This is a genomic window from Agrobacterium genomosp. 13 str. CFBP 6927, from assembly GCA_900012615.1.
In the GTDB taxonomy this organism is placed as follows: Bacteria; Pseudomonadota; Alphaproteobacteria; order Rhizobiales; family Rhizobiaceae; genus Agrobacterium.
The window spans coordinates 1-108,702 of sequence record LT009757.1; the positions used below are offsets into that span (position 1 = coordinate 1).

Genomic DNA, 108,702 nt, shown 5'->3' on the forward strand with positions numbered 1-108,702 from the left:
CAGCCAATGCGTTTCGGAAAAATAGAGAGGTCCACCACAAACCAAATTCCATCTCTCCTCCAGTCATTGCCAGAGAACGTTCCCTGTCAGACCCCGAAATATCAGCGCGACGTCTTCCCTTACAATCGGCGCTGGTTCAGCTTCAAAACCGAGATTTCTCCGGTTCATCGCGGAACAGGGTTAGTGTAGGGCAAGACCGAAGGGAGGGGATGAATGGGTAAATAAATTCTTGGAAAGATATATAAAACAAAGAAATTTAAGAAAAAATACGCGCGTTGAATCGAACTAAGTCACCAAATGGCATCTAAAAAAAATCAAACCTACACCCTAGCGATCTGCGAAAATATAACTCTTCCGCCAGATTAGTATCCGTTTGTAAAGTCGTCGGTAATCGGCAACGGTAGCGCCCAGAACAAGTTAGCGCAATTGTGTGATAGGAGCACCGAAAAACGATCAGCTCGTAGGCGTCATGTCTTTGAGAAGATCACTAACTTCCCGCTTTATGTACCTTTTGAAAGTCTTACGTATTTTCTCTTCAGTCCAATCTCGAACTTCGTCAATACTTATTGCTTCAAAATCGGCGATAAACTGCATCATTTGATCGATAGTGTAATCATCAAAACGCGGAATATATTTTGTTTCTGCGACATTATATTTGATTTCATGGAAGGTTTTAACGAATGTTTTAGGCTTTCCATATTTTTCGAAACCCGCCTTCTTCCACAGTCGACCCACAAAGCGATCCAACCGCATAAGTTGCTCTTTATCATCCGTCATCGAAAAGTAGAACATGGAGCCGTACCGCTTACCATTGACGAAACATCCTGTGATTTTCAGGTTCAAGCGCCGAACTTGTCGACGGTCGGCCGACTTGTATTTGGCCGCCGTAACAACAGAGACCAGATTCTCCATAATATTTCGGTACGAACTCTTCCTAATTGAAACTTTGTCTGGCGTCAGGTGGTAGCCAAGATACTCCACCCCTCCAGAAAGCAGTTCAATCTTGGTTTTGCTGCCGGGTGTCGGAGAATGACAAATTAACCCAACCTTTGCCAATCTTCTCATCATAAAGTCCAGGTTAGTGCTAGCATTCTCCGTTTTGCATATGATGAGGATGTCGTCGACGTATCTGTAATATTCGTATTTACCGTGAGCCTCCTCATCAATCGGTATCATGTAGATCGATGAAAGGACATTAGAAATGCTCAGCCCCTGAGGTACACCTCTATTGTTAGTTCCGCTCGCCCCGGTCGACGTCCGGATCGCCGCAGATACAACCGATAAGAGTTTTCGGTACCGCGTCTTACGTCTAAGACGTTTGAGCAACTCCTCATGAAGCAAAGATGGAAAGAAGTTCTGCACGTCCAACTGCACGAACGAGTAGTCATCTGACAACGGCTTAATATAAGCTTTTATCTCCGCAATATACTGGTGAGCCAGAGCGGGCTTGGCTTCTGTGAAGATCGCGGACAGCGAATTGTTTAACGCGCGCAGACAAACTCGGTCTCTGACCCCCGCAATGGATATTTCACGAGGCGCTTTTCCCGCTCCCTTAAGCACTAGTCGCTGCTTGTATGTCGTGAAACGGTACTTTTCTTCGGCAATGTTTTTCCTGATCAATGCAATCTCTTGATCAAGATTTTTCTCGAATGCAGCAGGATGGATACCATCCCTTCCAACGGTGCCAGACTGCGAGACTCTGTCGTGGAAAATAGCGATTAAATTACTAGCAGAGAACTGTGCGTCAAAAATCTCTTTTGGAGTCATGATAGTAGCGATCCACAAAACAACGGTAAAAGCAGAAATGCTACTGGCCCCAAAAACAATATTGCAAGCAAACCCCAATAAATTGTCGCGCGTAGAAAGAAGGAAAACGCCATCAAACCTGTGTATTTTAGTTTCTCTCCGCCGTTGGTGAGAGTTTTTCCTTCCAGAAGAAGGTGGTTGATCAATAGGTCAGCATAGTCATTCGGCGCATGATTTGGGAAATCCATCATGATTTCTCGATATTTCTTCTTCTTCTCTTGATCCGCTAAATCTTCATCATGGAGGCTTTGGAGTTTCAAGTAGCATTCACGGAAAGCGGATGCTCTGGCTTCCAAACGGAAACCTGCAGCAACAAGCGAGGCTACGAGTACGATCACCGAGGAAGAGAGATTGATCTTATCAAGAGCGGGATAGGGCTTGCTGTAGAAATCGCCGAAGATAGAAAGAATGACGGAGAACAAAGAGTAATATGTGACAGCAAGGAAAGATACATTCTGGTTCCTAAGAGCTTTCCGCTCCGCAATTATACGAACCCTAGATGTGATCCAGATAGTGTCATTGATAGTAGACTTCGCAATTTCTTCCATGCTCTCCCCATCAAATTGGTGGTGCGGACGCAATATCTCAAAGCAACTAAACACTCACGAAGGAATGTAGCAAACGCCAAGGACAAGCCTTGCTCTATGACCGTGACCCATAAATGAGCCAGTGGTTTTACCCACTCCGCCCGCACCGTCTTCTATCTAATCCGGATCACGGAGAATTTCAACTTCTAGGAGTACATTAGAAGCGCGTTATCCAGCGCGAAACCAAAAACAGCATATCTTGCCGACAAAAGAGTTTGCCACGAGGAGTATATAACTGACCGACGTGGAGAGAGCAGTCGTTGCCTGCGTTTACTTAATACCCTTAAAATCTCCGCCTCGCTAGTGTAGCCACTCGCAACGATAGGCGAGGACCGGCTCGGCAAATCCTTCAGTCTGTAACGATCCCCATGCACGAGGACATCAGCGCTGCCAGGAGGCGCGCATGCCCTTCCGAACATTGTGCGATGCACAAATTTCGGAGGAATAGGCATGAAATTCGGATTTTTAGATACATATCATCCGAAAAAATTCGTCTAAAACTCTCCCAACTCAAGGAGAGAGACCATGACGGACACGACATCAGAATTTGATGGGTCAACAATTGCCCTGGAGGCCGCCGAGGAACCCGCGTGGACGGCTGCGACCTGGTTTGCGGTTCTTTCGATGGCGGCCACCAGTTTTGCGCTGGTATCGGCCGAGTTTCTGCCAGCGGGATTGTTGACGCCCATGGCGCGCGATCTCGGCATTACCGAGGGTACAGCCGGGCAGGTTGTGACGGCGACAGCTTCCGTGGGCGCCGTAACAGCGCTGCTGAGCAATGTTCTCATCGGCAAACTGAACCGCAAGACCGTGCTTGTCGGTCTTAGCGCGCTGGCGATCGGCTCCAACATTCTCGCATCAGTTGCTGCTGATTTCTGGCTATTGTTGGTGGGCCGGGCTGGACTGGGGATTGCGCTCAGCGGTTTCTGGGCGCTTTCGGTTGCGGTTGTGGCGCGGCTCGTTGGCGCGAATTCGACCGGGCGCGGCATGGCTATCGTCACCCTCGGCGTTTCGCTTGCCACCATCGCCGCCCCTTCAATGGGCGCTTTGATCAGCGACTGGCTGGGATGGCGCATCGCCATGTCGATGACGGCGGGACTCGCCATAATTGCCATGCTGCTGCAGATACTCAGCCTGCCATCGCTGCCGGCAAGTACGAGCAACAGTCTTTCCGATGTTTTCCGGCTGACGCGGCGGCGCAGCGTTCAACTGGGGATGCTGGCGATTCTGTTGCTGATGACGGGGCATTTTGCCGGTTCGGTCTATGTGCGTCCCTTCCTCGAACAGGTGACGCTGCTTGACACCACGCCGATTGCTCTCGCCCTGCTCGGCTTTGGCGTCGCTTCCGTGATCGGCAATGTGCTGGGGGGCCGGATGGCTGACACCAGTATCCGCCTCGCACTTATCGTTACCGCCGCCCTGATGGCATTTGCGACGATCGCCCTCGTTGTCTGGGGTGTTCATACCGGTGCCGCATTTGCTCTCGTCGCCCTTTGGGGTCTCGCCTTCGGCATGGCGCCTGTGGTGCTGCCGACCAACCTTTCCCGCGGCGCACCCGATGCGCTGGAGGCAGCAGGCAGCCTGATGGTCGTTTCCTTCCAGGTGGCCATCAGTATCGGTGCGGTTTTTGGCGGTTATATCGTCGATTCCTACGGGGCTACTGCTCCGCTGGCGCTGACCGCGATACTGGCTGCATCCACGGTGGCTCTGGCCCTGCTGCAGCGCCCAGAGTGATCACGGCCTTGCCGCCTTCCATCATCTGGAGGCAAGGCGTCTGATCAAGCGCAATTGTGCTGGCGTTGCCTGCGCCAGCACACGGGTTTCCACGCTTGCCGTTACCGGCAGGCGGTTTCGTCGTGATCGCATGTGGTGCGAGCACCCGTTATTAGTGCAGCCACTCGCAACGATAGGCGAGGACCGGCTCGGCAAAGCCTTTCAGCCTGTAACGATCCCCATGCACGAGGACATCGGCGCTGCCATATTCCTGCAGGGTCTTGTCCGATATCAGAATCTGATCGCTCTCGGCGGCGGCGCAAAGCCTTGCGGCCAGTTGCACGGTCGTGCCGAAGAAATCATTGCTGTCTTCGATTGGCTCACCACAATCCAGCCCGATGCGGATGTGGATGGGTTCGCCGCTATCGATGTTGTAGCGATGGAACTCGCGCTGGATATCAATGGCGCAATCCACCGCAAATGGGATGGAGGCGAACACGGCCATGATGCCATCACCGGTGTGCTTGACCTCCCGTCCCGAGCGCCGCCCCAGACAGCCACGCACGAGAGCATCGTGCGCCCTGATGAGTTCTGCCGCCATACGATCGCCGAGGCGGGCCGTCATTTCGGTTGAACCGACAATATCCGTGAACAGGATCGCGCGGTGGCCAGCATCCATTTTTTTCGTGGCGGCCACGACCGCCACGGGATCCTGTATTCGCCCGAGAAATGCTTCTACGGCCGACAGGGCGACTTCCACCACTTCACTGGCGATAAAGCCGTGCGCTTCCCGATGCACGCATTGCGCGGTTTCAGCATCCGGGGCATCGATGAGGCAAAAGGCGGTGCCGCGCCTTTCATCAAACCAGTAGGTCAAGAACCTGACGCCGTACTGATCCTGGATGTTGAGATCTTTAAGGTGTGCCGCGGCGATATCCGCCGCTGAAACTCCGGCAAGCTCGTGCCGGTCCATGAAGATAGGCATTGGTTTCCTCCCAAGAGTATATCGTTGCCTGCTCTTCCAGCCAGTTTACGACTTCCCCAAACCATCGTCTATCGCCCGCGTGGGTGACCCTGACATAAGGGCCTCACCGGAAAGGGCGATGGTCGTTCGCGTGACAATTTCGGGGCATTCGGCTATGTTACGTGGTCTACGAGCATTCACTGACGCAATCAATTTGCGCTCAGCCTTTGCCCGCCAACGAAGCGAATTGGGGGGAATGCGATGACACAGCTCGACGAAACCAAACTACATTCTTTTATTGGCAAAATGCTGGGCGACCTCGGAGGCGCCTTCAGCGTTCCAACCGTCAGGATCGGCTTGAGACTGGGTCTGTTCGATGCGCTGCATCGGGTGGGGCCGGTAACATCCGCAGGACTGGCGGCGGCCTCTGGCGGTCTCTCCGAGCGATATGTGAGGGAGTGGGCGCTGGCACAGGCGGCGAACGGCTACATCGACTATGACAGCGGTTCCGAGATGTTCAGTCTCTCACCCGAGCAGGCGATGGTGTTCGTCAACAGGGACAGCCCCGTCTATCTGGAAGGTGCATTCGATCTGGTGGCGGCGATGATCGAGGGAGAGCCGAAGGTTGAGCGCAGCTTCCGCACCGGCGGCGGGGTGCGGTGGGGAGACACGGCAGGTTGCCTGTTCTGCGCGACGGGTGCGTTCTTCCGGCCGGGATATGTGAACAATATCGTGCAATCCTGGCTGCCTGCCCTTCAGGGCGTGGAGGAGAAGCTGGTGAAAGGCGCCAAGGTGGCCGATGTCGGCTGTGGCGTTGGCTTCTCGACGATTCTCATGGCGGAAGCGTACCGCAACGCCAGCTTCATCGGCTACGACTTCCATGAGCCATCCATAGAAGAGGCGAACAAACATGCCCGAAACCATGGGGTGAGCGACCGGGTGACGTTCGTGGCGGCAACGGCCAAGGACATCAGGGATACGGATTTCGATCTCATCACCAGTTACGACTGTCTGCACGACATGGGTGATCCGCGTGGCTGTGCGGGACACATGTCGCGCATTCTCAAAAAGGACGGCACCTGGATGATCGTCGAGCCCATTGCGGGCGACCGCCCGGTGGACAATATGAACCCCGTCGGCCGCCTCTATTACAATGCATCCACCATGATCTGCGTGCCGACATCGCTTGACCAGGAGGTGGGTGAAGGATTGGGGGCGCAGGCCGGCGAAGCGAAGCTTTCCGAGGTTATCCGCTCGGGTGGCTTTAGCCATGTCAGGCGGGCCTTTACCGGGCCTTTCAACATGGTGCTGGAGGCGCGGGCCTAGGAGGTTATGCAGGGCCGAGCCCGGTGAAAATGGTCCCCGCTGGTGGTGGCGGGGCTCAGATGCGCCGGGCCTTGATCGTGTTCATGACGAAGCTGGTCTCGATGGTATCGACGCATTTCAGCTTGGCGATCTTCTCCTTGATGAAGCGCTCATAATCCTCCAGCCCGCCGCACATGACCTTCAGCATATAGTCCTTCGAACCGGTGACGAGGTGACATTCGAGAACCTCGTCCCAGTCCAGAACGGCTGCTTCGAACATCCGGATTTCGTCATCGTGCTGGCGGCTGAGGCGGATGGAGGCAAGGGCGGTCATGGTCCATCCCTCGATGGCCGGATCGACGACCGCGGAATAACCCTTGATCACCCCGATCTCTTCCAGCCGTCGCAGCCGGCGCAGGCAGGCGGATGCCGACAGGCCGACCCGCTCGGCCAGTTCATTGTTGGTGATCCTTGCATCGGCGGATAATTCTTTCAGAATCCGTCTATCGACCGTATCTGCAATTTTCTGCGACATAAATGGGAATTCTCCGCAATATATTGCTTTATCAGACATGGATGCGCTTCAGAATGCAAGGTATTTCGGCTGGATTGCATGTAAGCTGCGCAGAGTTCAAAGCCTGTCGAGGAGGATCTACCGGACATGACCGCACCACATCCGTCGAAAACCCATATCGGCAACCACGCCCTGCATCCCGAAACCCAGATGCTGAACTACGGCTACGATCCGGAATTGTCTGAAGGCGCCGTGAAGCCGCCGGTGTTCCTGACATCGACCTTCGTCTTCAAGTCGGCGGAGGACGGGCGCGACTTCTTCGATTATGTCTCCGGGCGCAAGGAGCCACCGGCGGGCCGGGGTGCAGGCCTCGTTTATTCCCGCTTCAACCATCCCAATAGCGAGATCGTCGAGGATCGTCTCGCCGTTTACGAGCGCACGGAAAGCTGTGCGCTGTTCTCGTCCGGCATGTCCGCCATTTCGACGACGCTGTTCGCTTTCGTGCGGCCGGGCGATACCGTGCTCCATTCCCAGCCTCTCTATGGTGGCACGGAGACGCTGCTCGCAAAGACCTTCCACAATTTCGGCGTTTCGGCGGTGGGTTTCGCCGACGGTGTCAGCGAGGCCTCGGTAGTGGCCGCCGCGGAAGAGGCGATGGCGAAAGGCAGGGTGTCCGTCATCCTCATCGAGACACCCGCCAATCCGACGAACAGCATTGTCGATATCCCGATGATCAGCCGTGTCGCCGACATGATCGGCCAGAAGCAGGGGCACAGGCCGATCATCGCCTGCGACAACACGCTTCTCGGCCCGGTCTTCCAGCGCCCCATCGATCACGGCGCCGACATCTCGCTCTATTCACTGACAAAATATGTTGGCGGCCACTCCGACCTCATTGCCGGGGCAGCGCTTGGCCGCAAGGATGTGATGAAGCAGGTGAAGGCGTTGCGCGGGGCGATCGGCACGCAGCTCGATCCGCATTCCTGCTGGATGCTGGGACGCTCGCTTGAGACGCTGCAGATCCGGATGGAGCGGGCAAACAGCAATGCCCAGCTGGTGGCCGAATTCCTGAAGGCGCATCCCAAGGTCGAGAAAATCCATTACCTGCCGTTCAACGATCCGGCATCCCCGGTTGGCAAGGTGTTCGCAGATCAATGCACCGGCGCGGGATCGACCTTCTCCTTCGACATAACCGGCGGGCAGGCCGCGTCTTTCAAATTCCTCAATGCCCTCACCATATTCAAACTCGCGGTCAGCCTCGGCGGCACGGAATCCCTCGCCTCCCACCCGGCAACCATGACACATTCAGGTGTTCCGGCGGATGTGCGCCAGCGCATCGGCGTGCTCGATTCCACCATCCGGCTGTCCATCGGCATCGAACATCCCGACGATCTGATCGCCGACCTCGCCCTCTCCCTGGATGCGGCCTGAGGAAGAGGCAAAGCCACATTCCCGTTGATTTCGACTCCCGAAGCAACCGATGGGAACGCCGAACAAAACGATGGCAAGGATGATATTTGCTTTGCTGTCGCCCCGCGCGCATGGTACCGGCATCAGCAATGGCCGACGGTATCGGAGGCGCGGGGCGATCCCGCAAAACCAGGGCCGTCGCTTCGCATAGTCTCGAATTCGGCACCGATTACAGATAATCGGCCGGCGACTGCATTGTTCGACAGACCGACTGCCCGGGATTTCGGGCAGGCAGGGTGTCGATGACCGGAAGGCAAGGCTCTTGAGTTGGGATCTGCAGGAATTGTTCCGGCTATATGCGAAAGGCATCGTCAGATCCCTGCGCAGCAGAGGCATAGATTCCGAAACAGCGTCCGATCTGGCGCAGGATGCGTTTTTGAAGGTGCTGGCATCACCGCCACCGGCCAGCGCCGCTTCCCACAATCCCAAATCCTACCTTTATACCGTGGCGCGCAATCTCAGCATCGACCACTATCGCCGCGAGCGCAGCCTGCTCCGTGTCGATCTGCCGCAAAATGCCTTCGATGCCATCATCGATCCGTCACCATCCGCGGAAACCATCGTTTACGACCGCCAGCGGCTGCAGCTGGTGGAGCAGGCCCTGGCGGAGCTGCCGCGCCGGGTGCGCGAGGCCTTCCAGCTGCACCGCATGGGGGGCCTGACCATAAGCGAAGTGGCCCAGAAGCTTGGCATGTCCACCACCCGTACCTGGGTTTTGATCCGCGACGCCTACGAACATATAGAGGACCGCCTGAACGGTCTTTAGAAGACGGAAACCGACCGTCCGGCCACCGGTTTTTTGAAAACCATCCCGGATTTCAAGGGCCTATGCTTTAAATTCCTCTTCACCCGGAAATATGCCGCCTCTCATTCGTATATATCAAAGGCTGTATTTTTTGACCTCCGGCAATTTCTGAAAGGCTCCCTATGAACGAAGTGTCGGAAGAACGGCGCCTGTTTCGTGAGGCTGCGGATATTGCCATTCGCCTGCAGAACGATCCCGGCAATCCCGTCGCCATCGAAACCGCGCGCGCCTGGATTGAGCGCGGCCCGGCCCATGCGGCCGCCTGGGCGAAGGTCGCCGCCATCCATGGCATGACTGGCCAGGTTCTGGCCGAAGAGGCGCGTTCGTCTCAACCGGGATTCGATCCGAACCGACGCCTTCTTCTGATTGCCGGAGGCGCGCTCTGTCTCGGTGCGGCCGCCAGCGGCCCATGGCTCGCACCTTATGTGGCGATGCGCGCCCGGGCCGACTATCTGACCGCAACGGCCGAGATCAGAAAAATTCCCCTCGCGGATGGCAGCGTGGTCACACTCGGACCGGACAGCGCAATCGCTGTCGAATTCGGCGAGCGGGCAAGACGGGTGAACCTCTTATCCGGCATGGCGTATTTCGATGTTACGCCCGATCGCTCACGCCCCTTTTCGGTCGCCTACGGGCCGCTGACGGCGACGGCGCTTGGAACCGCCTTCGACGTTTCCGGCGATGATCTCTCCATTTCCGTCTCCGTCGACAGGGGGCTTGTTCTCGCGACCTCGCCCGACCTGCCCTCGCCCCAGGGGGAAAGACTGGCGGCGGGCGATTGGCTGACCTACGATCAGACATCACGCCGCATGGATCGCGGCGTCCGGGAGGCTTCGGAAATCGCGGCATGGCGCATGGGCATGCTCATCGCCGAAAAGGAAACCGTCGCGGCCGTGGTAAAGCGCATCGCCCGCTGGCAGCAGGGAAAAGTGGTCATCGCCGCTCCATCCCTGAAAAACAATGTCGTCAGCGGCGTATTCGATCTTAACGACCCCCTGCGTGCCCTCGACGCGGTGGTGCGGCCATTCGGCGGAAAAGTGCGAACAGTCACGCCATTCCTGACCGTTATTTCCTCCGTTTGATAAAACTTGAGAAAAAGAGGAAAATTTTCGAACGCCATTCGTACTGTCCTCAGGAAGCCCGCCGACGGCATGCGCCGGCCGGTCTTCGGGGACAGATTTAACGGAGTGGTTTTCACATGGGGAATGGGTTCTCATCGGCTCATAGGGGTAACAACAGGGGCTGCAAGGGCCGTGGCGCGCTGGTCGCCGCCTTTCTGGCAACGACATCGGCGCTCGCCACGGGCATCGCAGCGCAGCCTGCCTATGCGCAGGCGGTTTATTCGGTTCCGGCCGGCCCGCTGAACAAATCGCTGGCGACATTCGGCAAATTGTCGGGAACGCAGATTTCCTATGATGCGTCGATCGCGCGCGGAAAGCTTTCACAGGGCGTAAACCGCGCAACGACCCGCGAAGAGGCAATCGTGGAGCTTCTGCGAGGGACGGGTCTGGTTTATTCCTTCACCGACGCCACCTCCATTGTCATCGCCGCCCCGGTCAGCGCCGCGAATGCCGCCGCCGGTGGAAACTCCACCCTTCTCGAAACGATCACAGTTCAGGGCACGGGGCCCGCTTCGGTGCTGCAGCAGGATGGGCTTGCGCGGGACGGCTACCGGACATCGACCCTGTCATCCCTTGGCCTGCTTGGACAGACCTCTATTCGCGACACACCGTTTTCCGTCACCGTTGCGCCAAGGGAACTCATCCAGAATATCCAGGCGCAATCCCCTGAAGATATCTACCGTGTCCTGCCGACCATCCGCAGCCAGACGCCGCAGATGTCCGGCTGGGCGCCGATGGCCAATATTCGCGGTTTCACCACCTATGACACCGCCGAAGACGGCTTCCGCCGCTCCTATAGCCACGCGACGGTGCTGGAAGACAAGGAGCGCACCGAGGTTCTCTCCGGCCTTTCCGGCTTCCTCTACGGCGCGGCCTCGCCTGCCGGCATGATCAATTACGTCTACAAGCGGCCGACGCAGGAACGTTTAAACAGCGTGACGGTTGGTAATTACGGCGGCGCACAGGCTTTCGTCCATGGTGATTTCGGCGGTCGCATCGATCCGGAAGGCGATATGGGCTATCGCCTCAACATCGTTCGCGCGGCCGGAGATGCAGCAATCGACGACCAGAATGTCGACCGTTTTCTGGCAAGTGGCGCTTTCGACTGGAACATCACCGACCGGCTGAAGCTGGAACTCAACGCTTCCTACAGCAAATACAAGCTGGATGCCGCCAACTCCTATTGGGCTTTCGCAGACGGCGTGCCGCATGGTGACGCGCCGGACGCCAGCAGGAACTGGAGTCAGCCCTGGATTCACGATGAAATCGAGAAAAAGCGGTTCTCGGCCAAACTTACCTATGATGTAAACGATGCCATCACCCTGCGCGGCGGCTATATGCGGGAATATATCAACCGGCCGGTTCAGGATCATACGATGAACTCCGTTGAAACGCCGGGTGAATATTCCCAGATCGCAATTCGCTCCGGCAGGACAAAAAACCTCTTCGATGCCGCGAATTTTTTCACTGACGTCAACTTTGATACCGGTGCTGTCTCGCACAAGCTGACCGCTGGATATTACATGTATCAGGGCAAGGACTGGGGCACGACGTATAACCCCAACACGGGCTGGCAGCCGTCCTTCCCCATGTCCTCTCCGCGGCATATTGCCGAGCCCGTTTTCCCGGTGAATAACGGCACGCTCTACAAGTCGGGTTATGTGCGCAATCATAACTTCGTCGTCGGCGATCAGATCGAATTCGATGAACAGTGGTCGGCCCTCGTTGGCGCCAATTACAGCATGATCCAGAGCCAGTCGCTGGATAGCAGCGGCGCCCGCTCCGCACCCGATTATGACGAGGGAAGACTGTCACCCTCCGCGTCGCTTCTGTTCAAGCCGGTGGAACAGGTCACCCTTTATGGAAGCTATATCGAAGGGCTTGAGCAGGGCGGGGTCGCGCCGGACACCGCCGTCAACAGCGGACAGATTCTGGCACCCATGGTCAGCAAGCAGAAGGAAATCGGCATCAAGGGCGAAGTCGGCGACATGCTGCTGACGGCGGCGCTGTTCGACATTTCCAAGGCTTACGAACTGACGACGGATGCCAATGTCTACACGCAGGACGGTCGCCAGCGCCATCGCGGCCTCGAATTCACGGCAACCGGCAAGGTGACCGACGACCTTACCATTCTCGGCGGCGTGACCTTCCTCGACGCCAGGGTCGAAGGTGGAACCTATGACGGCAAGCGCCCCATGAACGTCGCCAATGTTCTGGCCAAGGTCTATGCCGAATATCAGGTTCCCACCGTCGAGGGCCTCTTCCTGACTGGTGGCCTGTATTATACCGGCAAGCAATGGGCGACATCCGAAAACAACGACCGGCTTTCCTCCTATGTCACCGCCGATCTCGGGCTGCGCTACACCACCGAAAACTTCGGCAATCCGCTGACCTTCCGGTTGAACGTCAGCAACATCACCGATGAGAACTACTGGCAGAACAGCTATTATCTCGGTGCACCGAGGACCGTTTCCTTCTCGGTCCAGGCGAAGTTCTGATGATGCTGCATAGTTGCCTGTCCCGCAGAGCCCTGCTCTGCGGGACAGTATCCCTTTTTCTCACCCACCGGCCCTCATCGGCCGCCTGTTCCGGCGGCATCGTTGCCATGGACTGGGTAAGCGGGCAAAACCTGCTGGCGCTCGGTGTGCAACCCGTCGCCATGCCGGAGCTGGAGCGTTATGCCAGCCTCGTTGTCGAACCGGCCCTGTCGCCATTGGTCGCTGAGCTTGGGTTGCGGTCAGAGCCCAATCTGGAGCTTGTCGACCACCTTCGACCCTGCATGATCGTACACAGCGACGATTTCTCCATGGCCGCGGGCCGCCTCAACTCCATCGCGCCCATCCATTTTTTCGATGCCGGCGTAACAGCAGGCGAGGACCATTTAATCAGCGGCAGAAATGCGCTCATGACGCTCGCCGCGCGGATCGGCGATCCCGGCCGGTTTGATGCGTTTGAGGAAAGTTTCAACGCGGAAATACGGCAGGCACGCGCCCGGCTCTCATCCTATGACGGCCGGCCTCTCCTGCTGGCGACGGTCATAGATGGTCGCCGATTGCTGGTTTTCGGCAGGAACAGTCTTTTCCAGAATGTCCTCGACCAGTTCGGCATTAAAAACGCCTGGGACGGTTACACCTCGCAATATGGTCATACGACGGTGACGGCCGACCAGCTTTCGCGCTACCCGCAGGCACGGCTTCTATGCATCGGCGACACCAGCAGCGAAAAGCTGGATACGCTTCTGGCTGGGCCGGTCATGAAAAGCCTGCCCTTCATCCGCGAAAACCGGTTGGTGCGCATCGAGGATGTGCTGTTTTACGGCGGGCTGCCGCCAGCAAAACGGTTTGCCCGTCTCGTTGCCACAGCCCTTGCCGGTGAGGCATCGCAATGAGCAGGACGGAAAACATATCCACAATCGTGACCGCATCGCTCGCCATCGTCTGCCTTGGCCTTACCGGCCTCAACCTGTTTCTGCGCATGCCTGAGGGAACGCCGCTTGCGGCCCTGTTTTTTCCCGATCCCGACGTTACAGCGCAGGTACTGCTTCACAATACATTGCTGCCGAGGATCGCCGTTGCGCTGATGACCGGCGCCGCACTCGGGCTTGTCGGGGCGATCCTCCAGAACATCCTGCGCAACCCTCTCGCCGAGCCGGCGACACTCGGCATTTCAGCCGGTTCCTATCTTCTGCTAGCCATTGCCACGCTCTGGTTTCCGCAATGGATGGGTGCACGGGAATGGGTCGCCTTTGCCGGAGCGGGGCTGTCGCTTCTGGCGATCCTGGCGCTTTCCTGGCGCAACGGCCTCTCGCCCGTCACGGTGACGCTGGCGGGTATGATCGTCAGCCTCTATTGCGGCGCCGCGAGCGCCGTTCTGGTGTTGTTCAATCACGATTTTCTCGTCAGCATCTTCTTGTGGGGCGCAGGATATCTCGACCAGCAGGACTGGAGCGCCGTGTCATTTCTGGCCCCGCGCCTCGCGGTGCTCGTCGTCGCTGTCACATTGCTGCTTCGGCCCCTGACAATAATGGCGCTGGAAGATGCCAGTGCCAGAAGTCTCGGCCTGTCGCTGGCCGCCTACCGGCTTCTGACGCTCGTGGCGGCGGCGGCACTGACGGCGGTGGTGACGGCCTCGGTTGGTATTATCAGCTTTGTCGGGCTGGCCGCACCCGCACTTGCGCGTGCCTGCGGTGCAAGGCGAATGGCGGCGCAGCTTGGCTGTTCGGCGGCACTTGGCGCGCTGCTGCTGACCCTGACCGACCAGATCGTCCTGTTTTTTCCCGTTACCTACCGATTGTTCCCGACCGCCGCCGTCACCGCGCTTCTCGGGGCGCCCCTGATGTTTGCGCTGATCCGGCGGCTGAAAATGCCCGCTCCGCCGCAGCCGGGCGCCCAGGCGACACCGGCGCGCCTTGCCCGGCCCGTTCCAGCCTTGCTCGCCCTCGTCGCCATTCTCTGTGTCGCCGCCTTCATGGCCCTGTTCGTTGGAAAAAATACGGATGGCTGGTTTTTATCGGGGCTTGCCGATCCCGGTATTCTCGACTGGCGCTGGCCAAGGGCGCTGGCGGCCTTTAGCGGTGGTGCCATGCTGGCGCTCGCCGGCGCGATCCTGCAGCGTGTAACCGGCAACGCCATGGCATCGCCGGAAGTGCTGGGCGTGTCTTCCGGGGCAATGCTTGGCGTCATTGCCGTGCTTCTCACCCTTGCCGCACCCACCCGGGCCGCGCAGATTGTCACAGGGGCTGCCGGTTCGCTGACGGTTCTGCTGCTGATGCTGACCCTGTCGCGCAAGCCCGGTTTTTCTGGCGACCGGCTGCTGCTGATCGGCATCGCCCTCAGTTCCGTCTCCGGCTTCGTCATGGCGGTGCTGATGACATCACAGGATCCGAGGCTCGGCCAGCTTCTGGCCTGGCTCTCCGGCTCCACCTATGCGGTTGAACCCGGCGAGGCAATCATGGCGATGATGCTGCTTTTCTGCGGGCTCGTCTCGACGCCCTTCATCCGCCGCTGGCTGGAACTGCTGCCGCTTGGGGAAGACATTGCCCGGAACGCCGGCGTCCCGCTCGTGGCGAGCCGCAACATTCTCTATTCGCTTTCGGCCATTCTCACGGCAAGCGCCACAATTCTCGTCGGCCCCTTGAGTTTCGCCGGGCTGATGGGGCCTCACATTGCGCGTCTTGCGGGCTTTCAGCGCGCTGGCACCCAATTGCCGGCGGCGGCGCTGATCGGCGGCCTTATCCTTCTCGTCGCCGACTGGCTGGGGCGCAGCATTATTTTCCCTTTCCAGATACCCGCCGGCCTCCTTGCAACGGTGGTCGGCGGCCCGTTTTTTCTTGTACTCATGGGGAAGCGCGCATGAGCATTCTTGCGGACAGGAGTTTTCGGATTCTGACATTGGCCGACAGTCGCCGCATCGCGCCGGGCATGCAGCGCCTGCGATTCACCGGCAAAGAGCTTCATCGTTTCGACACGCTGAAGAACCTCCATGTCAGGCTCTATTTTCCAAGGCAGAACACCATCGGAGGCGGCCGCCTCCCTCCCGAAAACCATGGCGGCACATCCGGGTCGGAAGATGCTTTCAATGTCCGTTATTATACGATCCGGACGATGGACGCCCGCAGCGGCTGGATGGACATTGATTTTGTCCTGCATGAAGATGCGGGACCTGGATGCGCCTTCGCACTCAACGGCCGCCCCGGAGCAGTTTGCGGCATGTCCGGTCCCTGCGGGCTGGGAGTGAAGCCCGCGAAACACTATCTCCTGGCCGGGGATGAAACGGCCCTGCCAGCCATTGCCCGCATCTGCGAAAACCTGCCCGCGGACGCGATCGGTCAGGTCTTCATCCGCGCGGCAAGCTGCCAATATGACATCGTCGCGCCCGCCGGCATGCAGATAGGCTGGCTGCCGCGATCGGACGTGTCCGCTGCGGAGTTCGTTGAACGTGTTGGCGACGCAGCCGCGGAAACGGCCGCATCCACCGACGACTATTTCCTGTGGCTCGCCAATCCATTCTCACAATGGCAGGAATTCCGCGACAGGCTGTCGAGATTGCCCAAGAAGCGCTATCTCAACGCCTGCTACTGGCGAGATGATTGATTGGCCCTCACCTGTCCTGCGCAGGCCTTGCGAGACCCAGAAGATGGTAAAAGGCGATTGCGCCGATCGTTGCCGTGCCGATGCCATCCAGCGTGAAACCGGCGACATTGAGCTTGAAGTTTCCGGCACCCAGTACCAGCGCGATACCCACGGTGATGAGGTTGCGGGGCTCGGAAAAATCGACCTTGTTTTCAACCCATATGCGCCCGGCGGTCGCCGCTATCAGGCCGAAGACGACGACCGACAGGCCGCCAATGACGGGTCCGGGTATCGTCTGGATGAGCGCGCCGAATTTCGGCGAGAAGCCGAGAATGATGGCGACGAGTGCGGCGACGATGAACACAAGCGTCGAAAAAATGCGCGTGATCGCCATGACACCCATGTTTTCCGCGTAGGTCGTCATTCCCGTTCCGCCGAAGGCGCCGGAAAAGATGGTTGCGATGCCGTCACCGATGAAGGCGCGGCCGAGATAAGGGTCGAGATTGCGGCCGGTCATCGCCCCTATCGCCTTGATATGCCCAAGATTTTCGGCCACCAGAATGACAACGACCGGCGCGATCAGGGCAATGGCCGGCGCGGAGAATTCCGGCGTGGTGAATGTCGGCAGTCCAAACCAGGATGCCGCCGCAACGCCTGTAAAATCGACGGGTTTGCCGAGGTCGAAGCCATTGGCCAGAACAAGATAGGCAATATAGGCAATCGCGCCGCCGATGAGGATGGGCAACCGGCGCGCCATGCCCGGCGCATAGACCGCAATTGCACCGACAGATGCAACCGTCAAAATCGCAATCCAGCGGGATAGCTGGTCGCCATCGGGATTGCCCGGGCCGGTGCCGGAGGCGCTGGCTATGGCGATGGGCGCAAGTACGAGACCGATTGCGGCAACGATCGCGCCGGTCAGAACAGGCGGCATCAGCCGCTCGATCCAGTTATGGCCGACGATCATGACGATGACGCCGATCAGCGCATAAAGCACGCCGGCAGCAATGATGCCGCCCAGTGCAAGCGCGATGTTCGGGCTGGCGGCACCCGCGGCCGCGCCGGTCGCCACCAGCACGGGGCCGATAAATGCGAAAGATGAGCCGAGATAGCTCGGCACCCGGCCGCCCACGGCGATGAAGAAGATCAGCGTCGAGATGCCTGAAAATAGGATGGAAACATTCGGATCGAAGCCCATGATCAGTGGCGCAAGAACCGTGGAGCCGAACATCGCGACGACGTGCTGCAACCCGAGCACCGCGGTCTGCCCGGCAGGCAGCCGCTCATCCGGCATGATGCGCCCCTCGGTTTTCAATCGCCAACGCGGAAAATAGCCACCCGTATCGCTCATCATCGTCCCCCACGAACCGGCCGGCGCGTGCTGGACGGGATTTTCCGTTTCAGTCCACAGCCGGGCAAAAAAGATTTGTCTTTGCATGATATGCGCCCGTCGACCGAGATCGAATCGGTGGCCGGCGCATCTTTTCTCCGGTAGCGCGATTGCCTGCCGCTGTCATCGGGTCGAATACGGCCGAAAGGCGCTTTGACGCGGGAGAGATCAACTCCCACGCCGAAGACATGGAGCCCGGAATGCTGTCCCGATGCTTATTCTGCCCTGTCGAGCGCCGTCAAAATCTCATAGGCCGCAGAAACCCGCTCCTCATTAGGATAGTTTTTATTGGCCAGAATGACGATGCCCCGCTTCTGTTCCGGTATGAACGCGACATAAGCGCCAAAACCATTGGTGGAGCCGGTCTTGTTGATGAAGACATCCTGCCGCGGTTTCATCGGCGGCGAGATTTCGGAGACAGGCACTGTCTTGAGCAGGGCGCCGGAGTTCGCATCGGTGAGCGTCTTCAAGGCGGCCGGGTACGCATATTGCTCCCAGATCATATCCTGCGTCATGGCGCCGACGCTGAAATATCCCGTGTGGGTGTTGAGGATCGCCCGCTGGATTTTTCCGTCCAGCTTTTCCAGACCCATATTCGCGTTGACGAAACGGATCATGTCGTCGGCTGTCGATCTGACGCCATAAGCCTCTGAAGAAAGAATGGCGGGTGTCATGCGGGCCGGCTCGCCGGTTCTCTTATAGCCCTGCGCATAATTGGCCATCTTCGCCTTGGGCACGGTCGTGAAGGTGTTCTTCAATCCCAGCGCGGGAAACAGCGTGTCCTGCATGGCGCTGTCAAAACCTTTGCCCATGGCCTTTGCAGTGACATATCCAAGCATTCCAATGCTGGGATTGGCATAACTTCTATGGGTTCCGGCCTTGTATGAGGGCTTCCAGGCCTTGAGATAGGCCAGCAGCTGCTGCTCCGTCTTGATATTCTCGGGCACCTGAATGGGGAAGCCGCCGGCCGTGTGGGTGCCAAGATGCATCAAGGCGACATCGCCGAAGGGCTTGCCCTTCAGGGACGGCAGATAGTCACCCACCTTGCCGGAGAGCGATAGCTGGCCATTCAACTCCGCATAGGTGCTGAGTGCCACCGTGAATGTCTTGCTGATGGAGCCGAGTTCGAAAAGCGTTTGCGGGGTCACCGGCTGGCCCGTGCTTTTCGACATGACGCCATAGGTGAAGATGTGGTTTTCGCCACCGACACTGATGGCGACGGCCAGACCCGGAATGCCGTTTTTCTCCATGACCGGCTTGATCGCGGCATCCGCAATCGCCTTCAGCCTGGCATCATCAGCAGCGAGTGCCTGCGTAAACAGGCCAGCCGAGAGCAAGGCGGTCAGTGCGACATGTCTGCGATTAAGTTTCATCTTTCGCTTTCTCCAAAACCTAAGGTGGATTTTCGGCGCGTGCGCCGCCCCAGCGAAAGACGTTTAACCGCCCTACATTGCACGAACAAATCATGATATCTCGCAGCAGGCATAATAAAATCTAGGTCTCGAATGGTTCGGCAATTTCTTCCCCTGAATGGCTTGAGGGCGTTTGAGGCCTCAGCCCGGCACCTCAGCTTCACCCGTGCGGCCATCGAACTGTGTGTGACGCAGGCGGCGGTGAGCCAGCAGGTGAAAGGGCTGGAAAAGCGGCTCGGGGTTTCGCTTTTCCAGCGGCTTCCAAGAGGTTTGAAAATCACCGCCGAAGGCGAGGCCCTGCTGCCGACAGTCACCAGTTCCTTCGACCAGATGGCGACCACGCTTGACAGGATAGAGGCAGGACAGGTGCGCGAGCTGCTGTTTCTGGGAGTTGTGGGAACCTTTGCCGTCGGCTGGCTGCTGCCCCGCCTGAAGGCGTTTCAAAAGCAGCATCCGTTCATCGATGTGCGGGTTTCCACCAACAACAACCGGGTGGACATGGCCGCTGAAGGGCTGGATTTTGCCATTCGCTTCGGTCAGGGCTCCTGGCATGGCACGGATGCGTTCCGGCTTTTCGAAGCGCCCCTGTCACCTCTGTGTACGCCGAAACTGGCGGAAACGCTGAAGTCTCCCACCGATCTCGTCGAGGCAACATTGCTGCGCAGCTACAGGTCTGACGAATGGGCGACGTGGTTTGCGACAGCTGGCGTGGTGCCGGTGGCACAGGTGAACGCCGGGATCGTTTTCGACACCTCGCTCGGCATGATGGAGGCCGCCTTGCAGGGGCTGGGGGTGGCGCTGGCTCCGCCCTCGATGTTTTCGCGGCACCTGGCATCCGGGGCGATCGTGCAGCCCTTTCCCATCACCATATCACTCGGCAGCTACTGGCTGACGCGGCTGCAATCAAAACCGCAGACGGCGGCCATGCAGGCCTTTTCCGACTGGATCTTCGCCAATATTGGCCCGACGCAGGACGGCTTATGAAAAAGCGAGCAGAACGCCGCCAATTGCGCAGATGATCACCACGATCCATGGCGGCGTTTTCCACACCGTCAACAGAATGAAACCGATGAGCGCAAGCGCGAAATCCTTCTGGGTGAAGATGGCGCTTGTCCATACCGGATCATAAAGCGCTGCGGCGAGAATGCCGACGACGGCGGCATTGGCGCCACGCATGGCGGCCTGCGCCAGAAGGTGCCTGCGAAAATCTTCCCAGAATGGCAGCGCGCCGACGAGCAGCAGCATGCCCGGCAGGAAGATCGCGATGAGGGCAATGGCTGCCCCTGCAATGCCGTTCGGCTGCGGCCCCACCACCGCGCCGAGATAGGCCGCAAAGGTGAAGAGTGGGCCGGGAACGGCCTGGGTCGCGCCATAACCCGCTATAAATGCATCCTTCGTGACCCAGCCCGTTGCGACGACTTCCGATTGCAGCAAGGGCAACACCACATGGCCACCGCCGAAGACGAGCGCGCCGGCACGATAAAACGCATCGAACAGGGAGAGGCCCTGCGATCCGGCCATTGCTGCGATAACCGGCAGGAAAGCCAGCAGAAGCGCGAAAATGGCGAGCGCGATGTATCCAATGCTTTTCGGCACCCGGAATGCGAGATGGGCGGCCTGACGTGTGGCATCCGTGCGGCAGAAGGCAAGGCCCGCCATGGCGCCGACGGCAAGCGCCAGTATCTGGCCGAAGGCGCCGGCGAGAAACACGACGCAGATGACGCCGGCCAGCGCAATGCTGGCGCGCTCACGATCCGGCGCAAGGCTTTTTGCCATGCCCCAGACCGCCTGTGCTACCACGGCAACGGCGACGATTTTCAGACCATGCAACAGGCCGGTGCCGACCGGTCCTTCAATGGAGGCGGCGACCATGGCGAAGAGAAGGAGGAGGACTGCGGATGGCAGGGTGAACGCGGTCCAGGCGGCCAGCGCGCCGAGCGGCCCTGCCCGCAGCAGCCCAAGGGCAAACCCCACCTGGCTGGAGGCAGGGCCAGGCAGAAACTGACAGAGCGCCACAAGATCGGCGTAACCCGCCTCATCGATCCATTTGCGCCTGACGACCAGCTCGTCGCGGAAATAACCGAGATGGGCGATGGGACCGCCGAAGGAAGTGACCCCGAGCTTCAGGAAGGTCGCGAAAACCTCGCCGGGTGTGCCAGTTGGCGAGGTGTGGGCTTCACCTCGAATTGCATCCGCTGACGACTTCATGAAGGGGCTCCCTGAGCGTGCAACGGCTGTTCGTCAACACATATCGACCTCTAAAACGATATCGATATCAGACACTATTACGACAGGGATATGAAGGGGTGACCTGCATCAACGCCGGGAAGCTGAGCTAACTTCCCGGCGCGCTGTAGTGCTTGTCAGGTCAAAGAACGGTTATTTCGGAGGCAGCAATCCGGAGAAATGCGATATCCAGCCCTGATCGTCGGTGCCGCCCGAGAAGCCGGTCGCACCGAGAGTGATGTCGTGCCGGGTGCTCTTCTTATAAATGGTGACGGCGATCGCAATCGGCGTCGGAGCTGTCCAGGAAAAGCTGCGGTTCTTGCCGGGTGTCAGATGGCTGAGGGATTCAAGCTGAACATCGTCGAGAAACATGACGGTGCTCTTGCTGGTCTCGTAAAGATGCTCCCACCGTGCCTGGGCAACGGCATTCGCCGCTTCGGCGAAAAGATTGCCCTCGGTCTTCGGGTCAGCCAGGGCCGCCTTGCGCCATGCGGTGAAGATGGAGGTGATCTCATCCATATCAAGGCTCAGACTTGAGAGGAACTCGATGGTCTGTTTGTTGCCGAACGTGTTGTAACCGTCTTCGCTGAAGGGGCGGAGATGCTTGACCACGAAATCGCTGAGAATTGGCATTTGTGCCTCCTGCTGGGCAATGACCAGCCTGCTCCCGGACTTGCAAGCGCGGGATCGGTTGGCCTGATTGGATTGAATGAATGGGTGTGCGTGCCGGAAGCTGCCCGGCAGCGCCGCTATACGGCGTGATCGAAGATGATGGCGGTATGGGCAGGCGTTCTCAGGAATTCCTGCAGGCCGATCCGGGTTTTCGTGCCGCCCCGCCCGGCCGGCCATGGATCGTGAATGTGAAGCTCCAGATCCTTGCCATTCTCCGTATATCCATAAACGAGGTAATAATGGATATTCGTTCCGATCACGAAGACGCGGTTGTTGTCGATCTCGCGCCTGACGATTTCGGCCGTCAGGTCGGCGACGAACCGACCGCCGGTCGTCTCATGATCGAAAGAGTTCCACTGGCTGGAAACGAGCTTGACGACATCGCTGTTCTGATTGGCGCCACCCATTTCATCGAGGCCGGTGGACTGGTCCAGAACCTGCGCCAGCTCCCAGCGCTCCTGGACCTGTGGATCGGCACTTGCGAGTGCGGCGGTATTGCGCCGCGCAATCGCATATTGCGTGGCTGCGGGAAGCCCGTAATAGGCCCGCACCATTTCCTCGACGGCGGCAAAGCACCAGGAGGGGGTGCCTTGAGCGATCAGGGCGGGAAGATTGGTTACAGTCGGCACGTGATTTCTCCTTCCTAAAATGACGGTGCAGGCGTTGCCTTTGATGGCAATCCGAATGTCCGTCTGCGGGGTTGCATCGGGTGGTCAGGCTGTCGGTGGAGGTGGCCGTCCTGCCGGCACTTGCGCCGGCAGGACGCTGCCCATGATCGTGAGGCCAACGGGGACGACCTGCAGCCGCGATCATGGCGATGCTCTCCGTCTGGCCGGGACGGGAGCAGCAGTTCAATGAACATCAGGCCGTTTTGCTCAGATCCTGACGATAGGCTTGCAACGACGCGATTTTTGCTTCCGCCGCGGCCTCGCGTTCGGCGACAATGACCGAGACCTTTTCCGAAGCTTCCGCCAGATAGTTCGTCAGTTCAGTGCCGGTGAGATATTTCCCCTGCAGCTTGTTGAGCTTCGACCATCCATCCGCAAAGCTGCGGTTGAACCTTTCGCTGACGCTCGCGACCGCATACCATTGGCCGGTCTGCCTGACGAAGAACTCGTTGACGGAGCGGACGAGCTGGGCGAGACGGTTCTTGCGAATGACCTCCAGCTCGGCCACATTGTCGATCGCCTTGATCTGGTGCGCGGCATCGTCGGCCACCGCCTGCATGAAGTCGGCGAAGCTTTTAAAGAAAAAGGCGATTTCCTCAATGATTTCCTTCATGCGTTTCAGCGCCGTAATGCTGACATTGAGGGATTGGACCGCAAGCTTGATCTTGTCGTCCTCGGCCTGCTTTCCCTTGAGCAGCGCATTGATCTTGATGAGCTCGGCGGCCTGGGTGCGACGTTCGTTCTCATAGGCTTCCGCCTTGTCGATCATCTTCATCTGCATGTCGCGCAGGCTTGCCGCCTGTTGCTGCTGCTCGTCGGTGAGCTTGCCGAGCCCCTTGTCGAGCGCGTCGAGCGAAGCCTGGAGGCTGGAAATCAGGGTCTGCTGACTTGCGATCTTTTCCTCCTGCGTCTTCAGTTCCGCGGCACGGGCGGTGAGACGTTTGTCGAGTTCGGCAAGCTCCACGGCCTTGCTCGATTTCGGGTCACTGCCCTCGGCATCCTTCGCCAGCACCGACCTGCTGTCTTCCAGCGATTTGATATCCGTCTTCAACGTATCGCGTTTTTCCTCGCTCTTGCGCAGTTCGGCCTTCTGCTCGGAAAGCCTGCTTTGCGTGGCAGCCGCATCCGTCTTGTCTCCGCCGGTTGTGGGTGTGCGGGAACCGCCGCCCTGCCCCTGCCCATCGGCATCCTGGCCACCCCTGGACTGTCCCGAAAGCGCGCCGCCGACCGACGAGGCCAGCATGGAGGCCGGGCCGCCCGCCGCCATGGCGATTGCGGGAATAGCGCTTGAAATCATTTGTGCGCCAACCCGGACGATCGACATGATGAAAGCGCGCTGCTCGGCGGTATTGGCCCGCTTTTCATATTCACGGGCCTTCTTTTCGAACTCCGCAACCTGCACCTTCAGATCGTTCACAAGCGATTCCAGCTGTTGACGCCGCGCGTCAGCCTCGCGGATTTCCCGCTCCATCGTCGCCTTGTCTTCGAGACGCTTGCTCAAGACCATTTCGCTGGCATCGGTGATCTGTGCGGTCGCCTTGATGATGCCATCATAGGTGGCGGCGACCTCAAGCAGATCGTCCCGCACTTCCAGCGCCCTATCGCGGATATCTTTCGCAAGCTTGATCAAGTCGTTGGAGACGAAAGCCTTGATCTCGGCTTGATCATTCCCCTCGCGGACGTCCAGCCAGTCCGGGAAGAGATCGTCGACTGAAATACGGACGCGATTGGCAATATCCATCGCATGTCTCATGGTGATTTCACTGTTCTGCTGCGCCGTTATCAAGCTGTCCATGATGGCGCTGATGCGGCCACGAATTTTGCCTTCCTCCTGCGGCGTGGTGTTATAGGCGATGTAGAGCAGGTCGATCGCATTGTCGGTGTCGCGCTTGGCGCGCTCGACATCGTAGGTTCCCTGGATCTTGTCGACATAATAGCGGACGAGCGCCGTATCCGCTTTCGGAAGGCTGAATTCCGGCTTCGACACGATCGCCTCGACATCGGCGTCGATCGCGCTGTTCAATTTGGTTACCCGGCTTTCAAGATTGACGACATTGTTCATTTTCATGCTCCTGTTGATGGGTGGTTATGGAGAGTCACTGGGGTTGATCGTTCACGAACCGCACTGTTTCTTCGCGTCGTCAGGCAGACCGGCCTCGGTCGAGGAAATGAACTGCGGCACGTCGCTGGTAAGGCCGTCGATCTCGGCGGACAGCCGGTTGACCTGACGTATTTTCGCGTCGTCGGGATTGACTTCGCTCGCTTCCTTGAGAGCGTTGGTGAAGTTGCCGACCTGAATGTTGAAGTCCTGAACCTTGACGTTGATGGTGGAAATCGCCGCCTTGAGCCTGGTGATCTGCTCTTCAAGCGTTTTCACCGCATTCTCGTTTTCCGCGTGGCCCTGCTTTGCCGCCTCAAGCTGGCGGCGATTGTTTTCAAGCTGGTTGCGAACGCCGTCGAGAGCCGACCGGGCATTGTCCAGCCGCGGCAGCGCGATGCGGTATTCCCTCTCCGCATCGTTCATCCAGCCAAACGCCTTCACCGCGGCGTCACCGGCCTGGCAAATGCCCGGCAGGAAGAAGAGGACCCCGCTGCATATTCTTACTCGCTTGGCCTGTTCGTCCCTTTCCCTTCGGGCTTTTTCGAAGGTGGCCTGACGCGCCCTGACATTCTCGCTCTCGGACCGAACGAGATCCTCGTAGCCCTTCACGCTGGTTTCGGACTGCACCACCTGCCGTTCCAGCTCGATCTGCAGGTATTTGGCCTGCCCCAGCGCCTTTTCGCGGTCCGCGCTCAGCTGCTGCTGCGCCGTCAGATGCTCCATCAGGCACACGGAACGGCGGCCGAGCAGTTCGCGACCTGCTTCCGCCTGCTCCAGTTTCGACTGAAAGGCGGCCACCTGCTCGGCAGACAGGGTGGCCGCATCGGCAGGCGCCGCATAGCGCAGTGCCGGTAGATCGAACTGCGTCGCAATCGCGGCGAGGCCGGCAAAAATAACATGTCGAAGTTGCATTATCTCATCCTCCTTTGGAGAATTGGGGGTGGATAAAAAGGCATTGCAAAGCCGGCGGCCGCCCGGCATCGCTGCCGACCGCGCCATAGGCAGGGTAGAAACATTCGGAAGTCGGCGACCTTCGGGTGCATCCCTTGCAACGTCGTCAAGCCCAAAAAAACAACCATCAAAGATTGTATTTCAGAATATCCGGCGATATGGGAAGCGTTCGAAGCCGTATAAAATTATGCAATAAAAACAGGTATTAACGTTATCTTTCGTGTCACACTCATAAACCGTCTCAAAAGAGAACATATTTTAATGCGCCCTTTAACATTCAATTTATGAGAGTATTTTTTAATAACCCCCAATGGGACGGCGGGGGAGTGCAACAAATTGCACCTATCTCCACGTCCGCGAATTTTCGGCTGTCTTGCACTTAGCGAACGGGCGCAGCCGGCTCATGAAACCCACGCCTTGAATTTCGCCAAAAAGTAGTGACGACCTAGAAGCCCAAGGGGGAAAGGCATCTCGAAGAGAGATTTCGCACGTTTCGAAACCGCTCCCGGCGGGGAATTCCGTTCGGCCGCCGCCGGACATGCTTCTCGAGAGGCTGACCCCACTTGCGAACCGGATTTTGAACGATGAGGCTTTCGATGAATCGGTAACCTGCCTCTGTGCGCAGATATCGATCGTGTTTAAACGGGAACAACGCCTCGTCCGCGCCATCGGTGATTTCGGCGCATTCGCGACCGTCATCTGCGCTCTCGGTCCGGGTTCGGTCCATGAAGGGCAGTTCACACTGGCCGCGGTTCAGGCGGCCGTCGTTCCGAGGGGCTGGGCATCCAGCCGCAGGACACGCGCGCTGATAGACTGGCTGGAACTGGAGGGCACCGCACAGCGGCTTCCGCCATGCGGCGACAGGCGCGAACGCCCATGGTCATTGAATGGCTGGCTGGTTGATGCGGTGCAGACGCTGGCAGCCGCCTATCTGGCTGCGGCCTCGGCATGGCATGAACATCCGGGGATGGTGACGTCCGAAAAAACGGCGGACGGCGTAAGCACCCTTCTGGATGGCATGAACTGGCTTTTGAGGCATCCCCCGGAATTGCATCAGCTGTCGGAGGAAATGCGGATATTCCTGGGGCATGCGCCGGGATTTCCGTTGCTGCTGGATTTGCTGTCGGCGGCGACAGCAACCAGATCTGATGACACGGGATGCGAATTTTCCCGCAAGGCGGCCGCTCGCGCCTACGGGATCAGCCGTGCCCACGTCACGGCGCTGCTGGCCAAGGCGGAGCGACTGAATTTCCTGCAGAGAGACGGCTCCAGAATAATCCTGAGCGATCCGACGCTGCAAAATGTGCGACGCGATCTCGCCTATCAGCTCGCCTTCGTTGTTTTATGGTCGGAGAGTTCCAAACCGTGACGGTCGCCATGGCCGCCTGAGGAAGCCACGATGCGGTCCGGCTGGAATGTTTCCAGCAATCCGCGATAGGGCTTGACGACCGGCGTGGCATAGGCGCCGCGTTTGGCCGTCGAAAGACCCATGGCCACCAGCGCTTCGGCCTGCTTGACGGCAGCGGCGACGCCATCGATGACGGGCACGCCGAATTCGCTGCGCAGTTCGGCGGTAAGGTCCGCCATGCCGGCACAGCCGAGCACGATCGCCTCCGCCCCGTCATTCTTCAGCGCCAGCGAAATCTCTTCGCGCAACCTCTCGCGGGCATTTGAACCGGGCTCTTCCAGCGACAGGACGGGAATATCGGCGGCACGCACATTGCAACGGGAAGACATGCCGTAGCGATGGACGAGATGTTCGAGCGGCAGCCGTGAACGCTCCATCGTCGTGACAATGGTGAACTTCTGCGCGATGAAGGCGGTGGCGGAAACCGCGGCCTCGCAGATACCGATAACCGGTATATCGGCGAGCGCCCGCGCCGCATCGAGCCCGGTATCATCGAAACAGGCGATGATAGCGGCATCCGCACCGAGCGCCGGCGCCCTGGCAAGCTCCAGCAGCAGGCCGGGCACGGCGAAAACCTCATCGTAATATCCTTCTATGGAGACAGGCCCCATGGACGAGGTAACGGCCAGAATTTCCGTTTCCGGGTTGGATACACGGATCGCCGCATCGGCGATCGTGTCAGTCATGGAATGCGTCGTATTCGGATTGATGATGAGGATGCGCATGGTAAGTTTCTTTATCCGCGTGAATGGCGGCGGTTCAAGGTAACGATCAGGCCGAGCGTGCCTGCGATTACCAGGAAGGAGAACAGGGTCGTTACGGCTCCGAGCGCATAAAGCACCGGCGTCGTGACATTGGTGGTCATGCCGTAAATTTCCAGCGGCAGGGTGTTGTAGGTCCCCGCCGTCATCAGCGTGCGGGCGAATTCGTCATAGGAGAGCGTGAAGCCGAACAGGCCGACGCCGATCAGGCTCGGCGCGATCATCGGCAGCACCACATGGGCAAATGTTTGCCAGGAGGACGCGCCAAGGTCACGGGCTGCCTCCTCATAGGATGGCGAGAAGCGGTTGAACACGGCCAGCATGATGAGCACCCCAAATGGCAGCGTCCAGGTGAGATGCGCGCCAAAAGCTGACGTATACCATGAGGGTTCCAGCCCAAGCTGTTGGAAAAGAACACCAATGCCAAGCGAAATGATGATTGACGGAACCACCAGGCTGGCAACCGAGAGATAAAAAAGCGGTGTCGCGCCGATGAATTTTCGCCGGAAGGCAAGGCCCGCCAGAAGCGATACGAAGACGGTGACGATCATGACCATCAGGCCAAGCCCGAAGGAGCGGCGGAACGAGCCGCCGAAATCGCCCACCGCCTGCTGTTCGAAAAGATTGCCGAACCAGTGCAGCGAAACGCCATTCAGCGGAAAAGTCAGGCCGCCATTCGGTCCCTGAAAAGCGAGGATGAGGATGGCTGACAGCGGGCCGTAAAGGAACAGCACGAAGAGGGCGAAAAAGAAGGCGAGGATGTAGAATTCGCGACCGCGTTTTTCCTGATGCATGGGATTAGAGCTCCTTGCGGATATCAACGATGCGCAGGATGCCCGCGACCATCAGCAGAACGAGAATGAGTAGAATGACGGCGTTTGCGGCGGCCGCCGGATATTGCAGCAGCGACATCTGGTTCTTCATCATCAGCGCCACGGAAGCGCTTTGCCCGCCGGACATGACCTGAACCGTCGAAAAATCCGCCATCACCAGCGTCACGACAAAGATGCTGCCGATGGCCATGCCGGGTTTGGCAAGGGGAATGATGACGTTCCAGAGTGTCTGCCAGCCCGTTGCACCGGCGTCACGCGCCGCCTCGATCAGCGATTTGTCGATGCGCATCAGCGTATTGAAGATCGGCGTGACCATGAAGAGCGTATAAAGATGCACCATGGCCAGCACCACGGCGAAATCCGAATAAAGCAGCCACTCAATCGGTGCGGGCACGATGCCGGCGCTGACCAGCGTGCTGTTGACCAGCCCGTTGCGCCCGAGAACGGGTATCCAGGAAATCATGCGGATGATGTTCGATGTCAGGAACGGCACGGTGCAGATGAGGAAGAGCACCATCTGCATGGTGGTGGTGCGAATGTGAAAAGCCAGGAAATAGGCGACCCAGAAACCGCAGAACAGCGTGATGGCCCAGACGATGGCGGCATATTTCAGCGTGTTGAAATAGGTCTGCCAGGTGACCCACGAGCCGAGCGTTTCCAGATAGTTGAAGGTCACGAAATCGGGATACATCTGGGCGAAGTCATAGTCCCAGAAGCTGACGACGGCGATCATGAGGATCGGCAGAGCCAGGAAAAAGCCGAGGATCAGCAAAAGCGGAGCGGCCTGCACATAGGATACGAGCTTCTGCGGCAGGGCGAAGCTGCGGGGCGGCCTATCCTTTTTTTCGCTGACGCCGATAAGTCTGACCGTCACCATGGTGGAGCCTTTCGCTGGATTTAGAGATGCACCGGCGGCGAAAGCCGCCGGCAAGCTTGTTGACACTCTCGCCGTCATCCTCGGGCTTGACCCGAGGATCCATGGCCGCGCCAGATTGTGGATCCTCGGGTCAAGCCCGAGGATGACGGCGGAGGGTTTTCGACGCCTATGTGACTGACCGGCGGCCTTCACCGCCGGCTTCGTCCTTCAAAAACATCAGGCCGCGATGAATTCGTTCCAGCGGCGGACCATGTAGCGGTCCTCGTCCATGACGGAGTTCCAGCATGCGACCTTGCCCATGCGCTCCTCGAAGGAGCCGCCATCGCGCACCGCACCGGCCTTTTCCATGACCTTACCGTCAGGCGCGATGATATCGCCCTGCGCCGGCTTGCCTTCGACCCAGTAACCCCACTCGTCGGCGCTCATGTGTTCCTTCGCCGTTTCCATGGCGGCGGAATAATAGCCCTGACGGTTGAGATAAGCGCCGACCCAGCCGGAGGTGTACCAGTTGATATATTCATAGGCCGCATCGAGTTTCGCGCCCGAGAGGTGCTTCGCAAGCCCGAGACCGCCGCCCCAGGAGCGATAGCCTTCCTTCAGCGGCTGATATTTGCAGGCAATGCCCTTGGAGCGAACGGCGGCGACGGCCGGCGACCACATGGACTGGATGATGACCTCACCCGAGGCCATGAGGTTGACGCTTTCATCGAAGCTCTTCCAGAAGGCGCGGAACTGGCCGTCTTTTTTCGCCTTGATGAGGAAGTCGATCGTCTTGTCGATCTCTTCCTTGGTCATGTTGCCCTTGTCGGCATATTTGATGTTGCCCAGGGCTTCCATGATCATCGCCGCATCCATGATGCCGATGGAAGGGATGTTGAGGATCGAGGTCTTGCCCTTGAACTTCGGGTCCATGATATCGGCCCAGCTGGAGATATCGCGGCCGACGAGATCGGGGCGGATGCCGAGCGTATCGGCATTGTAGATGGTCGGGACCATGGTGAAATAATCGGTCTCGCCCTTGGCGAACTTCTTGTCGCCGGGCTTTTCGACGAAACCGACCGTGTGCGGGGCCGTGCCCTGCGCCACGACGCTGTCCGGCTTCAGCTTGCCGTTTTTGAACAGCGGCACGATCTTGTCGTAATATTTCAGCTTCTTGATTTCCATCGGCTGGATGACGCCCGCCGGATAGACCTTCTTCAGGATCCAGTATTCGATGTCGGCGATGTCATAGGAATTCGGCTGGGTCACCGCACGCTGGGCGGCAGCGTCGGAATCCGTCGCCGTCATTTCGAGCGTGATACCGAGATCGGCCTTGCACTTTTCGGCAATGGCATTGAGGTTCGACACGCCGGTGCCGAACTGGCGGATGGTGATCGGGTTCTGCGCCCAGATGGTCGGGAAGCCGGTGATGAGGCCGGAGCCGATCGCCGCACCCGTCGCCGCCGCACCGGCCTTGAGAAGGCCGCGGCGGGAAAGGCCTGTTTTGATCTTGGAGGTATCGGTCATTTCAAAGTTCTCCTCTGGTTATTTTTGGGGTCACTTCTCTACCCGGCCGAGCACGATGGCATCGGCCGCATTCCATGAAAGCGGTATGGCGTCGCCGGTCCTGACCGGCTTTTCAAAAAAGGCGGCATCGCTGAGGATGACGTTGAAATCCTCGATACCCGCGCCGCTGACGGCGATCTTCACGCTCGCGCCGCGATATTCGACATTCGAGACAATGCCGGTAAAACCGAAGCCCGGCTGATCCGCCTCCCCCACGCGCACGCGGTCGGTACGGATGGCGATATCCACCGCGCCGTCATCGGGAGCGGTGCCGTTGGCCGTGAAGGTGCCTCCACCCGCCACTTCCAGCATGACGAGATCGCCGGTCTTTTGTTTGAAACGCCCGGAAATGACATTGTGGTCGCCCATGAAACGGGCAACGAAAGCGGTGGCCGGGCGCTCGAACACCTCGCGTGGTGTCGCCGCCTGCTCGATACGGCCATCATTCATGACGACGATGACATCGGCCAGAGCCATCGCCTCTTCCTGGCTGTGTGTGACGTGGACGAAGGTGATGCCAAGCGAGGTCTGCAGCTTCTTCAATTCGGCACGCATGCGGATTTTGAGGAAAGGATCGAGTGCCGACAGCGGCTCATCCAGCAGCAGCGCCTCGGGATCGGTGATGAGCGCGCGCGCCAGCGCCACGCGCTGCTGCTGCCCGCCGGAAAGCTGGGCCGGACGTCGGCTGGCATAGGGTTCAAGCTGCATCAGCCGCAGCATATCGAGCGCCTTGGCGCGGCGCGTCTCCCTGTCCACCCCCTTCATCTTGAGGCTGAAGGCGACATTGTCGACGAGATCGAGATGCGGAAACAGCGCATAGGACTGGAACATCATCGCCGTGCCGCGCCGGGCGGGCGGCAGATCGGTGACCACCACATTGCCCAGCCGGACATCACCGCTGGAAATGCTTTCATGGCCGGCAATCATTCGCAGCGTCGAGGTTTTTCCGCAGCCAGACGGGCCAAGCAGGCAGCAATAGCTTCCCGCCGGAATCTTGAGGCTTATCGCATGCACGGCGGTGGTGTTGCCGTAAATCTTGGATACGGACGCGATGTCGATTGCTGCGGCTTTGCTCATGAACACTCTCCTGCGACAACCTTGTCATGCAGGAGGCGTGCCAATCCGCTTTGCCATTGATCTAAAAGGAAATTCCAGGGCGACCTATGAACCCGGCCGGCCGCCTGCCCAAATTTGCAGCGATTGTTTTCGATTGACTGTCGAAATTGTATGCGATCTTGGTGGGCGGGTTTGCGAGATCAGGCTGTTTGCGGGTTGCGCAGTTCTCGATGAGGCAACACCCAGCAGAATCTGTCGCCTAACCGGCCTTGAACCGATCGAACGCCGTGAGGCGCTTCACCATGGGATCGGCGTCCCAGCGGTAGATTTCGGTCCGGAGGAAATGCAGCTCTTCCTCGAGCTTTTCCTCCGGCAGCTCCACCCACCAGGATTTCGGCCGGCCATCCGACCCGTCCGACCAGCGGTAGCCGCGTTTTTTCAGATGATCCTTCATCTCGAACGGACTGTTTTCCGCGTAGATGCGGACCCTTGACAGCCGGCTTGCCTCGTGAAGCTCGGCAAAGGGCGTTCCTGTCTGGCCGGAACGCTCCTGTGCCAGCACCTCCAGCAACGCGAAACAATCATCGACAGCGCGGTGGCCATCGTGGAAATAGCCGGATTGGCCGATCAGATAACCAAGCTTGTTGCCTTCAAAGCCCCGCGCCCGCCAGTCTATCTCCTTTACGGAACAGGCCCAGGCCTTGTCCCGGAAGATCGGCGAGAAGCTCTCGCAAAAGGGACGGTCGAAGCCGGCATTGTGGGCAATGATGAGATCGGCATCGGCGACAAGGGACGTCAACCACTCGATGTCTATCGCCTGTCCCGCGACCATTTCATCGGTAATACCCGTCAGGCGCGTGATCTCTTCGGGAATGGCAATGCCAGGCTGGCGCAGGCCGCCATAGATACCGGTGACATCGCCAATCATACCCTGATCGTCGAATGTGAAGGCGATGACACCTATTTCTATGATCTCGTCGGCTCGATGGTCGAGGCCCGTCGTTTCCGTATCCAGGATGATACCCCGACGGGGAAATCCGGGTTTCGGCTGCTCGACGACGGCACGAGGCTGAAGCCTGCGCAGGATGCGGTAATTGCCGGTGGATTCGAGATGAGCGGCAAGCGTCTCGTCGTCAGCAACCGCCTTCTGCGTTGTTTCGCCACCACCCGCTTTTTTTCGCCCACGTTCGGCCTGGGCAAGCCGCGCCGCCGCGGGGGCAAAAAAATCCAACTGGGAGGTCATCGTGCTCCTGTCCGCCTTGGCCGGAAATCGAGATTGAGTAGTCCAGCATATGCGCAGAGGCTTAACGTCACAACAGCGGTTACCGTCATCCACAGAAACCGGGTCGCATCCGCCAGAGGGCTATTGCGAGGGGGCTGTCGCGAAGAGAACCATTTTAACATGATTATTTCAGTTAAGTATTGAAATAAGTCGCTGCGCGGGGTATCGCCTCAAACGCAATCCCCAGGTCGGTCATGACGCAACGCGACGACAAATTCCTCTCGGCATTCCTGAAAACGCAGTCGGACATCAAGCGATATCTGACGCGGATGACGGGTTCCCGGGAAGATGCCGAGGATCTTGCCCATGAAGCCTGGATCAAGCTGGCGAGGAACAGTTCCAATGCCTCCGAGGCCCCCGTTCCCTATCTCAAGCGGATTGCAAGGTCACTTGCCATCGATCATGGGCGCGGTCGCAAGCACCGCGCGACGACCGAACAGATCGAGGATGCGCTTTCAATTCGCGATGAACGTCCATTACCGGACCAACAGGTGATCGATCGCGACCAGATCCGGGAACTCATGCGGGTCATCGGCGAATTACCGGATCGGCAGCGAAAAATACTCGTCGCGGCGCGGCTGGAGTTTCGCCCCTATGCCGAGATCGCGGCGGAATTTCATGTCTCGACCCGCACGGTGGAAATGGAAATCAACCGGGCGATCAATTACTGCATGGAGAAAATGGGTCATGAGCGGCGCAGATAATTTTCGGATTTCCGGTTTTCAATCGTTAGAGCTAGTGAGGTTCATGTGAAATTCCCGTGCCCGGATGGACTTTTTGATAGGGGTTGAGTGTTGAACGACGGATCCGATGCGCTCAGAAAAAAGGCCACGTCCTTTATCGTCAGGCTGCACTCCGGCGCGGCTACGGTCGAGGATACGGAAGCGCTCAGCCATTGGCGCAATCTCAGTGCCGAGCACGAACGCGCCTTCATCGAGGCATCGGCGCTCTGGCGCAATCTCGGCCCGGCCTTGCAGGCCGAAACGCGAACGCGCGCAAACGTCGTCTCCAGACGGTTATTCATGATTGGCGGCAGCCTTGCAGCCGGTTTTGCCGGCGTCGCCGTGGCGCTGCCGCAACTCGGTTACATGCCCTCCATAGATTCAATGCTTGCGGATTTTTCAACGGGGGTCGGCGAGCAGCGACATGTGAACCTGCCGGACGGATCGACCGCCTTTCTGGATGGCGGCACGGCGCTGTCTCTCGACGGTGAACGGCGGTTCGATCTGACGGCGGGTGCTGCGGTCTTCACCGTCAGGCAGGCATCCGACATGCCATTTGTCGTGAATGCCGGTGCCGGTTATGTCGAAGCCTCCGGCGGCTCTTTCAGCGTGACACACAACGCCAGCGGCGTGACGGTGGAATGCCTGTCCAGCCCGCTTGCCGTGCACTGTCTCGGCAATGCCCAGCTCCTTCCCGGCGAGGCCATCACTTACGGACGTTCCGGCCTCAAGGAAAAATCCACAATCGACCTTGAAACCGCCTCCGCCTGGCGCGAAGGCCTGCTGGTGTTCAACAACCGCCCCCTTGAAGACATCGTCGCAAGTCTGAACCGGCACCGGCGTGGCAGGATCATCATCACGCGTGAAAGCCTGCGGTCCCTGCATGTCTCGGGCGTTTTCCAGCTCAACCGGCCACAGGATATTATCGCCCATCTTGAGGAAACGCTGCATCTGCGGGCAATCGGTGCCGGCGGAATACTGCTCCTCGTCTGACCCCGGCTCACACCCTCGCCCTGCCACGATATTGTTCGACCAAAAAAATATTACCAAAAAACTCCAGAAATCTTTTCGGGTTTCTGCGCCTCGGTCGTCCTTCCTATCAGAGGCCGCAGTGATGCGGCGAAACTGAAGGGGTTACGGGGATGAATTTATTGGCGACGGGACAAAAATCCGGTAGTCGCGCAGGGCGTTTGAGGCTGGCGGCATTCTGCGCATCGCTGGCGTGCTCCGTCTCGTTTTACGCTCACACCCAGGTTCACGCGCAGGAGCTGCGCCAATTCTCCATTCCCGCGGGATCGCTTGACGTGGCGCTGACGCGATTTGGTGCGTCAAGCGGCATACAGATTTTCTACGATGCGTCTTTGACAACGGGGCTGAAAACTTCCGGCGCGGCGGGAGCCCTTCAACCGCGCGAGGCGCTCGGCAAGCTTCTGGACGGCACCGGCCTGAGCTTTCGCTTTACTGCGCCCGATCGCGTGACGGTCTCCAACGCCTCACAGGCGCCGCAAGCGACCGCGGCGGATGGTACAGTCGCGCTGGAGACAATCACCGTCACCGGCAAAAGCGGGCGATACGGCAGTCCCGACGCGCCCTACGGAACCGACGCCCCCACGGCCTATATTTCGGGCGAGGACATCGACCGTTTTCGCGGCTCCAGCCCGGCTGACATGTTTCGCGGAACGGCGGGCGTCATGTCCGGCGAGGCGCGCAACGGCGCGGGCGCCATCGACGTCAATATTCGCGGCATGCAGGGAATGGGCCGCGTCGCCACGACGATAGACGGCGCCGAGAATTCCGTGACGGTCTATCAGGGCTATCAGGGCGTCTCTAACCGCACCTATGTCGATCCCGATTTCATCGCCGGCGTCGACATTACCAAGGGGGCAGACGCCGCTTCCTTCGGCAATGCCGGCTCGGTCGCGATGAGGACGGTCAGTGCCGATGACATCGTCAAGGACGGCGAGAAATGGGGCCTCAAGGTCAAAGGCGGTTTTGGCACCAATTCGTCAAGCCCGAAGGATGGCGCGCTGGGCGGCTACAGCTACCAGTCCGGCGTGGGCACCGCGACACCATCTGCCGACGGGATGGATCGTCCCGCCTTCCTCAAGCCGACGACCGGCTCAGGCAGTGTGATCGGCGCCTATAAGGGCGAGGACATCGATGTCGTTGCGGGTTATGCGCATCGTCGCCAGGGCAATTATCACGCCGGCAGCCACGGCCCCGTCGCCTCCCCGAAAAACATTGGCAACACGAAATATTGGGGCGGCATTCTTCCCAACACGATGATCAATGAAGGCCTGGTCAACTATCGCGGGGGTGAGGAAGTCCTCAACACCGAGCTGGAAACGCAATCTCTTCTGGCAAAAGTGACCGCACGCCTTTCGGACGACCAGACATTCCAGATCGGTTATATGGGATATAGAAGCGAGGCCGGGGACCGGCTTGCCTCGCGGCTGACCTCGAATACCGGACAGGCGCAGCAACAGGAACAGACGGTCAGCACCAGCCTCGACACGTTCACGGCGAGATACAACTGGAACCCCGAGGATAATGATCTCATCGACTTCAAGTCGAATTTCTACTTCAACCATCTCGAAGTCCGAAATCCCGTGCGCGGCGGGCGAGGACTGACGCCCGAAAAAATCGGCCTGCCATCCGGTTTCCGGGTCGGCACCGACACCAATATGTGGGGAGCCGAAATTACCAACCGCTCGCAATTCAGCTCGGATTACGGTGACCTCGATCTGAACTACGGCATTTCCTACCGGGCCGAGGACACCAATGGCAGCGAGCACGCCGCTGTTCTTGAGGGTTGGCTGACGCCGCGCGATGCCATTCGTCATGAAGGTGCCGCTTTCGCCAAGGCGGCCTACAAGCCCGTTGACTGGCTTACCCTCAATGGCGGCCTGCGATACTCGCATTATTGGCTCAAGGATCGATTTGACCCTTACGAAAAATATCAGGCCCAGGGCAAACCCATTGGCCTGACGGTGGATGACGGGGGATTCAGCCCGTCTGCCGGCGTGACCGTGGAACCGTTCGACAATACGCAGTTCTACGCCAACTATTCGAATACGCTCAGATCGCCATCCATCATCGAATCCGTCTCCGCCTTCAACAGCGTGATCGCCAATGCCGGCGTCCAGCCGGAACGGTCCAGCAACTGGGAAATCGGCACCAACATCATTCGCGACGGCATTCTGTCCGACGACGATACCGCCATGATCAAGTTCGGTTATTTCAATTGGGACGTGAAGAATTACATATCGCGCACGGTGGTGACCGAACCGGTGCTGACCCTCAATATCGGCAACATTCCCCGGGCTAAATTTTCAGGTCTCGAACTCTCCGGCCGTTACACCAATGGCGGCTTTTCGGCGGACCTTTCGGCCAATTATTTCCTGAACGTCGAATATTGCCGCACGACCCAGACCTGCGACAGCAAGTCCCTCTACGGCGACTATGCGACCAACCATGTTCAGCCGGAATATACGGTGGACCTGACGCTCTCGCAGAAATTCCTCGAGGACCGGCTGACGGTCGGCGGCCGCATCTCCTATGTCGGTCCGCGCGCCATCGGACATGGCGATGTCACGGCGCAGGGCGCCTCCGAATTCATCGCTCTCGTGGACTGGGAACCCTATACGCTTGTCGACCTGTTTACCGAATACAAGATCAACGACAACATGACCGCGAGCCTGCGCGTGGAAAACCTGTTCGATCGTTTCTATGTCGATCCTCTCGGCCTTGTCACGCAGCCGGGACCGGGCCGGACGATCTATGCCAGCCTCACGGCAACCATTGGCGGCGGTGAAGCCCTGCCCGGCCTTTCCCCCTTCAGCAGCCCGACGGACAGCGCCTTCGTTCGCGACTGGACCGGCTTTAATGTGGGTGCTCATGCGGGCGGCGATTTCCTGAATATCGCGGGAAATACGACCTCTCTGGATGGAACGTTCAGCGATGCAGCCGCGCGGGAATCTGCCGATTTCAACATGCGCGGCGGCGCATTCGGGCTGCATGCGGGTTATGACCGCCAGCTCGAAAACGGCTTTGTCGTCGGCGTCGAGGCCGATTACACCAAAACCTATCTTCGCGGCATCGAGAAGTTCGGTTCCACCGATGCCACATTGGCGAAAAACGGACATGTGGACGCAACCACCAGCTACGACATCGACTGGACTGCCGGGTTGCGGGCAAAACTCGGATATGCCGTCAACGACAGGCTGCTGGTTTATTCGACCGCCGGTCTGGCGCTTGCCCGGGAAACCCAAAGGCGCGACCAGTATGTCTCAGACAGTGCGAGCGCTACCAACCCCATGGGTTCCGAAACAACGGCATTCTTCGTAGAGAAGGCTTCGGGCACGCGAACCGGCTTCACCATCGGGCTCGGCGCGGAATATGCCCTGAACGAAAACTGGTCGATCAGGGCGGATTACAGCTACAGCCATTTCCGCGCCAAGTCCTTCAAGTTCAAGAATGCCCGCGCCGGCACCGGCAAGGACTACCAGACCAGCGAGCAGACCGGCACCGAGATGATCGACCCCGGTTTGGCCAATGATCCCAATATGGCCTGGCTTTGCGCCATCTATCCGGAAGTTTGCGCTCCCTATGAATCGCCGGTTTACGAATATGTCGACCACGCCGGCACTTCGGGAATAACAAACGGCCGCAACGCGTCGAATTCGCTGAACATGCATGCCATCAAGGTCGGGCTGAACTATCGCTTTTAAGCCCCCTTGCAACCTCCTGAGCTGCGTTCCGCCCCCGGAGCGCGGTTCAGGAGGCCGGACGATTTAGAATATTTTCGCAACTGGCCGGATTACCAATGATCTCGCTCGTCCTGATGGTGGAGGCGGCGTCCGCAGTGATCTTGATGATGCAGTCACGGCGGTGCTCCTTGATCTTCATGCCCTCGGTTTCCGATATCTGCGCCTGGCCATTGACGGTTTTATATTCGCGCCTGTTGCTGAGGCCCGCATAGGTCTCGACATCGACCTTCAGCCAATAGGATTCGGTTGCGCCGTTTTCGATGATGACCTTGTTCGGACGGCCAAGTCTGGCGATGGCGGCATCGCGGGGCTGTCCCACAAAGCCTGCGACGGTGCGGGAAATCTCCGTCTGCCCGGTGGAGGAACAGGCGCTGACGATTGCCAGCGCAGCCGTAAGGCATCCGGTTTCAAGCCATCTCATTTTTAATGCTTCCCCTCGTAAAATGCCTGTGGTCGCACAAGACGCGACCATGGCCCGGGCGCAAATCTAGGGTCGATGGTTTGCCGCTGGAAGGAGGCGCAAACGAAATGCCGATCAACTTGTTATGATCGGCTTAAAATGACAGTCGCCTACCTGTTGCGAAACACGGTGCAGGGAACGCCGGCCTGCCGGATTGCACCGCAAAGCTTATTGGCTTCACCACGTGTTTCGCGGCCGATGCGGGCGGCATAACGCGGGCGCGAACCGAAATTCCCGCCGCGTTGGCGCACGATCAAGGCTCGTTCAGCGTTAAGAGGCTCCGCCAGCTGACCTATCGCGCGGGTGAAAAGCCGGTTTGCCACCGCCGGATTATAATGCGCTGCAAGCTGCACGCCCCAGGGCGCCCAGTCGGCCGAGGAAATCAGCACGGGATCGTTCATGGTGCGGGTATCGGCCAGCTTCAGGCAGGCATCGATGAAGGACCTGTTGTCATCCAGCGCCGGGGCCGCTTTTTCCGGCGGATTGTCCTTCCAGCTTTCCACGGGGTATCCGGTAATCGCAAACACGTAATCCCGGGTTTCCATCGGCAGGCGGCCGGTGGCGATGAATGTCCGCAATCCCGCCTCGCCCGCATTATAGGCCGCCGCCGCGAGACCAAAATTGCCGAATTGCGTGTTCAGCTCCGACAGATAACGCGAGGATGCCTCAAGCGCGGCGATGATGTTGAAACTGTCTTCAAGGCCGCGCAGCCTTGCCGTGCCCGGCATGAACTGGGCGATACCCTCAGCGCCCTTCGGGCTCACCGCATCGGCCCGGAACAGGCTTTCCCGCCAGATCAGCCGCGCGAAATAATCCGGCGGAACGGCATGACGCCCGGCCAGAACCTCAATGGCATGGCAAAGATCATTATTGTAGCTGCCGACGCGGATGCACAGTTCCGGCGCGACATCATGGCTGTAGGCGCAGATTGTTTTTTCCTTTGCCGGCTGGTCAGCACCGGTCGGACCGGAGGTGACGGCCAGCAGACAGAAGGCAAGAGCCAGACGGCTTGTCGATATCCCTGCCAAGCGAAGGTCCCCGAAAACTCCAAACGCGATGCGCCGATTATCAGCCAATCGCAACGATATGCCCAGACCTTTGGCTGTTCTTCAATGGAAGTTTCGGTCGGGCCTCATTCCCGTGCCTGTCACGGGAATGAGGAAGCCCAGACCGGAAAGCGCGCATTCGCGAAGTGCTCTAGAAGTCCTGCCACTCTTCGCGATCGACGGCGACGGCGGCGGAACCGCGTGACGCAAGCGGGCGGGATGCGGGACGGCGGGCACCGGCCGGCGCGGTTTCCTGCGGGCTGCGCCGTAAAGAGGATGTCGATCGCGGCGTGTCATCGAAGCGGAACTGCCCGAGAAGTTCGAACAGGGCCGCCGCTTCCCGCGCGAGGCTGTGGCTCGCCGCCGTCTGCTCCTCCACCATCGCGGCGTTCTGCTGCGTTCCCTGATCGACGGTGTTGACCGCCTGGTTGATTTCAGCGAGTGCGGTGGACTGTTCGCGTGCGGCATCGACAATCGCCACGACATTGGTGTTGATATCGCGCACCTGCGCGGCGATTTCCTGCAGGGCGGAACCCGCTCTGGTGACGAGGCCGACGCCGTTTTCCACCTGCGCGCCGGATGCGTTGATGAGGCTCTTGATTTCCTTGGCAGCTGTCGCCGAGCGTTGCGCGAGCTCACGGACCTCCTGCGCCACCACCGCAAACCCCTTGCCCGCCTCACCGGCGCGTGCGGCTTCGACGCCCGCATTCAGCGCCAGAAGATTGGTCTGAAAGGCAATTTCATCGATCACGCCGATGATATTGGATATTTCCCGTGATGATTTTTCGATCTGGTCCATCGCGCCGATCGCATCGCGCACCACCTGGCCCGAATGCTCGGCATGGTCGCGGGCGCGGGCGACAATCTTTCCGGCCTCTTCCGCCCGCCGGCTGGAATCGTTGACGGCAGTGGTGATCTCTTCAAGGGCTGCGGCCGTTTCCTCGATCGAGGCTGCCTGCTGTTCCGTGCGTCTGGCAAGATCATCGGCCGCCGAGCGTATTTCATTCGAGCCGGAAGAAATGGCGCCGGCATTCTCCGACACCAGCGTCATGGCCTTTTTCAGCTTTTCCGAGGCGGCGTTGAAATCCGTCCGCAATCGTTCAAGCGAAGGGATAAAGGGCTTGTCGATGCTTTGTGAAAGATCCCCCTCGGCCAGTTCAGTCAGGGACTGCGCAAGCTTTTCGACATTTTCCACCCGGCCGGTCACGTCGGTCGCGAATTTGACGACCTTGAACACCCTGCCGTTCAAATCGAAGATCGGATTATAGGAGGCCTGAATGAAAACCCTGCGGCCACCCTTGCCAAGCCGCATGAATTCATCCGCCACGAGATCGCCGCCGGCAAGCCTTTTCCAGAATTGCGCATAGTCGGCAGATTGCGTGTAGGCCGGCTCGCAGAACATTGAATGATGCCTGCCCTGGACTTCGGCCAGCGAATAACCGAGTGCCGCCAGAAAATTCTCATTGGCCGTCAGCACCTCGCCGTCCGGCGAGAATTCAATGATGGCCTGCGCCCGCGACAGGGCGTCGATCTTGCCGGCATCTTCCGCCGCCATCAGCTCGCGCGCGGTAATATCGGTGGCGATCTTGACCACTTTCACCGGCTTGCCGCGACGAAACACCGGATTGTAGGAGGCCTCGATCCAGATTTCCCTGCCGCCCTTGCCGATGCGCTTATATTGCCGCTGGTCGAACTCGCCCGCCGCAAGCTTTGCCCAGAAGGCCTTGTAGTCCTGCGAAGATACGATGGCGGGCTCGACAAACATGCTGTGATGCCTGCCGACGATTTCCGCGAGATCATAACCGAGCGCACGGCAGAAATTCTCGTTGGCAGTGAGAATCTTTCCCGACATATCGAACTCTATGATGGCTTGAGATTTGGAAAGTGCGGTCAGAACCGCAAAAGCATTTGCGCCACGATCAAGAAAACTCACGTGCGATCCTCCGATGGCATCTAAATGGTTTCCACTGGAAATTATTCGTCAATAATGTTGTTTCATAATTAAATAATACTTAATAATAATTTGATGCTCGCCAAGCAAATCCGCCAGCTCATCGAAAGAGGCCCGACGAAAAACTTCACGGCCCGCGGATGAAGTCAAATTGATACATATTTGCATTTATATTCCGGGCCCTGAGCGAGTCGAAAAACGCTGCCCCTGACATCGGGACGGCAAGGCTCGCCGTCGTCTTTGGGGGAAATATGATCGATATTATTGCGACGCTCGTCGTCTGGGCATATGTGGCCGGATTTCTGTTTCTGACAGCGCGGCTGGCGAAACAAACGGGGGAACCGGTCTGGCTTTTTGCAAAGGGCCGCGAGCGGCAGACCCTTCCCGCCATGCTTTTCCGTCTCGCTTTTCTTCTCGGTGCCATTCTGCCGCTTGTCAGCCTGTGGCTGGGGCCGCAGCAATCCGGCTTTCTTCTGAACCGTTGCGAGCCTGGCCTTACAATCCGTATCGTCGGTGTGGTGATGGTGCTGGCCGGAGGTCTGATCGCACTTTACGCGCAGCACTACATGGGCAGGTCATGGCGCATCGGCGCGGCCGAAGGCCATCTCGGCGCCATCGTGGATACCGGCCCGTTCGGCCTTTCCAGAAACCCGGTCTTCGTCGGGCAGATCGTGCTGTTTGCAGGGCTGGTGCTGGTTTTCACGACGGTTCTGCAATTTGCAGTCGCCATTGCTCTCATCATCGCCGTGATGCTGCAGGTGAGGATCGAGGAACGGGTGCTGACCAAGGAACTCGGCCCCGCCTATGATGCCTATCGGCGCAGGGTCAGGCGCTGGTTGTAACGAGGACTGCGGGCCGGCGTCGCCGTCATGACCCACCCTGCATCCCCGAAAAATTGCGCGGTTGGCCGACCTTTCCGGAACGTTCGCCCGGCAGCTGCATTCTATGCCGGATGGGAAGCCGGCAACATCCGGCCATTTCCCTGCCGCTCTGAGGCGGGGCGAAAATCTGATTCCAATCTGGGAGGAACATGTAATGAAGAAGAATATGATCTGTATCTGGTACGACAGGGATGCCGAGGCCGCCGCCAGATTTTATGCCAGCACATTCCCTGACAGCGTTGTCAGCAACGTCTACCGGGCACCGAGCGACTATCCCTCCGGTAAGGAAGGCGACGTTTTGATGGTGCAGTTCACCGTTGCCGGCGTCGCCTGCATTGGGCTCAATGGCGGACCGGCCTTTAAACAGAGCGAGGCCTTCTCGTTTCAGATATCGACTGAAGATCAGGAAGAAACCGACCGCTACTGGAACGCCATTGTCGGCAATGGCGGCGAGGAAAGCGCCTGTGGCTGGTGCAAGGACAAATGGGGCATCTCCTGGCAGATCACCCCGCGCGTGCTGATGGAGGCGATGGCCGCCGGCGGTGCAGAGGCCAAACGCGCCTTTGCCGCCATGATGGACATGAAGAAAATCGATGTCGCCACCATTGAGGCCGCACGCCGCGGTTGACACAGCAACCCTACTCAGCATCAGGTAGAAAAATAATATAAAAACCGTAACGACATGAAAAATAAAAATAAAAACACAAATACGGCTTTTATTGCAGCTGTTTTACCGCGCAGGTTCCCCTGCGCGGCCAGTCATCATAAAACGTTCAACAAAGTGTAAGCCATCCGTCAAAGACGGCTGCTAGCAGAGCCCGTGGCTTCGTGCTGTGGACATGATGTCCTTGCCGATCATGCCATCAAATCCATCAACGGGGCTCAACACATGAAATCTTCCGCTCTGACTTCTTTTGTGGCCGGCGTCGCCATAGCGGCCGCCTTCGGCGCTACCGCCGCTCACGCAGAAAAGACCAAGTTCGAATTCTGGTACGGCCTCTCCGGCGATCTCGGCGACCGCGTTCAGGACACCTGCAAGAAATTCAACGATTCGCAGGCTGAATTCGAAATCGTCTGCACCTCGCAGAACGATTACGACGCCACGCTGCAGAACACCATTGCCGCCTACCGCGCCAAGAAGCAGCCCGCAATCACGCAGATCTACGATGCCGGCACCCTCGATCTGATGCTCTCCGGCGCTTTTGTTCCGGCCAAGAAGCTGATGGCCGACAATGGTTACAAGATCGACTGGAACAATTATTTTCCCGGCATCGCCAATTATTACGCGACGGCTTCGGGCGAGCTGAACTCCTTCCCGTATAATTCTTCCACGGCGATGTTCTATTACAATATCGACGCCTTCGAGAAAGCCGGTATCACCTTCAAGCCCGACACCTGGGAAGAAGTTGAAGAGGCCGCCAAGAAGCTGAAGACTGCCGGTTTCGAATGCCCGCTGGCCTTCAACTTCGACACCTGGATGCTGATGGAGCAGTTCTCCGCCATCCATAACCAGCCGATTGCCACCAAGGGCAACGGCTATCAGGGCCTTGACGCCGAACTGACGATCAACAAGACGAAATTCGTCGATCACGTCAAGTTCTTCAAGAAGATGCAGGACGAGAAGCTCTTTGTCGTCAAGACGAAGCAGCTCGGCATGGACATCCTGCCCGCTTTCACCTCGCAGACCTGCCAGATGTTCATGACCTCCATCGCCAATCACGGCACCGTCGGCAAGACCATGCCGGAAGGCGTGAAATGGGACGTCGCCATGCTGCCGGTCTGGAAAGGCACCGAGCGCCACAACTCGCTCGTCGGCGGCGCTTCGCTCTGGGTCATGGCCGGTCGCCCCGACGCAGAATATAAGGGCGCTGCCGCATTCCTGAACTTCATCGCCCAGCCGGAGATGGTTCAGTGGTGGTCCACGGTCACCGGCTACATCCCGGTCACCAAGACCGGCTTCGACGCCATGAAGGCCAACGGCTTCTACGACAAGGCACCTTACAAGGGCCGTGAAAAGGCGATCGAAAGCCTGACGTTTACGCCGCCTTCCGACTATACCCGCGGCATCCGCCTTGGCGGTTTCACCCAGATCCGCAAGGAAGTCGCCACCTCGCTCGAAGCCATCTTCATGCAAAACGCCGACGTCCAGGCTGAACTGGACAAGGCCGTCGAGCGCTCCAATGCCGCTCTGCGCCGCTTCGAAAAGACCTATGCCGGCGCCAAGCTGAACTAAGCTTCCCGCCCGACTTCGAAGGACTTGCCCGCGACGCCTCGCTTCACGGGCAAGTCCGCCCATTTCTCCAGTAATGCCGGTTTTTTCATGGAAAAGCGCGCCGTCTTCAAAAGCACGTGGTTGCCCGTGCTGTTCGCCCTGCCGCAGCTTCTGCTGATCTTTCTGTTCTTCTATTGGCCAGTGGCAGCGGTCATCAACTGGGCGTTCACGCTCGAACCGCCTTTCGGTGGCGCTGCGGAGTTCGTCGGTCTCGCCAATTTCGAGGAAACCTTTCTCGATCCGCTTTACTGGCATTCGGTGCTCGTCAGCATGGTCTTTGCCATTGCCGGGCCTGTCTTCACCATCCTGATCGGCCTCGTTCTGGCGCTTTGTGTCGATCGCGCGCTGCCCGGCTCCGGCTTTTTCAGGGTCTTGTACATTCTCCCTTACGCCATTGCCGGCCCCGCCGCGGGCATGGCCTTCCGCTTCATCCTGTCGCCGGAACGTGGTCTTGCCGCCTCGCTCAACGCCTGGTGGCCGGACATCTGGAACCCGGCCAAATACGGTGAACATGCGCTGATCCTCGTCATCGTCATCTTCATCTGGAAATGGGCGGGCTACACCTTCATCTTCGTGCTCGCCGGCCTGCAATCGGTGCCGCGCTCGCTGACGGAAGCGGCCGCCATGGACGGCTCCGGCCCCATTCGTCGCGCCATCGACATTCAGGTGCCGCTGCTTGCCCCCACTTTGTTCTTCCTCACCGTGATCATGATGACCGAGGGCTTCGTCGGAGCCGATACGTTCGGCATCGTCGCCACCACCACCGAGGGCGGCCCCAACCGCGCCACCGAGGTAATGGTCTACCGCATCGTCAGCGAAGCCTTCGAGGGCCTGAACTATTCCGGCGCTTCGGCGCAGAGCATCGTCCTCATCGGCCTCATCATGGTTTTCACCTTCATCCAGTTCCGCTTTGTCGAGCGGCAGGTCCATTACAAGTGAGGCGGCCATGATACAGCGCACACCCTTTGCCGACGCCCTGACCTATATACTGATGGTCGCCGGCTTCTTTTTGCTCATCGGCCCCTTCATCGTCGTGATTTCCGGCGCCAGCCAGTCGGTGCAGCAGGTCAACAGCGTACCGTTCAACTTCATGCCCCAGGGCGAGTTTTTCACCAACGCCACAACGGCATGGGAGCGCGCCAATCTCGGCAATGCCCTGTTGAACAGCATCATCATGGCCACGCTGGTCACGATCGGCAAGGTGGCCCTCTCGGCCTGCACCGCCTTTGCCATCGTGTTTTTCCGTTCGCCGCTCAAACACCTGTTTTTCTGGACGGTCTTTATCACGCTGATGCTGCCGCTCGAAGTGCGCGTGGTGCCGACCTATTCCGTGGCAGCCGATCTTTTCCAGCCGTTCCGCTCCATTCTTGGACTTTTCGGCATCGAAGTGACGGTCGAGTGGAACCTTCTGAACTCCTATTCCGGACTCACCTTGCCGCTGGTCGCCACGGCCACCGGCACCTTCCTTTACCGGCAGTTCTTCATGACGATCCCCGACGAGCTGGCGGAAGCCGCGCGCATGGACGGCTCGGGCCCGGTGCGCTTCTTCGTGGAAATGCTGCTGCCGCTTTCGCGCACCAATATGGCGGCGCTCACCACCATCATGTTCGTTTATGCCTGGAACCAGTATCTGTGGCCGCTGCTTATGGTCACCGACCCCTCCTACAAAACGGTAATGATGTCGCTGCGCGCACTTCTGCCCGCCGAAGACGGCATACCGGACTGGAACGTCACGCTGGCCGGCTCCCTCATCATCATCATGCCGCCGCTTCTCGTCGTGGCCTTCCTGCAACGCTGGTTCGTCCGCGGCCTCGTATCGTCCGACAAGTGACGTCGTCGCGTGGCTTTCAACAACAAGGTTCTCCTATCATGGCTCAGATCGATATTCGCCAGGTCCGCAAATCCTACGGCAAGACCCCGACCCTGCACGGCGTGGATCTCTCTTTCCAATCCGGCGAATTCGTCGTCATCCTCGGCCCCTCGGGCTGCGGCAAATCCACGCTGCTGCGCATGATCGCCGGGCTGGAGGAAATCACCTCAGGCGAGATCGCCATTGGCGGGCGCGTCGTCAACACGCTGGAGCCGCGTGAGCGCGGCTGCGCCATGGTGTTCCAGAATTATGCGCTTTATCCGCACATGACGGTGGCGGGCAATATCGGCTATGCGCTGAAGGTCGCTGGCGTGCCCAAGGCCGAACGCCTGCGCCGCATCGAGGAAACAGCAAAGATCGTCGGCCTTTCCGACTATCTGGAGCGCAAGCCCGCCGCCCTTTCCGGCGGCCAACGCCAGCGTGTCGCCATGGCCCGCGCCATCATCCGCGAACCGCAGGTGTTCCTGTTCGACGAGCCGCTGTCCAATCTCGACGCCAAGCTGCGCGTGACCATGCGTGCGGAAATCCGCAAATTGCACCAGCGTCTCTCCGCGACCTCAGTCTTCGTCACCCATGACCAGGTGGAAGCCATGACGCTGGCCGACCGGCTGGTGGTGATGAACAGGGGCAATGTCGAGCAGGTCGGCCATCCGCTCGATATCTACCATCGCCCGGCCAGCACCTTCGTGGCCTCTTTCATCGGCTCGCCCGCCATGAACCTGTTCAGCACAAGGGTGGAGGTGGAATCCCCTGCCGTGATGCTGGCAGGCACGCCGGTGAAACTCTTCCCCGAAACCGCGCTGGAACTGCGCGGCCGTGACGTGATGGTCGGCATCCGCCCGGAACAATGCGTGGTCAGCACGGATGGCGCCGGCGTACCGGCAGTGGTGGATTTCGTCGAAGAACTGGGCTCGGGCCGCATCGTGCATGCCGATATCGCCGGCGAGACCTTCTCCGCCGCCATTGGTGAGGACCTTTCGGTAAAACCCGGCCAGCGCATTTACCTGGACCTGCCCGCCGCCCACCTTCATTTCTTCGATCCAGCCACCGGCAAGCGGATCGAAACCGAGGGCGCCGTCGAGACCACCCGTATCGGCAACGAGAAACTGCTGGCGGTCTAGAACATTCCCCGTGAACGCGGGTTCGCGGGGAATGCCCTTTGTCTTAGCGCCTTGTCCAGACGTGAAGGCGATTGGCTTTCACTCGAAAAATGCTCCGGCGGCCGCGCAAGGCGCGTCCGCTGCGGGATCGACTGGCCGGCGGCCGTCACGAGGTCCCATCAAAACGGGATGTGGAAAGAGAGCGGCATGACGTGCGCGTCCTTCACCGGCAGGCCCAGGAAGGTGATCGATTCGGCGATTGCGACACCGAGACCCATGCGCGCCCGCGAAAGCTAAACATTGCTGTCGATCACGGAGGAAGGGTCGAGGCCGAGGCTGGAAAGCACATCGTTGATCCGCACGCGCAGGCGGAAGGAGTTTGCGAAAGCGATAAGCCGGTTTCCGGCAAGGTCTTCGGCGGAGATGACCGCCTTCCCGGCGAGCGGATGATTTTCCACCACCACGGCCACGCACGGCACTTCCCAACGGGATGCAAACAGGGCCGGCGCAGGTGACGGGATCATCGCCAAATGCAGAATTTCAGCAAAAATCTTTCGGTTCGCAAATCATAATCGGAATAGTCTTTGCCGCGCCAATCCCCCGGCGGGGATATCGTCGCGACGAGCAAGGGCCTGCCTGCGGCTGAAGCAATCCGCAACGCCCAGAACATCGATGAAAGTGAAGCCCAATGGCAAATGATCGCAAACTGCATCTCGGCGCCTTCATGCGGCCCGTCAGTCTCCACACGGGTGCATGGCGTTATCCGGGCGCCTTTCCGGATGCGAATTTCAATTTCGCCCATCTGGCGCGCTTTGCACAACAGCTCGAGGCAGCGAAGTTCGATGCATTCTTCATGGCCGATCATCTGGCGGTGCTGAACATGCCCACCGAGGCGCTGCGCCGCAGCCACACCGTCACATCCTTCGAGCCCTTCACGCTGCTTTCGGCGCTCGCCGCCGTCACCTCCCGCATCGGGCTGGTCGCCACCGCCTCCACCACGTTCGATGAGCCCTATCATGTGGCCCGGCGTTTCGCCTCGCTCGATCACCTCAGCAATGGCCGCGCCGGCTGGAACATCGTCACCACGTCAAATCCAGACGCCGCCCGGAATTTCGGCCGCGAGGAGCAGCCGGATCACGCCGAGCGCTATGGACGCGCGCGGGAATTTTACGACGTCGTCACCGGTCTCTGGGACTCTTTTTCGGATGACGCCTTTATCCGGGATGTCGATAGCGGGCTGTTCTTCGATCCCGAAAAGATGCATGTGCTGGACCACAAGGGACCGGAATTGTCCGTGCGCGGACCGCTCAACATCGCGCGCCCGGTGCAGGGTTGGCCCGTCATCGTGCAGGCCGGAGCTTCCGAGCCGGGCCGCCAGCTTGCCGCCGAGACGGCGGAAGTGGTTTTTGCCGCAACCCCCACGCTTGCGGCAGGAAAAGCATTCTACAAGGATGTCAAGGACAGGACCGTTGCGGCAGGCCGCTCCCGCGACAGCATTGTTATCCTGCCGGGCGCTTTCGTTCTCGTCGGCGACAGCGTGGAGGAGGCGAAGGCCAAACGCGCCAGGCTCGACAGTCTCGTCCATTATGACAGCGCAATCGCCTCGCTTTCCATTGCACTCGGCCACGATGTTTCCGGCTTCGATCCCGATGGCCCCTTGCCTGATATTCCCGAGACCAACGCCAGCAAATCCAGCCGTGAAAGGGTGATCGAGCTTGCCCGCAGCGAGGGCCTGACGGTGCGCCAGCTTGCCCAGCGGCTGGGCGGTTATGCAGGTCTCGCCTTCGTCGGCACACCAAAGACCATCGCCGACGAGATGGAGCAATGGCTTCATGAGGAGGGTTCGGATGGTTTCAACGTCACCTTCCCTTTCCTGCCGGCCGGCCTTGACGACTTCACGACACAGGTAGTTCCGGAACTGCAAAGGCGCGGGCTGTTTCGCAAGGACTATGAGGGGCCGACATTACGCGACCATCTTGGCCTGCAACGACCAGCCAATCGTTTTTTCAGCTGAATAAAGCGCCGTTGACCTCGGTGATGCCCAGGTGATCATGCGGAAAGGCCAAAACACGATCGTGTCAGCCGGGTTCAGTTCAGCGGCGGCTCGTGCAGCAGAACCTGCGCAAGCGGCCTGCGGCGCGAAACGGGAACGGAAAAGCTTTCGACCATGTGGCCGAAACCAATCAGTGTGATGATGACATGCGAATCGTCCAGTCCCAGAAGCCCGCGCATGGCGCGATCCTCCTCCATTGTCGCACTCCAGTTCAGCATGCAGGCCCCGAGACCTTCCGCATGCAGCCCGAGCGCCAGCGTCATGGCAAACATTCCGCCATCCACCCAGCCCTGATTTCGCTCCCCTATCGTGTTCCAGTTTCTAAGATCGACCGTCACGACGAAGACCCCGCCAAGCTGGTCTCCGAAACCGCGATTGCCCTGATGGTGCGAGAGGACGCGCCGGATAGAATCCTTGTCCGTAAACGCAAGAACTTTCGTGGTCTGGCGATTGCAGCTCGAAGGCGATTGCATGGCGGCCGTGACAGCCCGCTCGATCCGCTCCGCTTCAATCGGCCTTGCACGGTCATACTGACGAACACTGTGGCGGGCAGCCATGAAGCCCATGAAATCGCACGAGGCCGCGGCACGGATGGCCCTTGCCGAAACCGCCTCGCTTCCGGCGGCACAGGGAGAGGATGCGGCATCGGATGCAAGCAGGTCATCCAGAAGTTTCTGCGCCTCCCGGACATCCGCCCCATTGGCCGCATTATAGGCCACATAAGCGGCAAGCACGCCAAGCCCGTTATCGGTCGCTGCATCAGGACCGTAGCTTTCGATATAATGGGAGACTTCCGCCGCCAGCAAACGCACCTTGTCGATCCCGAAACCTGCACGAGGATCGCTGAGCGACAGGCCATATTCCAGCATATGGGACAACAGCCTGATATGCGCCTCCAGATTTTGACGCTCGCGCGGACCGTCAATGAAACTGGAGGCCCGGTATCGACGAAAATCATAGGCGAAATTCCGCACAAGCGTGACGAAGCTTTGCAAACGCGACAAAGCTCCGCCGCTGCCCGGCGCGCTTCTGGCGACTGGCATTGTGACCTCCGTGAAGTAGTCTCTCTTTGATGGAAACACCATCGCCATGGCCGGCCCCGCTGTCAAACCAGCCACGAAACGCCAAAATCGCCTTATTTTGCGACGTTACTCGTCCAATATTTAATCAAATATCGGAAACGCATCCGTTTTATGCAGCAACACCTATCCGAAAGGATAGGAAATTTGCTTCAAAGCCAGCCATACTACCCACCCGAAAGAGCGAAGACCCTATTCGCCAAAGCTCTTTCGTCAGACGGCACGCCGATGCACCGTAAGGCATCGGAACAAGCGGCGCAGGAAGCCGACGCCCAGAAGTGTCGGATGCGCAACGTTCAAGGCTTGGATTTGTCCCGCATACGCCGGTCGTAGCGGTGCTTGAAGGAGGTATCGAGAATGCGTAACGTCAATGTTCGTGTCGTGTCCCCCATCGTAACGCGCGGCTTTCGCAAGCTGGCGGATCTCAAGGCGCTGGAATATCCCGGCGTGAGCCTTTCCCATGCCGAGATAGCCACAGGGCCGGGTTCGATCGAAAGCGAGTTCGAGGCGGCGATGTCCGTTCCCGGCACCCTGCTTGAGGTCGCGCGCGCCGAGCGCGAAGGCGTCGATGCCGTCATCATCGACTGCATGGGCGATCCGGGCCTGCGGCCGGCCCGGGAAATTTCCGGCATGCTTATTGTCGGACCATGCCAAACCGGCATGCATGTTGCATCCATGCTGGGACATAAATTCTCGGTCATTACCGTCATGCGTCGCCTGATCCCGTCTTTTGAAAATACCGCCGCCCTATGCGGCCTTTCCAGCAAGCTGGCCTCGGTGCGCAGCGTCGACATTCCCGTCCTCGATCTCGAGGCGGATCTTGTCGCCACCGCCCGGCGGCTGGTGGAGGAAGGCAGGAAGGCTGTCGAGGAGGACGGCGCGGAAGCGCTGATCTTCGGCTGCACCGGCCTGATGGGATGCGCCGCCGGTCTGCGCGATGGGCTGCTTGCCGAAGGCATCGACGTTCCGGTCATCGATCCCATTCCGACAGCGGTGTCGATTGCCGCCGGTCTCGTGCGCGCCGGTCTTTCGCAAAGCAAGATGACCTATCCGGCCCCGCCGGAAAAGGAACTGATCGGTTACGACGCCTTGCACAGGGCCATGCTGCCGCAAGCGGCAGAATGAGGAGATCGGGCAACATGGCGGTATCCGCAATGACGACATCGGACAAACAGGTGAACGGCCTGCCTCTTTCTCAGGCTTCGTCGCTGCGAAGGCGCTTCGGCGAGGGGCTCGGCTTCTGGCTGCTTCTGCTGCCGGCCCTGATTTTCTTCATCGCCTTTTTCGTCGTGCCCACCGCTTCGCTTTTTGCCCTTGCCTTCAACAAATCGGTGGCGGGCGTCATAACCCTCTCAAGCGCGATCACCTTCGACAATTTCGTGCGCATCTTCACCCGCGCCATTTATTACGAGGCCATTTTGCGCTCCGTCGGCATTGCCGCCATGGTGGCGCTGGTCTGTCTGGTGCTCGGATATCCGCTTGCTTATGTCATCGCCAAGACGGTCAGCCCCGGCCGCAATACCCTGCTGATGATCCTGGTGCTGTCATCGATGCAGCTCGACATGGTCATTCGGCTTTATGGGCTGATGGTGCTTCTGGGCGATAACGGCCTCATCAACAGCACACTCATCCGCATCGGCATCATTTCAGAGCCCTTGCCGCTGATGTACAACATCTTCGGTGTCGTGGTCGGGCTGGTGCAGATCACGCTGCCTTTCATGATCCTGTCATTGATCGGCATCATCAAATCCATCCATCCTGCGCTGGAAGAAGCGGCCAGATCGCTTGGCGCTTCCCGTGCGAAGGCCTTCTTCTCCATCGTGCTGCCGCTTTCCATGCCGGGAATTCTGGCGGGTACGCTGCTGGTCTTCGCACTTGCCATTTCATCCTATGTCGTGCCGGCGCTGATGGGCGGCTGGAAGGTCATGGTCATGCCGATCCACATCTACCAGCAGGTGGCGGAAACCGGACGCTGGCAGTTCGGTGCGGCCATCGCCATCGTCCTCTTCGTCACCAGCCTGATGGCGATCGCCGTCTATCACCGCGCTGCCATGCGCACCACGGGAGGGCGCAGCTGATGCGTGAGGAATCATCCATTCCGCTTGTTTTCAGACTTCTGTCGGTGCTGACGCTGACGGTTTTGCTGGTCCCCGTCATCATCGTCATCCTGTCCGGCCTGAATGCCGGCGACTATCTGACCTTTCCGCCGCAGGGTTTTTCCCTGCGCTGGGTCTATGCCTTCCTGACCTCACCGACCTTTCTCTCGGCCTATGGCGTTTCCTTCCTCGTCGCCGGCATCTCGACAGCGATTGCGACGGTGCTCGGCACCATGGCGGCACTGTTCCTGACACGGTCGTCGAGCCGTCTTGTTGCACCGCTGCGCGCCTTCTTCATGATGCCCATCGTCCTGCCGGGGGTGGTGCTGGGCCTTGCGCTCTACGTGTTCTATGTCACCACCGGCATCGGGCTCGCACGGAGCATGACCGGGCTCATAATCGGCCACGTCATCGTCACCTGCCCCTTCGTCATCGCCACGGTCACCGCCGCCCTCGTCGGCTTCGACCGCAGCCTGGAAGAGGCAGCACGGTCGCTCGGGGCTTCTCCCTTTACCGCCTTTCGGCTCGTGACGCTGAAGATCATTTCACCGGCCATTTCGGCTGGCACCATCTTCGCTTTCATCATTTCCTTCGGCCAGTTCGAGGTGACGCTCTTTCTCTCGACGCCAAACCTGCAAACCTTGCCGATGGCCATGTATGTGGCGCTGCGTTACGCCTTCGAACCCACTGCGGCGGCAGCAGGCATATTCGCCATCCTCCTCGTCGTCGTGTCGATGGTGGCAACGTCCAGGCTCATCAATCTGAAGCGCGTTTTCGGCGGCTAGAGCACCGCCGGACATTTAATGAATGCCCGCATCCATAGGTTCAAAAAACAAGGGGAACATGGACATGACTGGAATGACATTCGATCCCAACCGCCGCAAGCTTCTCAAGATCGGCGCCGCAGCAGCAACCCTGCCGCTCTTCAACATCAACCATGCCTTCTCGCAGGACGTGACCTATGACGGCTCCGTCTTCGATGCCGGCGGGGCGGTGTTGCGGATAGGCGAATGGGGCGGGCCCTGGGGTGAGCTGGTCAATAAATATCTGCTGACCGACTTCGCGAAAGATTTCAACTGCAAGATCGAATATGATTCCACCTGGCCGTGGTTTCCCAAATTCGTCGCCAACGGGCCGAAAAAACCGCCGCTCGACATTACCAACTGGAACCTGCCGGAAATGTTCAAGACGGCGGCGGCGGGCGATTTCTTCCACACGATCGACGAAATCCTTCCCAACCTGCCGAACGGCAAAAATCTCTGGCCCTTCGCCACCTCGAACGGCGTCGGCGTCACCTGGGCCTTCAACCAGTATGTGCATGCCTATCGCACCGACCTCGTCACGCCGCCGCCGACCAGCTTCAAGGACATGTGGAAGCCGGAATTCGCCGGCAAGCGCGGCACCTACATCACCTCCAACACGCTGCAGATGGACTTCTTCCTCGTCGCCTGCTCGCTGTTCGGCAAGGATCAGTACGATCTCGATGCCGGTTACAAGGCGATGAAGGAATTGATGCCCGCCAAGATTTCGGATTTCACCGGCAACATGCAGACGCTGATGGATCGCGGCGAGGTGGTCATCGCGGTACAGAGCGACGCCGAACCCATGCAGGCCCGCGACAAGGGCGCGCCTTTCGCCGTCATGTACTGGAAGGAACTGCAACCGATCCTGACCCAGACCTATACGGTCAGCCGCTATTCCGAGCCAACCCAGAAGAAGCTTGCTTATGCGCTTCTCAACCGGGCGCTGGAGCCGTCCTTCATGACCAATATGGGCAAGGAATTCTACCTGCGCCCCACCGTCTCCAACGCCGCTCTGCCGGACAATCTCGTCAAGGCCGGCATCGTCAACAGCGCCGACGCCACCAAGGATTTCTGGCTGCCGGACTGGAAAGCCTATCTCGAAAACGAAGACGAGATCGTTGAGACCGTGAACGAAATCTTCGCGGGCTGACCCTCGCACCCACAGAACGTCGTGGCCGGTTCCGCCGGCCACGTCCCAGAGGGAAAGGACAACGGAAGCCGATGTCGGATATTCAACTGAAAAGCCTCGTCAAATCCTATGGCGACAATGTCGCGGTCGCGGGCATCGATCTGCATATAGAACAGGGCGAATTCTTCTCGCTGCTGGGACCTTCCGGCTGCGGCAAGTCCACGACATTGCGCATGATCGCCGGCTTCATCCGCCCATCGTCGGGGCAAATCCTGATCGGATCGGATGACGTCACCTATCTGCCGCCCGAAAAGCGCGACATCGGCATCGTCTTCCAGAATTATGCGATTTTTCCGCATATGAACGTGGCCGAAAACATCGCCTTCGGTCTGAAGCTGCGAAAGAAATCCAGGGAAGAAATCGACCGCTCCGTCGCCTTCGCATTACGCCAGGTCGGCCTTGCGGGATATGAAAACCGCTATCAGCGCCAGCTTTCCGGTGGCGAGCAGCAGCGTGTGGCCCTTGCCCGCGTGCTGGTTACCGAACCGCGCATCCTGCTTCTCGATGAACCGCTTTCGGCACTCGACAAATCGCTGCGGGAGGAAATGAAATACTGGATCAAGGATCTGCAAAAGAAGCTCGGCATCACCACCGTTTACGTGACCCACGATCAGGATGAGGCGCTCACCATGTCCGACCGCATCGGCGTGATGCAGAAAGCCAGAGTCGAGCAGGTGGGCACGCCGCAGGAAATCTACGAGAGGCCGAAGACGCTTTTCGTCACCACCTTCATCGGCCAGTCGAATGTCATCGACGCCACAGTGAGGGGCCGCCAAGGCGAAAGCCTGGTGGTCAGCTTCGGCGACACCGTGGCGCTGACACGTGTTCCCGCCGAAGACTTCGCCGATGGCAAAGCCGTCAAGCTCGTCGTCAGACCGGAAAACATCATCATCGGCGAGGCCGGCACCGGCGTTCCGGCAACCGTCGTCTCTGAAACCTATCAGGGCGCCCTTGTCCGGTACCATCTTTCGGTCGGCGGGCAGGATATCGTCGCCGAACGGCAGAACCAGTCCCATCTCGCTAGGCTGTCGCCCGGACAGGCGATCGGCGTGACATGGGACCCGGAACGATCCGAAGTCTTGGTGGCCTGAGACCCGGCCACCGGAACCAGAAAATCGGGAAAGGATGCAATGTGCGGTGAGCAACCGCGCAGGCGCCCTTCCCTTGTCAATCGACAGGAGAAAGACATGCGTATTGGCATTGATGTGGGTGGCACGAATACCGACGCCGCCCTTATGGATGGGGCAGCGGTCATCGGCGCCTGCAAAAGCCCGACAACGGCCGATGTCGGCTCGGGCATCGTGGCGGTGCTGAACAAGCTTCTGGGCATGACGGGCGTATCCGTCTCGCAAATTCAGGCGGTGATGATCGGCACGACCCATTTCACCAATGCCGTGGTCGAGCGCAAGCGCCTGCTGGAAGTCGCCGCCATCCGCCTCGGCCTGCCGGCCACCAAGGGCCTGCCGCCGCTGACCGACTGGCCGAAGGACCTTGCCGACACGCTTGGCCGACACACCTTCATGCTGCGCGGCGGACATGAATTCGACGGGCGCACCATCGCGCCTCTCGACGAAAAGGGATTGATGGAGGTTGCCGCCACCGTGCGCGAACGCGGCCTGAAGACGGCGGCCATCACCTCGGTTTTTTCGCCGGTCACGCCGGAAATGGAGCTTCGCGCCGCCGAAATCCTGCGCGATGCGGTTCCCGACATCGCCATCTCGCTCAGCCATGAAATCGGAAGAGTGGGTTTCCTCGAGCGTGAAAACGCCTCGATCATGAATGCCTCGCTGGCCGAGCTTTCCCGCAAGGTCGTCTCCTCCTTCCGCAGCGCGCTGAAGGAACTCGACATCAAGGCGCCCTTTTTCATCAGCCAGAACGATGGAACATTGATGTCTCCCGACTATGTCGAGCGTTATCCGGTCCTTACCTTCGCCTCCGGTCCCACCAATTCCATGCGCGGCGCTGCGATGCTGGCCGGTGTCAAGGAAGCCATGGTGGTGGATATTGGCGGCACGACATCGGATGTCGGCATGCTCGTGCACGGTTTTCCGCGAGAATCGGCGGTTGCCGTCGATATTGGCGGTGTGCGCACCAATTTCCGCATGCCGGACGTGCTGGCCATCGGGCTTGGCGGCGGCTCGCTGGTGCGTGACGAGGGTAAGCGCATCGGTCCCGATTCCGTCGGTTACGAGATCACCAGCAAGGCGCTGGTTTTCGGCGGCGATACGCTGACAACCACGGATATCGTGGTGGCGGCCGGGCTGGAGGATATTGGCGACCGCTCCCGTGTTGCGCATATTCCTGCAGAAACCATCGAAAACGCGCTCGACACCATGCATCGCATGGTCGATGAGGCCGTGGATCGCATGAAAACCAGCGCCGATCCGCTTCCCGTCATTCTGGTGGGCGGCGGCTCCATTCTGGTCTCGCGCGACCTGCCTTCGGCATCGAAGGTTCTGAGGCCACAAAACGCCTCCGTCGCCAATGCCATCGGCGCGGCGATCGCACAGGTGGGCGGCGAGGTGGATCGCATCTTCTCGCTGGAAGGCACCTCGCGAGACGCCGTTCTGGCAAGCGCAAAGGCCGAGGCTTCGGAACGCGCGGTGAAGGCAGGGGCGGCAGCCGCCTCCGTCAAGATCATGGATATCGAGGAAGTGCCGCTTGCCTATTTGCCCGGCAGCGCCACCCGCATCCGCGTCAAGGCGGTCGGCGACCTAGTGATCGGTTGAGGACATGGCGATGAAACTCACACGCGAACATCTTGCCGATCTTGCCGTCGGCGCGGCTTTTCTCGGAACCGGCGGCGGCGGCGACCCCTATGTCGGGCGCATGATGGTGCAGCAATGCCTGGACGAAGGCTGCGAGGTCGAGCTGATCGATCCCAGTGAATTGCCTGATGACAGCCTCGTCATCCCGACAGCCATGATGGGTGCGCCGACCGTGCTGGTGGAGAAAATCCCGTCTGGCGAAGAGGCCATCTTCTCGCTCCGTCGCCTTGAGAAACGGCTCGGCAAAAAAGCCGGCTACACCATGCCCATCGAGATAGGCGGCATCAATTCCACCATTCCGCTGGTCGTCGGCGCCCGGCTCGGTCTGCCCATCGTCGATGCCGACGGCATGGGGCGCGCCTTTCCCTTTCTCGAAATGGAAACATTCGGCGTTTACGGCATATCCGGCTCCCCCATGGCGGTGAGCAATGAGTGGGGCGATTGCGCGCTGATCGAGGCAGTCGATAACAGGCAGATGGAATGGCTCTCCCGCGCCGTCGCCATTCGCATGGGCGGCTGCGCCTATATTGCGGAATATGCCATGAGCGGCGCGGAGGTGAAGCGCACCGCCATTCCCAATACGCTGACACTGGCGATCCACATCGGCAAGGTGTTGCGCAAGGCGCAGGAGGACCACATCAATCCCATCGAGGCGCTTCTCGGTTTCCTGCCTTCCACGCTTTACCGTTACGGCCGCGTCATCTTCAAGGGAAAGATCGTCGATGTGATGCGCGAAACCAAAGCCGGTTTCACCATCGGCCGCGCCCGCATCGAAGCTGTCGCGCCATTCACCTCGCAGATGGAAATCGAAATCCAGAACGAGAACCTGATCGCCAGGCAGGATGGCCGGGTAAGAGCCATCGTGCCGGACCTGATCTCGATCATGAACACGGAAACCGCCGAGCCAATCACCAGCGAAAACCTGCGTTACGGCCAGCGCGTCACCGTGGTCGCCGTCTCCGTGCCCGAGATCATGCGCACTCCGGAAGCGCTCAACGTGTTCGGCCCGGCCTGCTTCGGCCTGAAGGAACCCTTTACCTCCATCGAGGAGATCGACTGACATGGCAATCATCACGGAGCAGGACATAGACGATCTGGCCGTCGGCGCGGCCGTTCTCGGCACCGGCGGCGGCGGCGACCCCTATATCGGCAAGCTTCTGGCCAAGGCCGCCATCGAAAAATACGGACCGGTCGATCTGATCGCACTCGACGCGGTGCCCGATGGCGCAGCCGTCGTCGCCTGCGGCGCGATGGGAGCGCCCACCATCCTCATCGAAAAAATTCCCTCCGGCGAAGAGGGCGACCTTGCGCTTGAGACCTATGAGGACCACACCGGCATCGATGTCGGCGCCATCATTCCCTTCGAGGCGGGTGGCATCAATTCCATGATACCGATCGTGCTGGCGGCCAAAAAGCGCGTGCCCGTCATCGATGCGGACGGCATGGGCCGCGCCTTCCCGCAGCTTGAAATGGAAACCTTCAACGTCTACGGCGTGCCGGCAAGCCCGGTGGCGGTGGCCGACGAACGCGGCAACCGCGTGCTGATCGAGACCGAAGACGCCGCAAAGGCCGAGTGGCTGGCCCGCGGCGTGACCATCCGCATGGGCGGGCAGGCCTATATCGTCAATTACGGCATGGATGGCGAAACGGCAAAACGTGTTTCGGTGCCCGCCACCATGTCGCTCGCCATCGGCATTGGCCGGACCCTGCGCGAGGCGGCCGCAGGGCATCTCGACCCGGTCCGGGCGCTTGTCGATTTTTTTGCGGGCACGCATTATGGCCATGCCGAAATCATCACCTCCGGCAAGGTCTGCGATGTCGCCCGCAAGGAGGAAAACGGCTGGTCGGTGGGGATCGCCACCATCGAACCCTTCGACACCTCGAAACCGAAAGTCAAAATCCGCATCCAGAACGAAAACCTCGTGGCGGAGGAAGAAGGCGGACGCGTGCTGGCGATCGTTCCCGATCTCATTACCGTGCTCGACATCGATACGGCCGAAGCCATCACCACAGAAAGGCTGCGTTATGGTCAGCGCGTGAACGTGCTTGCCGTGCGTGTGCCGCCCATCATGCGCACGCCGGAAGCGCTGGCTGTCTTCGGTCCCGGCGCCTTCGGCCTCACGCAGGCCTACCGTCCACTCGGCTCTTGACGAATGCCCGGCATCGGGCACTGATAATATCCCGCCCTTCCCGGACGCCACTCCGGCAGGGGCCGGTCGTTGAGTGACGAAAGAGGACCGATGCCGAGCCGTGTCTTGCGTGAAAAGCCGTCGCATGCCGTCAGAACCTTTACCGGTGCCGGGCTGCGCTTCAGCCCGCCCCGCATGCTTTTTTCCGGCATCGAGCGACCCTACCTGCTTTCGAAGCTGGCAGCGGGGCTTTCAAGGCAGATCGTCGTGCTGCGCGCGCCGCCCGGTTTCGGCAAGACCGCCCTGATGAAAGCGGCCTATGAGCGGCTGGTGGACGGCACGCTTACCTTGCCGGGCCTGCGGGAAACGGCGGTTTCCCATTGCTCCTGGCTTAACGCTTCGGGCATCGCCTCTCCTGAACGGTTCGTCGGCGAATTGCGTCAGTCACTCGGCCTTGCCGCAATGGCGGACATGCAGGACGCGCTGATGGACGCCATGGAAGCCGTGGCGCGGCGTGATGGCCTCACCATTCTCTTCATCGATAATATCGACGAAATCGACACGGGCGGCCAGCATCGGTTGCTGGAGCGGCTCATCCTTGCCGCGCCGGATACGCTGCGCATCGCCTGCTCTTCCTGCTCTCCCGCGCAATTGCCGCTTGCCCGGCTGAAGGCGCGCGGTGTGCTGGCGGAAGTGACCGCTCGGGAACTCGAATTCGGACGATCTGAACTGCGGCGGCTTCTGTCACGCGGCGCAATGTCGGCGCTTGTCGATCCTTTGATGGAGATCACCCGCGGCTGGCCGGCGCTGGCGCAGCTCGCCGCCGGCATCGTTACCGGCAACCCGACGGAAGAGGAGCGCCGTGTGCTCCTTGCCGGCACCCATCACGACCTGACCGACTACGTGCGTGAAACCGTCATCAACCGGCTTTCTCCGGCGCTTTTGTCCACATTGCGCCGTTTGTCGCCCTTTTCGGAATTTCGCCTCGATCTTGCATCCGATCTCGGTCTGCCCAGCCTGCCCGAGGAAGATCTGGCGATGCTGGAGGCCATGCATCCCATCATAGAAAACGGCGCGAACGGCTGGCTCTCCCTGCATCCCGTGCTGCGCACCTGCCTGGAACGGGACACCGCCTTCGTTTCGGACGCGGAGAAGAAGGCGCTGCATCGACAGGCCGCCGTCTGGTTCGCAACGCGCGCCCATCTGGAACGAGCGGTTTCCCACGCGGCCCAGAGCGGCGATTTCCACATGGCGGAAGAAATCATCGGCAAGGCGGGCGGCGTCGATATCTTCCTCAGGGCGGGACATCAGGTGCTCGAGCATCTGATCGATAATTTTCCGCCGGAAATCCTGCATGCCTCGCCGGGCCTGATGGTCTGTTATGCCGTGGTGCTCTCCAAGCGCGGCAATGCGGCGGCCGGGCGCGAGCGGCTCGATATTCTGAAAGAAAACGGCGAATGGTCCGCTGCCGCACTTGCCGTCGTCGACCGCAGCGTGCTCGATCATATCGACAGCCTGATCGACGTTTACGAAGATCGCCGCATGAGCGTGGCCGAGGCGCAACGGCTGGAAAGGGCGGCCGCTGCCCTGCCGCCACATGCCACATGGGAGCTAGCCTGGCTCTTCAACCATCTCTGTATCATTTACACCCGCACGGGCGACCTCGAAGAGGCACGCCGGGCGGCGCTCAAGGCTCTCGGCTATTACCGCGAGGAAAAAACGCCCTATGCCCAGGTCTTCATGCTCATCCACCTTGGCCTCGTCAGCACGCTGACCGGAGAATTTTCCGCGGCCCTGCAATTTTGCCGGGAAGCCGAGGAACTGGTGGAACGGGTGCACTGGACGGATCGAAACCTGCTCGCCATCGTGCGCCTTGCAACGGCCGATGTGCTCTATCAGCAGGGCGAGGTGCTTCATGTCGAGCAGACGCTGACGGAATGCGTGGAGCCGCTGATCCGCGGCGAAAGCTGGGTCGACCTGTTCATGCGGCTGTTCTGGCTGCTGGCCCGCAGCCGCCTTCAGGTCAGCGGCTTCGATGCCGCCGCCGCGGCAATCGACAAGGCCGAGGAAGTGGCTGTGGAGCGTGACCTGCCCCGGTTGAAGACCGCCGCCGGCATCATGCGTGTCGACCTGCTCGTCAGGGCTGGCATGATCGAATCGGCAACACAGGCGATGGAGCGGGTGGAAACACTCAAAGAGGCAGGCGGCCCCGACAACTGGACGTGGCGGGAGGCATATGATTTTGACATCGCAGCCGCCCGGCTGGCGCTTGCACAGGGACTGGCGCCACAGGCACTGCAAACGCTTGAAGCCCTGATCCTTTCCGCCAAGGCGTCCGGCCGCGCCTATCATCGCATGCTGGCCGAGATCATGGCGGTGCAGGCGTCATGGAAGACCGGCCGCCAGCAGCAGGCCTTCGCCTATCTGCAATCGGCCATCGCCCTTGCCCGCGCTCACGAAGCGACGCAGCTCTTTACCGATGAGGGCCAGGAACTGGCCACCACGTTGCGCGCCATCGTGCGTCGCTTCGGGCTGAAGGTGTTCAGCCCGAATGCCGTGGAATTCATGAGCCGCATTGTCGGACACGGTCTTGGCCGCCAGCCACGCACCATCGTGCCGCTGGGCGGCAACGAAGATGGCGCAGCACACGCCGCGGGCCTTCTGAGCGGCCGGGAAACCACCGTTTTGAAACTTCTCTCCGAAGGCCGCAGCAACAAGGAAATGGCCCGCGATCTCGGACTTTCCGAAGCAACCGTAAAATTCCATCTGAAGAACATCTATGCCAAGCTCGGCGTCAGCCGGCGCGGCATGGCCGTTTCCGTCAGCAAACATCTCAAGCTGACCGAACGCGAATAGGACCTGCATTTAAAAGGCAGGATCGGGGCACCGCCGCGCGGTTTCGACGCCGCGTGCGGTGCCCCCTTGTCGTCATCCGCGCTTGCGCAGGGTCCGCGTGCCGGTGTCGACAAGGTTTTGCGCCGCCTCGTCCACGCTGGCGCGGCCGAAAGCGAGCGAGTCGGCGATGGGGCGCATCACCCCACGGTCGAACTCATTGGCGCCAATCGGGGCAGGCTCCGGATAGGGATCGAGCTTGCCGGACAGGCTTTCAATGTAATCCACCGTCTTGCGTTCGGTCTCGTTGAGGCTCGGCAACACCGCTTCGCGCACTTTCTTCGCTGGCGGTACGCCACGCTCGACACCGAGAACCTTGCCGGCATCCAGATCGTTGACGAAGAAGTTGATGAACTTCGCCGCCGCTTCCGGATTGGTAGAGGTGGACGAAATGCACCAGATGAGGCCCGGCCGGTAATAATGCCCGGTCGGCTTGCCCGCCCCCTCGCCCGGCAGCATGCCGATCGACAGCGTCTTCTTGTTGAGCGCCTGGTAACCCACGAGCTGGTTGGAATAGGCAAAACCGATTGCCGAATTGCCAAGGGTCAGCGCGTTGGATTCGATGGTATTATCGTCACGCGTCTGGATATCGGCGGAGACGCAGAGCTTGTTCTCGCGCAGATCCTCCCAATAGGCGAACCATTCCTTGGCGTCTTCCTTGTTGAAGCCGATGGTGCCATCCTGGAACAGGAGCTTGCCACGCTGGCGCAGCCAGACATCGAAGACATAGTGATAACGCCCGCCATAGGGCACAGCCCAGTAGTTTCGTTTTGCCGGAGCGTTCTTCTTGAAATCGCGCGCCAGTTCCGCCAGCGCCTTCCAGGTGATCTGCTCCTTCGGCACGGAGACGCCCGCTTCCTTCAGCGTCTCGGCATCGTACATCATGCAGAAGGAATTCAGCCCGAGACCGACGCCGTAAAGCTTGCCGTCGATGCGGCAAAGATCGATCTCGCTTTTGCCGAAGCTGGAAAGATCAAGCGCCGAGCCGACGAACTGATCTAGCTCCATGCAGGCGCCACGGCCGGAATAATCGGCAATGGTGGAAGGCTCGAGCTGGAAGATATCGGCGACGTTGCGTCCCGCCATGGATGTCGCAAGTTTGGTCCAGTAATCAGAACCGGCGATCATCTCCCCACTGACCACCGTTTGTGGATCTGCCTTCTGATAAAGGGAGATCACCTCATTGGTACGTTTGTTGCGGTCAGCCGACCCCCACCATACGCAACGAAGCCGGGTTTCAGCCGCCATTGCGCGGAAACCGCCCGCCGCCGCGCCAAGACCGGCCAGCGCCGCCGTCACCAAAAATCCACGTCTATCGATAGTTTGCATCTGCTCCTCCCGCGTTTTGCAAATTTCTCACTTATCACTTAAATTCTTGCAAATTTTCCGTATTTGCAATATTTGCATCATAATAGAATTTTTTGCAAGCGCAGGAGACGACATGAACGATACGCCCGACATCAGCCGCCCGCGCCAGTCGGATATCGCCCAGCGCGCAGGGGTTTCCATCAGCACCGTCTCGCGGGTCCTCGCCGGGGAAAAAGGCATCAGCGCATCGATCCAGACCAAGGTTCTGGGTGTGGCGGCGGAACTCGGTTATCCGCTGCGGCCGGTTACGAGCCAGGCGGGCGGCGTATCGCTGGAGGGCAAGAAAATTCTCGCCCTCATGTCCGCCGAAAGGGCGACCGGCGATATCGGCGCTTTTTATCACGATATTTTCGACATGCTGCGCAGCCTTTCCCAGACGGATGGTTTCGAGCTCGATATCCGGCTGCTGCACCAGAAGCAGATCGATGACGCGCTCACGCAGCGGGTCTGCGAGGTTGATGGCCTTCTCGCCATTGGCCTTGACCCGGAAGAAGAGATTATTCACCACATCACGCAGGGCGTGCTGCAACCGGTTCTGGTCAATAGCGCCGATCCCTCGATGATGCTGGATTGCGTCTCGCCTTCCAATTTTTACGGCGGCGCTATGGCGGCGCGGCGGCTGCTGGAACTTGGCCACCGCAAGGTCGCCTATATCGGTCCGGAGCACCGCCACACCATCAGAGAACGCATGCGCGGCTTCCGGCATACGATCCTGGAGGATGAGGGAACCACCTATGAGGAATTTCTGCTTTCGACGGCGGATAGCGGCTTTGGGCAGGCCGGCGATGCGGTTCGTCAGCTTTTGGCCAAAAACCCCGATCTGACCGGTATTTTCTGCATGAATGACGCCATTGCGCTTGGCGCGCTGGGCGCAGCGCAGGAGCTTGGCCTCGCCGTGCCGGACGACCTTTCGATCATCGGTTTCGACGACCTGCCCTTTGCCGAACTCTCCACCCCGCGGCTCAGCACCATCCGGGTCGACCGCCGCGAGATTGCCCATGAGGCGGTGGAGCTGATGCGCCGCCGGCTGACGGAACCTTCGGCCAATGCCCGGCAGGTTCAGCTGGGTGTGCAGCTGGTGGAAGGACAGACGGCCGGCCAGGCGAAGAAGATGGAAAAGGCGATACGCAATGCATGATGCGGCAAATAATGATCCAATGACCCGTTTCAATCCGCTAAACGGCAATCCACTCAAGACCCGCGCCGACGTGCGGCGGGCGCTGGACGACAGTTTCGCACCTCTGCTTCCCTATTTTTCCGAAAGCGGCGCAAGGGGGACGCTGAGTGGCGCCGCCGCGCATTTCGACCGGGCGGCGGCCGATCTGGAAGGATTTGCACGGCCGCTCTGGGGAATCGCGCCGCTGGCGCTCAGCGGCGATACGTTCGCTCATTGGCCGCTTCTGGCCAAGGGCATCGCCAACGGCACCGATCCCGCCCATCCCGATTACTGGGGCGACGTGCGCCAGAAGGACCAGCGTCTGGTGGAGCTCGCCGCCCTCGGCTTTGCGCTTCGGCTTGCCCCGCAACATTTGTGGGAACCGCTGTCCGACGCACAGAAAGGCAATGTGCGCCGCTATCTGCTGACGGCGCGCGAGCGTGTCTATGCCGATAATAACTGGAAATTTTTCCGGATAATGGTCGACATGGCGCTCGATCATCTCGGCATCGAATTTGACCGCAGCCTGACGGAGACATTCCAGACGGAGTTGGATGGGTTTTACATTGCCGACGGCTGGTATCGCGACGGAAACTACCGCCGCATTGACCATTACATCGCCTTCGCCATGCATTTTTACGGCCTGATCTATGCGAAGCTCAGCAAGCCGGGCGATGCCTTCGCCGAGCGCTACCGCGAACGCGCGCGGCTCTTCGCAAAGGATTTCGCCAGCTGGTTCGACGAGGATGGCGGCACGCTGGCCTTCGGCCGCTCCATGACCTACCGTTTCGCCTGCGGCGGCTTCTGGGCCGGCCTCGCCTTTGCCGATGAGGAAGCGCTGCCCTGGGGCGAGATCAAGGGGCTGTATCTGCAGCATCTGCGCTGGTGGGCGAACAAGCCGATCGCTGACCGCGATGGTGTGCTTTCCATCGGTTATGCCTATCCGCAGCTTACCATGTCGGAAAGTTATAATTCGGCGGGCTCACCCTATTGGGCCTTCAAGGCCTTCCTGCCGCTCGCTTTGCCTGAAAACCACCCCTTCTGGCAGGCGGAAGAAAAGCTGCCCGAAACATCGCAAAAACCACGACCGCTCGTTCATCCCGGCATGGTGATGATGCGCAGCAAAGGCAACGTTACCGCGCTTTCCAGCGGGCAGGAAAACCTGTCGATGCGCGGCGGGCCGGAGAAATACGCCAAATTCGCCTATTCCTCCCGCTACGGTTTCGGTGTGGAGGTGGACGAGCGCGGCTTCAAGACCAATGGTTTCGACAATATGCTGGCCTTCTCCGAAGACGGCCTGCATTACCGGGTACGCGAAACCAATGAAAAGGTTCTGCTGGCCGGGGAAAGCCTGCGGGCGACATGGAAACCATTCTCGGATGTGACGGTCGAAACGACGCTCGTTGCGGCTGGTGACTGGCATGTCAGGCTTCACCGCATCACCTCCGCGCGGCCCCTATCGGTCATCGAGGGCGGTTTTGCGATCAACCGCAACGATGGTGACCGCGATGCCGTGAGCGAAGCGCCCGGCCGGGCGACGGCCGATTGCGGCACCGACATATCCGCCATCGTCGATCTCGGCTCAGGCATAATCCGCCAGGGCGTGGCGCTGAAGGCGCTGCCCAATACCAGCCTTGTTTATGCCAAGACCACGGTGCCGCAATTGCGGGGCGACATTCCGGCGGGCGAAACCCTGCTCGCCTGCGCCGTCTTTGCGGGATTGAGCGGGACCGAAAGCAAAAACGCTCTGGCCGCTGTTCCAGCACTTCCCGATATCGAGGCGCTCGACCGGCTGTTTGCGGAACACGGCATCCCGGTCAGCAGCATGGCGGCGGCGGGAGAACCGCAATGACAGGCCCGCTTGCGCGTCTCAGCCTCGCCATGGACCCGGAGCGGACGCAGCATGTGCTGACGCCACAGGCGCTCGAAAGGCTGTCGCAGAGCGTCGAAATTCTCGATACCCGCTGCATCCGCGACTTTCACGATCCATCCGTGAAAGAACAGCTGGCGTGCACGGATATTCTTCTGACCGGCTGGGGCTGTCCCGATATCGGCGCTCGCGAACTGGCGCTGATGCCGGAGCTGCGGCTGATTTCGCATGCGGCCGGCACGGTGAAATATTTCCTGTCGCAGGCGGTTTTCGAACGTGGCGTCACGGTGTGCAGCGCAGCCGAAGCGAATGCGCAGCCGGTCGCAGAGTTCACGCTGGCGATGATCCTGCTGTCCGGCAAGCGCACCTTCGGTTTCCGTCGCCTCTATGTGGAGGACCGCGGGCGGGACAATGTCGACCGCCTGCAATCGCAGGCCATCGGCAATCTCGGCCTCACGGTCGGCATTGTCGGGGCGTCGCGTATCGGGCGTCGGGTGATCAATCTGCTGAAGCCCTTCGATCTCGATCTCGTCCTTTTCGACCCTTTTTTAAACGTGACCGAAGCGCAGAAGCTCGGCGTGCACCTTGTATCGCTCGATGAGCTGATGTTGGTGAGCGACGTGATTTCCCTGCATGCGCCATCCCTGCCGCAGACCCGGCATATGATCGGCGCAGATGCGCTTGCCCGGATGAAGGACGGCGCAACCCTGATCAACACGGCGCGCGGCGCGCTGGTGGATGAAGATGCGCTTCTGGCCGAGCTGAAAACCGGACGCATCGAAGCCGTCATCGACGTGACCGATCCGGAAGTGCCGCCGCAGAATTCACCCTTCTACAGCCTGCCGAATGTGTTTTTGACACCGCATATCGCCGGCGCCGTCGGCCTTGAGCGCGCACGGCTCGGCGACATGGCGATTGCCGAGATCGAGCGTTTCTGCCGGGCGGAACCATTGCAACAGCAGATACGGCCGGAACATCTGGAACTGATCGCATGAGAATTTTCGAGCCGGGCCTCTGCTCCGTCACCTTCCGCTCTATGCCGACGCAGGTGGTTATCGAGCTTGCCGCCGCAAATGGCATCAAGGCAATCGAATGGGGTGGCGACATCCATGTTCCGCCCGGCGACCTCGACAATGCGAGGGATGTGGCGGCGCGAACGGCGAAAGCCGGCCTCACCGTTTCCTCCTATGGTTCCTACATCTTCGCGCCGGATTTCGCACCGGATGATGTGACCGCCACTCTGGATACCGCAAAGGCGCTGGGCACCAGCCATATCCGCATCTGGCCCGGCAGCCGCAAACGCCCATCTGCCGATTATTCCCCAGCAGAACGCCGCGCAGCAACAGAGGCGCTGGCGACACTAGCCCGCCGGGCGGACGACCATGGCATGACAATCGGGCTGGAATATCACCCCAACTCCCTGACAGATACGCTGCCTTCGTCCCTGCAACTCCTGCAGGACCTGCCGATACCAAACCTCTTTTTCTACTGGCAACCCGCCCCCGGCCTGCCGCTGGATGACGCACTTGCGGAAATATCGGCGCTCGGCTCACGCATCTGCCACCTGCATGTCTTCGCCTGGCTCAAAGACGCCAGCCGCCTGCCCCTTCGCGAGCGCGCGCACTATTGGCAGGCCTGCATCGATGCCCTGCCGGAGAGCGGCTGGACGAAGGCGAGCTATGCGATGCTGGAATTCGTTAGGGCTGACGATGTCAGCCAGTTCTCGGAAGATGCGGCGGCGCTGCGCGAGATTCTTGCCGGTTCGTAGAACCGCTTTTCCCTTATCTAAAACGGACGCGGCGGACTAAAATTCGCTATTGTTACAACGCGTTCTGCTGCCCTCATCCCTGTGCTTGTCACAAGGATCCAGCCAGCCCAAGTCCTTGGGCTGAAAAGACTCTTCTCGCCGCGCAGACGCGCGTCAGCTGGATTCCTGTGACAAGCACAGGAATGAGGGAGGGTTTGTTCCTCCCGCACCCGTTTCTGTCAGCTATATCCGCCGCCCATCCGCCCCGAACAGATGCGTCTTCGCCAGATCGAACGCAAACGGAATGGTCTCGCCGATACGGATCTGGCGCTGGCCGTCGAGAAGCACGGTGGCGGCCTGGCCGTCGGGTGTGCTGGTATAAACCACGGTCGAACCGCCGAGATGTTCGACGAGCTGAATCGAAGCTTCGCCAAGCGAGGATTGCGCCTGCGGGTTCACATGTTCGGGGCGCACGCCGAAGGTGAGCGGTTCGCCCTGTTGCGCCGCCACCGGCTTTTCCAGAACGATGCGCTGGCCGGCCACCTCGATGGTGCGGTTGGAGCTGTCGCCTGACGCCACCTTGGCGGAGAGGAAGTTCATCTTCGGCGAGCCGATGAAACCGGCGACGAACTGGTTGGCGGGATTGTTATAGAGATCGAGCGGCCGGCCGACCTGCATGATGCGGCCATCGCGCAACACCACGATCTTGTCGGCCATGGTCATGGCCTCCACCTGGTCATGCGTCACATAGATCATGGTGCTGCCGAGCGTCTGGTGCAGCTTGGCGATTTCGACACGCATCTGCACGCGCAGTTCCGCATCGAGGTTGGAAAGCGGCTCATCGAACAGGAAGATTTTCGGCTCGCGTACGATGGCGCGTCCAATGGCGACGCGCTGGCGCTGGCCGCCTGAAAGCGCCTTCGGCTTGCGCTGCAACAGCGGGCCGATCTGCAGGATATCGGCGGCCTTCTGCACCCGCGCCTCGACTTCCGGCTTCTTGTAACCCGCCGTTTCCAGCCCGAAGGCAAGGTTCTTGTAAACACTCATATGCGGATAGAGCGCATAGGACTGGAAGACCATGGCGATGCCGCGCTTGGAAGCGGCGGTTTCGTTGACCCTTTCGCCATCGATGCGAAGATCGCCCTCGGAGATTTCCTCCAGGCCCGCAATCATGCGCAGAAGCGTGGATTTTCCGCAGCCCGAGGGGCCGACGAAAACGGTGAACTCGCCCGGTTCGATCTTGAGATCGATACCGTGAACGACCGGAAAAGCGCCGAACCGCTTGACGATTTTTTCGAGCGTAATACTGCTTGCCATGCTGTTTCTCCCGACTGTCGCGCCGCGCAGGGGGCGGCCGCGACAGTGTTGATAGTCTGATATAATTCGTTCTCGATCCGGGTCCCGTTCAGCGTTTCATTCCGGTGGTGGCGATGCCTTCGATCAGCAGCCGCTGGAAGAACAGGAAGAACAGGAAGACCGGCACCAGCGACAGGTTGGACATGGCGAAAAGCGAGGTCCAGTCCGAGCTGCCGGTGGAATCCACGAAGGATCTGAGGCCGAGCTGCACGGTGTAGGTGTTGATGTCGTTCAGGTAGATCAGCGGACCGAAGAAATCGTCCCAGGTCCAGATGAAGGAAAAGATGGCGGCCGTGGCCAGCACCGGCAGCGACAAAGGCAGCATGATCTTCCAGTAGATGCGGAAGGGCGAGCAGCCATCCATGACAGCCGCCTCATCCAGCTCGCGCGGAATGCCGCGGAAGAACTGCACCATCAGGAAGATGAAGAAGGCATCCGTCGCCAGATATTTCGGCACGATCAGCGGCAGCGAGGTGTTCACCCAGCCCATTTCCAGAAACAGGATATATTGCGGAATGAGCACGACGTGATAGGGCAGCATGAGCGTGCCGAGCATCAGCGCGAACCAGAAATTGCGCCCGCCAAAACGCAGCCGGGCAAAAGCGAAGGCGGCGAGCGAGCAGCCGACCACGTTTCCTATGGTAGCGAGCACCGAGATGAAGAACGAGTTCCAGAAGAACTGCCCGAAACTCACCTGCAGCCCGGACCAGCCACGGATATAGCCGCCGAAATCGACCGACGAAGGAATGAGCGAGGATGAGCCGAACAGCTCGTCCTGTGGACGGAACGAACCCGAGATCATCCACAGGATCGGATAAAGCATCGCAAAGGAAGCGATGATCAGGGCCGTGTGCAGCAATACCGATTTCAGCGGCGTGCGTTGCGGGCCTTGTCCTGGCCGGGGAGCGGTAACAGCGTCAGTCATCGTAATGCACCCAGTATTTCGCGCTGAGGAATGAGAAGGCCGTAAACAGCGAGATGATGATCACCAATATCCAGGCAAGCGCCGAGGCATATCCCATGCGGAAGAAACCGAAGGCTTCCTGATAGAGGTAGAGCGTATAGAACAGCGTCGAGTTGATCGGCCCGCCGGTGCCTTCGGAGATGATGAAGGCGGGCGTGAAGGCCTTGAAGGCGTCGATCGTCTGGATCACCGCATTGAAGAAGATCACCGGCGTCAACAGCGGCAGGGTAATGCGGAAGAACTGCCGCACCTTGCTCGCACCGTCGATTTCGGCCGCCTCATACATGTCCTGCGGGATTTGCCTCAGCCCTGCGAGGAAGATGATCATTGGCGAGCCGAACTGCCAGACGGACAGGATGACCAGCGTGTAGATCGAATAATCCGGATTGGAAATCCAGCTCGGTCCTTCATAACCGAAAGCCTGCCACAGGATCATGTTGACGAGACCGTCCGAGGCGAAAAGCTGCCGCCAGAGAACGGCGATCGCCACGCTGGAGCCGAGCAGCGACGGCAGATAGAAGATCGCCCGGTAAAGCGTCAGGGCCTTTATGCCGCGATTGAAGGCGAGTGCGACGAGAAGCGCGAAGATGAGCTTCAACGGCACCGACAGCAGCACATAGGTGAAGGTCACCTGCATGGCGGCGGCAAATTTGGGGTCGTCGGTGGCGATGCGCACATAGTTCGCCGCCCCCACCCAGTCAGGAGATTGCAACAGGTCGTAATTGGTGAACGACAGATAAAGCGACGCCAGCGCCGGGCCGAGGGTAAGGCCAAAAAAGCCAATCAGCCAGGGCAGGAGAAACAGGTAGGCGTGAATGTTGCGGTCGAAAATCCGCTTCACGCCGCCCCGCTTCGGGAGAGCCGCGCCACGGCTCTCCTCAACGAGTGTTTCAGATCGAAAGGCCATACGCCATCACTTCCGTTTAATAACGGTTTCAGATTCCTTGACGAGCCGATCACCGCCCGCATCCGGAGTGATCTTCCCGAAGCCGACTTCTTCCGCCGTGCGCTTGAGGACGAAGGCGAATTCGCCCGCGCCCGGAGGTGGTGCCGGCGGCAGATCGCCGACGCCTGGGGTGATTTCGGCAATGTATTCCACCATTACCTTGCTGACCGCATCGAGCTTGTCGCTCAGCTGGTTACGCATGGCTTCCGATGCCGGAACGCCGCGTTCCACGCCGAGAATATCGACACCCTGCGGTTCGGCGACGAGGAAGTTGATGAAGCCCACCGCCTGCTCGATGCCAGCGCTGCCATTGGCGACGCTGATCAGCATCGAAGGTTTCAGGTAATGGCCGGAAGGACCATCCTTCTTGCTCTTCGGATAGGAGCTGATCGCCAGCTTTGACTTGTTGAGCGCCTGGTAACCCACGAACTGGTTGGAATGGGCAAAGGCGGTCGCCGCCTTGCCTGTCGTCAGCGGGTTCGTCTCGATATTGAGCTGGTCCAGAGCCTGCACATCGGCCGGCACACAGGCGCCGCTTTTGCGCAGATCCGCCCACATGGTGAACCATTTGGTCGCGTCAGTCGGATCGAAGCCAATGCCGCCATCCTGCGTGTAAAGCGATTTGCCGTTCTGGCGCAGCCAGTTTTCGAAACTCGGTTCTACACCGCTGGCATCGGCCGTCGCGTAATAACCGGGTTTCGGCTTGTTCTTGCTGAGCTTGGCGGCGTTTTCGGCAAACTCCTCCCAGGTCTGGCCGATCGACGGCGGCGTCGCACCGGATTTTTCCCAGGCAGCCCTGTCGAAGAAGACAGCGCTGGAATTGACCCCTAGATTGATGCCGTAAAGCTTGCCGTCGACCCGGCCGGAATCGATGTTCATCTTGCCGAAATCTTCGATCTTCAGGCCCTTGCCGATATAATCGTCCAGCGGCGCCAGCGCACCGCGACGGCCATATTCGAAGATATAACGATAATCCATCTGGATCAGGTCAGGCGCATTGCGGCCCGCCACCTGCGTGGCAAGGCGCGGCCAGTAATCGCTCCAGCCGGCGAATTCACCGGCGATATCGAGATCGGGCTTGACCTGCTTATAGGCCGATATGGCCTTGTTGGTACGATCCGCACGCTCCTGCGACCCCCACCACAACATACGCAGCCGCGCAGCCTGAGCCTGCGCCGAACCGCCCCCCAATGTTGCAAGTGAAAGGGCCGCAAGGCCCGCAGAAAGCACAGTTCTCCTCTGAAGCATCACGGACATTGGCAACTCCTCCCTATTGACTGCCAAATTGATGATGAGCGTAAACGACTATTGCCGTTTTATAACTAATTGGTTACATGGGAACACTGATCGCCAACATTGTCAAGCGGGTGATGAAATGGAAGAAACGACGAAAAACCATCAGCCTGATCCGGCTCCGGAAAAAGCGCCTGCCCCCAAGCGCAAGCGTGCCACCACACAGGTGCGAAACCCGGAAAGAACGCGCGCCGCCATCCTTGAAGCTGCCCGCCGCGAAGTAGCCGCCAAGGGGCTGGCGGGGGCTCGAATCGATGTCGTCGCCCGGCGCGCCGGCACCAACAAGCGGATGATCTACCATTATTTCGGCGACAAGGATGCGCTTTATCTCGCCGTTCTGGAAGACGCCTATCGCCATATCCGCCACACCGAAAGACGGCTTGACCTGGCCCGAAAGGCCCCTTCGGAGGGCTTGCGCGAGCTTGCGCTTTTCACCTGGCACTACTTCCTCGACCATCCCGAATTCCTCAGCATTCTGGCCACGGAAAACCTCAATAAAGCCCGATATCTCAGGCAATCCCCGACGATTACGGCGATGCATTCGAACTTCATTTCGGAGCTTGAGGACGTGCTGCGGCGCGGTAGCGACGCCGGTGAATTCCGCGACGGTCTCGATCCGATCGACGTCTATCTGACCATTGCTTCGCTCGGTGCTTTTTATCTTTCGAACCGGTTCACGCTGTCGACGATCTTCCAGCGCGACCTGACCGACCCCGCTGAATTGGAGCGCTGGGGCCAGCATATCGTCGATACCCTGCTTGCTGCAGTGCGGCCGGTCTGAGCCGGCCAAACCGAATTCCTCTTTAACAACAGCGACGACGCGCCATTCGCACCCGCGAAGCGCGTCGTTTTCTTTTGCGGCGCGGTGGAAACACAAAAACGCAACCGTCGTCACGACGTGAATTTTTCCTGTCAAAAACACCTTGACAGATCGCATCCTTCGCGACCACAAATAACCAAATGGTTACAAATTGCCATGTTTGACGGAAGCGGCTTTCGGGAAGAGGCCGCCTTGGGAGGAAATTCATGAAACGTATCGGCGTCATCATGCACGGCATCACCGGCCGCATGGGTTACAACCAGCATCTCGTACGCTCCGTTCTCGCCATTCGCGATCAGGGCGGCGTGCTGTTGAAAAACGGCGAAAGGGTCATGCTCGACCCCATTCTGGTCGGCCGCAACGGCGCGAAAATCGAGGAAATCGCCAGAAAGCACAATGTCGCGCGCTGGACGACCGACATCGACGCCGCATTGGCAAACCCTGATGATACGTTGTTCTTCGATGCCGGCACGACGCAGATGCGCGGCAGCCTGCTGGAGAAAGCCATCAAGGCCGGCAAGAACGTTTATTGCGAAAAGCCGATTTCCGACACGATGGAAGAGGCGCTGGCGATTGCGCGGCTGGCCGAAAGCGCCAGCATCAAGCACGGCGTGGTGCAGGACAAGCTTTTCCTTCCCGGCCTTCGCAAGCTGGCGATGCTGCGCGACAGCGGCTTCTTCGGCAAAATCCTCTCGGTGCGTGGCGAATTCGGCTATTGGGTTTTCGAGGGCGACTGGCAGCCGGCGCAGCGCCCCTCATGGAACTACCGTCTGAAAGATGGCGGCGGCATCATTCTCGATATGCTGTGCCACTGGCGTTATGTGCTCGACAACCTGTTCGGACCGGTGAAATCTGTCAGCTGCCTCGGCGCGACCCATATTCCGGAACGTTTCGATGAGCAGGGCAAAGCCTATAAGGCGGATGCTGACGATGCCGCCTATGCCACTTTCGAGTTGGAAGGCGGTGCTATCGCCCATATCAACTCTTCCTGGGCAGTGCGTGTGCGCCGCGACGACCTCGTGACCTTCCAGGTGGACGGCACGCATGGTTCGGCGGTGGCGGGCCTGACAAAATGCTTTACCCAGCACCGCACCAACACACCGAAGCCGGTATGGAACCCCGACCAGCCGCAGACCATCGATTTCTACAGGACCTGGCAGGAAGTGCCGGACAATGTCGTCTATGACAATGGCTTCAAGGCGCAGTGGGAAATGTTCGTCCGCCATCTGGTAGACAATGACCCGTGGCCCTACGGGCTGATCGAAGGCGTAAAGGGCGTGCAGCTGGCCGAACTGGGGCTGAGATCGTGGAAGGAACGCCGCTGGCTCGACGTTCCCGCTATTTCGTAAGGAGGCTGACGTGAGCGAACTCAAGCTTCCGAAGGACGACCGCAGCATTGAAGTCTACAGACTATCAGGCACGCCGGTCGCGGTTGAGAAACGCAGTGCGGAGGATTTCAACCGCGTCGCCTTCGCTGCCGCCCACGTGGTGGCCGATCCCCTTGCCGATAATGACCCGTGGCTGACGCCCGCCATCGACTGGGACGCGACGCTGCGTTTCCGTCACCGCCTGTGGGACCTTGGCCTCGGTGTCGCCGAAGCCATGGATACGGCACAGCGCGGCATGGGGCTCGCTTGGCCGCAGGCGCAGGAACTGATTTCCCGTTCGCTGAAGGAAGCGGCCAGCCGCAAGGATGCGCTGATCGCCTGCGGCGTCGGAACCGACCATCTGAATGGCGGCAATCATGACCTGAACCATATTGTCGACTCTTATCTCGAACAGCTTGATTTTGTTCAGGGAGAAGGCGGACACGTGATCCTGATGGCGAGCCGTGCACTGGCTGCGGCGGCGCGTTCCCCGGATGATTATCTCAAGGCATATGCGCGGGTTCTCTCCCATGCCGACCAGAAAGTGGTGATCCACTGGCTGGGTGAGATGTTCGATCCCGCGCTTGAGGGTTACTGGGGTTCCGGTGACCACATGCAGGCCATGGAAACCTGCCTTGCCATGATCGAGGAGAATGCAGACAAGATCGGCGGCATCAAGATTTCTCTTCTCTCCAAGGAAAAGGAAATCGTCATGCGCCGTCGCCTTCCCGCTGGCGTGCGCATGTATACCGGCGACGATTTCAACTACGCCGAACTGATCGCCGGTGACGAAAAGGGTCATTCGGATGCGCTGCTCGGCATTTTCGACGCCATAGCGCCGGCGGCTTCGAAAGCGCTCGCCAGCCTGAAGCGTGGGGCGGACAATGAGTTTTTCGACATTCTCGAGCCGACGGTGGCGCTGTCACGCCATATCTTCAAGGCGCCGACCCGCTTCTACAAGACCGGCGTGGTGTTCCTCGCCTATTTGAACGGGTTGCAGGACCATTTCACCATGGTCGGCGGGCAGGAAAGTACCCGCTCCACGCAGCATTTCGCCGAGCTTTTCCGGCTGGCGGACAAGGCCAATGTGCTCGCCGAACCGGATCTCGCAACGCACCGCATGAAGGCGTTTCTTTCGGTCCGGGGCATTGGCTGAGGCAGCAGAACTAGGGGAGATATCGATATGAGCCTTGAAGGCCTTTCCATCAATTTCGCCACCGTGCGGCAAGGCGGCGATTTCGGCGCCATCGTCGATGCCTGCCTTGCCCACGGCATCACCGCCATCTCGCCCTGGCGCGAGCAGGTCCATGGCGTTGGTCTTACGGAAGCCGCCCGCATCGTCGAGCAGAACGGCCTGCGCCTCAGCGGTCATTGCCGTGGCGGCTTTTTCCCCGCACCCGATGCGGAAGGCCGCCGCCGGGCCATAGAAGACAATAAACGCGCCGTCGATGAGGCCGCCGCCATGAAGGCAGACTGCCTCGTGCTTGTTGTGGGCGGCCTGCCCGCCGGCTCGCGTGACCTGAAAGGCGCACGGCAGATGGTGGAAGACGGCATGGCCGAACTTCTTCCCTATGCGCGGGCCGCCGGCGTACCGCTCGCCATCGAGCCGCTGCATCCCTTTTATGCCGCCGACCGCGCCTGCTTCAACACGCTGAAGCAATCGCTCGATCTCTGCGACCGGCTGGGGTCTGGAACCGGCGTCGCCATCGATGTCTACCATGTCTGGTGGGATCCGGAACTGGAGGAACAGGTGGCGCGCGCCGGCAGGAACGGGCAAATTCTCGCCCACCACATCTGCGACTGGCTGGTGCCGACCACCGATCCGCTCAATGATCGCGGCATGATGGGTGACGGCGTGATTGACCTGAAGGCATTTCGCGCCATGATCGAGGCCGCCGGCTTCCACGGCCCGCAGGAAGTGGAAATCTTTTCGCATCGCTGGCAGGCGCGGCCAATGGACGAGGTTCTGTCCACGGTGGTCGAGCGTTTCAAGACTGTTTGTTGAGATATCCGGGAGAGAGACAATGCCTGAAAGGGTGAAACGCAAACGCTATGCGCTGGTCGGCACCGGCAATCGCGGCACCACCATGTGGGGCCGCGAACTTCTGGCCGGCTGGAGCGATTATGTCGAGCTGGTCGGCATTTGCGACCTGAACCTGATGCGCGCCGAGCGCGCCCGCGCCATGATGGGATCGAGCGCGCCGCTTTACGATGATTTCGGCCGGATGATGGTGGAGCAACGCCCGGAACTGGTAATCGTCTGTACACCTGATGACACCCATGACGACATCATCATCCGGGCGCTCGAAGGCGGCGCCGATGTCATCAGTGAAAAGCCGATGACCACCACCCCGGAAAAGATCGACCGCATTCGCGCGGCGGAAGCCAAAAGCGGCCGCCGCGTCGATGTTTCCTTCAATTACCGTTTTTCGCCGACGGCGGCACGCATCAAGGAGCTGATCGACGACGGCGCGATCGGCACCGTTACCTCCGTCGACTTCCACTGGTATCTGGATAATCACCACGGCGCAGATTATTTTCGCCGCTGGCACGCCTTCACCGAACATTCCGGCAGCCTCTTCGTGCACAAGGCCACTCACCATTTCGATCTTCTGAACTGGTATCTGGATTCCGACCCCGTCGAGGTAAAGGGGTTCGGACAATTGCTGCATTACGGCAAGAACGGTCCGTTCCGGGGAACGCGCTGTCGCACCTGTCCGCACAAGGATGAATGCGATTATTTCATGGATCTCGGCGCCGATCCTTTCCTCGACGCGCTTTACGAGGATCCTTCGAGCATTGATGGTTATATGCGCGATGCCTGCGTCTTCCGCGAGGAGATCGATATCCCTGATACGATGAGCGCCTCGATCCGTTATGCGAGCGGCGTGCAGGTATCCTATTCGCTCAACACCTATATGCCGATCGAGGGCCATCACATCGCCTTCAACGGCCATAAGGGCCGCATCGAGATGCGCCAATATGAAAAGCAACCATGGACGGAACCGCCGGCCGATGAAATCCTGCTGGTCAAAAGCTTCGGCGGCGGCGTCGAGCATATCTGGGTGCCGCATGAGCCGGGCGGCCATTATGGCGGCGATAACCGCATGCGCGACATGATCTTCAAACCCGGCTCAAATGACCGTCTGCGGCAGCGGGCCGGTTCACGCGCCGGCGCCATGTCGGTCCTGACGGGTGTCGCGGCGCTGAAAAGCGCCCGCGAAGGCGGCGCGGCGGCGGTGAAATCCCTGCCCCTCTAGAGATTTGCGGCGTGCGGCCCATCCGATTCTGGCCCGCGCGCCGCAACTGCCAAAAAGAACGGACGACATTCCACAGATTACGCGCTTCTTCCCTCCCGCTAAGGTGACGGCCGGGGGAAGAAAGAGTTAACCATGTCCAGTCTTCAATCACTCGTTCCGCTCATCATCATCGGCGCCAGCCTTATCCTTTTCTTCAAATGGGTAGGCCGCGACATGAACAGGCAGGAGAAAAAACCGCGTTCCCGCCGCTGACGGCGAGAACCGCGCCGCAGCCGGCGCGACCATGGAACCTCGTCCTCTTTTCGCGCGTTTTCACGGCTGAAGGAGAACGCTCCATGACGAAGCAGAAAAAGCTGAAAACCAAGGACAAGGGACCGTCGAAAGCAAACGATATTCCGCCAGCTGGCCCGCACGCCAAGCCGTCCTTGACTGATTATGACAAGACGCCGGGAGCGGGTAGCCTGCCGGAGGACAACGCCAAGGACATTTCTCCCGGCGCAGGCTGATGGAAGGCAGAGACGGCGAGAACCTGGAAACCCGTGAAAATACCGCTGGAACAATGGTTTATGTGGAGGATCGTCGTGGGCTTAGGCATTTCCTGCAACGGGCCCATTGCAAAATCAAAAATTGAGCCTATATTCGCCAGATCGACCATTGCTTGTGACGTCGCTCCTGGGACACTTATGTTCCCGTCGGATTTCCTCTCAAATAATCGATCTAATCCCGCAAGGTATCGCGGGAACCACAACGATTGCTACGAAAGGAAATCGTTATGAACACTGGTACTGTAAAGTGGTTCAACGCCACCAAGGGCTTCGGCTTCATTCAGCCTGACAACGGCGGCACGGACGTTTTCGTTCACATCTCTGCTGTTGAGCGCGCAGGCATGCGTTCGCTGAACGACGGCCAGAAGATCACCTACGATATCGTCCAGGACCGCAAGTCCGGCAAGAGCTCCGCCGATAACCTTCAGGCAGCTTGATATTTGTCATTTGACCCCGCAGACCACGGATGTACTGGCTGCCGGTTCGAGTGATTGTGAGAGGTCGGGTTAAGCCCGGCCTTTTGTTTTTTGGCCATGGGAGGCCCTCATGCGCAAAAATCTATACCGCTCTGGCGATGCGATCGTTTTGAAGGCAGGCGTCCTTGGCGCCAGCCAGCCAAGCGGCACCGGCCGGATCATAGCGGTTCTGCCGGAAACACAGGGCCTGATTCGGTTCAGGGTGCGTTTCCAGCACGAGAATTTCGAACGGAATATAGCGCTCGACGAAATTGATGCGGCTTCCTCGTCATCGCGGGCCCGAGATGTGGAGAATTCAGCACCCCGTGCGCCGGGATCGAGCTGGATCAACACCAATACGATCAAGATCAGAAAATAGCAGCGGTGGCTGCGTTAAGGAGATATTTTGCAGGTACTCGTCCGAGATAACAATGTTGAACAGGCCCTTCGCGTCCTGAAGAAGAGAATGCAGCGCGAAGGTATCTTCCGCGAAATGCGCGCGCGTGAATCCTACGAAAAGCCTTCGGAAAAGCGCATTCGTGAGGAAGCCGAAGCCGTGCGCCGCCACCGCAAGATGGCGAAGAAGAAATTGCAGCGCGAGGGACTGCTTCCCTCCCCCAAGAAGGTTGCCCGCGCCCGCTAACCGTCAAAACAGCGCTTGCGCAAAGGAGAATGCCAATGGCTGCGACAAAAGAAGCCTTTTTCAAACCCGGCAAATTATCCGCGCAGGACAAGGCATCGCTGACGGACAGCGCGGCAAAGCAGATTATCAATGCTGAGTCCGCCCAGCGCGCCCGCAAGACGGAACGCCTTCGCCAGCTTCGCGAAGCACAGGAAGCGACCATCGTCGCCCCTGTGCCCGCACGCCCGAAAAAGCCCTCCGCGAAAAAATGATCCGGCTGCGTTTTTTGACGTGGCCGACCGCAGAAACTTCTTGAACCTGATACATAACAGGCGCAGGCTTCTCGTGGTCAGCAATCCGCTGAACGACGCTGATGATTGAGGGCTGAGTGTCCTCGCCCCGAACGAGAGAAGGATGAGATGTCTTCCGAGTTTTATTCATCAAGCCTCTCACGCAACCTCGTCCGCACCGGTGGCGCGGGCTACCGGGAAAACGCCTCGTTGCCTCTTCTCCTCGGCAAGGCCGAAGAAACCGCTGAGCGCGTGGACTACTATCACGGAGAATCTACAGGCTTTTCGGCCTTTCCAGATTTCAGCCGTCAGACCCGCATGGCGCGAAGCCTCCTCTCTGCAGGGCGTATCCGCCTGACCAACCCGGCCGTGGAGAAAAATCCACTGTCTGAACCACCTTCCCCGTGACGATAAAGCCGCTTGCCGCAATCGGTCTGCGGCGAGCAATCAATGCACGGACCGCATCCAATACCAGTTCAATATGAGGAGGACACCATGGCCAAGGGTCAAGTACGCAGCAACAAGGAAATCCGCAAGCCGAAGAAGGACAAGACCAAGGCCGCAGCAGCAGCGCCAGCCGGCTCGCAGGTTAAGTTCGCAAACGCCACGACAGCGGATGGCAAAAAGAAATAGGGCAAGGTCGAAGCCGGTCGCTGACAGGTGCCGGCGACGAAACATCTCCTGGTATACGGACTTGTTTTGGCCACATTGCCCTTCTATATAAAGAATGTAGCAGCTGCTGGTGAGCGCAAATGAAATTGTCGTTCGCAGCTGTTTTAGTCGCTCTGGGCTTTTGACCACGGATGTACTGGCACTGGTGTTAAGAGCGATATGAGGAAGGTCGGTGCAATATTGCCCCGGCCTTTTTTGTTGTCTTTAAAGGCCGTACCGAAAACTGCTCAATACAGCCGCTGGCGACGGAATTAACTTGCGTATTCCGTGCAAAGAGCGCACCTTTTATTGGCGGCAATTTTAAAGGGCGTTGCCGTCTTGAGGCTGATTGCCGCTTCCAGGCCCGTTTTACACATGCTTTCGATGGACCGGCCGCCCTTGCAATTTATCAGGGCACGCCGAAGGCATCGGCCCGAAAACCGGCTTCGGTCACGAACCGTGCCGGCATCGTTTCAAAATGTTGGAGCGTCCCCGTGCAGCCTTTTAAAGGAACGCGCGACGCTCCGGCTTTTCTGATCTCACAAGAAAGGAGGATTCAATGTCTTCCGCATCCCATAGCTGCCTGATCTCTTCTCAGGATCTCAAAATGCTTCAATCGGTCCTTGAAAATGTCGGCTTTAATTGCCGTGACGAGGATAATGACGAGAAACTTCACAACAGGGCAGCCCGCAAGATAATCGAATTGTATCAGGACGGCCTGACCGATCCTGTGGAACTGACGAAAGAAATGCGTTTCCTGTTCGGCGTCCAGAAGCACGACCGGATCAAACCATGGAAACCGCTCCCCCGTTATGCAATCCAGGGCCTCCCACTGCTTTACCGGCATTAAGGGAGACCACAGATGCGTGAATACATCATGGTCAGCACCGGCCTTTGGCTTGGGCTGTTCCTGACATGGTATCTCGTCACCCTGTACGATACCGATAAAATTGTTGCGCCGAACGTTGTTTCGGCGCTGCCGCAGCTGATGACGTCATCAGAATGCGAAGCCCAGTTCGGCATTCTCTTTTCGATGGGCGATAAGCTGTTGAAGGCCGGAGGCCCTGTTGTTCCCGAAGATTTGCGCCGAAACATTGAAAGCTGCATCTCCTCTGACGAGGGCAGCCGACTGAAACTGAAAGATAATCAACTCATTCGGCTTTTCCCCTGAGGCTCCGCCGACAATTAACCCAGTCCACCAGATTTAATAACCATCAAAATCACCGATGAAAATAACGGCTTGGCAAATTGGATATATCAGGAGACACTAAATCGACAGGACATCATGTCCGGGGGTTTGCGTCTGCGTGGAGGGTGAGTATGACGTATGACTGGAGCGGCCGCAGAATGCGCCGTATGCGCGCCGCGAAACTGACGATCATCAGCCTCGTCGCGGCCTTTGTCCTGACGGCTCCGATCTTCGCCCATTATTGAGCTTCGCCACTTACCGCTACACTGGCTGCCTGATCTCGGCGCGCTTTTTCAGGCGTGTCTTCAACCATTTCTGGAGCGGCTGATCGTAATGGACCGTCAGGTACCATGAGAGAAACGTGGTTGCGATCAGGAAAACGATACCGGCTGGCAAGGCGATATTTTCGCCGTGGACACCCGGGACCAGAAATTCCGTCCAGGCCAGAAGCGGAATATGCAGCACATAGACCGCATAGGACGCCGTTCCGAGAAATCCTGACAGCACGCCGGTCCAACGGCCCGGAACCGTCTTGCTGGCCACGAACAACAGTAGCGGCCAGACGAACAGAACGATCGCGAGATCGAAAAACGGCCGCAGCTCACGCGAGACCGGGACGGCGAGGACGACGCAGACCAGCGCGAGGCAAAGCACGGCCCGGATTGGTTTCAATTCCGGCAAGCGATTGCGGAACCGGTAAATCAGCACACCTGCAAAAAACGAAAAGAACACCCGTCCCATGCCGGCATACATTTCGTTCCAGCGAAAACCCGCATGCAGCCGGCCGAATTCGGCCGCCGCGACCATAAGCACAATGGCGCTCAAGGCCAGTATCATGATTGTCTGTCTTGTCGTCGCCTTGATACCCCAGCGGGCATAAACCGCATTCACCACCAGCTCGTTGAATAGCGACCATGCCGGGCTGACGAGAAACAATGCGCCGTTCAGCGTCAGCGTGAAGGGTGCGGGAAGAAACAGCAGCCCCGTCACCAGAGCGAAGGTTAATTCGCCGGGATCAATAAGGCGATGAAGATCGTCAATCGGCGTCGGCAGGCCCAGAACATAAAGACAGATGAAATAGGCCGTCATCAGGGCCAGGGCCAGCCCATAGAGCGGGTAGAGCCGGGCAAGGCGCGCCTTCATGAAAAAACCGGGCGTTATCGTCCGCTCGCGCAGTTTCATGCTATAGGCATGCGCCAGCACGAAACCGCTGAGTGCGAAGAACAGGTCCACCGCAAGATAGCTCGACGCCGTGCTTTTCCCGAACAATGCCTCGGCATGGCGATGCACGATGAAGAGTGCAGCCACACCCCTGATGCCATCAAGCAATATGAAGCGTTCCGGGGATGAGTGGGCCATTGGCGTTGATGCTCGACGGGACTGAACAATATTCTTCCACGAAAACGAGCTTTAACCCGCAGCGGTTCATCGCTTCCAGTCACAAACTGGTCAACGCGCCAAACGCCCCATATTTAGACAGGGCATTTACCGATATCCGACGCTCTTTCGCCGCTGCCAAAGGCGTGCTACGTCCGGATGTCATCGATGTTTTGACTTTATGACTCTATGCACCACGCCCCTTGGAAAACCGGCCTCGGTTTTTGCAGGGAGCTTCGGCGTAAATGGGAATCGGGTCTTTCGGCGGCAAGCAACTTTCGCGGAGTCCCACCATGTCCACCATCGCAGACCGTATCAAAAAAATCATCGTCGACCAGCTGGGTGCAGATCCCGCCACGGTTGTCGAAGAGGCCAATTTTGCTGACGATCTCGGTGCCGATTCCCTCGAAGTTGTCCAGGTCGTGATGGAAATTGAGGAAGAATTCGGCGTGGAAATTCCCGATTCCGCCGCCAATACGATCCTGACGGTCGGCGACGCCATCCGCTTCATCGAAAAAAACAAGGCGTGAAAGAAAGCGGCGGGCATCACCCCGCCGACAGTGCCGCAACCGGATCGAGTTTAGAGGCGTTGCGCGCCGGCAGGTAACCGAAAACAACGCCGATCAACGTCGAACAGACGAAGGCGGCAACAATGGGCGTCGTGGAATAGACCATTGCGAAATTGCCGCTGAAGGCGGAAAAGAGCAGGCCGAAGCCGAGACTGCTCAGCACTCCGAGAGTGCCGCCGATGATGCAGACCAGCACCGCCTCGATCAGGAACTGCCGCAGAATATCGGCGCGGCGCGCGCCCACCGCCATGCGAACGCCGATTTCCGACACGCGCTCGGAGACGGAAACGAGCATGATGTTCATCACCCCGATGCCGCCCACCAGAAGCGAAATCACCGCAATCGCCGCGATCAGGAGCGTCAGGGTCTGCGTGGTGCTGGTAATTGTCTGGCGAATATCATCGGTATTAAGAATGTAGAAATCCCGCGTGCCGTGCCGCTGGGTCAGGAGCGCGGTCACCGCCTGTTCGGCAATGGCGGCATCGGTATCGTCGCTCACCTGCACGGTGATGCTGCGCAGCGATAGACTGCCGAGGAAACGCGACTGGACGGCGGTATAGGGCAGATAGAGCGACAGGTTCTGGCTTGAACCGAAACCGCCCTGCTGCGCCTGTGTAACGCCCACGATGCGGGCCGGCACCTTGCCGATGAGGATGACCTGGCCAACGGGACTGCCGCTGAAATCCGCAAACAGCGATTTGCGGGTATTTTCGTCGATCACCACCTCCTGCGCCTTCTGCGCAACGCTTGCCGCGTCGAAAAACCGCCCCTGCGACAGCTTGGTGCCCTTGGCGACGAAATAACGCTCACTGACGCCGTTGACGAGCGCATTCGCTTCCTTCGCACCGAAACGCACCGTGCTGGAGGTCGACACCGTCGGCGTAACCGCCGCGACATAGGATTGCTTGGCGAGCGCATCGGCATCGGAGACGACCAGCGTGGTGATCTTGCCCGACCTGATGTCGCCGAAATCCTTGCCCGCGAAGATTTCCAGCGTGTTGGTGCCGAGGCTTGAAATATTCTGCAGCACGCGCTGCTGCGACCCCTGCCCCAGCGCCACGACGCTGATGACCGAGGCAATGCCGATGATGATGCCGAGCATGGTGAGGAAAGTGCGCAGCTTGTGCGCCCGCATCGACAGAAGCGCCATGAGCAAGGCTTCCCGCAGCGAGGAAACGACGCCAGAAATAGTTGAAGCCCGGCCGGAAACCGCGGCGGGTCGGGTCTCCTCCGGCAATATCGCCAATGCATCCGCCTTCCGGTCCGAAACGATGGCGCCGTCGCTTATTTCGATGATCCGCCCCGCGCGTCTGGCAATCGACATGTCATGGGTGACGATGATGACGGTGCGGCCTTCGGCATGCAGCTCGTCGAGAATGCGCAGCACCTCGTCGCCGCTCGCGCTGTCGAGCGCGCCGGTCGGCTCATCGGCAAGGATGACCTCGGCATCGTTCATGAGGGCGCGGGCGATGGAGACACGCTGCTGCTGGCCACCGGAAAGCTGGCCGGGACGGTGATCGAGGCGTTCCGCCATGCCAAGGCGGCCGAGCAGCCTTGCGGCATTGCTCCTACGCTCACCCTGCGACTTGCCGGCATAGATCGCCGGTATCTCGACATTGCCGAGCGCCGTCAGCTCCGCAAGCAGATGGTAACGCTGGAAGATGAAGCCGAGATTTTCGCGTCGGAGCGCCGACAATTCATCGGCATCGAGATGCGCCGTTTCCCGGCCCCTGATGCTGTAGCTTCCCGAGGTCGGCCGGTCGAGGCAGCCGAGAATATTCATCAGCGTCGACTTGCCGGAACCGGACGCGCCGACGATCGCCACCATCTCGCCGGCCTCGATGGCGAGGTCGATGTTCTTCAGAACGCTGATCGTGCCTTCACCGGAGGGATAGTCCCGCCGCACGGATTTAAGAGTGATCAAGGGATCAGCCATGGTTCAAAGCCCCATCGGCGGCCCGCCGGGGCCCGGCATGGCGTTCGTGGTGATGTCAGCGGAACGCTCGCCGGTCACAACGCGCTCGTTCTCGGCAAGGCCAGAGCGAATTTCCGCCGTAACCTTGTTGTTCAGTCCGACCTTGACCTTGCGCTCGGAAATCCTGCTGTCCGCAGCCACCACGCGCACCGAATAATCGCCGTTTGCGTCCACGTTACCGAGGGCTGCGGCGGGAACCGTCAGAACGTCCTTCGCTTCACCGAGAAGGATATGAACCTCCGCCGTCATGTAGGTGCGCAGCTTGCCTTCCGGGTTGGGCACCTCGAACACACCATTATAATAGATCGCCTCCGACGATGAGGTGCTGGAAGACGATGTGGTCGATGTGGACGAGGTTGAGGAACTGAAGCTGGAATCGCTGCGCACCGATTCAGGCGCCGGCTCTATCGAGGAAAGCGTCGCATCGTAACGCTGCTGCGGCTCGCCGAGCACCGTGAAATAGACCGGAAGATCCGGCTTCACCCGCGTCACATCCGCTTCGGAAATCTCCGTGCGCACCGTCATCCGGTCCAGCTGGCCAAGGATCACGATGGTCGGTGCGGATTGGGTGGCGTTGACGGTCTGCCCCTCCTGGCTGACGATCGACAGAACCGTGCCTTCGATGGGCGCGGTAATCTTCGTATAGCCAAGATTGGCCTCCGCAGTTTCAACCGCGACCTGCGCCTCCTCGATCTGGGCGTCGATGGATTGTATCTGCGCCTCGGTGACGGCGAGTGCCGCGGTGGCGCTTTCGAAATCGGCGCGGGAGGCGGCATTCTTGGAAACCATTTCCTGCTGGCGGGCAAGGCTCTGGCGGTTGAGAACAAGGGTTGCCTGTTTCTCCACCCGCTGCGCCTTCACATTGGCAAGCGCCGCCTGCGCGGTCCGCAGGCTGTTCGTCTGGGTGACGGAATCGATCTCGGCGACGAGATCGCCCGCCTTGACCGTGTCTCCCAGCGCAACCCTGACCGCGGTGATGCGGCCGGAAGCCTGCGCGCCAACGGCGACGAGCCGAACGGGTTTCAGCGTTCCGGTGGCCAGAACCGTCTGCTCTATATCCCCGCGTGTCACCGGTGCGGTGATATAACCAGGCGTGGCCGCACGCGTATATTGCGAGGACAGCCAGAACCCGCCTGCAGCCAGGGCCGTAATCGCCAGCAAAACGCCTGCCTTCCGTGCCGTTTTCATTTTAACGTCCTGTCCGGCCGGTTATGGGCGCCAGCGGTTTTTCCACGGCATCCTTGCGGCAGGTGTTACGAAGACGCCTGGAGCCCGCCTTCTCGCGCTGTTCCATCCTGCAAGCGGAATGCTGCCGCTTTTCCTCCTGCCGCGATTTCACTGTCGGCGTTTCCACCACCCGGTCTTTGGCCAGGGCGACCGACCAGACGAAGCTCAGGCCAAAGGCCGTTGCCAGCACCACATAGAAATATCTCATCATCGTCTTCCCGCTTGAAAATCACGCGGGGGATCGCAGGCGTGCGATCCCCCGGCTACAGCCGTTGCCGGCTGATTTCCTCCTCTACTGGGGGGCAGATTAAAGGAGGAAACTGCGAATGGTGGCGTCAGCCCCGCTCTGCCTGCGGGACCGGCGGCATTCTGCCGCCTTGCGGCGGTCCGAAACGACCGTCCTGCCCGGACCCATGGTGCGGAGGCGGAGGCGGTGGCATCAAGGCGCGCTCGAGTTCGGTCAGCTTCAGCACCTGCTGCGGTGAAAGTTTCGGCTTCAGTGCAGCCACCGCATCCTGCAATGCCTTCGCCTGCTCAGCCTTCTTCACCATGATGCCGGCCAGCTCCTCGCCGGCAAGACGCGGTTCCGCACCCTGCGGCGGTGGCGGATTGCGATCCGCACCGGGCGAAACGAGATCGATCAACGCCGTGGCATAGGCCCGCCATGGGCCGAGCTGTTCCGGCGTGACCCCGAGATAGATTTCGGCTGCCGAAAGTTTCGTTGCCAGCCCCAGAACATCAGGGCGCGGCATCCTGCCGATATGGGGCGGCGGCGCGCGATCCGGGCCGAGATCAGCACCGGCGGGTGGCATGGCCTGCCCGGCTGCCTGTGGTGCCGGCGCATTCTGCTCCTCGGCCTGCGAGGCAGCGGAACCACCCAGAATTGCTGTCGCGATGACGGCGGTGGCCAGTAGCGAGTTTCTCATCTTACCTTCCTTCCGTTTTCCAACATGAAAGGACGATAGGAGCGCCGGGTTTCCGGCTTTGGTCCGAATGTTTCTGATCGTCTTCCGCAGCGGGCCTATTTGTAACCGAATGTTGCCAGACCGGCCCCAGAAAGCTTTCGTTGCAAAAATCCGCCGCGTCCCTGCGCCGCTTATGTATAGTGGCATCAAAAGGTTGGACGATATGACGACGGTTTCGGTTACACATGTATTGATCGTTGATGACGATCCGGAAATACGCACATTGCTGGCGAAATATCTCGGCTCGCAGGGATTTCGCGTCTCTATGGCCGCCGACAGGCGCGAATTCGAGGAAAAGATCGCAAGCTCCGATCCCGATCTCATCGTGCTCGACGTGATGTTGCCGGATGGCTCGGGCCTCGATATCTGCCGCGACCTGCAGGGACGCCGGCCGCGCACGCCGGTCATTCTTTTGACCGCGCTCAAGGAAGATGTGGACCGGATCGTCGGGCTGGAAATCGGCGCCGACGACTATCTCGGCAAACCCTTCAACCCACGCGAACTGACAGCGCGCATCAAGGCGGTGCTGCGCCGTGCGACACCGCAGGAGGCTCCACGCACCGCATCTCCCGCCTATGGTTTTGCGCAGTTTACCGCAGATCCGGAGCAACGCTCCGTCATCCGTGCCGGCGGCGGGAAGATCGAGCTGACCGGGGCGGAATTCGATCTGCTGAAAGTCTTTCTGGACAGGCCCGGCCGGCTTCTCTCCCGCGACCAGCTTCTGGACCTGACGCAGGGCAAGGACCGGGGACCTTTCGACCGCTCCATCGACGTGCTGATGAGCCGGTTGCGCAAAAAGCTGGACGCCGACACTGACACCCCGATCTTCAAGACGGTGCGCAATGGCGGTTACCAGATGACGGTGCAGGTCAGAACCCTGCCGGTGCAGCGATGAACTCGCTCCGCAACCGCATCGCGGCCCTCCTGATCGCCTCCATCATCGCGGTCATCGCGCTTGCGACCGTGGTGGCCGACCGGACATTGCAACCGCCGCCGCCCGACACCACCATCGAACCCCTGGCGCGCAGCCTCGCCTTTGCCGTGACCATGGCCGAGCGGGATTCCTCCCTGCAGCAGCCGGGTTATTTCCGCATCGAACAGAAACCGCCTGAAGGCGATCCAGATGGCAGGCTTTCCGAATTCCTGGAGAAGGCGATGGCCCGAATTGGAGAGCCGCGCACCCTGATGGTTATCCGAACGCCCGGCAATCCCGCCCCCTTGGCTGTCATCGCGCTTGAAAAGGGCGGATGGCTGGTCGCGGAAATTCCACATATCGGCCCGCCACCCGGCGGCTGGAAGGTCTTCGGTATGTGGATTGGCCTCATCATTCTCGGCAGTGCTGCGGTTTCGATCTTTGCCGCCAGCAAGATCACCCGCCCGCTCGACATGCTGGAAAATGCGGCGGCCAGCATCGGGCCAGACGGTTCGCTGCCACGCCTGCCGGAAACAGGACCGGGCGAAATCCGCGCCACGGCACGGGCGCTGAACGAACTCGCCACGCGCCTGAAGGCGGCGATGGAAAGCCGGATGCGCCTCGTCGCCGCCGCCGGCCATGATCTCAGAACGCCGATGACCCGCATGCGGCTGAGGGCGGAATTCATCGAAAGCGACGAGGAGCGGGCCAAATGGCTGGCGGACCTGGAAGAACTGGACGCTATCGCCGACAGCGCCATCATGCTGGTGCGCGAAGAGGTGAACCAGGATACCGTCCAGACAATCGATATCGGCGCGCTGCTTGGCGAAATCGTCAGGGACCTTTCCGATCTCGGCCATGCCGGTGCGCTTGACTTTACGGCGCCGGAGACGGCCATGACGATCAAGGCTGCGCCGCTCGCGCTCAAAAGGGCCTTGCGCAACCTCGTGCTCAACGCCGTCACCCATGGGAAAAAGGCGCATATCGACCTGACCGAAGATGAAAACGAGATCGTCGTGACGATCCGCGATGAAGGCCCCGGCATTCCGCAGGAGCTGATCGGCCGGGTTTTCGAACCCTTCTTCCGGGTGGATCTCGCGCGGCGCAAGTCGATCCCCGGCGTCGGGCTTGGCCTGGCCATTGCCAAGGAAATCATCGAGCGTTTCGGCGGCACGATCACCATCGCGAACCACAAGAAACAGGGCCTGATCCAGACGGTGATCTTCGCCAGAGCGGCCGCCTGACAAAGGCCGGCACTATGCACCGGCCATAGCGCTTTTATTGACGGCAAAATACATGATAAAATTAGTCATGTTTCTTGCCTTCGGGTGATTTTTCACCTATTGAGCCCGGGATCGCTCAATCCTTCCGACCGGGAACCCGCCGCATGTGGAGCAAGCCCACGTCACGCGCACTCATCGATGATGCCGTACAGCTCTATTATGAGGAACTGTGCAAGGCCATGAACCGGCGTGGGCACACCACCGCCATCTCGCAGGAGATCGTCCACGATCTTTACCTGCGCTTGACCGGTAAACCCCGGCTTCCCGAAAATACCTCGCTCATCCGTGCCTTCCTGATCCGCGCCTGCGCCAATCTCGGCATTGATCGCCTTCGTCGCGAACAATTCGAGCGCAGGCTGTTTTCCGGCAGCATGGAGGAAGCGCTTGCCGCTCCGCAACCCGTCAGCGATGCGGACAGCCTCGCCGACAGGGAGCATCGGCTGAAGGTATTGCGACGCGCCGTGATGAGCATGTCGTTGCAGCGCCGGCAGGTCTTTCTTGCCAGCAGCATCGGAAATCTGAATTCGCTTGAGATCGCCGAGAGAAGCGGCATCAGCAAGAACATGGTCGACCGCCATCTTCGCAAAGCCTATCTCCATTGCCTGGAATGCCTGGAGGAAACGCTGTGACCGGGCTTGCAAAAAACGCCTCCATGCTGCGCGAGGAAGCTGTCGACTGGTTTCTGCACAAGCGCGAAAGACCGGACGACGCGGCACTTGCGGCGGATTTCGACGCCTGGCTGGCTGCGGATGAGAAGCATGCAAAGGCCTATGAGCGTGTCCGATGTCTCATGGGCGACGCCGGTGCTCTCCTCGCGGGCGACCGGGCGTTTCTGATGAAGGCGACACGCAAGCGCGGCGGCGGCAAAGGCAAGGCGGCAGCAGCGGCAATTGCCGGCGTCTCGCTGCTGGCCGGCTTTTATCTGGCCGATATGCCCATGCGTCTGCGTGCCGACCATATGTCCGGCACGGCGGAACGGCAGGTCGTCACCACGCCGGACGGTTCGACCATTACCCTGAACGCGCATTCCGCCATCGCGCTGCGTTTCTCCGCAAAGGAGCGGCGCGTCTTGCTGCTGCGCGGGGAAATTTTCGTTGAAGTCGCGCCCGATGCGGCGAGGCCGTTTTCGGTCGAGGCGGCGGGCGGCACGACCACTGCGCTCGGCACCGCCTTCGACGTGGATATGCGCAGCGAGGCAACGAGCGTGACGGTGCTGGAACACAGCGTCTCCGTGGAGACGGGCAAACGAGGCCAGAGCGGCCGGCTGAATGAAAACCAGCGCGTGGATTATGCCTCCGATGGCAAGATGGGCAGCATCGAGACCGTCGATCCCGCCTCCATCGCCGCCTGGCGCAACGGCCGCTTCATCTTCGAGGACAAGCCGCTTGCCGAGGTGGTGGAAACCTTTGAGCGTTATCTCCCCGGCCGCATCGTCGTGACCCGGGAGAGCCTTCGGAAAAAACGGCTGTCGGGCAATTTCGATCTTTCCAATCCGAGCGCCGCTCTCGCCGATCTGGCTGCCGCCCTTGAAATCGGTGCCGTGAGGGCCGGTCCCTATCTGACGGTTCTTTATTGAATGAAATTTTTTTGGTGAGGGTGTCCCTGAAACGAAGGGCCGTTCGTTCGTGGAGCAGAACACTATTTGCTGCCCCGGAGACGTGCCCGCCATGACAAGACCAGAACCGACTTTCCGCCACAGGACCCGCATTTCGCTATTGTCCGTTTTGCTTGCGAGTGCTGCGGTGGCAGCCATTCCCGCATCGGCTCTGGCACAGCAAACGCAGAGGATCGCAATCAATCTGCCCGCCGGCAATATGGCGACCGCGCTCAATCGTCTCGCCAGCCAGTCCGGCCTGCAGATGGTCTATGACGCTTCCGTTGCAAGGGGCCTCAAAAGCGTCCCTGTTTCGGGCACCATGACCCCGGCTGAGGCGCTGGAGCGGCTGCTTTCAGGAACCGGCATCCGTTATCAGTTCATCGGTGAAAAAACCGTCCGGATGGAAATGGCGAGCCGGGCGGCCACAACGGCCGGAAACGGCGACGGGACGCTTCTCGAGCCGATCACGCTGAAGGGTGGACGTGTGTTCAACGGCGATGCGCCTAGCGTTGTCGAGATCGATCAGGCTACCATCGAGGCGGCGCAAGCCACCTCCCTGCCGCAACTTCTCCAGAAAACGCCCGGCGTCAGTTCCAGCGGCGGCGTGCGATTGCAGGGCCAATCCACCGCCATTCGCGGCTTCGCCCGCCAATCCGACGTGCGACTTCTGCTCGACGGCGCCCCGAAGAATTTCGAGCGCTACGATCAGGGCACGGTCTTCATCGATCCGGAACTGCTCAAACGCGTGGAAATCCAGAAAGGCGCGACGTCCGTTCGGTATGGCAATGGTGGTTTCGGCGGCACCGTCATCATGGAAAGCAAGACGGCCTCCGACATGCTGAAACCGGGACAGACCTTCGGCGCCTGGGGCAAGACGAGCTATCAGTCGGCCAACAGGCAGCAGCTCGGATCGGCGGCCATTTACGGCAAATCGGATTTCGGCGGCCCCGTGACCTATGACGGACTTGCCTCGGTGATCTGGCGCAAGAGCGACAATGTGCGCGTCGGCGGCGGGCAGGTCTATGACGCTTCCAACGACAAGATCACCTCCTTTTCCGCCAATGCCGGCGCTGCCTATGACGGCCACGAACTGCGCGCCTCGGTCATCTACGGCAAATCGGCCGATTACGGCCCGCTTGCCGCCAATCGCGGCGATCTGGGTCTCACCGCCTACACCATCAAGACCTATGGTTACGATCTGGCGCGGCTGAGGGCGCTTGCCTGGCGTGACATGGAGGACTTCTCCTCGACGCTGAAATATTCCTATGATGGCGACAGCGATCTCGTGAATTTCAAGGCGATGGCGAGCTTCTCCGCCACCAGCCTCGACATGACCCGCCCGACCATTCCGGGTTTCGTGCCAAGCGGATCGCTGGGCGGCATGCAGGACGATACGAAATATACCGACTTCAAGCTGGAAGCGGAGAACACCTCCAATTTCGAACTGGGCGGATTGTCCCACGTAGCAAATTACGGCGTGCAATATATGCGCCACGACCGGGACTCGTGGATGTACGACATCGCCAACCGCACCAGTGCGCAATATAATTATGGCTACTATGCATCGTGGATCAAACCGGAAGGCACGCAGGAAACCATATCCGCCTTTTTCCGCGACGAAATCAGCCTGACCGACACCTTCAAGGTGACACCCGGCATCAGGTTCGACCATGTCCGCTCCGAGGGCGTTCCAAATGCGGCGCCGCGCTTTAACACTCCGGCGGCCGGGCACGATTATTCCGCCGTTTCCCATAGCGGTGCGACGCCGGCGCTCAGCATGCGCTGGGAAGCGGTTCCGGGCACCACCTTTTTCGCCGACTGGGCTTATGCCATGCGCGCGCCCGTTATCGACGAGCTTTATTCAAGCCAAAGCCTGGCAACCACGGCATCGGGAACGTCGCGCAACCTGAAAGTGGAGCGCAACAACAATTTCAACATCGGCGTCTCGCAGCAATTCGACGAGGTATTCCTGAAAGGCGACAGCCTGACGGCCTCGATCGGCGGCTTTTATAACAATGTTACCAATCCCATCACGCGCCGCTTCGGCACCGCCAACCTTGCCGGCGTCAAGAACGTGCCGTTTTACTGGAATACGCCTTCCTACAAGATTTACGGCCTCGACGTTTCGGCAAGCTACGATTCCGACCACATCTTCGGAAATCTCGGCCTTTCCTGGATGAACGGCTCGCGTAACGGCGCCATCAACAATGTCTATGGTCCAGATACCTATGCGAACGATCTTTCCCCGTTCACCGCCAATCTCCAGCTGGGTTACAAGCTGCCTGACTGGGATCTGGCGCTGAGCTGGAACGGACAATTTGTCGCCGCGCAGGAAAATACGCCCGCCAACCAGGGCGGCGCCACCTATGCCCGACCCGAAAGCCCCGGCTACGCCGTCCACGGCATTGCCGTCGACTGGACGCCGAAGGAAGGCTTGATGGCCGGGCTGGAAGTGCACGCCTCGGTCGACAACCTGTTCGACAAATATTACTTCCCCTATCTCAGCGACCGCATTGCCGCCATGCCGGGGCGCAATTTCAAGCTGTCGATCAGCCGCAAGTTCTGAGCGGAAGATGACTGAGCCAACGGGGGGCGGAGCTTTCCGCCCCGAACATCGATAAAGGGCATCCGAACCTGCCCTCACTCTCCGTCATCCTCGGGCTTGACCCGAGGATCCATTGATCGATCGACCGTAGATCCTCGGGTCAAGCCCGAGGATGACGTCGAGAGTGACGAGGGCTTTGCACTACTCAGTGGAGACCGCTTAGGCCCTCACCCCACTGTCATTTCAGAAGAAGCCCCTCGGCATAGGCCATCATCAGCGGCCCCACACCCTTGGCATCATCGGACACCACCGGCTCGGTCAGATAATACCCCGGCGAGCCATCGCGATAATTGCCCTCGAAGCCGCCGAGGCCCGCGACGTGGACGATGCCGGTAAGGCGGGTGATGCCCTCCTCGTCCACCTTGAGCCGCGTCTCCAGCAGCGCCTCAAGCGTTCGGCGGCCCGCCGAAACGGCGGCATCGGCCTCCTCGCCCTGCAAAAGTCCCAGCCGGGCAGCACGCAGCAGAGCGTAGGCGAACATGGCCGAAGCGGAGGTTTCCTCGTAATTTCCGGCAAGGGTCGAATTGTCGAGCACCTGCATCCAGAGGCCGGCTTCCGTCTGCCGCGCAACAATGCCGGCCAGAAGTAGACGTGCACGCTCGCGAAGCGGTGCTGTCGCGCCGTCATCCGGTAAAATCACCAATGCATCGACCAGCGCCATGGCAAGCCAGCCGACGGCACGCGCCCAGATGGCGGGCGACTGGCCGGTCGAGGGGTCGGCCCAGCGCTGGCTGCGGCTCTCGTCATAACCATGGACGTAAAGCCCGCCGGCATCTGCGGTGAGCGAAAGTGCGGACGAAAACTGCCGCAGCGCATCGTCGATCAGCTCGGTGCGACCCGTCGCCTGCGCATATTCGATCTGGAAGGGCAGCCCCATATAAAGCCCGTCCAGCCAGACCTGATGCGGATAACGCTGTTTGTGCCAATAATTGCCGGCGGCAATGCGCGGATGGGTGCGGAGCTGGCCCGCCAGATGATCCGCCGCGGCAAGGTAACGCGCGTCACCCGTTTCCACGGCCAGGGGAAAGAGAATGCGGCCGGCCAGAATATGATCGATATTATATTCTGCCGGCTTGTAGCCGGCGAGCGTTCCATCCGCCGATATCTGGGCGTCGGCCAGCCGATGGAGGTGGTGACGCCAGCGCTCATCGCCACTGGCCTCGAATAAAAGCTGTAGCCCCCGATAGACACATCCATCCTCATAACACCAGCTACCGGCCTTGTAGGGCCTATAGTGAATAGAGAATTGGTCAAAATAATCAGTGGCTTTCATGGATTTTCTCAATAAATTTCTGACAGATGAAATGGGTCTGCCTGCGCCGGACCCCATGCATCATGGCCCCGCCGGAATGGCGAGGCCTGTTTTTGAAGATCCCGTTGCATTCACCGGAAGAGCGACGGCAACCAAAGCGAAAGTGACGGGATATAGGTCACGGCAAGCAGCACCGCGATGCTTGCTCCAAAGAACGGCCAGATCGTCCGCATCGCCTCCCTGATCGATATGCCGCCGACCGCGCAGCCGACGAATAGCACCGTTCCGACTGGCGGGGTATTGAGGCCGATGCCGGCATTGAGGATCATCACCACGCCGAAATGCACCGGGTCGATACCGAAGGCCTTCACCACAGGCAGAAGCACCGGCGTGGAAATGATGACCATGGGCGCCATGTCCATGAAGGTGCCGAGCAGCAGCAGGATGACGTTGATGACCAGCAACACGATGATCGGATTGTCCGAAATCGCGCTGATGGCTGCGATCATCAGGGTCTGCACCTGCAGGAACGCCATCAGCCAGCCGAAGGACGCCGCCGTGCCGATGACCAGGAGAACCATGGCCGTCGTCCGAACCGCGCCCATCACCGCTTCCACGAAACCGCTCCAGTCAAGCTCGCGATAGACCAGCATGGCGACGAGGAAGGCATAGAGAACGGCGATGCAGGAGCTTTCCGTTGCGGTGAAGATGCCCGAACGCACGCCGCCGAAGATGATGCCGATCAGCAGGATGCCGGGGAACGACGCCAGAAGATAATACATCAGCTTGGAAAAGCCGGGGAATGGCTCGGAGGGATAACCCTTGCGCCGCGCAACGATGTAGGCGGTGACCATCAGGGCTGCGGCAAGCAACAGGCCCGGAATGATACCGGCGGTGAAGAGATCGGCCACCGAGACATTACCGCCCGCCGCGATCGAATAAAGGATCATATTGTGCGATGGCGGGATCATCAGCGCGATGATGGCGGCATTGACGGTGACATTGACGGCATAGTCCCTGTCATAACCGCGCTTGGCCATTTGCGGGATCATCAACCCGCCGACGGCGGATGCATCCGCCACAGCCGAACCGGAAATACCGCCGAACAGCGTCGAGGCGACGATATTGACCTGCCCGAGACCACCGCGCAGATGGCCGACAAGACCGGCCGCGAAACGGATGAGGCGATGGGCGATACCGCCGCGCACCATCAGGTCACCGGCGAAGATGAAAAACGGGATCGCCATCATCGCAAACACGTTCATGCCGGAATTCATCTGCTGGAACACCACGATGGGCGGCAGGCCGAGATAAAGCACGGTAACGAAAGAAGCGATGCCAAGGCAGAAGGCGATCGGCGTGCCGATCAGCATCAAAAGGGTGAAGACACCGAAGAGGATGGTGTAAGCCATTTACGCGGCCTCCTGCACGAGAATATCCGCCGCGATCTCCTCGCCGATGGCGAGATCGACAAAACGTTCGGCAGCAAATAGCGCAATGAGGAAACCGCCGCCCACGAGCGGGAAGAAATCCGTGCCGCCCGGCCAGCCGAGAACCGGGACCGTCGCCGTCCATGTTCCGATGGAAAGCGATGTTCCGTACCAGGCCATGCCGACACCGAAGAAAAAGATCAGGGCAAGGCTGGTCAGGTCCATTCCCTTCTGTATGCGCGGCGGCATCATGTAACGCAGAATATCCAGCCCCAGATGCACGCTCTCCCGCACACCGACCGCGGCCCCCAGCATGATGAACCACGACATGAGGTGAAGCGACAGCGGTTCCGACCAGCTGGGTGAATCATTCAGGATATAACGGGCAAAGACCTGCCAGCCGACGATAAGCGTCATGGCGACCATGCCGATACCGGCAATATAGAGCGACGCATGGCTGAGTGCGCCGAGAAATGGGCGAACCGCCCGCATGAAGTTTCGCATTTGCCTTCCTCCTCCTCCTTCAAACAAGACGGCTGCAAAAGAAAACCGGCCCTGTCGCCAGAGCCGGTTTCCCCTATGTCACTTGACCGCTTTGACCCGTTCCAGAAGGTCCTTCATCTTCGGATCGGTCACGAACTTGTCGTAGACCGGACCCATCGCTGCCGCGAACTCCTCCTTGTTGACCTTGATGACGTTGACGCCACCGGCACGCACCTTTTCTTCCGAGGCCTTTTCGCGGGCGCTCCACAGTTCGCGCATCTTGCCGACGGAATCCTTCGCCGCCTGGCGCACGAGCTTCTGGTCTTCCGGAGACAGCTTGTCCCAGGAGACCTTGGACATCACGAGGATTTCCGGGTTGAGGGAATGTTCCGTCAGCGAATAGTTTTTCGCGACCTCGTAGTGGCGAGCGGATTCGTAGGACGGCCAGTTGTTTTCCGCACCGTCGACGACACCGGTTTCAAGCGAGGAATAGACCTCCCCCATCGGCATCGGCGTCGGGTTGGCGCCAAACGCCTGCATCATCGAAATCCACAGATCCGATTGCTGCACGCGGATTTTCAGGCCCTTGAGGTCCGCCAGTTTTTCGATGGGCTTTTTGGTGGTGTAGAAGGAACGCGCGCCGGAATCATAAAAGGCAAGACCGACAAGGCCGTGCGGTTCGAAGGCCGCGAGAACCTCGTCGCCGATCGGCCCGTCAACGGTATTGTGCATGTGCTCCGTCGAACGGAACAGGAAAGGCAGGCCGAGAACGGTGGTTTCCTTCACCAGATTGTTGAAGGGCGCGGCATTGACGCGGTTCAGGTCGATGACGCCGAAGCGGGTCTGCTCGATGGTGTCTTTCTCACCGCCGAGAACCGAATTGTTCATGACCTGCACCTTGATGCGGCCCTTGGACCGCTCAGACAGGAGCTCGCCCATATATTTCACTGCTTCGACCGTCGGATAACCGTCGGGATGGATGTCTGCCGAACGCAGGGTGATTTCCTGCGCCTTGGCGGAAACGCCCGCGAGCGCGATCCCCATCGCGATGCACATCATGCTTGCAATCTTTTTCATGTCTTCCTCCTCCGTTGTAACAACGGTCCAGCCCCTCCAGGCTATAGGACCGAATTTTCACGCCCATCCGGGCCGGCATGCAAAGACCTTTCACTTGACAAGGACGATGGGACCTCCCTTTCCCAACCATCCCGGATTGACACTATGCCGCCACGAATGGCGGCAGCTTGAACAGGACCTCGGGGTTATCCACCAGCGCGCGCTGGCGCGCCGCCTTATCCGGCAGCCAGCCAAGAACCAGCTCCGCAAGGCGGGCATCGTCCGGATAGGCCGCAGTCTCGCGGATGGAATTATGCGGCCAGTTAGTGCCCCAGATGATGCGCTCCGGCGCATGGGCCGCGACTACGCGCGAAAAGGCGGCAACATCCTCATAGGGCCAGCTCTCACGCGAACTTTCATACACCCCGGCGAATTTGAACCAGAGATTGCCGCGATCGATGAGTTTCAGAAGCGCGGCCATTTCCGGGCCATCGGTTTTAATCCCCCTGAAGAACTTGCCATGGTGGTCGAACACCCAGCGCGAGCGGATTGTCTCAAGGCGCGGCAGATGATCGAGCAGCGTATTGCCGTCGAACTGCACCGCAACCATCCAGTCAGCCGCATGAGCACGCTCGTCCACCGCTTCCAGTTCGGAAAGGTTCACGGCACCGCCCGGCAGATCCATGATGCGCGCGCCGACAGCGCCAGCGGCCGCCAGTTGCTCCATGTCCTTTTCGGTCGTGCCGGCATCGATGATCACCACCGCACGCGCGGCCTCGCCCATCTCGGCAACACAGGCAAGCGTATTGGCATTGTCGCGCTGGTGGGCATTGCCCTGGGTGATGATGACGCGGTCTATGCCAAGCCATTGCATCAGCTGTCGGTACTCGGCAGGCCCCGGAAGCGAGCCCGGCGGCAGGCCTGGCCCGCCCGGCAAGGCGGGATATCCCGGCAGATAGAGATGCATCTGCGTGTCCACGGCACCCTTCGGAAAGGATGGCTTCGGCGGGGTGCCGGTCAGCTGACGTTCAAGGTCGCTCATGCGTCGGGCATCCTGAATTCGGTAAGCGCATCGCGATTGATCTCGATGCCGAGACCGGGACCATTGGGAATGGCGACAACGCCGTTCACCGCCTCGATCGGCTGCTTCAGCACGGCCTGGCGGAAGGGATTGGGCGTGCGGTCGAATTCCATGATCGGCTCGATGGGGTTGACCCGCACCGGGTCAGGTGTCATCGCCGCCATGAATTGCAGGGCGGCGGCAATCTGCACACCGGTGCCCCAGACATGCGGTACGATGCGCACGCCGTGCAGCGTGGCGAGCGTGGCGATCTTCTGCGTTTCGGAAAAACCGCCGCAGCCGCAGAGGTCGGGCTGGAGAATATCTACCGCACCGGCGGAAAGCGCCTGCCACATGCCATAACGCCCATGCCAGGTCTCGCCACCCGCAACCGGAATAGGCTGTCCTGCCCGCACGCGGGCATAGGCATCGAGCTGTTCGGGAACCACCGGCTCCTCGAACCAGTCGATGCCATAGTCAGCCGCACGGTTGCCGAGCGTGATGGCTTCCGTGACGGTATAACCATGATTAGCGTCGATCATTAGCCGCATATCCGGCCCGATCGCGTCGCGCACGGCGGCGATGACGCGAAGATCCTCCTCAATGCCGAAACCGATCTTGATCTTGCAGGCGTGGAAACCGTCTGCCCGACGTTCCGCCATCTCAGCGGCATTGTCGGAGACGCGGTCGACGCCGTCGCGCTTGAAGCTGCCGGTGGCATAGGCGCGGACGCTTTCGCGCCAGCGTCCGCCCAGCAACATCGAGACGGAAGCGCCGTAATGCTTGCCCTTGATATCCCAGAGCGCGATATCGATGCCGGACAAAGCGGTGAGGCTGAGGCCGCGCTGGCCCTGGTCGCGCAGGGCATTATAAAGCACGGCCCAGATCTTTTCGGTCTGGCGCGGGTCCTGGCCGATGAGCCAGCCGGAATAGGCCTGAACCACGGCGGCGTTCGGTCGCGCCGGACCGAGGCATTCGCCCCAGCCGACGGTTCCATCATCGCATTCGATCTCCACCAGAATATGGGCACGCCTATCAAAGCGCATGGAGGCGCTTTCAAACGGCGTATCCAGCCGATGTTCGAGCAGATGCGTGCGCACCGCCGTTATCTTCATCGCTCCCCTCCCGTTTTACCCGGATCAGACCTTGATCAGGCTTTGCGCTTGTGTGTGCCGATCAGGGCATCGAGCATGCCGATTTCCTCATTCGTCAGGTCCTTCAGCGGCGCACGCACCGGGCCCGCATCAAAGCCCTGCAGGCGAACACCGGCCTTGATGGCGGAGACGGCGTAACCCTTGGCGCGGTTGCGGATCGCCATGAACGGATAGAAGAACTCCGTCAGGATGCGTTCGCAGGTGGCGCGCTCGCCGGCACGCAGCGCCGCGTAGAATTCGTTGGCAAGACCCGGCACGAAGTTGAAGACGGCCGAGGAATAGGTGGTGAAGCCGGCGCCGAGATAGGCTTCGGCAAACAGTTCCGCCGTCGGCATGCCGCCGAGATACATCAGGCGATCACCCATCTTGGCGGTGATCTGGCGAACGAGACCAATATCACCGGTGCCATCCTTGAAGCCGACAAGGTTCGGGCATTCATCGCAAAGACGCGCCAGCGTATCCGCCTGGAGCACGGAATTGTCGCGGTTATAAACCATGACGCCGATACCGACCGACTGGCAGACCTTTTTGATATGCGCGTAGAGGCCTTCCTGCGGCGCATCGATGAGGTAGTGCGGCAGAAGCAGGATGCCATCGGCACCGACCTTTTCGACGGAACGGGCGATATCGACCGCAACCTCGGTGCCGTAGCCGCAGCCGGAAACGATTGCCGTTTCACCGGCCACTTCCTTGGCTGCCGAAACGATGGCGGGGATTTCATCCGGCTTCAGCGAGAAGAACTCGCCCGTGCCGCCGGCGGCAAACAGCACCGGCGCCTTGTAACCGGCGAGCCATTCGACATGCGCCCTGTAGCTATCGGCCGCAAAACGGCCCTCGGAATCAAAATGGGTGACCGGGAAGGAGAGCAGGCCGGAGCCGAGCGCCGCCTTGATTTGTTCAGGGTTCATGGACGAAATTCCTCTGCAAGTTCACTGACTGAAAGTCACCTAAACCGCTTGCCGTATATCTGTCAATAAGTCATCATACAAGTTATATGATGAATTTTCGAAACTGGCGCGGATCAACGCGCCAGCCAGCCGCCATCCACATTCAAAATGGCGCCATGCACATAATCCGCCGCCGGCGATGCGAGGAAAACCGCCGCCCCGGCAATATCTTCGGAATGTCCCCAGCGGCCAGCCGGGATACGCTCGAGAATAGCCTTGTTGCGAGCCACATCCGCGCGCAGCGCCTCGGTATTGTTGGTTTCGATGTAACCAGGTGCGATGGCATTCACGTTGATGCCCTTTGCGGCCCACTCATTTGCCAGAAGCTTGGTGAGACCGGCCACGCCGTGTTTCGCCGCCGTGTAGGAGGGCACGCGGATGCCACCCTGAAACGACAGGAGCGAGGCGATATTGACCACCTTGCCGGAGCGGCCTTTCGCCAGCAGCTCTTTCGCGAAAGCCTGCGTGGTGAAAAACAGCGCCTTGAGATTGACGTCCATCACCTCGTCCCAGTCGAGTTCGGAAAACTCCACGGAATCGGCACGGCGGATAATGCCGGCATTGTTGACGAGAATATCCAGACCGGCATCGGCAAAGCTGTCCTTCGCCGCCAAGGGATCGGCAAAGTCGATCGTGAGCGCACTGGCCTTGCCGCCATTCTTCGCAATCAGTTCCAGCGTTTCGTCGGGCGCACGACGGGCGGCGCAGACCACTTCCGCACCGGCCGCGGCAAGGCCGATGGCGATTGCCTGGCCGAGCCCCGTATTGGCGCCCGTCACCAATGCCTTACGCCCTTGAAGCGAAAAGGGATTTTTCATTTCAGATCCCCCGGCTGGATGAAGTCCATGTCGGTATAGTCGACATTGTCTCCCGCCATCGCCCAGATGAAGGTGTAGGAGCCGATGCCGGCGCCGGAGTGGATCGACCAGGGCGGCGAAACCGCACCCTCTTCATTCGAGATGAACAGATGCCGGGTTTCCTGCGGCTCACCCATCAGGTGCAGAACACGGGATTTCTCATCCATGCCGAAATAGAGATAGGCCTCCATGCGGCGATCATGAATGTGGGAAGGAATGGTGTTCCAGACGGAGCCGTCCTCCAGCGTCGTATAACCCAGCACCAGCTGGCAGCTTTCCATGACAAGCGGATGGATGAACTGGTTGATGGTGCGCTTGTTGGAAGTCTCTGTCGCGCCGAGCTTGACCTCCTTGCTATCGGCAAGGCTGACGAGCTTTGCCGGCAGGCTGCGATGGGCCGGGCACGACGTGATGTAGAATCGCCCTGCCCCGTCGAAAGTAACGGCACCGCTGCCCGCACCGAGATAAAGCACATCGCCACGATTGAGCGTGTAGCTCTGCCCGCCGGCGCTGACGGTGCCGGTCTCGCCGATATTGACGATGCCCATTTCGCGCCGATCAAGGAAAGACGGCGTCTTCGTTTCTTCTACCTTGTCCAGCGTCAGCGGTGCGCCATCAGGCACCGCGCCACCCATGACGAAACGGTCGTAATGGGTGTAGATCAGTCTGATTTCACCGGAACGGAACATGTCGCTGGCGAGGAAATGCTTGCGAAGCCCTTCGGTATCGAGCGTTTTAGCAAATTCCGGGTTGACGGCCTGCCTTGTTTCGACGGTCAGCATCAAACTCATCCTTCATGATTGTTGCGCATAGGACATAATATATGTTATCCGCTTTTTGTACGATCTGTATGATAAGGTCAAGAGGTGCTGAGATATCTCGACCACGCCGGAGAGGCTGGATGCGGGTTTTCCGCAGCTTCGTTGATCCGCAGCCCATTCGTTTAGGAGAATTGCAATGAAACGGCTTCTTGTTACCGGTGCGGCAGGCCAGCTCGGCCGCGTCATGCGCAAGCGCCTCGCACCGATGGCCGAGATATTGCGCCTTGCCGATCTTGCGCCGCTCGATCCGGCCGGGCCGAACGAAGAATGCGTGCAATGCGATCTGGCCGACGCCGGAGCCGTCGATGCGATGGTGGCCGATTGTGACGGCATCGTCCATCTTGGCGGCATTTCGGTGGAGCGGCCTTTCGAGCAGATCCTTCAGGGCAATATCATCGGGCTTTATAATCTCTACGAAGCCGCCCGCGCCCACGGCCAGCCGCGCATCGTCTTCGCCAGTTCCAACCACACGATCGGTTATTATTCCCAGACCGAGCGGCTCGGACCGGACGTCCCCTTCCGGCCGGATGGTCTTTACGGCGTTTCCAAATGTTTCGGCGAAAGCCTCGCCCGCATGTATTTCGAAAAATTCGGTCAGGAGACGGCGCTGGTCCGTATCGGCTCCTGCACGGCGGAACCGCAAAACCACCGCATGTTGTCGACATGGTTTTCGCAGGATGATTTCACATCGCTGATCGAGGCGGTTTTCCGCGCGCCGGTGCTTGGCTGCCCGGTCGTCTGGGGCGCGTCTGCAAATGATGCGGGCTGGTGGGACAATTCGCATCTCGGCTGGCTTGGCTGGAAACCGAAGGACAATGCCGAGGCCTTCCGGCAGCACATTGCCGAGACAATGCCGCAACCGGACCCGAACGATGCGGTGGCACGGTTTCAGGGCGGCGTTTTCATCGACAACCCGATCTTCAAGGCGAACTGAAATGCCATGCGAGGCCAACAGGCGCGACAACCGGCCTTTCCTGCGCGTTCAGCGGGATTGCAAGCCGGGCCGCGAATAACGTATCGAGGAATACCGGGCGCAAACCTGCACCCTTTTTTAGAACGGCGATGAAAATGATAAAAGCAACGACCTCCGAACCGGCAGCTCCGCAAGCAAGGACGCTTGTGGTCAAGGTTTCGGAGGAACTGCGCGGCCAGATCGCCAAGGGCCGTTACAAGACGGGCGAGCGCCTGCCTTCCGAAGCGCAGCTGACCCAGGAATTCGGCGTCAGCCGCACCGTGGTGCGCGAGGCGATCGCCTCGCTGCGCTCCGACGGTCTGGTCGAGCCGCGCCAGGGTGCCGGTGTCTTCGTGCTGGAGCCCGCACCTGTCGAGCGGCGGCCCTTCCACAATGTCGATCTTGCCCGGGTCTCGTCACTGATCGAAATGCTGGAATTGCGCACCGCCGTCGAGGGGGATGCCGCCGGTCTTGCAGCTGTTCGCCGCTCCCCGGCACAGGAGGAAAAGATCATCGAAGCTTTCGATGCTTTCCGCGCCAGTGCCGCCAGGGGTGTGCCAACGGCGGAGGCAGATTTCGCCTTCCACCTCGCTGTGGCCGAGGCGACCAACAATCCGCGCTTCAGCGAGTTTCTGCAGGTGCTTGGCCCCACCCTCATTCCGCGCCGCGCCGTTGCTGAGAACGGCACGGAAACCGTGCTTTCGCCCGCCGATCTCAATCGGCTTGTCGGCGAGCATGAAGCAATCCTGATTGCGATACAGGACGGTGACGAAGAGGCGGCCAGAAACGCCATGCGCCATCACCTGAAAAGCAGCCAGACGCGGTATCGCGCCATGCTGCGCGCACCACGCTGAAACTTCCCGCATATCCATATTGCAGACCGAGGAGAACAACATGCAGCAGCTTCCGACATTCCCGACCGTTTCACCCGACGATGGCGTTGAACGCACCGTGCTGTCCGAAGCGCCTGAACTGATGGTTGTTTCGTTCCGCTTCAAGACCGGTGCGGAAGGCAAGCTGCACAGCCACCCGCATGTGCAATCCACCTATGTCGCCAGCGGCAGCTTCCGCTTTTACCGCGACGGCGAGGCTTACGACCTGCAGAAAGGCGACAGTCTTGTCGTTCCCGGCCATATCGAGCACGGCTGCCTGTGTCTGGAAGAGGGCGAGCTGATCGACTGCTTCACCCCGCGCCGCGACGATTTCCTCTGAGGGACGGCAATCAGTCTAGAGACAAATCCCGCAGGGTGCGTGGCAAGCTGTTCATGCACTCTGTCCCTGCCGAGGTGACGAGGAACTGGTCCTCGATCATCAGCGCCCCCAGCCCTTCGCCATAAAACGGCGCTTCAAGCGCCACGACCATGCCGGGAAGAATGATTTCCGGATTGTCATGGGAAAAGAACGGCCATTCCTCGATACCCACGCCACCGCCGACGGAATGGCCGAAATGGCCGCGATAATATTCGCTGAAACCTTGCCTGCGCATCGAGGCCAGCATGGCGGCGTGCACCGAGCCGAATGTATTGCCCGGACGAATCGCTTCGAGCCCGCTGGCAAAGGCTGCCTCCAGCGCCTTGAAAATATCGGCAGCGAGCGGAGAGACCGGCCCCCACGAGAAACTCCGCGCGCCATCCGATGAATAACCGTCGACCAGCGTGCCGACATCGGCCTTGATGAGCGCACCCGGCGTCACAACCGCCGCCATATCCGATAAAGCGGGTCCGACGGATATGTAGTCCCAATGGCCGCTCAGCGAAAACCCGGATTTCATGGCATGGGCCTGCGCGCCGGCCTTCCAGGCAGTGGAAAGCCCGCCGAGCGGCGCGCCAGGCCTGACGGCAGCGGCCATCGCGACCAGCCCGGCCTCCGCCGCTGTCGCCGCGCGCCTCAGAAGCTCGATCTCGCGCTCGGATTTCACGGCGCGCAGACGGCGCAGCACGGCCGATCCGTCAACCCAGTCGACATCGGGCAGCGCCTGACGCAGCGCCAGAAAATCGGCGGCTGGCATGAATTCGAGGTCTGCGCCAATACGCGCCGCCGACAGCCCACGCTCCCGCAGCAGGTCAGCCAGCAGGCCGAAACAGGTGGCGCGGTCGAATGTCTCCGGCCTCGGGCCACCGGAATTGTTGCGGCGATAGGCATCGTCCACCTGCGTGATGGTTTCGGCGCCCGAAAGATCGACCATATCGATCCAGATGCGATGGCAGCGCAGATCGATATCCGGCGCGGCCCTCCTGACAAGCGGGGCGGCATGATCGCTGACGACAGCGGCAAGCCGCGCCCCGGCATCGGCCGGCACAAGCGCAATTGCCGAACCGGCCCTGCCCCACATGGTCGCGACACCGGCATGGGCGCCGACGGCATAACGGAAGGCTTCGGGCTGGAAAAGCACCAGCGCGTCGATGCCCGCTTCCCGCATCAGCTGCTGGGCACGGCTTCGGTCGATATCGCTCATGGGAACCCCGGTGATTGTTTGGCTGCAGGTTTATAAACCTACGCTTTAGCAGTCACCGGGAGAGGAAAGAAGGTGGAAGATGATGTCTCCATCCTGAGATTCGTCAGTTGGAGCGAGCGGATGCCCCTTGTTTCTTCTCCCCGCCGGGGAGAAGTCCGCGGCAGCGGGATGAGGGGGCAAGGGTCGAGATATATGGAGAGCTAGCCC

General features: G+C 59.7%; 99 protein-coding genes. 57 read left to right on the forward strand and 42 right to left on the reverse strand.

Annotation, left to right across the window (positions count from 1 at the left end; all coding sequences use genetic code 11):
* Positions 1-453: 453 nt before the first annotated feature.
* Positions 454-1,767, reverse strand: coding sequence for a reverse transcriptase domain-containing protein (locus AGR13A_RS14390; protein ID WP_080836917.1), 1,314 nt, complete (start codon positions 1,765-1,767; stop codon positions 454-456).
* Positions 1,764-2,354 (reverse strand): SLATT domain-containing protein, encoded by a 591-nt coding sequence (locus tag AGR13A_RS14395; RefSeq protein ID WP_080836919.1) that lies wholly within the window; start codon positions 2,352-2,354, stop codon positions 1,764-1,766. The genes AGR13A_RS14390 and AGR13A_RS14395 overlap by 4 nt, the downstream gene beginning before the upstream one ends.
* Before the next feature lie 564 nt (positions 2,355-2,918).
* On the opposite strand from AGR13A_RS14395, the gene AGR13A_RS14400 reads away from it, so the two are divergent.
* Positions 2,919-4,127: an MFS transporter gene (locus AGR13A_RS14400; protein ID WP_080836920.1), complete on the forward strand. Its 1,209-nt coding sequence runs from the start codon at positions 2,919-2,921 to the stop codon at positions 4,125-4,127.
* Between the two features lie 151 nt (positions 4,128-4,278).
* Here the strand turns inward: AGR13A_RS14400 and AGR13A_RS14405 are convergent, their stop codons facing one another.
* Positions 4,279-5,091 carry a nickel-binding protein gene (locus AGR13A_RS14405; RefSeq protein ID WP_003499655.1) on the reverse strand — a complete coding sequence of 271 codons (813 nt, stop codon included), beginning with the start codon at positions 5,089-5,091 and terminating at the stop codon, positions 4,279-4,281.
* A 240-nt stretch (positions 5,092-5,331) separates the two neighbouring features.
* Between AGR13A_RS14405 and AGR13A_RS14410 the strand changes: the two genes are divergently transcribed.
* Entirely contained in the window at positions 5,332-6,396 is a 1,065-nt protein-coding gene (locus AGR13A_RS14410; RefSeq protein WP_080836922.1) for a methyltransferase domain-containing protein, read from the forward strand.
* Positions 6,397-6,451: 55 nt separating this feature from the next.
* Here AGR13A_RS14410 and AGR13A_RS14415 read toward each other — a convergent pair whose 3' ends face one another.
* Positions 6,452-6,910, reverse strand: coding sequence for an Lrp/AsnC family transcriptional regulator (locus tag AGR13A_RS14415; RefSeq protein ID WP_003499658.1), 459 nt, complete (start codon positions 6,908-6,910; stop codon positions 6,452-6,454).
* Positions 6,911-7,036: 126 nt separating this feature from the next.
* Here AGR13A_RS14415 and AGR13A_RS14420 point away from each other — a divergent pair, with 126 nt between their 5' ends.
* The 7 genes from AGR13A_RS14420 to AGR13A_RS14450 all read left to right on the forward strand — a co-directional run bounded on the left by AGR13A_RS14420 (position 7,037) and on the right by AGR13A_RS14450 (position 16,377).
* Positions 7,037-8,320, forward strand: a complete 1,284-nt coding sequence (locus AGR13A_RS14420; RefSeq protein WP_080836924.1) for a cystathionine gamma-synthase family protein — start codon at positions 7,037-7,039, stop codon at positions 8,318-8,320.
* A gap of 259 nt (positions 8,321-8,579) precedes the next feature.
* Complete coding sequence (locus AGR13A_RS14425; RefSeq protein ID WP_080836927.1) at positions 8,580-9,125, forward strand: RNA polymerase sigma factor; 546 nt, start codon at positions 8,580-8,582, stop codon at positions 9,123-9,125.
* 161 nt (positions 9,126-9,286) lie between these two features.
* Positions 9,287-10,246, forward strand: coding sequence for a FecR family protein (locus tag AGR13A_RS14430; protein WP_080836929.1), 960 nt, complete (start codon positions 9,287-9,289; stop codon positions 10,244-10,246).
* Between the two features lie 116 nt (positions 10,247-10,362).
* Complete coding sequence (locus tag AGR13A_RS14435) at positions 10,363-12,783, forward strand: TonB-dependent receptor (RefSeq protein WP_080836931.1); 2,421 nt, start codon at positions 10,363-10,365, stop codon at positions 12,781-12,783.
* Positions 12,783-13,673 carry an ABC transporter substrate-binding protein gene (locus tag AGR13A_RS14440; protein WP_080836932.1) on the forward strand — a complete coding sequence of 297 codons (891 nt, stop codon included), beginning with the start codon at positions 12,783-12,785 and terminating at the stop codon, positions 13,671-13,673. The genes AGR13A_RS14435 and AGR13A_RS14440 overlap by 1 nt, the downstream gene beginning before the upstream one ends.
* On the forward strand, positions 13,670-15,640 hold the full coding sequence (gene fhuB / locus AGR13A_RS14445) for a Fe(3+)-hydroxamate ABC transporter permease FhuB (protein ID WP_080836934.1): 1,971 nt from the start codon (positions 13,670-13,672) through the stop codon (positions 15,638-15,640). The genes AGR13A_RS14440 and fhuB overlap by 4 nt, the downstream gene beginning before the upstream one ends.
* Entirely contained in the window at positions 15,637-16,377 is a 741-nt protein-coding gene (locus AGR13A_RS14450) for a siderophore-interacting protein (RefSeq protein WP_080836936.1), read from the forward strand. The genes fhuB and AGR13A_RS14450 overlap by 4 nt, the downstream gene beginning before the upstream one ends.
* Positions 16,378-16,384: 7 nt before the next feature.
* Here the strand turns inward: AGR13A_RS14450 and AGR13A_RS14455 are convergent, their stop codons facing one another.
* Together AGR13A_RS14455 and ampC are read right to left on the reverse strand one after the other, a co-directional pair.
* Positions 16,385-17,707: a solute carrier family 23 protein gene (locus tag AGR13A_RS14455; RefSeq protein WP_080840184.1), complete on the reverse strand. Its 1,323-nt coding sequence runs from the start codon at positions 17,705-17,707 to the stop codon at positions 16,385-16,387.
* Positions 17,708-17,961: 254 nt separating this feature from the next.
* Positions 17,962-19,119 carry a class C beta-lactamase gene (ampC, locus tag AGR13A_RS14460; RefSeq protein WP_080836938.1) on the reverse strand — a complete coding sequence of 386 codons (1,158 nt, stop codon included), beginning with the start codon at positions 19,117-19,119 and terminating at the stop codon, positions 17,962-17,964.
* A 132-nt stretch (positions 19,120-19,251) separates the two neighbouring features.
* Between ampC and AGR13A_RS14465 the strand changes: the two genes are divergently transcribed.
* Positions 19,252-20,142, forward strand: coding sequence for a LysR family transcriptional regulator (locus tag AGR13A_RS14465; RefSeq protein WP_080836940.1), 891 nt, complete (start codon positions 19,252-19,254; stop codon positions 20,140-20,142).
* Here AGR13A_RS14465 and chrA read toward each other — a convergent pair.
* From chrA to AGR13A_RS14490, 5 genes are all read right to left on the reverse strand, one after another.
* Entirely contained in the window at positions 20,137-21,366 is a 1,230-nt protein-coding gene (chrA, locus tag AGR13A_RS14470; protein WP_080836942.1) for a chromate efflux transporter, read from the reverse strand. The genes AGR13A_RS14465 and chrA overlap by 6 nt on opposite strands.
* A 171-nt stretch (positions 21,367-21,537) precedes the next feature.
* A complete protein-coding gene (locus AGR13A_RS14475; RefSeq protein WP_080836945.1) occupies positions 21,538-22,017 on the reverse strand; it encodes a hypothetical protein in 480 nt (159 codons plus the stop codon).
* Between the two features lie 116 nt (positions 22,018-22,133).
* On the reverse strand, positions 22,134-22,685 hold the full coding sequence (locus tag AGR13A_RS14480; protein ID WP_139786068.1) for a hypothetical protein: 552 nt from the start codon (positions 22,683-22,685) through the stop codon (positions 22,134-22,136).
* Between the two features lie 232 nt (positions 22,686-22,917).
* Complete coding sequence (locus AGR13A_RS14485; protein WP_167377550.1) at positions 22,918-24,786, reverse strand: tyrosyl-tRNA deacylase; 1,869 nt, start codon at positions 24,784-24,786, stop codon at positions 22,918-22,920.
* Positions 24,787-24,837: 51 nt separating this feature from the next.
* Positions 24,838-25,737 carry a hypothetical protein gene (locus tag AGR13A_RS14490; RefSeq protein ID WP_237681231.1) on the reverse strand — a complete coding sequence of 300 codons (900 nt, stop codon included), beginning with the start codon at positions 25,735-25,737 and terminating at the stop codon, positions 24,838-24,840.
* A 673-nt stretch (positions 25,738-26,410) separates the two neighbouring features.
* Between AGR13A_RS14490 and AGR13A_RS14495 the strand changes: the two genes are divergently transcribed.
* Positions 26,411-27,145, forward strand: coding sequence for a hypothetical protein (locus AGR13A_RS14495; RefSeq protein WP_139786069.1), 735 nt, complete (start codon positions 26,411-26,413; stop codon positions 27,143-27,145).
* On the opposite strand, the gene AGR13A_RS14500 is transcribed toward AGR13A_RS14495, so the two are convergent.
* From AGR13A_RS14500 to AGR13A_RS14525, 6 genes are all read right to left on the reverse strand, one after another.
* Positions 27,100-27,909: an aspartate/glutamate racemase family protein gene (locus tag AGR13A_RS14500; protein ID WP_080836952.1), complete on the reverse strand. Its 810-nt coding sequence runs from the start codon at positions 27,907-27,909 to the stop codon at positions 27,100-27,102. The genes AGR13A_RS14495 and AGR13A_RS14500 overlap by 46 nt on opposite strands.
* Positions 27,910-27,920: 11 nt before the next feature.
* Complete coding sequence (locus tag AGR13A_RS14505) at positions 27,921-28,739, reverse strand: ABC transporter permease (protein WP_035225491.1); 819 nt, start codon at positions 28,737-28,739, stop codon at positions 27,921-27,923.
* A gap of 4 nt (positions 28,740-28,743) precedes the next feature.
* On the reverse strand, positions 28,744-29,655 hold the full coding sequence (locus tag AGR13A_RS14510) for an ABC transporter permease (protein ID WP_080836955.1): 912 nt from the start codon (positions 29,653-29,655) through the stop codon (positions 28,744-28,746).
* Positions 29,656-29,871: 216 nt separating this feature from the next.
* Positions 29,872-31,161: an ABC transporter substrate-binding protein gene (locus AGR13A_RS14515; RefSeq protein WP_035225495.1), complete on the reverse strand. Its 1,290-nt coding sequence runs from the start codon at positions 31,159-31,161 to the stop codon at positions 29,872-29,874.
* 30 nt (positions 31,162-31,191) lie between these two features.
* The gene (locus AGR13A_RS14520; RefSeq protein WP_080836957.1) at positions 31,192-32,277 is read right to left on the reverse strand and encodes an ABC transporter ATP-binding protein; all 1,086 of its coding nucleotides are present in this window, start codon (positions 32,275-32,277) and stop codon (positions 31,192-31,194) included.
* A 238-nt stretch (positions 32,278-32,515) separates the two neighbouring features.
* Positions 32,516-33,499, reverse strand: a complete 984-nt coding sequence (locus AGR13A_RS14525; protein ID WP_080836959.1) for a 3'-5' exonuclease — start codon at positions 33,497-33,499, stop codon at positions 32,516-32,518.
* Positions 33,500-33,732: 233 nt separating this feature from the next.
* Between AGR13A_RS14525 and AGR13A_RS14530 the strand changes: the two genes are divergently transcribed.
* The 3 genes from AGR13A_RS14530 (at position 33,733) to AGR13A_RS14540 (ending at position 38,990) form a co-directional block, all read left to right on the forward strand.
* Positions 33,733-34,242 carry an RNA polymerase sigma factor gene (locus tag AGR13A_RS14530; RefSeq protein ID WP_080836961.1) on the forward strand — a complete coding sequence of 170 codons (510 nt, stop codon included), beginning with the start codon at positions 33,733-33,735 and terminating at the stop codon, positions 34,240-34,242.
* Positions 34,243-34,329: 87 nt separating this feature from the next.
* The gene (locus tag AGR13A_RS14535; protein ID WP_080836962.1) at positions 34,330-35,253 is read left to right on the forward strand and encodes a FecR family protein; all 924 of its coding nucleotides are present in this window, start codon (positions 34,330-34,332) and stop codon (positions 35,251-35,253) included.
* Positions 35,254-35,402: 149 nt separating this feature from the next.
* Positions 35,403-38,990 (forward strand): TonB-dependent receptor domain-containing protein, encoded by a 3,588-nt coding sequence (locus tag AGR13A_RS14540; RefSeq protein ID WP_374701848.1) that lies wholly within the window; start codon positions 35,403-35,405, stop codon positions 38,988-38,990.
* Positions 38,991-39,036: 46 nt separating this feature from the next.
* On the opposite strand, the gene AGR13A_RS14545 is transcribed toward AGR13A_RS14540, so the two are convergent.
* The 3 genes from AGR13A_RS14545 to AGR13A_RS14555 all read right to left on the reverse strand — a co-directional run bounded on the left by AGR13A_RS14545 (position 39,037) and on the right by AGR13A_RS14555 (position 42,468).
* A complete protein-coding gene (locus AGR13A_RS14545; protein ID WP_137067584.1) occupies positions 39,037-39,450 on the reverse strand; it encodes a hypothetical protein in 414 nt (137 codons plus the stop codon).
* Positions 39,451-39,599: 149 nt separating this feature from the next.
* A complete protein-coding gene (locus AGR13A_RS14550; RefSeq protein WP_080840190.1) occupies positions 39,600-40,493 on the reverse strand; it encodes a lytic transglycosylase domain-containing protein in 894 nt (297 codons plus the stop codon).
* 193 nt (positions 40,494-40,686) lie between these two features.
* The gene (locus AGR13A_RS14555) at positions 40,687-42,468 is read right to left on the reverse strand and encodes a methyl-accepting chemotaxis protein (RefSeq protein ID WP_080836968.1); all 1,782 of its coding nucleotides are present in this window, start codon (positions 42,466-42,468) and stop codon (positions 40,687-40,689) included.
* Positions 42,469-42,737: 269 nt separating this feature from the next.
* Here AGR13A_RS14555 and AGR13A_RS14560 point away from each other — a divergent pair, with 269 nt between their 5' ends.
* The 6 genes from AGR13A_RS14560 to AGR13A_RS14585 all read left to right on the forward strand — a co-directional run bounded on the left by AGR13A_RS14560 (position 42,738) and on the right by AGR13A_RS14585 (position 48,630).
* Positions 42,738-43,328 carry a methyltransferase family protein gene (locus AGR13A_RS14560; protein WP_080836969.1) on the forward strand — a complete coding sequence of 197 codons (591 nt, stop codon included), beginning with the start codon at positions 42,738-42,740 and terminating at the stop codon, positions 43,326-43,328.
* A gap of 193 nt (positions 43,329-43,521) precedes the next feature.
* Complete coding sequence (locus AGR13A_RS14565) at positions 43,522-43,995, forward strand: VOC family protein (RefSeq protein ID WP_035225723.1); 474 nt, start codon at positions 43,522-43,524, stop codon at positions 43,993-43,995.
* A 261-nt stretch (positions 43,996-44,256) separates the two neighbouring features.
* Positions 44,257-45,600 carry an extracellular solute-binding protein gene (locus AGR13A_RS14570; protein WP_080836971.1) on the forward strand — a complete coding sequence of 448 codons (1,344 nt, stop codon included), beginning with the start codon at positions 44,257-44,259 and terminating at the stop codon, positions 45,598-45,600.
* Between the two features lie 87 nt (positions 45,601-45,687).
* On the forward strand, positions 45,688-46,578 hold the full coding sequence (locus AGR13A_RS14575) for a carbohydrate ABC transporter permease (protein ID WP_035243448.1): 891 nt from the start codon (positions 45,688-45,690) through the stop codon (positions 46,576-46,578).
* A 7-nt stretch (positions 46,579-46,585) separates the two neighbouring features.
* Positions 46,586-47,470, forward strand: a complete 885-nt coding sequence (locus tag AGR13A_RS14580) for an ABC transporter permease subunit (RefSeq protein ID WP_080836974.1) — start codon at positions 46,586-46,588, stop codon at positions 47,468-47,470.
* Between the two features lie 38 nt (positions 47,471-47,508).
* Positions 47,509-48,630 carry a sn-glycerol-3-phosphate import ATP-binding protein UgpC gene (locus tag AGR13A_RS14585; protein ID WP_035225543.1) on the forward strand — a complete coding sequence of 374 codons (1,122 nt, stop codon included), beginning with the start codon at positions 47,509-47,511 and terminating at the stop codon, positions 48,628-48,630.
* A gap of 272 nt (positions 48,631-48,902) precedes the next feature.
* Here AGR13A_RS14585 and AGR13A_RS25150 read toward each other — a convergent pair whose 3' ends face one another.
* On the reverse strand, positions 48,903-49,133 hold the full coding sequence (locus AGR13A_RS25150) for a LysR substrate-binding domain-containing protein (RefSeq protein WP_308400240.1): 231 nt from the start codon (positions 49,131-49,133) through the stop codon (positions 48,903-48,905).
* Positions 49,134-49,297: 164 nt separating this feature from the next.
* Between AGR13A_RS25150 and AGR13A_RS14595 the strand changes: the two genes are divergently transcribed.
* Positions 49,298-50,623: an LLM class flavin-dependent oxidoreductase gene (locus AGR13A_RS14595; RefSeq protein ID WP_080836976.1), complete on the forward strand. Its 1,326-nt coding sequence runs from the start codon at positions 49,298-49,300 to the stop codon at positions 50,621-50,623.
* Positions 50,624-50,697: 74 nt separating this feature from the next.
* On the opposite strand, the gene AGR13A_RS14600 is transcribed toward AGR13A_RS14595, so the two are convergent.
* Positions 50,698-51,705 carry a nitroreductase family protein gene (locus AGR13A_RS14600; RefSeq protein WP_080836978.1) on the reverse strand — a complete coding sequence of 336 codons (1,008 nt, stop codon included), beginning with the start codon at positions 51,703-51,705 and terminating at the stop codon, positions 50,698-50,700.
* A 393-nt stretch (positions 51,706-52,098) separates the two neighbouring features.
* Here AGR13A_RS14600 and AGR13A_RS14610 point away from each other — a divergent pair, with 393 nt between their 5' ends.
* The 9 genes from AGR13A_RS14610 to AGR13A_RS14650 all read left to right on the forward strand — a co-directional run bounded on the left by AGR13A_RS14610 (position 52,099) and on the right by AGR13A_RS14650 (position 63,582).
* Positions 52,099-52,866: an aspartate/glutamate racemase family protein gene (locus AGR13A_RS14610; protein ID WP_080836982.1), complete on the forward strand. Its 768-nt coding sequence runs from the start codon at positions 52,099-52,101 to the stop codon at positions 52,864-52,866.
* A gap of 14 nt (positions 52,867-52,880) precedes the next feature.
* Positions 52,881-53,819 carry an ABC transporter permease gene (locus AGR13A_RS14615; protein WP_035225553.1) on the forward strand — a complete coding sequence of 313 codons (939 nt, stop codon included), beginning with the start codon at positions 52,881-52,883 and terminating at the stop codon, positions 53,817-53,819.
* Positions 53,819-54,622: an ABC transporter permease gene (locus AGR13A_RS14620; protein ID WP_035225554.1), complete on the forward strand. Its 804-nt coding sequence runs from the start codon at positions 53,819-53,821 to the stop codon at positions 54,620-54,622. Before AGR13A_RS14615 ends, AGR13A_RS14620 begins: the two co-directional genes overlap by 1 nt.
* 64 nt (positions 54,623-54,686) lie before the next feature.
* Complete coding sequence (locus AGR13A_RS14625; protein WP_308400242.1) at positions 54,687-55,790, forward strand: ABC transporter substrate-binding protein; 1,104 nt, start codon at positions 54,687-54,689, stop codon at positions 55,788-55,790.
* 71 nt (positions 55,791-55,861) lie between these two features.
* Positions 55,862-56,920 (forward strand): ABC transporter ATP-binding protein, encoded by a 1,059-nt coding sequence (locus AGR13A_RS14630; RefSeq protein ID WP_035225560.1) that lies wholly within the window; start codon positions 55,862-55,864, stop codon positions 56,918-56,920.
* Positions 56,921-57,016: 96 nt separating this feature from the next.
* Complete coding sequence (locus AGR13A_RS14635) at positions 57,017-58,558, forward strand: hydantoinase/oxoprolinase family protein (RefSeq protein ID WP_080836985.1); 1,542 nt, start codon at positions 57,017-57,019, stop codon at positions 58,556-58,558.
* Positions 58,559-58,568: 10 nt separating this feature from the next.
* A complete protein-coding gene (locus AGR13A_RS14640; protein WP_080840191.1) occupies positions 58,569-59,657 on the forward strand; it encodes a DUF917 domain-containing protein in 1,089 nt (362 codons plus the stop codon).
* A 1-nt stretch (position 59,658) separates the two neighbouring features.
* On the forward strand, positions 59,659-60,747 hold the full coding sequence (locus tag AGR13A_RS14645; RefSeq protein ID WP_080836987.1) for a DUF917 domain-containing protein: 1,089 nt from the start codon (positions 59,659-59,661) through the stop codon (positions 60,745-60,747).
* A 69-nt stretch (positions 60,748-60,816) separates the two neighbouring features.
* Entirely contained in the window at positions 60,817-63,582 is a 2,766-nt protein-coding gene (locus AGR13A_RS14650) for a LuxR C-terminal-related transcriptional regulator (RefSeq protein WP_308400243.1), read from the forward strand.
* Positions 63,583-63,654: 72 nt separating this feature from the next.
* On the opposite strand, the gene AGR13A_RS14655 is transcribed toward AGR13A_RS14650, so the two are convergent.
* Positions 63,655-64,947 (reverse strand): ABC transporter substrate-binding protein, encoded by a 1,293-nt coding sequence (locus AGR13A_RS14655; protein ID WP_035225569.1) that lies wholly within the window; start codon positions 64,945-64,947, stop codon positions 63,655-63,657.
* A gap of 112 nt (positions 64,948-65,059) precedes the next feature.
* On the opposite strand from AGR13A_RS14655, the gene AGR13A_RS14660 reads away from it, so the two are divergent.
* The 4 genes from AGR13A_RS14660 to AGR13A_RS14675 are packed head-to-tail and all read left to right on the forward strand — an operon-like array spanning position 65,060 to position 69,780.
* Positions 65,060-66,124: a LacI family DNA-binding transcriptional regulator gene (locus AGR13A_RS14660; protein ID WP_080836989.1), complete on the forward strand. Its 1,065-nt coding sequence runs from the start codon at positions 65,060-65,062 to the stop codon at positions 66,122-66,124.
* Positions 66,117-67,994, forward strand: coding sequence for a DUF2264 domain-containing protein (locus tag AGR13A_RS14665; RefSeq protein WP_080836992.1), 1,878 nt, complete (start codon positions 66,117-66,119; stop codon positions 67,992-67,994). The genes AGR13A_RS14660 and AGR13A_RS14665 overlap by 8 nt, the downstream gene beginning before the upstream one ends.
* Positions 67,991-69,007: a hydroxyacid dehydrogenase gene (locus AGR13A_RS14670; RefSeq protein ID WP_080836995.1), complete on the forward strand. Its 1,017-nt coding sequence runs from the start codon at positions 67,991-67,993 to the stop codon at positions 69,005-69,007. The genes AGR13A_RS14665 and AGR13A_RS14670 overlap by 4 nt, the downstream gene beginning before the upstream one ends.
* Positions 69,004-69,780, forward strand: coding sequence for a sugar phosphate isomerase/epimerase family protein (locus AGR13A_RS14675; RefSeq protein ID WP_080836997.1), 777 nt, complete (start codon positions 69,004-69,006; stop codon positions 69,778-69,780). Before AGR13A_RS14670 ends, AGR13A_RS14675 begins: the two co-directional genes overlap by 4 nt.
* Positions 69,781-70,002: 222 nt before the next feature.
* On the opposite strand, the gene AGR13A_RS14685 is transcribed toward AGR13A_RS14675, so the two are convergent.
* The 4 genes from AGR13A_RS14685 to AGR13A_RS14700 form a co-directional block, all read right to left on the reverse strand.
* A complete protein-coding gene (locus tag AGR13A_RS14685) occupies positions 70,003-71,076 on the reverse strand; it encodes an ABC transporter ATP-binding protein (RefSeq protein ID WP_080836999.1) in 1,074 nt (357 codons plus the stop codon).
* Positions 71,077-71,164: 88 nt separating this feature from the next.
* Positions 71,165-72,040, reverse strand: a complete 876-nt coding sequence (locus AGR13A_RS14690; RefSeq protein WP_035225589.1) for a carbohydrate ABC transporter permease — start codon at positions 72,038-72,040, stop codon at positions 71,165-71,167.
* On the reverse strand, positions 72,033-72,986 hold the full coding sequence (locus AGR13A_RS14695; RefSeq protein WP_035225591.1) for a carbohydrate ABC transporter permease: 954 nt from the start codon (positions 72,984-72,986) through the stop codon (positions 72,033-72,035). Before AGR13A_RS14695 ends, AGR13A_RS14690 begins: the two co-directional genes overlap by 8 nt.
* A gap of 6 nt (positions 72,987-72,992) precedes the next feature.
* Positions 72,993-74,282, reverse strand: a complete 1,290-nt coding sequence (locus AGR13A_RS14700) for an ABC transporter substrate-binding protein (protein ID WP_080837001.1) — start codon at positions 74,280-74,282, stop codon at positions 72,993-72,995.
* Between the two features lie 118 nt (positions 74,283-74,400).
* Between AGR13A_RS14700 and AGR13A_RS14705 the strand changes: the two genes are divergently transcribed.
* The 14 genes from AGR13A_RS14705 to AGR13A_RS14760 all read left to right on the forward strand — a co-directional run bounded on the left by AGR13A_RS14705 (position 74,401) and on the right by AGR13A_RS14760 (position 83,499).
* Positions 74,401-75,099: a TetR/AcrR family transcriptional regulator gene (locus AGR13A_RS14705; protein WP_080837003.1), complete on the forward strand. Its 699-nt coding sequence runs from the start codon at positions 74,401-74,403 to the stop codon at positions 75,097-75,099.
* A gap of 245 nt (positions 75,100-75,344) precedes the next feature.
* Positions 75,345-76,487 carry a Gfo/Idh/MocA family protein gene (locus tag AGR13A_RS14710; protein WP_167377551.1) on the forward strand — a complete coding sequence of 381 codons (1,143 nt, stop codon included), beginning with the start codon at positions 75,345-75,347 and terminating at the stop codon, positions 76,485-76,487.
* Between the two features lie 10 nt (positions 76,488-76,497).
* A complete protein-coding gene (locus AGR13A_RS14715; RefSeq protein WP_080837005.1) occupies positions 76,498-77,661 on the forward strand; it encodes a dihydrodipicolinate synthase family protein in 1,164 nt (387 codons plus the stop codon).
* A 27-nt stretch (positions 77,662-77,688) separates the two neighbouring features.
* The gene (locus AGR13A_RS14720) at positions 77,689-78,510 is read left to right on the forward strand and encodes a sugar phosphate isomerase/epimerase family protein (RefSeq protein ID WP_080837008.1); all 822 of its coding nucleotides are present in this window, start codon (positions 77,689-77,691) and stop codon (positions 78,508-78,510) included.
* A 19-nt stretch (positions 78,511-78,529) separates the two neighbouring features.
* A complete protein-coding gene (locus AGR13A_RS14725; RefSeq protein ID WP_080837010.1) occupies positions 78,530-79,765 on the forward strand; it encodes a Gfo/Idh/MocA family protein in 1,236 nt (411 codons plus the stop codon).
* A gap of 335 nt (positions 79,766-80,100) precedes the next feature.
* Positions 80,101-80,271 (forward strand): hypothetical protein, encoded by a 171-nt coding sequence (locus AGR13A_RS24955; protein WP_167377552.1) that lies wholly within the window; start codon positions 80,101-80,103, stop codon positions 80,269-80,271.
* 266 nt (positions 80,272-80,537) lie between these two features.
* Positions 80,538-80,747 (forward strand): cold-shock protein, encoded by a 210-nt coding sequence (locus tag AGR13A_RS14730; protein ID WP_003499811.1) that lies wholly within the window; start codon positions 80,538-80,540, stop codon positions 80,745-80,747.
* Between the two features lie 109 nt (positions 80,748-80,856).
* Positions 80,857-81,144 (forward strand): cold-shock protein, encoded by a 288-nt coding sequence (locus AGR13A_RS14735; protein WP_080837012.1) that lies wholly within the window; start codon positions 80,857-80,859, stop codon positions 81,142-81,144.
* 27 nt (positions 81,145-81,171) lie between these two features.
* Positions 81,172-81,408, forward strand: a complete 237-nt coding sequence (rpsU, locus tag AGR13A_RS14740; RefSeq protein ID WP_035225615.1) for a 30S ribosomal protein S21 — start codon at positions 81,172-81,174, stop codon at positions 81,406-81,408.
* A 35-nt stretch (positions 81,409-81,443) separates the two neighbouring features.
* The gene (locus AGR13A_RS14745; protein WP_003499818.1) at positions 81,444-81,659 is read left to right on the forward strand and encodes a hypothetical protein; all 216 of its coding nucleotides are present in this window, start codon (positions 81,444-81,446) and stop codon (positions 81,657-81,659) included.
* Positions 81,660-81,806: 147 nt separating this feature from the next.
* Positions 81,807-82,085, forward strand: a complete 279-nt coding sequence (locus AGR13A_RS14750; protein WP_080837014.1) for a hypothetical protein — start codon at positions 81,807-81,809, stop codon at positions 82,083-82,085.
* A gap of 87 nt (positions 82,086-82,172) precedes the next feature.
* Positions 82,173-82,310, forward strand: coding sequence for a hypothetical protein (locus AGR13A_RS24960; RefSeq protein WP_003499822.1), 138 nt, complete (start codon positions 82,173-82,175; stop codon positions 82,308-82,310).
* Between the two features lie 625 nt (positions 82,311-82,935).
* Positions 82,936-83,178, forward strand: a complete 243-nt coding sequence (locus AGR13A_RS14755) for a hypothetical protein (RefSeq protein ID WP_080723249.1) — start codon at positions 82,936-82,938, stop codon at positions 83,176-83,178.
* A 12-nt stretch (positions 83,179-83,190) separates the two neighbouring features.
* Entirely contained in the window at positions 83,191-83,499 is a 309-nt protein-coding gene (locus AGR13A_RS14760) for a hypothetical protein (RefSeq protein ID WP_003499825.1), read from the forward strand.
* A gap of 279 nt (positions 83,500-83,778) precedes the next feature.
* On the opposite strand, the gene AGR13A_RS14765 is transcribed toward AGR13A_RS14760, so the two are convergent.
* Complete coding sequence (locus AGR13A_RS14765) at positions 83,779-84,876, reverse strand: acyltransferase family protein (RefSeq protein WP_080837016.1); 1,098 nt, start codon at positions 84,874-84,876, stop codon at positions 83,779-83,781.
* 311 nt (positions 84,877-85,187) lie between these two features.
* On the opposite strand from AGR13A_RS14765, the gene AGR13A_RS14770 reads away from it, so the two are divergent.
* Entirely contained in the window at positions 85,188-85,424 is a 237-nt protein-coding gene (locus AGR13A_RS14770; protein ID WP_035225621.1) for an acyl carrier protein, read from the forward strand.
* Positions 85,425-85,440: 16 nt separating this feature from the next.
* Here the strand turns inward: AGR13A_RS14770 and AGR13A_RS14775 are convergent, their stop codons facing one another.
* The 4 genes from AGR13A_RS14775 to AGR13A_RS14790 form a co-directional block, all read right to left on the reverse strand.
* A complete protein-coding gene (locus AGR13A_RS14775) occupies positions 85,441-87,399 on the reverse strand; it encodes a MacB family efflux pump subunit (RefSeq protein WP_080837018.1) in 1,959 nt (652 codons plus the stop codon).
* A 3-nt stretch (positions 87,400-87,402) separates the two neighbouring features.
* Positions 87,403-88,626, reverse strand: a complete 1,224-nt coding sequence (locus AGR13A_RS14780) for an efflux RND transporter periplasmic adaptor subunit (RefSeq protein WP_080837020.1) — start codon at positions 88,624-88,626, stop codon at positions 87,403-87,405.
* 1 nt (position 88,627) lies between these two features.
* Entirely contained in the window at positions 88,628-88,873 is a 246-nt protein-coding gene (locus AGR13A_RS14785) for a hypothetical protein (RefSeq protein WP_080837022.1), read from the reverse strand.
* A 127-nt stretch (positions 88,874-89,000) separates the two neighbouring features.
* Complete coding sequence (locus AGR13A_RS14790; RefSeq protein ID WP_080837024.1) at positions 89,001-89,591, reverse strand: hypothetical protein; 591 nt, start codon at positions 89,589-89,591, stop codon at positions 89,001-89,003.
* Between the two features lie 202 nt (positions 89,592-89,793).
* Here AGR13A_RS14790 and AGR13A_RS14795 point away from each other — a divergent pair, with 202 nt between their 5' ends.
* The 5 genes from AGR13A_RS14795 (at position 89,794) to AGR13A_RS14815 (ending at position 95,989) form a co-directional block, all read left to right on the forward strand.
* Positions 89,794-90,525 carry a response regulator gene (locus tag AGR13A_RS14795; RefSeq protein ID WP_208612405.1) on the forward strand — a complete coding sequence of 244 codons (732 nt, stop codon included), beginning with the start codon at positions 89,794-89,796 and terminating at the stop codon, positions 90,523-90,525.
* A complete protein-coding gene (locus tag AGR13A_RS14800) occupies positions 90,522-91,787 on the forward strand; it encodes an ATP-binding protein (protein WP_080837028.1) in 1,266 nt (421 codons plus the stop codon). Before AGR13A_RS14795 ends, AGR13A_RS14800 begins: the two co-directional genes overlap by 4 nt.
* A gap of 143 nt (positions 91,788-91,930) precedes the next feature.
* Positions 91,931-92,455 carry an RNA polymerase sigma factor gene (locus tag AGR13A_RS14805; protein ID WP_080837030.1) on the forward strand — a complete coding sequence of 175 codons (525 nt, stop codon included), beginning with the start codon at positions 91,931-91,933 and terminating at the stop codon, positions 92,453-92,455.
* The gene (locus AGR13A_RS14810) at positions 92,452-93,402 is read left to right on the forward strand and encodes a FecR family protein (protein WP_167377553.1); all 951 of its coding nucleotides are present in this window, start codon (positions 92,452-92,454) and stop codon (positions 93,400-93,402) included. The genes AGR13A_RS14805 and AGR13A_RS14810 overlap by 4 nt, the downstream gene beginning before the upstream one ends.
* A gap of 91 nt (positions 93,403-93,493) precedes the next feature.
* Complete coding sequence (locus tag AGR13A_RS14815; RefSeq protein ID WP_308400245.1) at positions 93,494-95,989, forward strand: TonB-dependent receptor; 2,496 nt, start codon at positions 93,494-93,496, stop codon at positions 95,987-95,989.
* Positions 95,990-96,206: 217 nt separating this feature from the next.
* On the opposite strand, the gene AGR13A_RS14820 is transcribed toward AGR13A_RS14815, so the two are convergent.
* The 9 genes from AGR13A_RS14820 to kduI all read right to left on the reverse strand — a co-directional run bounded on the left by AGR13A_RS14820 (position 96,207) and on the right by kduI (position 105,049).
* Positions 96,207-97,301 (reverse strand): glycoside hydrolase family 88/105 protein, encoded by a 1,095-nt coding sequence (locus AGR13A_RS14820; protein WP_080837034.1) that lies wholly within the window; start codon positions 97,299-97,301, stop codon positions 96,207-96,209.
* A gap of 110 nt (positions 97,302-97,411) precedes the next feature.
* Positions 97,412-98,692: a TRAP transporter large permease gene (locus tag AGR13A_RS14825; RefSeq protein ID WP_035225635.1), complete on the reverse strand. Its 1,281-nt coding sequence runs from the start codon at positions 98,690-98,692 to the stop codon at positions 97,412-97,414.
* Entirely contained in the window at positions 98,693-99,214 is a 522-nt protein-coding gene (locus AGR13A_RS14830) for a TRAP transporter small permease (RefSeq protein ID WP_003499857.1), read from the reverse strand. It abuts the gene before it with no gap.
* Between the two features lie 78 nt (positions 99,215-99,292).
* The gene (locus tag AGR13A_RS14835; RefSeq protein ID WP_035225639.1) at positions 99,293-100,270 is read right to left on the reverse strand and encodes a TRAP transporter substrate-binding protein; all 978 of its coding nucleotides are present in this window, start codon (positions 100,268-100,270) and stop codon (positions 99,293-99,295) included.
* A gap of 142 nt (positions 100,271-100,412) precedes the next feature.
* On the reverse strand, positions 100,413-101,291 hold the full coding sequence (locus tag AGR13A_RS14840; RefSeq protein ID WP_080837035.1) for an amidohydrolase family protein: 879 nt from the start codon (positions 101,289-101,291) through the stop codon (positions 100,413-100,415).
* Positions 101,288-102,424 (reverse strand): D-galactarolactone cycloisomerase, encoded by a 1,137-nt coding sequence (locus tag AGR13A_RS14845; protein WP_080837037.1) that lies wholly within the window; start codon positions 102,422-102,424, stop codon positions 101,288-101,290. Before AGR13A_RS14845 ends, AGR13A_RS14840 begins: the two co-directional genes overlap by 4 nt.
* A gap of 35 nt (positions 102,425-102,459) precedes the next feature.
* On the reverse strand, positions 102,460-103,371 hold the full coding sequence (kdgD, locus tag AGR13A_RS14850; protein ID WP_080837040.1) for a 5-dehydro-4-deoxyglucarate dehydratase: 912 nt from the start codon (positions 103,369-103,371) through the stop codon (positions 102,460-102,462).
* A 113-nt stretch (positions 103,372-103,484) separates the two neighbouring features.
* Positions 103,485-104,228: a 2-dehydro-3-deoxy-D-gluconate 5-dehydrogenase KduD gene (gene kduD, locus AGR13A_RS14855; RefSeq protein ID WP_003499905.1), complete on the reverse strand. Its 744-nt coding sequence runs from the start codon at positions 104,226-104,228 to the stop codon at positions 103,485-103,487.
* On the reverse strand, positions 104,225-105,049 hold the full coding sequence (gene kduI / locus AGR13A_RS14860; protein ID WP_080837042.1) for a 5-dehydro-4-deoxy-D-glucuronate isomerase: 825 nt from the start codon (positions 105,047-105,049) through the stop codon (positions 104,225-104,227). The genes kduD and kduI overlap by 4 nt, the downstream gene beginning before the upstream one ends.
* A 175-nt stretch (positions 105,050-105,224) precedes the next feature.
* On the opposite strand from kduI, the gene AGR13A_RS14865 reads away from it, so the two are divergent.
* The 3 genes from AGR13A_RS14865 (at position 105,225) to AGR13A_RS14875 (ending at position 107,252) form a co-directional block, all read left to right on the forward strand.
* Positions 105,225-106,022: an NAD-dependent epimerase/dehydratase family protein gene (locus AGR13A_RS14865; protein WP_080837043.1), complete on the forward strand. Its 798-nt coding sequence runs from the start codon at positions 105,225-105,227 to the stop codon at positions 106,020-106,022.
* A gap of 134 nt (positions 106,023-106,156) precedes the next feature.
* Positions 106,157-106,894, forward strand: a complete 738-nt coding sequence (locus AGR13A_RS14870) for a FadR/GntR family transcriptional regulator (RefSeq protein WP_035225735.1) — start codon at positions 106,157-106,159, stop codon at positions 106,892-106,894.
* Positions 106,895-106,934: 40 nt separating this feature from the next.
* Positions 106,935-107,252, forward strand: coding sequence for a cupin domain-containing protein (locus AGR13A_RS14875; protein ID WP_003499912.1), 318 nt, complete (start codon positions 106,935-106,937; stop codon positions 107,250-107,252).
* Between the two features lie 10 nt (positions 107,253-107,262).
* Here AGR13A_RS14875 and AGR13A_RS14880 read toward each other — a convergent pair whose 3' ends face one another.
* On the reverse strand, positions 107,263-108,495 hold the full coding sequence (locus AGR13A_RS14880; RefSeq protein ID WP_080837045.1) for a M24 family metallopeptidase: 1,233 nt from the start codon (positions 108,493-108,495) through the stop codon (positions 107,263-107,265).
* Between the last annotated feature and the right edge of the window lie 207 nt (positions 108,496-108,702).

Coding starts and splice junctions, on each gene's coding strand:
- AGR13A_RS14410 (WP_080836922.1), top strand. CDS start 5,332: ATGACACAGCTCGACGAAACCAAACTACATTCTTTTATTGGCAAAATG.
- AGR13A_RS24955 (WP_167377552.1), top strand. CDS start 80,101: ATGACGAAGCAGAAAAAGCTGAAAACCAAGGACAAGGGACCGTCGAAA.
- AGR13A_RS14525 (WP_080836959.1), bottom strand. CDS start 33,499: ATGACCTCCCAGTTGGATTTTTTTGCCCCCGCGGCGGCGCGGCTTGCC.
- AGR13A_RS14530 (WP_080836961.1), top strand. CDS start 33,733: ATGACGCAACGCGACGACAAATTCCTCTCGGCATTCCTGAAAACGCAG.
- AGR13A_RS14690 (WP_035225589.1), bottom strand. CDS start 72,040: ATGACTGACGCTGTTACCGCTCCCCGGCCAGGACAAGGCCCGCAACGC.
- AGR13A_RS14440 (WP_080836932.1), top strand. CDS start 12,783: ATGATGCTGCATAGTTGCCTGTCCCGCAGAGCCCTGCTCTGCGGGACA.
- AGR13A_RS14400 (WP_080836920.1), top strand. CDS start 2,919: ATGACGGACACGACATCAGAATTTGATGGGTCAACAATTGCCCTGGAG.
- AGR13A_RS14405 (WP_003499655.1), bottom strand. CDS start 5,091: ATGCCTATCTTCATGGACCGGCACGAGCTTGCCGGAGTTTCAGCGGCG.
- chrA (WP_080836942.1), bottom strand. CDS start 21,366: ATGAAGTCGTCAGCGGATGCAATTCGAGGTGAAGCCCACACCTCGCCA.
- AGR13A_RS14450 (WP_080836936.1), top strand. CDS start 15,637: ATGAGCATTCTTGCGGACAGGAGTTTTCGGATTCTGACATTGGCCGAC.
- AGR13A_RS14695 (WP_035225591.1), bottom strand. CDS start 72,986: ATGGCCTTTCGATCTGAAACACTCGTTGAGGAGAGCCGTGGCGCGGCT.
- AGR13A_RS14600 (WP_080836978.1), bottom strand. CDS start 51,705: ATGCCAGTCGCCAGAAGCGCGCCGGGCAGCGGCGGAGCTTTGTCGCGT.
- AGR13A_RS14455 (WP_080840184.1), bottom strand. CDS start 17,707: ATGAGCGATACGGGTGGCTATTTTCCGCGTTGGCGATTGAAAACCGAG.
- AGR13A_RS14755 (WP_080723249.1), top strand. CDS start 82,936: ATGCTTCAATCGGTCCTTGAAAATGTCGGCTTTAATTGCCGTGACGAG.
- AGR13A_RS14435 (WP_080836931.1), top strand. CDS start 10,363: ATGGGGAATGGGTTCTCATCGGCTCATAGGGGTAACAACAGGGGCTGC.
- AGR13A_RS14670 (WP_080836995.1), top strand. CDS start 67,991: ATGACAGGCCCGCTTGCGCGTCTCAGCCTCGCCATGGACCCGGAGCGG.
- ampC (WP_080836938.1), bottom strand. CDS start 19,119: ATGAAACTTAATCGCAGACATGTCGCACTGACCGCCTTGCTCTCGGCT.
- AGR13A_RS14515 (WP_035225495.1), bottom strand. CDS start 31,161: ATGACCGATACCTCCAAGATCAAAACAGGCCTTTCCCGCCGCGGCCTT.
- AGR13A_RS14865 (WP_080837043.1), top strand. CDS start 105,225: ATGAAACGGCTTCTTGTTACCGGTGCGGCAGGCCAGCTCGGCCGCGTC.
- AGR13A_RS14565 (WP_035225723.1), top strand. CDS start 43,522: ATGAAGAAGAATATGATCTGTATCTGGTACGACAGGGATGCCGAGGCC.
- AGR13A_RS14560 (WP_080836969.1), top strand. CDS start 42,738: ATGATCGATATTATTGCGACGCTCGTCGTCTGGGCATATGTGGCCGGA.
- AGR13A_RS14430 (WP_080836929.1), top strand. CDS start 9,287: ATGAACGAAGTGTCGGAAGAACGGCGCCTGTTTCGTGAGGCTGCGGAT.
- AGR13A_RS14765 (WP_080837016.1), bottom strand. CDS start 84,876: ATGGCCCACTCATCCCCGGAACGCTTCATATTGCTTGATGGCATCAGG.
- AGR13A_RS14770 (WP_035225621.1), top strand. CDS start 85,188: ATGTCCACCATCGCAGACCGTATCAAAAAAATCATCGTCGACCAGCTG.
- AGR13A_RS14745 (WP_003499818.1), top strand. CDS start 81,444: ATGGCTGCGACAAAAGAAGCCTTTTTCAAACCCGGCAAATTATCCGCG.
- AGR13A_RS14710 (WP_167377551.1), top strand. CDS start 75,345: ATGAAACGTATCGGCGTCATCATGCACGGCATCACCGGCCGCATGGGT.
- AGR13A_RS14510 (WP_080836955.1), bottom strand. CDS start 29,655: ATGGTGACGGTCAGACTTATCGGCGTCAGCGAAAAAAAGGATAGGCCG.
- AGR13A_RS14830 (WP_003499857.1), bottom strand. CDS start 99,214: ATGCGAAACTTCATGCGGGCGGTTCGCCCATTTCTCGGCGCACTCAGC.
- AGR13A_RS14730 (WP_003499811.1), top strand. CDS start 80,538: ATGAACACTGGTACTGTAAAGTGGTTCAACGCCACCAAGGGCTTCGGC.
- AGR13A_RS14725 (WP_080837010.1), top strand. CDS start 78,530: ATGCCTGAAAGGGTGAAACGCAAACGCTATGCGCTGGTCGGCACCGGC.
- fhuB (WP_080836934.1), top strand. CDS start 13,670: ATGAGCAGGACGGAAAACATATCCACAATCGTGACCGCATCGCTCGCC.
- AGR13A_RS14390 (WP_080836917.1), bottom strand. CDS start 1,767: ATGACTCCAAAAGAGATTTTTGACGCACAGTTCTCTGCTAGTAATTTA.
- AGR13A_RS14825 (WP_035225635.1), bottom strand. CDS start 98,692: ATGGCTTACACCATCCTCTTCGGTGTCTTCACCCTTTTGATGCTGATC.
- AGR13A_RS14635 (WP_080836985.1), top strand. CDS start 57,017: ATGCGTATTGGCATTGATGTGGGTGGCACGAATACCGACGCCGCCCTT.
- AGR13A_RS14845 (WP_080837037.1), bottom strand. CDS start 102,424: ATGAAGATAACGGCGGTGCGCACGCATCTGCTCGAACATCGGCTGGAT.
- AGR13A_RS14880 (WP_080837045.1), bottom strand. CDS start 108,495: ATGAGCGATATCGACCGAAGCCGTGCCCAGCAGCTGATGCGGGAAGCG.
- AGR13A_RS14780 (WP_080837020.1), bottom strand. CDS start 88,626: ATGAAAACGGCACGGAAGGCAGGCGTTTTGCTGGCGATTACGGCCCTG.
- AGR13A_RS14500 (WP_080836952.1), bottom strand. CDS start 27,909: ATGCGCATCCTCATCATCAATCCGAATACGACGCATTCCATGACTGAC.
- AGR13A_RS14620 (WP_035225554.1), top strand. CDS start 53,819: ATGCGTGAGGAATCATCCATTCCGCTTGTTTTCAGACTTCTGTCGGTG.
- AGR13A_RS14735 (WP_080837012.1), top strand. CDS start 80,857: ATGCGCAAAAATCTATACCGCTCTGGCGATGCGATCGTTTTGAAGGCA.
- AGR13A_RS14610 (WP_080836982.1), top strand. CDS start 52,099: ATGCGTAACGTCAATGTTCGTGTCGTGTCCCCCATCGTAACGCGCGGC.
- AGR13A_RS14615 (WP_035225553.1), top strand. CDS start 52,881: ATGGCGGTATCCGCAATGACGACATCGGACAAACAGGTGAACGGCCTG.
- AGR13A_RS14800 (WP_080837028.1), top strand. CDS start 90,522: ATGAACTCGCTCCGCAACCGCATCGCGGCCCTCCTGATCGCCTCCATC.
- AGR13A_RS14815 (WP_308400245.1), top strand. CDS start 93,494: ATGACAAGACCAGAACCGACTTTCCGCCACAGGACCCGCATTTCGCTA.
- AGR13A_RS14415 (WP_003499658.1), bottom strand. CDS start 6,910: ATGTCGCAGAAAATTGCAGATACGGTCGATAGACGGATTCTGAAAGAA.
- AGR13A_RS14705 (WP_080837003.1), top strand. CDS start 74,401: ATGGAAGAAACGACGAAAAACCATCAGCCTGATCCGGCTCCGGAAAAA.
- AGR13A_RS14835 (WP_035225639.1), bottom strand. CDS start 100,270: ATGAAAAAGATTGCAAGCATGATGTGCATCGCGATGGGGATCGCGCTC.
- AGR13A_RS14760 (WP_003499825.1), top strand. CDS start 83,191: ATGCGTGAATACATCATGGTCAGCACCGGCCTTTGGCTTGGGCTGTTC.
- AGR13A_RS14675 (WP_080836997.1), top strand. CDS start 69,004: ATGAGAATTTTCGAGCCGGGCCTCTGCTCCGTCACCTTCCGCTCTATG.
- AGR13A_RS14655 (WP_035225569.1), bottom strand. CDS start 64,947: ATGCAAACTATCGATAGACGTGGATTTTTGGTGACGGCGGCGCTGGCC.
- AGR13A_RS25150 (WP_308400240.1), bottom strand. CDS start 49,133: ATGATCCCGTCACCTGCGCCGGCCCTGTTTGCATCCCGTTGGGAAGTG.
- AGR13A_RS14595 (WP_080836976.1), top strand. CDS start 49,298: ATGGCAAATGATCGCAAACTGCATCTCGGCGCCTTCATGCGGCCCGTC.
- AGR13A_RS14575 (WP_035243448.1), top strand. CDS start 45,688: ATGGAAAAGCGCGCCGTCTTCAAAAGCACGTGGTTGCCCGTGCTGTTC.
- AGR13A_RS14645 (WP_080836987.1), top strand. CDS start 59,659: ATGGCAATCATCACGGAGCAGGACATAGACGATCTGGCCGTCGGCGCG.
- AGR13A_RS14820 (WP_080837034.1), bottom strand. CDS start 97,301: ATGAAAGCCACTGATTATTTTGACCAATTCTCTATTCACTATAGGCCC.
- AGR13A_RS14580 (WP_080836974.1), top strand. CDS start 46,586: ATGATACAGCGCACACCCTTTGCCGACGCCCTGACCTATATACTGATG.
- AGR13A_RS14795 (WP_208612405.1), top strand. CDS start 89,794: ATGACGACGGTTTCGGTTACACATGTATTGATCGTTGATGACGATCCG.
- AGR13A_RS14785 (WP_080837022.1), bottom strand. CDS start 88,873: ATGAGATATTTCTATGTGGTGCTGGCAACGGCCTTTGGCCTGAGCTTC.
- AGR13A_RS14585 (WP_035225543.1), top strand. CDS start 47,509: ATGGCTCAGATCGATATTCGCCAGGTCCGCAAATCCTACGGCAAGACC.
- AGR13A_RS14870 (WP_035225735.1), top strand. CDS start 106,157: ATGATAAAAGCAACGACCTCCGAACCGGCAGCTCCGCAAGCAAGGACG.
- AGR13A_RS14720 (WP_080837008.1), top strand. CDS start 77,689: ATGAGCCTTGAAGGCCTTTCCATCAATTTCGCCACCGTGCGGCAAGGC.
- AGR13A_RS14465 (WP_080836940.1), top strand. CDS start 19,252: ATGGTTCGGCAATTTCTTCCCCTGAATGGCTTGAGGGCGTTTGAGGCC.
- AGR13A_RS14700 (WP_080837001.1), bottom strand. CDS start 74,282: ATGTCCGTGATGCTTCAGAGGAGAACTGTGCTTTCTGCGGGCCTTGCG.
- AGR13A_RS14490 (WP_237681231.1), bottom strand. CDS start 25,737: ATGCAACTTCGACATGTTATTTTTGCCGGCCTCGCCGCGATTGCGACG.
- AGR13A_RS14775 (WP_080837018.1), bottom strand. CDS start 87,399: ATGGCTGATCCCTTGATCACTCTTAAATCCGTGCGGCGGGACTATCCC.
- AGR13A_RS14505 (WP_035225491.1), bottom strand. CDS start 28,739: ATGCATCAGGAAAAACGCGGTCGCGAATTCTACATCCTCGCCTTCTTT.
- AGR13A_RS24960 (WP_003499822.1), top strand. CDS start 82,173: ATGGCCAAGGGTCAAGTACGCAGCAACAAGGAAATCCGCAAGCCGAAG.
- AGR13A_RS14395 (WP_080836919.1), bottom strand. CDS start 2,354: ATGGAAGAAATTGCGAAGTCTACTATCAATGACACTATCTGGATCACA.
- kduI (WP_080837042.1), bottom strand. CDS start 105,049: ATGCTGACCGTCGAAACAAGGCAGGCCGTCAACCCGGAATTTGCTAAA.
- AGR13A_RS14685 (WP_080836999.1), bottom strand. CDS start 71,076: ATGGCAAGCAGTATTACGCTCGAAAAAATCGTCAAGCGGTTCGGCGCT.
- AGR13A_RS14630 (WP_035225560.1), top strand. CDS start 55,862: ATGTCGGATATTCAACTGAAAAGCCTCGTCAAATCCTATGGCGACAAT.
- AGR13A_RS14840 (WP_080837035.1), bottom strand. CDS start 101,291: ATGAGCGACCTTGAACGTCAGCTGACCGGCACCCCGCCGAAGCCATCC.
- AGR13A_RS14540 (WP_374701848.1), top strand. CDS start 35,403: ATGAATTTATTGGCGACGGGACAAAAATCCGGTAGTCGCGCAGGGCGT.
- AGR13A_RS14790 (WP_080837024.1), bottom strand. CDS start 89,591: ATGAGAAACTCGCTACTGGCCACCGCCGTCATCGCGACAGCAATTCTG.
- AGR13A_RS14665 (WP_080836992.1), top strand. CDS start 66,117: ATGCATGATGCGGCAAATAATGATCCAATGACCCGTTTCAATCCGCTA.
- kduD (WP_003499905.1), bottom strand. CDS start 104,228: ATGAAAAATCCCTTTTCGCTTCAAGGGCGTAAGGCATTGGTGACGGGC.
- AGR13A_RS14660 (WP_080836989.1), top strand. CDS start 65,060: ATGAACGATACGCCCGACATCAGCCGCCCGCGCCAGTCGGATATCGCC.
- AGR13A_RS14625 (WP_308400242.1), top strand. CDS start 54,687: ATGACTGGAATGACATTCGATCCCAACCGCCGCAAGCTTCTCAAGATC.
- AGR13A_RS14805 (WP_080837030.1), top strand. CDS start 91,931: ATGTGGAGCAAGCCCACGTCACGCGCACTCATCGATGATGCCGTACAG.
- AGR13A_RS14420 (WP_080836924.1), top strand. CDS start 7,037: ATGACCGCACCACATCCGTCGAAAACCCATATCGGCAACCACGCCCTG.
- AGR13A_RS14875 (WP_003499912.1), top strand. CDS start 106,935: ATGCAGCAGCTTCCGACATTCCCGACCGTTTCACCCGACGATGGCGTT.
- AGR13A_RS14475 (WP_080836945.1), bottom strand. CDS start 22,017: ATGCCAATTCTCAGCGATTTCGTGGTCAAGCATCTCCGCCCCTTCAGC.
- AGR13A_RS14485 (WP_167377550.1), bottom strand. CDS start 24,786: ATGAACAATGTCGTCAATCTTGAAAGCCGGGTAACCAAATTGAACAGC.
- AGR13A_RS14520 (WP_080836957.1), bottom strand. CDS start 32,277: ATGAGCAAAGCCGCAGCAATCGACATCGCGTCCGTATCCAAGATTTAC.
- AGR13A_RS14545 (WP_137067584.1), bottom strand. CDS start 39,450: ATGAGATGGCTTGAAACCGGATGCCTTACGGCTGCGCTGGCAATCGTC.
- AGR13A_RS14640 (WP_080840191.1), top strand. CDS start 58,569: ATGAAACTCACACGCGAACATCTTGCCGATCTTGCCGTCGGCGCGGCT.
- kdgD (WP_080837040.1), bottom strand. CDS start 103,371: ATGAACCCTGAACAAATCAAGGCGGCGCTCGGCTCCGGCCTGCTCTCC.
- AGR13A_RS14570 (WP_080836971.1), top strand. CDS start 44,257: ATGAAATCTTCCGCTCTGACTTCTTTTGTGGCCGGCGTCGCCATAGCG.
- AGR13A_RS14750 (WP_080837014.1), top strand. CDS start 81,807: ATGTCTTCCGAGTTTTATTCATCAAGCCTCTCACGCAACCTCGTCCGC.